Source organism: Kineococcus sp. NPDC059986 (assembly GCF_040702905.1).
Lineage (GTDB): Bacteria > Actinomycetota > Actinomycetes > Actinomycetales > Kineococcaceae > Kineococcus.
On record NZ_JBFBND010000021.1, the window covers coordinates 1 to 88,997 of the forward strand.

Below are 88,997 nucleotides of genomic sequence, written 5' to 3' on the forward strand. Positions count from 1 at the left end.
GCCGTGCGTGTCCTCGACGCGGCCGTACTGGATGTCCAGCAGCGTGGTGCGGATCGTCATCGTCACCTCGCCGGCGGTGCCGGTCCCGTGCGAGCTCGACCTACGAGCCGGATGCGTCAACGAGCCCATCCCCCCGAGCCCACCACCCCGAGCCCACCACCCCGGGACGCACGACGGCTCCCCCGTCGACGTCGACGAGGGAGCCGGTGGGGCGGGGCGTGTCAGCCGCGCAGGACGCCGCGCACGCCGCCGCCGACGAGGGTGACGACGTCCACCATGGCGCTCGTGAGCGCCGGCCCGCCGGGGGAGGCGACGTAGCAGGCCTGCCAGCGGGGCGCGAAGCCCTGCTTGAACGTCCGCAGGCCCTGGAAGTTGTAGAACCGCTCCCCGTGCGTCCAGACCAGGTGCCCGAGCAGGTCCCACACCGACGTGGGGCCCTCCTCGGCGCGCAGCCCGGCCAGCGGGGCCATCCCGAGGTTGAAGGTCGCGCAGCCGCGCTCCTGGGCCCACAGGATGCACTCGACGAACAGGTACGTCATGACGGTGCGGGGCCCGTCGGGCAGGCGGCGCATGAGGTCGACCTGCACGTCGCGGCCGTCGGCGCTGGTCCACAGCGTGGCGAACGCCGTGATCCGCCCGTCCTGGCGCACGACGGCGAGGGGGAAGCGGCGGACGTACTCCTCGTCGAAGGCGCCGAGGGAGAACCGCTTCTCGCGGCCGTTGCGGTGGGTCAGCCACGCCTGCGACACCTCGCGCAGCTGGGGTAGCAGGGGGTCGACGTCGGCGGCGGCGACGAACTCCACGCTCATGCCCAGGCGCTGGGACTTGTTGCGGCAGTTGCGCAGTCCCACGCGGGCCTTGCCGGCGAGGCTGAACCCCTCGAGGTCGAGGACGGCCTCCTCGCCCAGCTTGGCCAGGGTCAGGCCGCACGCGCGGTAGAGCTCGGCGTGGTCGGGGGTGACGTTGTAGAACACCGGGCGACCGCCGTGGCGGTCGACGTGGGTGACGAAGTCGGCGACGAGGTCGCGGACCTGCTCGACCTCCCCCACCGGGTCACCCATGACCACCCAGCTGCGACCGCGCACCTGGTACATGAGGAACGCGGCGCCGGTGGGGCTGAAGTGGAAGCGCTTGTCCCCCGTGAACGCCAGGTGCGACAGGCAGCGCCCGAACTTGGCGACGAGGTCGTCCACGCGGGCCAGTTCCACCGGGCACTGCCCGTCGACCCCACCGGGGCGGGGCGCGGCGGTGGCGGTGCGGGCCAGCCAGCGTCCCCCCACCAGCACCCCGGCGGCCCCGGCGACCAGAGCCAGCCGGTCCAGCACCGGGTCCGCGGGTCCGGCACCGGCCAGCGCCTCGTGCCAGGTGACGGCCGCACCCACGAGGACCGTGGCCAGGACCGGCGCCAGCGGCGCGGCGAACGGGGACGGCAGCAGGGCACCGCGGTGGAAACGGCTGCGGCAGTGCACGAGGAGCACGCTCAGACCGCCGCTCACCGCCGCGCACACGACGTCGGCGTGGACGAGCGCGAGGACCGCCACGGTCGAGCCCAGGGCCAGGGTCAGGCCCCAGGCGCTGCGCAGCCGCCGCTGCAGCCCGAGGGCCAGCAGGACGGCCGTCAGCGCCACCAGGAGCGTCGTCGGCCGCGCGAGGTCGACCGGGAGCCCACCGGCGAGCAGCGGCGCGGCACCGGCGGCCGCCACGCCCAGGGCCAGGAGGCCGGGGACCAGGGCCCGCGGCTGCGCGGGGACGGCCCCGTGTCCTCGGCCGAGGCGCAGGCGGGTCAGACCGGCGCTGCGGGCCTCGTGGACCGCCAGCGCGAGCGCGGCGGGCACGACGGGCAGCAGGAAGTAGCAGACGCGGTAGACGACGAGCGCGGCCGCGACGTGCGCCGGCGACCCCAGGGGTCCGGTCAGCAGCAGCAGGCAGGACTCGAAGACGCCGACCCCGCCCGGTGAGCTGCTCAGCAGGCCCGCGACGGTGGCCGTCGCGAAGGCGACGGCGAACGGCAGGAACGAGGGCCGACCGGTCGCGGGCAGCAGGACGTACAGGACGGCCGCCATCGTCAGCCACTCCACCGTCGACAGGACGACCTGCGCGCACGCCAGCGGGAGCGTCGGGCGGTGCAGGACGAGGCGACCGATCCGGACCTCGTGCGGGCCGACGACGGCCAGCACGAGGTGCGCCACGACGAGGCCGACGAGCACGCCGGCCACGGCCAGCACGGCGGGGACGGGGACGCGCAGCGCGGTGGCGACGGCGTGCGGGGCCACGAGTGCGCCGCCCCCGGCGAGCACGGCCGCGCCGAGCACCAGGGTGACGAGGTTGACGGCCACGACGCGGGCGACGTCCGCGCCCGGGACGCCCCAGCGCGTGTACAGGCGCGCCCGCACGGCGGCACCGACGACGGCGGAGGCGCCGAGGCCGTTGCCGAGCGCGGTCGCGACGAAGGCGGCCAGACCGTAGCAGCGGTACGGGAGCGGGCGGCCGACGTGCCGCAGGGCCAGGGCGTCGTACCCGGTCATGAGCAGCAGCGACAGCACCGTCAGGGCCAGCGCGGGCAGCAGCGCCCCCGGTCCCAGACCGCGCAGCGCGGCGCCGAACTCGGCACCGGACAACCGGCCGAACGTGCCGTGCAGCATGACCCCGGCCACGGCGAGCAGCACGAGGACGGCACCGGCCCCCAGCAGGCGCCGGCGGCCGCGGTGCCGGCCGGGGGCCGCGGGGGCCGCAGCCTCCGCCGGAGCGGCCGGTCCCGGGGTGGGCCGGGGGGCCGGTCGCGGACCGGGCACGGCGACGGCGTGGGTCGTGGGGGAACTCACCCGTTCAGGGTCGGCATCCGGGCCCTCCGGCTTGACCGACCCGCCGCGCAGCACCCCGGGGTGACGCGGGAAACGCGAAGGACCCCGGACGGGTGTCCGGGGTCCTCTGCGAGCGCATCGGTTCAGCGCGTGGGGGTCGAGCGCGTCACTGCATGACGAACGAGGTGAGGTAGATGCCCATGACGGCCTCTTCCTTCGTCCCGTCGGTCTCCGTGGTGTAGGCCTCGACGACCTTCTTCTGCAGCTCGTCCTTGTACTTGTTGCGCTGGTCGGAGTTCTCCAGGTCCGTCATCGACAGGTTGGAGTACTCGTTGATGATGAGGTCGTAGGCCTTCGACCCGTCCAGGGCCGTGGCGCCGCCCTCGCTCTTGGCGGCCGACGCGACGCCCTGCAGCGCGACGCCGATCTTGAGGTAGTGCCCGTCGGCGAGGTTGACGCTGATGGGGTCCAGGGCCGTGACCGTGCCCGGGGTGAGGGTCGGGGTGGGGGTCGCCGTCGACGCCGAGGCGGAGTCGCCCTTCGTCAGCAGGAACACCCCGCCACCGGCGCCGCCGGCCACGAGCACCGCGGCGGCCGCCACGATGATGATGAGCTTCTTGCGGCCGCCGGGCTTGGCCTCGCCGTCGCCCTTGTCCTTCTTGGCCATGGTGGCCTCCTTCGGGTGTGGTGGGTCAGGTCAGTCGGTCGCGGGTCAGTGCGCCACGTTCGTGGCGAGGTTCGGGGAGATGCCCGCCGAGATGTCGCTGGCGGCGGCGCCGTTGCCCGTGGCGGCGGAACCGCTGCCGGTGGTCCCGGCCGTGGTGCCGGTCGCGGTGTCGGTCGCGGTGTCGGAGGTGCCGGTGAGCTCGGCGGGGCCGTCACCGGTGGCGGTCTGCTGCGCGACCGAGGGCAGCAGGGCCTTGACGGAGTCCGAGCTCGGCGACGCGACGACCAGGTCGACGCGGCGGTTCCCGTTCAGCGCCCGGGGGTCGCTGTCGGGGTACAGGGGTCGGGAGTCGGCGTACCCGGTGCCGGACAACCGCTTGCCGGCGATGCCGCCGTCCGCGAACCGCTGCACGACGGTCATCGCCCGGGCCGCGGACAGGTCCCAGTTGCTGCGGTAGACCGGACTGCCGGACAGCGGGAGCGAGTTCGTGTGGCCCTGCACCGCGATGTCGTTGGGCAGCTGCGCCAGGATCGGCGCGATCGAGTCCAGGACCTGCTGGCCCTTGGGTTCGACGGCCGCGCTGGCGTTGGCGAAGAACACGTTGTCCGCGACCAGACCGACGACGAGGCCGTCGGAGGTGATCCGGTAGGTCACCTGGTCCTGGTTCCCCGTGGCGGTGAGAGCCGAGTTGATCTGCTTCTCGACCTCGCGGTAGTCCTTGACCTCCTGCTGGGCGGCGTTGAGGTCCTTGGCCGTCTGGGCGGTCTGGAGCGACTGGACGATCTGCTGGACCTGGCTGGAGGTCTGCATCTGCTCACCCGTGGAGTACGGGGAGACCTCCACGACGGAGTTGCCGTTCGTGACGTCCATGATGCCGGCCGACCCCGAGACCGCTTGGTTGGAGTCGGCGGTGCCCTTGGTGAGACCGGCCTTGAACTCGGCGAACTTCAGCTGGTCGACCTGGCTGAGCGCGAAGAGGACGATGAAGAGGGCCATGAGCACCGTCAGCATGTCGGCGTAGGAGACCAGCCACCGTTCGTGGTTGACGTGCTCCTCGTGCTCCTCGTGCTTGTGACGCCGCTTGTGCGCCGCGGACATCAGGCCGCCTTCTTGTCCGGAACCGCGGTGCCCGGGGGCAGCAGGCTCTCGAGCTTCTTCGCCACCGAGCGCGGGTTCGACCCGGCCTGGATGGCGAGGATGCCCTCGACGACGAGTTCCATCTGCGCGGCCTCGATGTTGGCCAGGCGCATGTAGCGGCTCTGCAGCGGCAGCCACAGGACGTTCGCCGAGGCGACACCCCACAGCGTCGCGACGAACGCGCCGGCGATCTTCGGGCCGAGGGCGGCCGCGTCGGTGAGGTTCTCCAGGACGACGACGAGCGAGATGACCGTCCCGACGATGCCGATGGTCGGGCCGTACCCACCCATGTCACCGAGGATCTTGGCGGCCTGCTTGTCGGCGGCCTTCTTGGCCTGGATCTGCGCGGTGAGGATCTCGTAGAGCTCGTCGGGGTCCGTGCCGTCGATGGCCGTCTGCAGGCCGTCGCGCAGGAACTCGTCGTCCACTTCCTTGATGGCGTCCTCGAGGGCCAGCAGGCCCTCGCGGCGGGCGCGCTCGGCCATCTTGACAATGGTGCCGACGGTCTCGCCGGCGTTCTTGGGCTTGCCGAGGAACGCCTTCTTGATGACGTTGACGGCACCGATCCCGTCCTTGAGCGTGCCGCCCATGAGCCCGACACCCAGGGTGCCGATGAAGACGAGGACGAGCGGGCCGGGCAGCAGGATGCTCCCGAGCGAACCGCCCTCGTGGTTCTGCGTCCAGAGGATCGCGGCGATGGCGACGATGAGCCCGCCGATGGTTGCGAAGTCCATGGCTCACGGCCTCCTGCGGTGCAGCGGGACCGGGGCCGGCAGGTCGCCGTCCGCACCGCTGGTCTGGTCACTGGTCTGGGTCGAGTGGGTCGGCAGCTCGAGGACGTCGGCCGTCCCCGTCTCCTCCAGGGAGTGCGCGGTCGCGACGACCCGCGCGCGGAAGGCCATGACGCGCTCGACGATCTCGGCCAGGGGCTCGGTGACGACGAACTTGGCGCCGTCGACGAGGGTGATGACCGTGTCGGGGGTCGAGTCGACACGCTGGATCAGATCGGGGTTCACTGCGAACACCGACCCGTTGAGGCGAGTCACGAGGATCACGTGGGGTCCGTCCTTGGCGGTGGAGGCGGGGTGCGCCCGTCCGTGGGCTGGGTGGTTCCACCCTGTCCATCGGCGTGCGGTCTTCGGACCTGAGAGGGGCTTGCACGGTGCACCCGTTCGTGCTAATGCCTCGGCTGCAGTCACTCTCCGTCGTCGCCGGCCGTCGGGGCCGGACAAGCGAACACCCTCCCGGACGGTCGTCCGGGAGGGTGTTCGGCGGATCAGGGTCAGCGCTTGAGGTTGACCAGGTCCTGCAGGATCTCGTCGGAGGCCGTGATGACCTTCGAGTTCGCCTGGAAACCGCGCTGGGCGAGGATGAGCTCGGTGAACTCGGCCGACAGGTCGACGTTCGACATCTCCAGGGAGCCCGCGAGCAGACCCCCGCGGCCGGCCTGGCCGGCGATGCCGTAGACCGGGTTGCCCGAGTTCGTCGAGACGCTGTAGAGGGAGTTCCCCTCCTTGCGCAGACCGGCCGCGTTGTTGAAGGACGCGACGGCGATCTGCCCCAGGGTCTGCTTGTACCCGTTGGAGTAGTTGCCCGTGATGACACCGTCGGTGCCGAAGGCGTAGCTGGTGAGCGTGCCGATCGGGGCCCCGTCGGTGCTGGGGTTGATCTGGCTGGCGCCCGAGGACCCGACGTAGGCGGTCAGGGCCGACAGGTCGATGGTCAGTTCCCGGCCGGTGGGGCTGCCCGGCGCCTGGACGAAGACCTTCTTGTGGGCGGCGTCCACGGACGTGCCGCTCGGGTCGAAGCTCAACGCCTGCGAGTCGGCGAGGCTGGCAGCGGCAGGCGTCTTGATCGAGTCCCCCGCGGTCGCCGTCGACTTGACCACGGCACCACTGGGGTCCGTCACCACCATCTTCCAGTTGTTGGTCGGCTGGTACTGGTCCGGGACCGAACCGGAGGGGGGCGTGTGGAAGACGGTGTTGGTGAACGTCACCGTGTACTTGGTGAGGATGCCCTGGGCGTCGTAGGCGTTGATGGCCGTGGTGACGACCGTGCCGGGCACCTTGTCCTGCCCCGTGCCCGCCGTGCCCGGCAGCGTGGGGTCGGCGGTGGGCGCCGCGGTCGGCGTCTTGAACGTCCGGTCGATGTTGCCCTTGAGGGTGCTGTTCGCGGTCGAGACCGCGGGCATCACCGAGTCCGAGGGGATGACCAGCTTGCCGATCTGGGAGTTGGTGTTGATGCTGCCCGCCGCGTCGGCCTTCCAGCCCATGACGTAGCCACCGTCGTTCGTGACGATCGAGCCGTTCGCGTCGAGGGTGAAGGACCCGTTGCGCGAGTAGAAGGTGCCGTCACCCTGCTGGATGGCGAACATGCCGTCGCCCTGCAGCATGAGGTCCGTCGCCTTGCCGGTGGCCTGCGCGGAGCCCTGCGTCATGTTCTGGGCGATCGCGTCGACGCGGACACCGAGACCGACCTGCGACGGGTTGGTCCCGCCGGCGGCGTTCGTCGGGGCGCCGGCGGCCTTGGTCAGCTGGGACAGCGTGTCGGCGAAGACGACGCTGGAGCTCTTGTAGCCGGTGGTGTTGACGTTGGCGATGTTGTTGCCGACGACGTCCATCATCGTCTGGTGGGCGCGAAGGCCGCTGACGCCGGAGAACATGGAGCGGAGCATGCTTCAGACCTTTCGAGGGGGCTGACGAGGAACGAAGGGGGTCAGGCGGACTTCGGGGAACCCGACGAGGCGGACCCCGTGGAGCTCGTACCGGTGGTGGTGGTGGTGCCGGTGGTGGTGCCGGTTGCGCCGACGTTGCCCACCCCGCCGATCTTGGAGAGGACGACGCTGACGCCGTCGACGTTCAGGACGGGCTCGCCGTTCGTGCCGCCGACCGAGTCCTGGACGAAGGAGACCGACCGGACCTCGCCGGTCTTGGTCTTCCCGTCCTCACCGGTGTAGGAGACGGTCTGCCCGACGAGCGTGCTGGCCTGCAGCTTGTTCTGCGCCGCGACCATGGAGCTGGAGGTCGAGGCGACCTCCTGCATGGCCTCGAGGGCCGAGAACTGCGCCGTCTGGGCCATGAACTGCGTGGTGTCGGCCGGCTTGGACGGGTCCTGGTAGCGCAGCTGGGCGACCAGGAGCTTGAGGAACATGTCCTTGTCGTCCTTGGTCTTGGCCTTCGCGACCGCGGAGGTGTCCGTCTTGCCGGCGTTCTTGGCGGCCTCGGTCTGCGCGAGCATGTCCGAGTTGGCGATCAAACCGGCGTAGGGGTTGGCCCCGCTGGCCGCGTCGATGGTCATGCCTACTCCTTCGGACGAACGGGTGAGGGTCTGTAGCCCGAGCGGGGCATTCACGGCGTCCTTTCAGGTGCATTCCGCACCTGAAAGGACTCAGACGCTCAGGTCGACGCGACCGACCGCCGCGGCGGCGGCCTCGCGGGCCGTCCGGCGCTCGGCGGCGGCGGCGGAGAACGCCGAACGCGCGCTGGCCCCGGCCTCGGCCGCGGCGGAACGCTGCCCCGACCCCTGCTGGCCCGAGGAGGAACCCTGCTGACCGCCGAACTGGGCGTCGGCGGACCGGCCCTGCTGGGAGGAGCCGGAGTCGGCGCGCACGTCGACGGTCGTCTGGGTCCAGCTGCCGCCGGACAGTTCCCGCTGCAGGTCGCCGACGGCGGCCTTCAGGGCGTGCCGGGCGGCCTCGGAGGCGCCTGCGAGGGAGACGTGCAGCGCTCCCCCGGTCACCTCGGCCGTCACCTTGACCGGACCGAGGCCCTGTGGGTTCACCTCGACGGACAGGCGGTGCACCGCGTCGGCCGCGGGCAGGTCCTCCAAGCGGCCCGCGACGCCGTGGGCGAAGGCGGCCGGGTTGGTCAGCGGCAGCGGGACCGGCGGCAGGGAGGCCTGGGCGCCCGTCGGGGCGGTGACCGTCCCCGCACCGGTCACCGACGGCACGGGGGTGGGCTGGAGCCCGGCGGGCACCCCCGCGTCGTCGGCAGCGACAGCCGGGACCGGCTGCGCCGCAGCGGTCACGGGCGGGGCGATGGGCTGGGCGACGGCCGGGCTGCCGGCCAGCACGACCGGCGGGGCCTGCACGGGGGCCTCCCCGGCGGCGGCGCGCGGCGCGGTCGGCACCTGCGGGGCCGAGGCGGGTTGCTGCCCGCCCTGACCCTGCTGCTGACCGGTCCCCGCACCCTCGCCGGCACCCTGACCGGCCTGGCCGGCGGTCGCTGCCACCGGGACCCCCGCCGCCGGGGTGGCGTCGGTGGTCGGTGCCGGGGCGGTCGTGGGAGCGGCCGGCGCCTGGGCGGTCGCCACCGGGGTCGCCACCGGGGTCACCGCGGGAGCAGCGGCCGCGGTGGGGACGGCCGCGGGCGCGGCGTCCACCGGGGTCGGCGACGCCTCGACGGGCCGGACGTGCTGGGGGAGGCCCGTCACGGCCGTCTGGACCACGGGGGCCGGCGCGTCGGCCGGAGCAGCGGGGGCCGCCGTGACAGTGGCGCCCGCGAGCGCCGCGGCGGCGGGGTCGGCGGGGGCCGTGGTCACCGGGGTGGCCGCCGCTGCCTGGGGGGCGACCGGTGCCGTGGCGGGGGCCGTCACCGCGGTCTGGGGCGTCGGGCCGGGCGTCGCACCGGCGACGGCGGCGGGGACCGAGGAGGTCAGGTCCGTCACCGCGGAGGGGGTCGCCGTGGGGATCGCCGTGGGTGTGGCGTCCACGAGCGGCTGCGTCACGGGGGTCCCTGCCACACCGCCGGCGACACCCGTCACGGGCGCCCCACCGCTCTCACCGCTCAGACCGGGGGCCGTCTTCGGCGTGAGCGCTGCGCGCAGTGCGGCGGGCAGGCCGAGGAGGGAGGGGTCGACGGGCACCGTCGGGACGGTGGTCTCCTCCTCGGTGCCCTCGGTCCCGGTCCCGGTCTCGCCGTCGGCGGCGGGCTTGCCGCCGTGCACCTTCGCCCCCTTGGCCTGCCGGGTCGGCTCCTGGGCCTTCTCGGTCCGCTCGCTCGCCTTGCTGGACCGCTCGGGGCGCTCGAGGGGCGCGTCGTCGCGCCGTTCGACGCTCTTGTCGACGGCGCGCTCGGTGCTCGCGGAGGCGTCGGGGCGGTCGTCGCGGGCGGGACGGTCGTCCCGGGCGGGGGTCCGCAGGTCCTGGACGGCCTGGCCCAGGGAGCCGGCGAAGTCGGCCTCCGACCCGCTGGAGCCGGCGGAGCGGCTGCTCTCGCGGGACGTCACCGGGAAGGGCAGCGTCGTGACGGACAGGTTGGTGCTCACGCGGCACTCCCGAGGTCGGCGGTGATCTTCTTGACGTAGTTCTGGGTCTCGGCGAACGGCGGGATGCCGCCGTACTTCTTCACGTTCCCGGCGCCGGCGTTGTACGCGGCCAGCGCGAGGGAGACCGAGCCGAAGGTCTTCAGGTGGCCGGCGAGGTAGCGGCCGGCGGCGTCGATGGAGGCGAACGGGTCGCTCGGGTCGATCCCGAGGCTGCGGGCCGTGGCGGGCATGAACTGCATGAGCCCGGTGGCCCCGGCACCGCTGCGGGCGGTGGGGTCGAAGCCGGACTCCTGCTTGGCGACGGCGCGCAGGAGGCCCGCGGGCAGGCCGTACTTGGTCTCGGCGGCCGTGAAGGCGCTCTCGTAGGGGGCCGACCGCGAGGTCGCGCCGGTCGACAGCGACGCGGGCCGGACGTAGGCCGAGGCGTCGGCCGCGGCGGGGCCGCCCAGGCCGGACAGCAGCGACGCGGCGACACCGACGCCGGCCGCGGTGGTCGCGGCGCCCACGCCGAGGCGGCGGATGGTCATGGGGGTCTCCCAGACCTTGGAGATCTTCACGACGTCGCCCGTCTTCGGCGCGTGCAGCATCTGCCCGTTGCCGACGTAGATGCCGATGTGGTGGCCGTTCTCCAGGACGACGAGGTCGCCGGGGCGGGCCTGGTCCAGGGAGGGGACCTCGGTGCCGACGGTGGCCTGCTGCGCCGCGGTGCGGGGCAGGGACAGGCCCATCTGCTTGCCGGCGTACTGGATGAGCCCGGAGCAGTCGAAACCCGAGGGGCTGGTGCCGCCCCACTTGTAGGGCACGCCCTTGAACTGGGAGGCGATGTCGAGCAGGCGCTGCCCGGTGCCGGTGTCGCCGAGGACGGACTCGTTGAGGACGCGCATGCCCCGGCTGACGATCCCGGAGGCCGTGGACCCGGTGCTGGACAGGACGTTCGCGAACTCCCCGGAGGTGGCGGCGGTGGCCTTCGACAAGGTCCCCGCCAGGGTCTGCCCGGTGGTGCCGGCGAACTGGGCGATCCGGGCCTCGATGTCGGCGATGCGCGACTGGATCTCCGCGATGCCGCTCACGCGTCGCCTCCTTCGAGCTGGGCCCGGCGGCGGGCGCGGGCGGCGAACTCGGCGACCGTGCGGTCGTCGAGGGCCTTCTGGTCGGCGCGCAGGGCGGCCTCCTCCTGGGCGCGTTCGTGGCGTTCCACGACGCGTTCGAGGGAGCGTTCGGCGCGGCGGGCGCGGGCCCAGGCGGCCTGCTTCTCCCCCAGGTCCAGCTCGGCGCGGGCGACGAGGGCGCGGGCGCTCTCGAGGTCGGAGACGAGGGCGGAGCGGCGGGCCACGGCGGCGGTCCAGGCGGCCATCGTCTCGTCGCTCAGGTGGGCGTCCCCGAGTTCGCGGCGGACGCGCGCGGCGCGCTTCTGCTCGTTGCGCAGCACGGCGTTGGCGGAGGCGACGTCGATCTTGATCTGCTCGGCCTGGACCTTGCGCAGCCTCAGCAGCGCCAGGATCGCCTTGGTGGCGCTCACAGCTGACCTCCGAAGCTCGTGACCAGCTGCTGGAGCTGGGCCCACGCCTGGGCGGGCGGGGTGATGTCGTGGATGTCCTGGCGCAGGAAGGCGTTGATGGCCGGCAGGTGCGCGACGGCCGCGTCGACCTCGGGGTTGGCACCGGGCTGGTAGGCGCCGACGTCGATGAGTTCCTTGGCCTCGCGGTGGGCGGCCAGGACGCGGCGCAGGGCCGTGGCGGCGGCCTTCTGCTCCGGTTCGGTGACGCGGCCGGCGACGCGGGAGACGGAGTCGAGGACGTCGATGGTCGGGAAGTGCCCGGCGGTGGCCAGGCATCGGTCCAGGACGACGTGGCCGTCGAGGATCGAGCGGGCCGCGTCGGCGATGGGCTCGTTGTGGTCGTCCCCGTCCACCAGCACGGTGTAGATGCCGGTGATGGAGCCGGTCACGCCGGGCCCGGCGCGTTCGAGCAGCCGGGGCATGAGGGCGAAGACGCTCGGCGGGTACCCGCGGGTGGCGGGGGGTTCGCCGACGGACAGGCCGATCTCGCGCTGGGCCATGGACACGCGGGTCAGGGAGTCCATCATGAGGACCGCGTCGGCGCCGAGGTCGCGGAAGGACTCGGCGATCGAGGTGGCCGTCAGGGCGGCGCGCAGGCGCAGCACGGGGGCCTCGTCGGAGGTGGCGACGACGACGACGGAGCGGGCCAGGCCCTCGGGGCCGAGGTCGTCCTCGATGAACTCGCGGACCTCTCGGCCTCGTTCGCCGATGAGGGCGAGCACGGACACGTCGGCGGACGTGCCGCGGGCGATCATCGACAGCAGGGAGGACTTCCCGACGCCGGAGCCGGCGAAGATGCCGAAGCGCTGACCGCGTCCGGCCGGGACGAGGGTGTCCAGGGCGCGGACGCCGAGGCCGAGGGGGGCGTCGACGCGACCGCGGGACAACGCCGGGGGCGGGCTGGCGTGCAGCGGGGCGCGGGGGGCGGCGACGAGGGGGGCGCCCCCGTCGAGGGGGTTGCCCATGGCGTCGACGACGCGGCCCAGCAGGGCCGGACCGACGGGGACGTCGGAGGGGCGTCCGGTGGCCACGGCGGGGGCGCCGGCGGCCAGGCCGGTGAGGTGCCCCAGCGGCAGGCAGCGCAGGCGCGAGCCCTCCGCGGCGACGACCTCGGCGGGGATGCAGGCGGCCGAACCGGGCTCGCCGAGCAGGAGGGTCTCCCCCACCGCGGCGCGCAGGCCCGAGACCTCGACGGACAGGCCGACGATGGCGCTGACCCGACCGCGCAGCTGCGGGCGGGCGGCGACGGCGGCGCGGGAGACCTGGGGGGCCAGGACCTCCCGCACCTGCGCGGCGAGGCGCGCGGAGACGAGGCCGGTCGCGGAGGCGCTCACGCGAGCGCTCCGTTCTCGCCCTCTCCGACGAGGGCAGCCAGGGCCCGGGAGACGCTGGCCCGCAGGCCGGCGTCCACCTCGGTGTCCCCCTGGCGGGCGAACGCGTCACCCGGGTGCACGGTGGGATCGGGGAGGAAGCTCACGAGTTCTGCATCGGACGACGCGTGCTTCCCCTTGAGGGCGTCACCCGTCAGGGCGCTCAAGTCGACCGGGTTCACACGCACCGTGACGGGCTTCTCGGCGTCCAGGGGCGCCAGGGCGCGGCGGACGGCCTCCCCCACGGGGGAGTCCATGAGCTGGACCTCGCGGTCCAGGACGGCACCGGCCAGTTCCAGGGCCAGTTCCAGGACGGTGTCGGCCAGGGCGCCGATGGCGGGTTCGCGTTCGGCGCGCAGGGCGTCGCCGGCGGCGAGCAGGGCCTCCTCGGCGCGCGAGCGGGCCGCGCGGCGCTCGTCGCGGTCCCGCCGGGCGGCGCTCTGGGCGGCCTCCCGCTGGGCCTCGAGCTCGGCCTCGGCCCGGACGGCGGCCTGGCGCATGCCGGCGGCCCAGCCGGCGGCGTAGCCCTCCGTGCGGGCCTGCTCGCGCAGCTGCGCCAGTTCGGCGCTGTCCTCGCGCTGGGCGAGGTCGAGGCCGACGAACCCCCGCGGCGACGTGCTCGCCGCCGCGGGGACGGCGACGAACACGCGCGGTTCGCGGGTCGTCGTGGGCCGGGTGTCGGCCGCCTGGAAGGAGTTACGAGACGAAGTCATCGTCACCACCGCGGGTCAGCACGATCTGGCCGGACTCCTCGAGCTGGCGGATGATCGCGACGACCTTCTGCTGGGACTCCTCGACCGCGGACATGCGGACCGGGCCCATGAGCTCGATCTCGTCGAGCAGGTTCTCGCGGGCACGTTCGGAGACGTTCTTGAGGATCTTGTCCCGGACCGTCTCGGTGACGCCCTTGAGGGCCGTGGCCAGGTCGGCCGTCTCGACCCCGCGCAGGACGAGCTGGATCGCGCGGTCGTCGAGGGTGGTGATGTCCTCGAAGACGAACATGAGGGCGCGGATCTCCTCGGCCAGGGCGGCGTTCTTGGTCGCCAGGCCTTCGAGGATGGAGCGCTCGGTGCCGCGGTCGGCGCGGTTGATGATGTCGACCAGGGGCTGGACGCCGCCGACGGCGGTGTTCGTCTTCGCCTGCAGCACCGTGGAGGTGCGGCGCTGGACGACGTCCTCGACGAGGCGGACGTACTCGGAGCTGGTCGCCTCCATCGTGGCGATGCGCAGCGCGATGTCGGCCTGCATGTCGGCCGTCAGCCCACCCAGGATCATCGAGGCCTGGTCGGGGCGCAGGTGCGCCACGACGAGGGCGATGGTCTGCGGGTGCTCCCCCGTGAGGAACGTGAGGATCTGCTGGGGGTCGGCCTGGTGCAGGAACTGGAAGGGCTGGACGATCGCGGCCTCGGCCACCCGGCCGAGCACCTCGGCGGCGCCCTCGGCGCCCAGCGCCCCCTCCAGGAGGGACTGGGCGTAGTCGAGGCCACCGAGCCCGCCGCGCAGCGGCGAGGCGATCATCCCGTGGAACTCCTCCAGCACCACGCCGGCGACCTCGGGGGACACCGCACGCAGCCGCAGGATCTCCGCGGTCAGCTCCTCGATCTCCGCGGGGCGCAGGTGCCCCAGCACCTTCGCGGCGTTCTCCTGTCCGACCTGCAGCAGCAGGACGGCGGCCTTCTGCGCCCCTGTCAGGGGCGCGACCTCGAGCTCGGTGGACGGCACGGCTCAGGACCTCCGATCGGCGAGCCAGCCGCGGAGCAGTTCCGCGACTTCCTCGGGCTGGCGTGAGACGAGTTCGACGACCTCGGTGCGGCGGGCGGCCGCGGCCTCCAGGGCCGGGTCCACCGGTGCTGCTTCGAGCGCCACGTGCTTCTCGACCGCGGGGGCGATCTCCTTGAGCCCGGTGGGCGGACCGGTGATGTCGCCGAGCTGGAGGGGGTCGACGTCCAGGACGTCGACCGTCTCCACCTTGCGGCGGCGGAAGGCCACGAGGATCACGATGAGCATGATCAGGACGAGCAGGGCCAGTGCACCGGTCTTGGCGTAGCCGATGAGGGTCTGCTGCTGCTCGGCCTTGCTCGCCTCGGCGAGCTGCTTGGCCGCGTCGGTCGAGGCGCTGTCGTCGAAGGCGGTCTTGACGACCGACACCGTGTCGTTGCGGGTGGGGTCCACCCCGGCGGCCTGGTTGACGATCTGCGTGACCTGGTTGATGTCCGCGGCCCCCGCAGCACCCTTGGCGCCGGCGTTCAGCACGACCGAGACGGTCTGCTTCACGACCTTGCCGGGGGCCTGCTTGATGACCGTCTGCGTCTCGTCGATCGAGGGGTTGGTGTTCTCGGAGGTCTTGGAGTAGCCCCCGTTGGTCCCGGTGCCCGTGGTGCCACCGGGGACCTGGATGTTGTCCGGGCCCAGGACACCGGTGGCCGCACCGGTCCCGGAGGTGCCGTTGTAGACCTCGGTGGTCTTCTGCTGCGCCAGCGGGTCGATCTTCTGCGGCTGCGTGTACGTCTTGGACTGGACGGTCTTGTCGTCGAAGTCGAGCGTCGCCTTGACCGTGGCCTTGACGTTGCCCTTGCCGTAGATGCTCTCGAGGTAGTCCTGCAGCTCCGAGGACGCGCTCGTGTTGTAGTCGTTCGTCTTCTCGTTCTGCGCGCTGGACCCGGTGCCGTCGGTCGACAGGGTGTTGCCCTTGTCGTCGACGACGGAGACGTTCTTGGGGTCCATGCCCGGCACGCCGCCGGCGACGAGGTTGACGATCGCCGTCACGTTGTCGTTGGACAGCTGCGCGCCCGGCTTGAGCTTGACCAGCACCGAGGCGGTGACCGGGTCCTGCTCGTCGAGGAAGACGTCCTTCTGCGGGATCGCGAGGTTGACCACGGCCGAGTCGACGCCGGCGAGGGCCTCGATGGTCGTCGCCAGTTTCTTCTTGAGGTCCTGCTGGTACGCCTGCTGCTGCACGAACTCCGAGGCGGTGACGCCGACGGTGCTCATGAGGGTGCCGGAGCTGGAGCTCGTGTCGGCCGGCAGCCCCGCCCCGGCCATGGCCAGGCGCTCGGAGTCGACCTTGTCGGCCGGCACCGAGATCGTGCCGCCGCCGTCGGCCAGCGCGTACGGCGTGCCGTCGGCCTTCAGCTTGTCCGCGATGGCGCTCGCGTCGGTCGCCGAGAGGTTGGAGAACAACGGCGAGTACGACGGCTTGGACGCCCACTGCGAGAACAGGACCGCCCCACCGATGAGCGCGGCGACCACCGCGATGACGACGGCCTTCTGGCCGGTCGAAAACGTCCGGAATCCGGAGACGAAGTTCTGGGCGTTCTCGACGATCGCCGCGCTTCCCTTGCCCTTGGCCATCAGACCTGCATCCTCATGATCTCGTTGAAGGCGTCGACGGCCTTGTTGCGGATGGCGACGGTGAGCTGGGTGGCCAGCTGGGCCTCGTTGCTGGCGATCATGTAGTCGTGGACGTTGGTCAGGTCACCGGTCGCGGCCTTGACCGCGAGGTCGTCGGAGGAGGACTGCAGGCCCTGCAGCTTGTCCACTCCCCCGCCGAGTCCCTGCGCCAGGAGCGAGGCGAAGTCGGTCCCGGACGACCCGTCCACGGCGGCGGACGGCGTGGTGCCCGCGACCCCCGCGACGGCGGCCGGGGTCACGACCCCCGTGTAGGAGGTGCCGCTGCCCCCGCCGATGGCGCCGGTCATCTGCAGGTTGTCCGTGTCGGCGATGCCCTGCCCGTACCCGGTGGCCAGCGTGCCCAGCGATCCGGCGACGTTCCCGACGCCACCGATGGATTCGATGCTCATCCCGGTCACGCCTTCCCGAGCTGCAGGGCGGCCTGGTAGGCCTCCTTGGACCGGTCGATCACGGAGAGGTTCGCCTGGTAGGCGCGCTGCGCCATGATCAGGCTCGTCATCTGCGTGCTCATGTCGATGTCGGGGTACTTCACGTACCCCTGGGCGTCGGCGAGGGGGTTCGTCGGGTCGTACACGAGCTTGCCCTCGGGGCTGCCCGTGACGATGCCGGCGACCTGCGTGCCCTTGCCGTCGGCGGCCTCGGCGGCCACGACGTACTTGGCTTCGTAGGCCGGGTCCGACGTCCGGACGGCCGTGTTGATGTTCGCCAGGTTGTCGCTCACGGCGTCCATCCACTTGCGGTTCACGGTGACGCCGGTACCGGCGATGCCGATCGCGTCGAAGATGCTCATGGATTCGCTCCGGATGTCAGGTCAGGGGACGGGGACCGGTGGACGGGACCAGGTGATCCGTCGTCATTGGCTGCTCATCGCGGTGCGCAGCAACGAGTACTTGGAGTTCAGCGCGCTCAGCACCGTCTGGTAGCTGAGGTTCGTCGAGATGTTCGAGATCGACTCCTCGTCGAGGTTCACGTTGTTGCCGTCCTCACGGGTCGGCTCCAGCGACTTCTTCGTCGAGATGTCGGCGCCTGCGGCCGAGGCCGGGTCGCCGGCGGCGACGGCGCTGGCCAGGGCGTCCTCGAACTGCACCTTGTTGGCCAGGTAGCCCTTGGTGTTGATGTTGGAGATGTTGTCGGCGATGGCCCGCTGCCGTGCCTGCAGACCGTTCAACGCGGTGTGCAGTGCGACGCTGGTGAGATCGGACACGGGGCCACCCTCCGGGGTTTCCTTGACTTCGGGATCGAGCCGAGCGCTGACGCTCGAGGTTCTGAAGGCTCAGACACTCCTTCGGCCCTGGGGCCGTGCGGCTTGAGCCCGGACGGGGCACCGATCGGTGCAGTTCCGCACTCCTGTGCGGGTTTTCGCCACGACTGCGCCGAGCGGGCCGACCGGCATCACCCGAACGGCGGTACCGCACCCGCGACGTGCACAGTCCGTGCGTGCCGGACGCCCGGCGGGAGCACCGAGGCATCTAGACACACCCACTCCTTCGGCGCAGCCGGCGTGGGGCTTGACCGGGGGCACCCAGGGTCCGGTGGACACGCTGCGTCCCGACGCTGCGCCGGACGGGTGACGCACGTCCGGGCGATCCAGCGGCTCAAGCTCCCGGCCGTGCGCGCCGAGGAAGAGGCCAGTCGATCCCGCCGCGACCTCCCGCCCCAGCCCGGAGGCCGACCGCCGCGCCGATCCGCCCACGAAGCCCCCGAGGACAGGAACCCCACTCCATGGACAGCGCAGAACGTCCCGCCGACGCGCCCGCCGCGGGTCCGACGGACCTGGCCCTCCTGGCCGAGGAGGCCGAACGGCTCACCGCCGCCGAACCCTCCCAGCACCGCGCGCAGGTCCTGGCACAGCTGGCCACCGCGGTCCGCACCGAGGCCGACGGCGGCGACGGCCGGCTGGGCCGCTGGGCGGACGCGGACCTCTTCGACGTCCTGGACGTGGACGCCGCGGTCGCGCCCCTGGAGCTGCGCCGCAGCGTGCTGCGCTCGGGCTCCCTGCGCACCATCCTCGTCTTCGCCCCCGTCATGGTGACGTGGGTCGGCCTGCTCTTCGCCGGCCGCGCCTACGGCGCGATGTCCGCGGCCGGGGAGGCCGCCGACGGCGAGTCCTTCCTGCAGCTGTGGCTCGACGGCTTCGGCGGGCGCACCTTCTTCTCCCTCGACCGCGTCGCCGAGTTCGCCGTCGTCCTCATCGCGGCGGCCATCGCCGTCGCCGTGGCCACCGACCGCCGCCAGCGCACCGACGAGCTGAGCGCAGCGCACGCCGACGAGTCCCACCGGCAGCTCCTGCGCGGTTTCGCCGCACGCGCCACCCTCGCCCTGGCCCCGCACCGCAGCAACGCCGCCGAGCAGCTCGGCGCGCACTTCGAACGCGGTCTGACCGAGCTGGGCCGCCTCGTGGCCGAGACCATCCGCCTGCACGCCGACACCAGCGAGCTCGTGGCCACGGTCCGGTCCTCGGCCCAGCACGCCATCACCGCGGCCGAAGCCGCCAACGCCGGCGGTGTGGACGTCGCCCGCGCGGCGACCGAGCTCGGCACCGCGGTCACCGAGGCCGTCAGCACGCACGGCGCGCTCATCGCCGCCGACCGCGAGCAGCACACCCGGACCCTGGCCGACTCGACCCGCACCCTCACCGAGCACCTCGAGCAGGTCCGCACCGGCACGGCCGAGGCGCTGCGCGAGGGGCTGCAGGGTCGCGACCGCGTCCTGTCCGCCGTCGAGGGCGTCTCGGCCGCCGTCGAGGCCCTCAGCACCCAGACCCGCGAGTCCATCACCGAGCTGTCCACCTCCGCGCAGACCATGAGCAAGCACAGCGCCGACTTCGGCGAGGCCGTCACCGGCCACGTCGCGTCGCTGTCCAGCACGGCCCGCGAGTCCGTGGAGACCATGCACGCCACCGTCGTCGAGAGCGTCCAGCAGGTCACCCGGATGACCGGTGAGGCCTTCAGCGAGCACGTCTCGGCCTCCGCCGAGCACGCCGCGAGCACGATGGAGACGCTGCGCCGCGACGTCGAGCGCACCGCCCAGGCCGCCGAGACCGCCCTGGGCACCGCCACCCGCGTCCTGACGACGGCCGCCGAGGCCGCCGACCGCCGCACCCGGCACGAGGAACGGCTCGGGGACCTGCTGACGACCCAGAACGAGGTCCTGGACACCTGGCGGGGCATCGAGAACCGCCTCGTCGAGGCCGCCCACGACATGCGCTCGGTGCCGCGCTGGCTGGAGAAGGTCCAGCACGAGCACGCGGACGCGACGGGCCGCGCCCTGCGCAGCATCGGCTCCACCCTGCGCGAGGACGTCTCCGCCGCCGTCACGCAGACGCTGGCCATGGCCGGGGAGGACCACGTCCGCCAGGTCAACCGCGCCTACCGCGACGCGAGCCGCACCCTGACCCAGGACCTCACGCAGACCCTGAGCCAGTCCCTGAACTCCGAGCTCGGCTCCGTCGTCGACGGTGTCATGGACCAGCTGAGCCACCAGGTCGAGGCGCTGCCCGAGCGCATCGCCCTCGCCTCGGCCCGTCAGCAGCAGCACCAGCAGCAGGTCCGGCCCGTCGTTCCGGCCCGCCGGCCGGTCCCCCGTCCGGAACCGCGCGTGGACGTGCGCCCCGAACCGCGTCCCGAACCCCGCCCGGAACCGCGTCCGGAGCCCCGTCCCGAGCCCCGCACCCCGCTCGGACAGCCTCACCCTCAGGTGCAGCCTGAGTCCCCCGCCCGCCGGGTGGCTCGACCTGAACCCGAGGTCGAGGAGCAGTTCGTCGCGGTCGCCCCGCGCACGCTGCAGGACCTCGCGGCCCGCCGCTACGCGCGGGTGGGCCAGTGAGGCGCTCCGCCCTGCGCCCGGAGCGCAAGGAGAACGGCACGGTGGGCCTCGCAGGCTGGGTCTTCGCCGACGCGCTCCTGGCCCTGACGATCATCGGGCTCGCCGCCGGCGGCGCCGTGCACGCCGGGGTCGACGCGCCGCGTGCCGCGGCAGCGGTCAGCACCCCCACCGCGGCTCCCGTCCCCACGCCCGTGCCGACGGTGACGGTGACCGCACCGGCCGCCGCCCCCGACCCGGTCCCTTCGCTCCCGGCCGGGGTCGCCCAGGCTCCCGTGGTGCTCGAGGTGCTCGTCGACGGGGCCTCGACCGACGACGCGATCCGCGCCGCCGTCGCCGGGGCCGTCGGAGACCTCGCCGCCCAGAACCGCCGGGCCGCGTTCGTCCTGACGTTCGGCACCGCCGGGGACCCCGGTGCCGGGACCGCCCTGGCCCGCCGGGTCAACGCCCAGCTCGACGCCGCCGCGCCGGGGGTGTTCGCCGGGTCCGCCAAGCGCGACTTCTGGCGGGCCGTCAACGCCCAGTCCCCCCGTCCGGGGATCGTCCAGCTGGAGCTGTACCTGCTCCAGCAGTGACCCGGCTGGTACGGGGGTGAAGCCCGCCACAGCGGGTGCGTGAACGCTCAAGGGGGCGCGCACGGTGGTCGAGGAGACCCCGTGCGCGCCCCCTCGTCGTCCCCCGCCCCCACCGGCCTCCCCTCGTGAGCGCAGGCCTCGCCCTGCTGGCCAGCGTGCTGTGGGGCAGCTCGGACTTCCTGGGCGGCAGCGTCAGCCGGCGGTTGCGCGCCGTGCAGGTCCTCGCCGTCTCCCAGGTCCTGTCCGCCCTCGTCCTGCTCACCTTCCTGCTCGTCACGGGCCAGCTGGCCCGGGTGGGTGCCGGCACCTGGCTGGGCTGGTCTGTGCTGGCCGGGGTCACGTGGGCCGGGGCCATGGGCGCCCTCTACACCGCCCTGGCCCGCGGGACGATGGGTGTCGTCGCCCCCATCGCCTCCTGCGGGATGCTCGTGCCGGTCGCCGCCGCCGTCCTCACCGGCGAACGGCCGGGTGTCGTGGCGCTGGCCGGTGCCGGGCTCGCCCTCGTCGGCGTCGTGGGCACCGCGGGCCCGGAACTGTCCGGAGGACGAGGTACCCCGGTCTCGGCCGTCGGGCTGGCGGCGCTGGCGGCGCTGCTGTTCGGGGTGGAGGTCTACGCGCTGGCCCGCGCCAGCGAGACGTCCGTCGCCGGCGCCCTGCTGGGCATGCGGCTGTCCTCCCTCGTCGTGGTCGTCGTCGCCGCGGCCGCCGTGGCGCGGACCGCTCCGGCGGTCCAGGGCCGGGACCTGCCCCTCCTGCTGGCCCTGGGCGTGCTCGACCTCGCCGCGACCGCCGCCTTCGCACTCGCCTCGGCCTCCGGTCTCGTGAGCGTGGTCTCCGTGCTGGCCTCCCTCTACCCGGCCGTGACGATCCTGCTCGCCCGGCAGGTCCACGGGGAACGGCTGAGCCGGGTCCAGACGGCGTCGGTGGGGCTCGTGCTGCTCGGCGCGGTCCTCTGCGCCCTGGGCTGAGGCGGGGTCCACCCCTCGTCCGCCCTCGCCCCCCGCTCGCCCACCACTCGTCCACCCGGTGGCGCGACACCCGTATGGCGGGTCGAGCTGTGCCGTGGGGCAACCGACACCTCTGGAGACCTTGGAGGTAGTCGTGAGCTCAACCAGCAAGCAGCGGTCCGTGCTGCCCCCGCGCTGGCAGCGTGCACTGCACGTCGTGCTGCTGCTCGTGCCCGCGGCGTTCGTCGTCTCGACGCTGCCCGGGGTCCGCCCCGCCCCCGGCTACTCCCTGGTGCTGGACGGCGTCCTCAACAACCTGGCCTACGAGGCGGCAGCCGCGCTGTGCCTCGTGCGGACCCTCTCGATCCAGGGCTCCCGCCGCGGCGGGTACCTGCTGAGCGCCGGGCTCGCGGTCTACGGCTCGGGCAACGTCTTCTGGACGATCGTCGTGCGCCCGCTGGCCGACCCGCCCTACCCCTCCGGCGCCGACCTGGGGTTCCTGCTCTTCTACCCCCTCGTCTTCGTGGCCCTCATCCTGCTGGCGAAGCAGCGCGACGCCCGGCACGCACGCAGCCTGTGGCTGGACGGCGTCGTGGGCGCCCTGGCCGTCGGTTCCGTCGCGGCCGCGGCCGTCATCGGACCCATCGTCTCCGCCGAGGGCAGTTGGGCCGCCGTCGCCACCACGTCGGCGTACCCCGCCCTCGACCTCGTCCTGCTCATGGTCCTGGCCGCCGTGCTGGCCCTGTACGGCTGGCGGCCCCCGAAGGGGCTGTGGTTCCTGGCCGCCGGCCTCGTCGTCTTCGTCGTCGCCGACGTCGTCTACCTCTTCGCCACCGCCCAGGGCACCTACGTCTCCGGCGGCCTGACCGACGGCGTCTGGGTCTGCGGGGTCGTGCTCATGGGGTTCACCCCGGGGTGGACCTCGGCGCCGACGGGTCCGCAGCTGCCGGGCTGGGCGCTGCTGTCGATCCCGGTCGTGTCCACCGCGGTCGCCCTGGGCGTCCTCGTCGTGGACCACCGCTACCCGTTGCACCCCATCGCGATCGCCGTCGCGGCAGCCACCGTCCTCAGCGCCCTGGCCCGGCTCGTGTCGACCCTGCGCGACGTCACCAAACTGGCCGAGCACCGCGAACTCGCCCTCACCGACGAACTCACGGGACTGGCCAACCGCCGTGCGCTGTACCGGCGCGCCCCCGAACTCCTGTCCGCGTGCACCGGGGACGAGACCGTCGCCCTGCTGCTGCTCGACCTCGACGGGTTCAAGGAGGTCAACGACAGCCTGGGCCACCAGGCCGGCGACGCGCTGCTGCGCGACATCGCCCGCCGCGTCCGCGAGGTCGCCCTCACCGACCGCACGGTCGTCGTGCGCCTGGGCGGTGACGAGTTCGCCGTGCTGCGCGCGGGCGCCGGCCCGTCCGAGGCGTTGTCGGTGGCCGACGCCGTGCACACCGCCCTGCACGAGGCGTACGGCCTCGACGGCGTCCAGGTCCGCGCCCGCGCCAGCATCGGCGTCTCGGTCCTGCCCGCCGCCACCGCGGAGCTCTCGACCCTGCTGCGGCAGGCCGACGTGGCGATGTACCACGCCAAGACCCGGCACCTGGGAACGTTCTCCTACACCGCGGAGGTCGACGAGTTCGCCTCCGGAGAGCGGCTGGAGACCGCCGAACTCCTGCGCGCCGACATCGAGGCCCGCCGGATGCTGCTGCACTACCAGCCCAAGGTCGACGTGGCCACGGGGGCGGTGCACAGCGTCGAGGCCCTCGTCCGCTGGCAGCACCCGCGCCGAGGGCTGCTCTTCCCCGACGCCTTCCTGCCCGTCGTCGAGACCGCCGGGCTCATGGAGTCGATGACGCGGGCCGTCCTCGAACAGGCCCTCGACCAGGCCGCGGTCTGGGCGGCGGCGGGCCGGCCGTTGTCCGTCGCGGTGAACCTGTCGGCCTCCTCCCTCGGCGACGTGACGTTGCCCGACCGGGTCGACGACCTGCTCACCGAGCGCGGCCTGCCGCCGGAACTCCTCGAGATCGAGATCACCGAGGACTTCCTCATGGGCGACCGCGAACGCGCCCAGGGGATCCTGGACGGTCTGCGCCGCAGGGGGATCCGGGTCGCCGTCGACGACTACGGCACGGGGTACTCCTCCCTGGCGTACCTGCGGCAGCTGCCCATCGACGACCTCAAGCTCGACAAGTCGTTCCTCACCGACCTCACGGGCGACCCGCGGGCCCTGGCCATCGTGCGTTCGACGATCGTGCTCGCCCACTCCCTGGGCCTGCGCCTGGTCGCCGAGGGTGTGGAGGACGAGGAGACGAACCGCGAACTCGCCGCCGCCGGCTGCGACGTCGTCCAGGGCTGGTTGTACGCCAAGGCGCTGCCCGCAGCGGACCTGGAGGAGTGGCTCCGCACCCACGACGCCGCCCCGACTCCCGACGCCACCCCCACCCCGATCCCCGTCCCCGTCCAGGCCTCGGCCGGAGAGTTCTCGTGAGCATCCCCCTGCAGTTCCGCCCCGCCCCCGGCACCGCCCCCGCCCCCGCCCCCGCCCCCGCCACCGACGAACTCCTCGAAGGCCGCGACGCCGTCCTGCGGGCGCTCGCCGCGGACTTCCCCGGAGCCGCCGGCGGTGACGCCCACGGACCCGTGACGGCCTCGGCCGCCTGGGTGCGTCGCGCGGTGGCGGCCGCCCCCGCGGGCGCCGTCTGGGGGGTGCTCGTGCGCGCCGGCGGCGCCGTCGCCCTGGCCGCGCTCGCCGACCGGGTCCACGACGGTGGCACCTCGTCGGACCTGCTGACCGGCGGGGACGGCTACCGCAGCGGGGTCCTGACGACGCCGGACCTGCACGCCACCGCCGACCCCGTGCACTGGGCCGTCCGCCTCGGCGAGGCCCTCGCCCGCGGGGCGGACCACCGCCGCACCGCGTTGCGGTTGACGGGGCTGCCCGACTCCCCCGCCGCGCACGCGCTGGCGGCGGCCGCCGGCGCCGGGACGGTCGAGGAGGCGCCCGTACCGGTCGTGGAGCGACCCGTCGACGGCGCGCACCTCGTGAGCGCGGGGATGCGCAAGAACCTGCGCAAGCTGACGAACCGGCTGGCCACCGACGGTGTGCGCGTCGACCTGGCCCTGACGCGCGACCCGGCCGCCTTCGAGGCCGCGCTGCCGGAACTGGAGACCGCCTACCGCGACCGCGACCTCGCCCACGGCGTGCCCTGCCCGCTGGACACCCCGGCCGGACGCCGGACCTGGCTGGACCGCCTCGCCGCGCTGGACGAGGTCGGCCGGCGCGAGCTCGCCACGCTGCGCCTGGACGGCGAGCTGGCGGCCTACGTCGTCGGGGTTCCCGGGGCCGGACGCTACGGCGTCTTCGACGGCCGGTTCGTCACGCGCTGGGCGCGGTACTCCCCCGGTCGCGCCCTCGAGCACGCCGTCCTGCAGCACGCCTTCACCGACCCGGCCACGCAGGTCGTGGACTGGATGACCGGCGTCGCGCCGGAGACGCTGCTGACGGTGAGCCGCTTCGAGCCGCGGATCGCGGTGCACCGGGCTGCCCCGACGTCCGCCGTCCGCGCCCTCGCGGGCGTTCAGCCGGCCAGCGCGCGGTAGCTGGCCTCGAGCCACGGCACGGCGATGGCCAGCGTCGGACCGCCGAGGACGACCGCGGCCGTGGCGTAGGTCGCGATCGACAACCCGCGCCGTGGGGGCCGGGCGGCGAGCCGGCGCACCCGGGCGAGCGCGGCGGAGCCGACCGGCATCTCCCGACCGGGCTCGTCGCTGCCGGCCAGCGCCACGAGGGCGCGGGCCAGGGGCTGCGACCCCGCGCGCCGGCGGGCGGCGTCGTCGGCGAGCATCTCGACGAGCAGGCGCACCGAGTCCAGCGCGGCCTGGCTGGAGACGAACCGCGGGAAGGCGGCGTGCAGGGCGGTGAAGCCCTCCAGGACGAGGTCGTGCCGGGCCCGCAGGTGGGCCCGTTCGTGGGCGAGCACGGCCCGCACCTCCTCGGGGGTGAGGCAGGCGAGCATGGCGTCGGAGACGACGACGCGGGAGCGGACCCCGGGCACGCAGTAGGCGACCCGGCCCGGTCCCGACAGCACCCGCACCCCGGTCCCGGACAGCAGCGCCGCGTCCACCTCGGAGACGGACTCGTTGCGGTGCAGCAGGTCGACGAGGTCACGGTGCCGGTTGCGGCGGCGCCGGGTCCGGATCCCGACGAGGGTCGCCACGACCCAGAACCGCACCGTGACGATGGCCACCAAGGCGGACCCGAGGCCGATGAGCGTGGTCTGGACGACGCCGTGACGTTCGAGGAAGGGGAAGCCCGGTTCCTCGGTGAAGAGCAGCGACAGCGAGGCCAGGCCCGCGCCCAGGGTGGCCAGGACGGCTCCGAGGGCGATGGCCTGCCAGAGCACGAGGGCGGCGCGCGGGACCTGCCAGGTCCACCGTGCACGCGCGAGGAGCGCCGGGACGGGACCCGCCAGGAGCAGCGCCAGTGCTGCGAACCAGACGGCTGTCACGGTCCGAACCTACGGCGTCCGCGGCCGGGTGCGGTGCACGACTCAGGCGGAGGGGGTGGCGTTCCCCCGGTCGGGGGCGACGGCGTCGAGCGCCTCGCGCAGCGCGGCGGCCTCCGCGGGCGAGACGCCCCCGATGAAGTGGACGAGCGCGGCCTGCCGGTCGTCGACCGACGGCACACCACCCAGGGCGTCCAGCATGAGCTCGGCGACCATCTGCTCGCGGGAGGCGACCGGGGTGTAGCGGAAGGCTCGCCCCTCGCGCTCCTGGCGCACGACGTGCTTCTTGGCCAGGCGGTCCAGGACGGTCATGACCGTGGTGTAGGCGATCTTGCGGTGCTCGGCCAGCTGCTCGTGGACCTCGCGCACGGTCAACGGCTCACCGGCCGCCCACAGGCGGTCCATGACGTCGCGTTCGAGTTCTCCCAGGGCCACAGGTAGATGTTACGTCAAACACACTGCCGAACGCGAGCCGTCGTACTACCGATTCAAGTACTACAGTTGGTCGTAGTACGACAGGACGTCGTAGGAAGGCGGAGGACGTGACCATCGAGGACCTCACCCGGCTCCAGTTCGCGGTGACGACGCTCTACCACTACCTCTTCGTGCCCTTGTCGATCAGCCTGGCGCTCTTCACGGCGCTGCTGCAGACGGCGCACCTGCGGCGCACCCGCCGCGGCGGGGACGACACCTTCGGACGCCTCTCGCTCCTGGTCGGCAAGCTGCTCATGACGACGTTCGCCGTGGGCGTCGTCACCGGCCTGGTCCAGGAGTTCCAGTTCGGCCTGTCCTGGAGCTCGTTCGCCCGCTTCTACGGCGACGTCTTCGGCCCCACCCTGGCGGTCGAGGGGATGCTCGCCTTCTTCCTCGAGGCGACGTTCCTCGGCCTGTGGTGGTTCGGCCGCGACCGGCTCCCGGCCCTCGTGCACCTCGCGACCATCTGGATCGTCGCGGTCGGCACCACGATCAGCGCCTTCGTCATCCTCGCGGCGAACTCCTTCATGCAGAACCCCGTCGCCTACACGATCGACGCCCAGACCGGCCGCGCCCGGCTCGGCAGCTTCTCGGAGCTGCTCTTCAACGAGGTGAACCTCGCCGCCTTCCCGCACACCTACGCCGGCGCCGTCATGGCCGGCGGGGCGCTCGTCATGGCCGTCGGCGTGTGGCACCTGCTGCGCGGGGACTACGCCGAGGACACCCGCGAGTTCGCGGCCTTCCGGACGCTGTCGCGGTTCGGGGCCTGGGCGACGCTGACCGGAGGCGGCCTCGTCGCGGTCAGCGGCGACGTCCTCGGCAAGGTCATCACCCAGGTGCAGCCCATGAAGATGGCCGCCGCCGAGGCGCTGTACCGGACGACCACGGGCGCCCCGTTCTCGATCTTCTCCTACGCCCCGCTCGGCAGCGACAAGCCGACGTTCTCCCTCGAGGTCCCGGGGTTCCTGTCCTTCCTGGCCAAGGGGTCGTTCTCGGCCCAGGTGCTCGGGATCAAGGACCTGCAGGACGCCTACGCGGCGCAGTTCGGCCCCGGCGACTACGTGCCCTTCATCCCCGTGGCGTTCTGGAGCTTCCGGCTCATGATCGGCGTCGGGATGTTCGCCGTGCTCGTCGCCGCGGCCCACCTGTGGGTCAGCCGGAAGTCCCGCGTCCTGCGCCCGGACCGTCGCCTGGCCCAGGGCCTGCTGTGGTCGGTCGGCCTGCTGCCCCTGCTGCCGCTGGCCGCGAACTCCTTCGGCTGGATCTTCACCGAGACCGCCCGGCAGCCGTGGCTCGTGTTCGGCTTGTTCAAGACCGCCGACGGGGTCTCCCCCGGTCTGACGTTCGCCGAGGTCGCGACCAGCCTGGCCGCCTTCACCGTCGTCTACGGAACCCTGGCCGTCGTCTGGGTGAAGCTCGCGTTCCGGCTGGTGCGCAAGGGGTTGCCGGAGATGCCCGCCCCCGCCCCGGCCGAACCGGCCGCGGACGACGACGAGTTCGTCACCACCTACTGAGTTCGGGAAGGATCCGTCGTGGAGCTGTCCGTCCTGTGGTTCGGGATCGCCGTCCTGGCCTGGGTGCTGTTCTTCGTCCTGGAGGGCTTCGACTTCGGCGTCGGCTTCCTCGGCCCGCTGCTGGGCCGGACCGAAGCCGAACGCGGCGCGGCCGTCCGCACCGTCGGCCCGGTCTGGGACGGCAACGAGGTGTGGCTCGTCGCCGCGATCGGCGTGACGTTCGCCGCCTTCCCCGACTGGTACGCGGCCCTGCTGTCCGGCCTGTACCTGCCGATGATCGCGCTCCTGCTGCTGCTCGCGGTCCGGGGTGTGGCCATCGAGTTCCGCGGCAAGCACGACACCGCCCGCTGGCGGAACCGCTGCGACACGGCGCTGGCCGCCAGTTCGCTGCTCCTGGCCGGCACCTGGGGCGCCGTCCTCGGCGTCCTCGTCTCCGGGCTCGCGCTGTCCCCCGGCGGTGAGGTCCACACCGCCGGCTGGCTCGGCGGGCTGGGCCGCTCGCTCGACCCGCTGTTCGGGCCCTGGGCCGTCCTGGGCGGGTTCGCCGGCGTCCTGCTGACGACCGTCCACGGCGCGACCTTCCTCGCACTGCGCACGACCGGGGTGCTGCGGCAGCGGGCCCGGCGCCTGACGGTCGCCACCGCCCCCGCCCTCCTGGTCGTAGCCCTGGCACTGTTCATCGCCGCCGGTCACGCCGTCGTCGCCGCCGCGGCCGCCCTGCTGGCCGTGGCCGCCGTCGCCGCCTGGCGCCGCGCCGAGGCGCTCGCGTTCGCGGCGACGACCCTGGCCGTCGCCGGTAGCGTCGTGGCGGTGTTCACCGCCCACCTGCAGACCGGCGCGGGCACCGGCGCGTGGGTCCTGCTGCGCAGCACGCTCGGCCCGGCCGGCGACGTGACCCTCGGCGCGGCCGCGGCCTCCCCCGCAGCCCTGCACCTCATCACCGTGGCCGGGGTCGTGGTCCTGCCCGGCGTCATCGCCTACCAGGCCTGGTCCTACTGGGTGTTCCGCCGCCGCGTGGCCAGCGGTCCCGGGCGGCGCACCGCCCACCCCGCCGCGGTGGGCCGAGCCGCCCGGTGAGCGCGGTGCGCGGCCCGCGCGGCCCCGTCGACCCCCGGCTGCTGCGGCACGCCCGACCGGCCCGCGCGGGCATCGCCGCGATCGGCGCGGTCGAGGCCGTCGGCGCCGGGGCGCTCGTCGTCCAGGCCGTCGCCCTCGCCGACGTCGTCGTCGCCCTGTGGCACCGCGACGACCCCGGGCACGGCCTGTGGCTGCTGCTCGTGGCCGTCGCCGGCCGGGTCCTCACCTCCTGGGCCGCCACCCGCCTGGCGCAGCGGACCGCGAGCGCCGTGCGCGACGACCTGCGGGTCCGGGTGCTGGAGCGGACGCTGCGGCTGGGGCCGGCGTGGGTCGAGCGGTTCGGTCGCGGCCGGCTCACGGCGTTGCTGACGCAGGGGTTGCCCTCGCTCGACGGGTGGTTCACGCGGTACGTGCCCGCGCTCGTGCCGGGGGTCCTGCTACCGCCGGTGGTGCTGCTCCTGCTGGCGCTCACCGACGTCGAGTCCGCCGTGACCGTGCTCGTGACGCTGCCGCTGGTGCCGGTGTTCGCCGTGCTGCTGGGCAAGGCGACGCAGGCGCGCGCTGACCGGCAGTGGCGCACGCAGCGGACCCTGGCCGCGCACTTCCTCGACACCGTCCGGGGGCTGCCGACGTTGCGCGCCCACCGCCGCGCGCAGCGGCAGGTCGCGGCCGTGGCGGCCACGACGGACGCGCACCGCTGCGCGACGATGTCCGTGCTGCGGGTGGCCTTCCTGTCCTCGACGGCGCTGGACCTCGTCGGGACGCTGTCGGTGGGGCTCGTCGCGGTGACAGCGGGGATGCGGCTGGCCGGCGGGTCGCTGGACCTGCACACCGCCGTCCTCGTCATCCTGCTGGCCCCGGAGGCGTACCGGCCGTTGCGGGAGGTGGGCGCCCGCTTCCACGACACCGCGGACGCGGCGGCCGTGGTCGACGACGTGGACGCCGTGCTGTCGGCGCCGCTACCCCTGTGCCCCAGCGTCTCCGCCCCCGTGCCGGGGATCCGGTTGCGGGGCGTCGTGGTGCGCCGCGACGACGGCACCCCCGTGGTGGACGGCGTCGACCTCGACGTCGTCCCGGGCGAGCTGCACGCCCTCGCGGGCCCCAGCGGGGCGGGCAAGACGACGCTGGCCCGGGTGGCGGCGGGGGTGCTCGTCCCCGACGGGGGCACCGTCGAGCACGACCCCGCGCTGGCGCACCTGCCGCAGCGCCCCGAGTTCGGGCACGCGGTCACCGTGGCGGACGCCGTCCGCGCCGGCCGGGAGGCCACCGACGAGCAGGTCCGGGCAGCGCTGGCCGCTGCCGCCGCGGCCGACCTGGACCCCTCGACCCCCCTCGGGGAGCACGCCGCGGGATTGTCGGCCGGTCAGCGCCAGCGCGTCGCGCTGGCCCGCACGGTGCTGTCGGCCCGGCTGGGAGCCCGGGTCCTCGTCCTCGACGAGCCGACCGCGCACCTGGACCCGGTGTCCGAGGACGCCGTCGTGGCGACGCTGCGGTCCCTGGCCCACGCCGACGGCCTCGCCGTGCTCGTGGTCGCCCACCGCCCCGCCCTCCTCGCCGCGGCCGACCGCACCACCTCCCTCACCCGCCCCGAACCCCACCCCGAACCCCACCCGGCCCCCTCGGGGGCGGACAACACTCTTTCCAACCTCGGAAGGCGGTCTTCGGGGGCGGGAGACGTGCTCTCCGCCGTTGGGGAGCCGACCGCCCGGGGACGCTGGGCCGGGCCCGGGGCGGTCGCGGCGGGTGTCGTCGCCGTGCTGGCGGGGCTGACGTTGACGGCCGCGGCGACGTGGCTGCTCGTGTCGGCGGCCGACCGGCCCCCCGTGCTGACCCTGTCGGTGGCCGCCGTCGTCGTGCGCGCCAGCGCGACCGCCCGACCGCTGCTCGCGTACGTCGAGCGGCTGCTGAGCCACGACGCGGCGTTCGCCCGGCTCGCGCGGTGGCGGTCCGACGTCGTGGCGACGCTCGTGCCGCGGCTGCCGGGACCGTTGTCGCGCAAGCAGTCCGGTCGATCCGGGGAACTGCTGGTGCAGCTCGCCGACGACGTGGACGCCCGCGTCGACGGTGTGCTGCGCGCCCGCCACCCGGCGACCGTGACGGTCGTGGCGCTCCTGCTGGGCGTGACGGCGCTCGCCGTCGTGCACCCGCTGCTGGCCCTGGCCGCGGTCCCGGGCCTGCTCGTGGCGGTCGTCGCGGCGCCCGTCGTCGCGGCGGCCGCGGAACGTCGGGAGGGGGCCTCCACCGGCTCGCACCGCGCGGCGGCGGGCGCGTTGAGCGCCGCGACGGTCGAGGTCCTCGACACCGTCGAGGACCTGCAGACGCTCCCGGCCGACACCGCGCTGGACACGGTGCGGCAGCGCCAGTCCGTGCTGGCCGGGCGGGAACGGCGGCGGGCGCGCGCCGCGGCCGCGACGGCCGGGCTGACCGCCGCCGTGGCCGGGCTGGTGGCCCTGGGCCTCGCGGCTGCCGCCGGTCGGTTCGAGGTCGGCGGCGCACCGGTCGCGTGGACGGCCGCGGCGGTGCTGGCGGGGGTCGTCCTCGCCGACGCCACCCGGGGTCTGCCGGACGCCGCCCGCGCCGCCGTGCGCGCCCGCCGGGCCCGGGAACGGGAGGCGGCCCTGCTCGCCACCCCGGTCCCCGCCGCGGAGCCGGCGCAGCCGTCGCCGTTGCCCGCCCCGTCGCCCACGGTCCTGCGGGTGCGGGGCCTGCGGGCGGACTGGGACCGCACGAGCGCCACCCCCTGCCTGGACGGGGTGGACCTGGACCTGCGGGCGGGGGAGGTCGTCGCCGTGCGCGGGCCGTCGGGGTCGGGCAAGTCGACGCTGGCCGCTGTCCTGCAGCGCTTCCTCGACCCGGTCGGTGGGGAGGTGCTCCTCGACGGCGTCGACGTGCGCGCTCTCGCCGGTGACGACGTCCGGTCAGTGGTGGGACGGGTCGGCGACGACGAGCACGTGTTCGCCACGTCGGTGCGGCAGAACCTGCTGCTCGCGGCGCCCGGGGCGGGCGACGAGGACCTCGTCGCGGTCCTGGAGCGGGTGCGCCTGGGCGACTGGCTGCGCGCCCTGCCCCGCGGTCTGGACTCCCACGTCGGCGACGGCGGCGCGCCGCTGTCCGGTGGGGAGCGCCGGCGGCTCGCGATGGCCCGCGCCCTGCTGGCCGACGTGCGGGTCCTGGTCCTCGACGAGCCCTCCGAGGGGCTGGACGAAGCCACGGGACGTCGTCTCGTCGCCGACCTGCTGGACGTGCGGGCGGGACGGACCGTCCTGCTGCTGGCCCACCGGGAGGAGGGTCTGGACCGCGCCGACCGGGTCCTGGACCTGGAGGCCGGAAAACTGAGCCCGGGGCCGGAAGTCACCCGTTCGGCCCACCGTTCCGGGTTCACCACGGGTTCATCCGTGGTTAACCTGTGACCCCGCCCACCGCCTGACCTTCCGGCACCGGGCACGACCGGGGGTTCCCGCCGATGCTCGAGGTCACCGTCCGACCGCGCCACCTGTTCTTCGTCCTGCTGGGCGTGATCGTCGTCCTGTCGGCCGCCAGCTACGCCTTCTTGCTCCTGACGGTGGGTTTCGGCGTGGACTCCGGCGCCGTCGTCGCGGCTCGCAAGTTCGTCGACGTCAACGCCGAGACGAACCTGCCGTCGTGGTTCTCCGCGGTCCTGCTGACCGTCACCGGGCTCGTGACCTTCGAGGTCGGTCGCCGCGCCTTCGTCGAAGGCCGCCGCTGGCGGTGGCACTGGATGGTCCTGGGCGCGGGGTTCTGCTACCTGTCCCTCGACGAACTCGTGGGTCTGCACGAGAAGCTCGTCGACCCGATGACGGCGGTCGTCGGCGACGCCGGGGTGTTCAAGTACGCCTGGGTCGCCGCGGCCCTGCCCGCCGTCGTGCTCGTCGCCCTGTTCTACGCGCGGTTCCTGCTGGCGCTGCCGCGGCGGACCGCGGCGCTCGCCCTGCTCGCCGGCGTGCTCTACGTCGGGGGTTCGGTGGGGTTGGAGATGGTGGCCAACGCGTTGTCCGACATCGGTTTCAGCGAACAGGGCCTGGCCCTGGGCACGTTGCAGGCGGTGGAGGAGGCGTGCGAGATGGTCGGGCCGGCCCTGTTCCTCGCGGTCGTGGCCGGGGTGGCGCAGCGGGACCGCGAGGTCGACGTGACCACGTCCGTGGCGTCCCCGGTGCGCACCGCCTGAGGAGGTAACGTGCGGTGATGGGTCGCCTGCGCACCGTCGTCCTGCCGCTGCTCCTCCTGCTGGGGGCCTGCGCGGCGCCCCCCGCGACCGTGGGTGCCGACGCCCCGCGCGTCAGCCAGAACCCGCGTCCGCTGCGCACGCCCGTCGTCCCCGCGTTCACCTCCTCGGTCGCCGCGGTGAGCGCCGCGGAACTGTCCGCGTCCTGGCGACCGGGCTGCCCCGTCGCGCCCGCGAAGCTGCGGACGGTGACGGTCTCCTTCGTCGACTTCGCCGGCGCCCCCTCGACGGGGCGGCTCGTCGTGCACGCCGACGTCGCGGACGCCGTCGTCGCGGTGTTCGCGCAGTTGTACGCCCAGCGGTTCCCGATCGCGCGGATGGAACCCGTCGAGGCGTTCGGGGGTTCGGACGACGCCTCGATGGCCGCCGACAACACCTCGGCCTTCAACTGCCGCGCGACGACCGGCGGGTCGGGTTTCTCCGAGCACTCCTACGGCACGGCGATCGACCTCAACCCCGTCGAGAACCCCTACGTCAAGGGGTCGACCGTCCTGCCCGCCGCGGGCCGCGCGTTCGTCGACCGCCGGCCCGGGCGCGGAGTCGTGCTGGCCGGGGATCCGGTCGTGCGGACGTTCGCCGACCACGGGTTCTCCTGGGGCGGGGACTGGTCGTCCCTGAAGGACTACCAGCACTTCTCCGTCTCCGGGGACTGATCAGCCGAGCAGTTCCGCCACGTCGACGCGGACGGTCGCGATCCCCAAGTCCAGGTCGGCGACGTCGCCGCGTCCTAGGGCAGCCATCGGGGTGAGGATGCCCTCGACGAGCGCGTACGCAGTGACCAGTTCGTCGCGCGGGTCCACGATCCAGTACCGCTTCAACCCTGCCGCGGCGTACTTCGCGCTCTTCCAGACGAGGTCGTCGCCGCGATTGGAGGACAAGACCTCCACCACGAGCTCGGGGGTGCCGGTGAAGCGAGCGCCCGTCCCGGCGCTCGCGGTGGCGGCGTCGTAGACCATGACGTCGGGGATGAACTCGTCCCGACCAGGCTTCCACGCCCACGCCGTGTTCACCCGGTGCGTCACCGGCAGGACGGCTCTGATCAGCCACGCCAGCTCCAGCGCGATGAACTGGTGCTGCTCACTGGGACTCGGACTCACGACGAGGTGCCCGTCGATGTACTCCGCACGCGGGCCCTCCGGAAGGCTCTGGTACTCCTCCCAGGTGAGGGACCGTCCCACGGTGGACAACAAGCTCGACTGCTCGGTCACGGGACACCTCCTCCTGGTCGGAGTCAGCCTAGCTGCCCACCCATGCCACTGCACCGAGTCAGACCCGGTCGAAGACCCCCCGCTGCCGGGGCAGGCTCGCGGTCGTCGCGACCGGCTGGCAGACGGTCAGCAGCGCGCTCGGCACCTCGAGGACGTCCCCGGAGAGGCGACCCACGCCGGCCTTGTGCAGCAGCCGCGCCGAGCGGTGCGTGCCGCGCACGACGTCGTCGACGCGCACCGACATGGCGGGGACGTCGGTGGCGCGATGCAGGAGGTCGCGCAGCTCCTCGGTCGCCATGGTCACGCGCTCACCGGCGAGGACGCACAGTGCCCAGTCGGCACCGACGTGGGCCAGCGCAGCCTCCTGGGCTCGTTCGCGGTCGTCGGCCCAGAAGCCGGAGACGACGGTGACGGCCGGGTGCAGCGTCGCCTCGAACGCGGCGCTGCCGGGGGCGATGTGGTCGGCCGTGTCGTAGACGACGACCTCGTCGGCGACGTCCACGAGCCCGCGGAGGTCCTGCTCCAGGGCGGGCGCGAGGGCTGCCGTGTCGGTGGTGCCCTGCAGCACGAGGCACGCGGCGAGCGTGGTGCGGGTCGTGGCCATGACGTCTCCTGGAGTTCTCAGCGGTCTCGTGCGAGCGTCCGTCGCTCTCCACCACCATCGGTCGTCGCGCCCAGAGCGTTTCGTCAGTCACAATCCTTTTACGCAGCGTTGACATTCCGGAAGCGTTCGTCCACGAGGTGGACCGATGCTCAAGCCGCAGGAAGGGGGATCCGATCCCCGTGCACGTGACCTCCCCCGCCCCGGGGCCAGCCGTCGACTTCGTCGCCGTGGCCCACCGCGCGCTGCGCGACCTCGCCCACCGCGCGGGGCTCAGCAGCTGGTGGATCGGGCGCACCGAAGGTCCCGACCAGGTGCTCGTCGCCGCCCTGGACCCCGTCTTCGGGTTGACCGCCGGGGACGCCCTGCCGTGGGCGGACACCCACTGCCGCACCGTCGTCGAGCTGGGCGCCGACCCCCTGGCCCTGGACCTGCCGCGCTGGCCGGACTCCCTGCTGTGCCGGCCGGGCGTCGTGGCCGGCGCCCACGTCTCCGTCGTCAGCGTGCCGCTGACCGCCCCCGACGGACGGGTCCTGGCCTCGCTGTGCGGCATCGGCGAGGGCGACGGTGGCCAGCTGCCGGGCCTGCTCGACAGCATCCGGCTGCAGGCAGACCTGCTCGGCGCGCTCCTCGCCGCCGAGCTGGAGCTCGCGGCGCGCTCGCGCTCGGAGCGGCGCGCCGCGGCGACCGCCCGCGTGGACGAGGTCTCCGGGGTGGCCACCCTGTCGACGTGGCAGGAGACCCTCGTGGCCGAGGAGGCGCACGCGGCGCGGCACGCCGTGCCCGTCTCGGTCGTGCTCGTGGAGGTCACGGGGCTGGTCAGCGTCAACGCCGAGCTCGGGCTGCCGGCCGGCGACGCTCTGCTGCACCGGGTCGCGGGCGCCGTGTCGGCGCGCCTGCGCGACGGTGACCTCGTCGCCCGCCTCGCCCCGGACCGGTTCGGTGTCCTGCTGCCCGGGACCCCCGTCGACGGCGCGTCGGCGCTGTCCGGCCGGTTGCGCACCGCACTGGCCGCCGAGGGCGTCGCCGTCCGGACCGGGCACGCGACCCGCACGCACGCCACGACGTCGTTCGCCACGTGGGCCCTGGCCGAGGAGCGGCTCGGCGCCGACCGGCCGACCGTGCCGGACCGGACGCCCGTCCCCGCGCCCCGCACCTCCGGCGGGAGCGCGCTCGACGCCCTGCTCGACCTCGCCCGCCGCCAGCTCGGGGCCGACATCGCGTTCATCACGACGATCGAGGGCGACCGGCGCCTCATCCGCAACGTCGCGTGCCCGAAGGTCGTGCCGTTCGTCCCCGGTACCCCGGCCGCCCCGGGCGACGGGCTGTGCGACGAGGTGGTCGCCACCGGACGTCCCTACGTCGTGGCCGACCTCGGGGTCGGGCACGCGGCGTCCTCGGCCCACGCCCACGGCATGGGCACCTACGTCGGGATCCCGCTGCGCCGGCGCGACGGATCGCTCTACGGGACGTTGTGCGCCCTGTCCCGGCAACCCGACCCGCTGCTGCGGGCCCGCGACGCCGACGTGCTGAGCGCCGTCGCCGACGCGGTCATGGAGCTCGTGGAGGAGGAGGACGGGGCCCGCCGGCTGCGTCGCACCCGGCTGGCCCGCCTCGCCGACCTCGACGCCACCGGCGGCCCGGACGTCGTCTACCAGCCGGTCGTCGACCTCGTGTCCGGCGCGACGGTGGGGGTGGAGGCGCTCAGCAGGTTCCCGAGCGGAACCCCCACCCCCGACCGCTGGTTCGCCGAGGCCGCCGAGGTGGGCGCCGGGCAGGACCTGGAACTGTCCGCCCTCGACAACGCCGTGCAGGGGTTGCCCTTCCTCCCGGGTTTCCTCGCCCTCAACGTCTCCCCCTCCACGATCACGACCCCCGCGTTCCTGCGCCGCCTCGAGGCGTTGCCGCTGGACCGGGTCGTCGTCGAGATCACCGAGCACTCCGCCGTCTCGAACTACGCCGCACTCCTGGGAACTCTGGAACCCTTGCGCCGCAACGGACTACGGATCGCCGTCGACGACACCGGAGCGGGCTACGCGTCGCTGTCGCACGTGCTGACGGTGCTGCCGGACTTCATCAAGCTCGACATCTCCCTCGTGCGGGGCATCGACGCCGACACCTCCCGCCGGGCGTTGACCGCCGGCCTCGTGACGTTCGCACAGGCGACGGGCGCGCGGATCGTGGCCGAGGGGATCGAGACGGCCTCCGAACTGGCGGTGCTGCGCGACCTCGGGGTGGGGTTGGGGCAGGGGTACCACCTCGCCCGGCCGGCGCCGTTGCGGGTCGTCGCGGCCTGAGCTCACCCTTCGACGGCCTCACGGCACAATCCCCGCAGGACCTCCAGCGCTGCCGGGTCGTGCCGGCGTCCCGCCGTGTCGACGATGCGGGTGAGGTCGTCGAGCTGCGCGAGGGCGTCGTGCGGACGTCCGCTCTGGGCGAGCCCCTGGGCCCGCAACCACCGGCAGTACTGGTCGTCGACACCCGCCGCGGACAGCTGGTCCGCCAAGAGGACACCGAGCCCACCCTCCCCCGCGCCCAGCAGGACCCGCGCGAGGTAGTCCGTCGCCTGGGACCAGACCGGTCCCGACGGCACGAGGTCGCGGACCGCCTCGAAGGCGTCGACGGCGCGCTGCGGGTCCCCCGCGCTCAACGCCGACCTGCCGACGTCCAGGACCGCGGCCGCAAGACGGTCCGGGGGCGTCCCAGGGCGGGTGCGGAGGTCTTCGAGCTCCCGGGCGGCCAGCAGGAGGTTGCGCTCGCCCTTGCGGCGACGTGTTCCCTCGTCGGCGTAGCCGTGGTGGTCCAGGCGCACCACGTCACCCGGCAGTTCCACCGGGACCGCGGGGCGGTCCGACGGGTGGTCCACCTGTTCGTGGACGCGCCCCGACCACCGGGCACCCTCGCGGCGGAACAACCGCACCGCCGCCAACTCGTAGTCGCGCCCCCCGTCCACCCCGACGTTGCGGACGCACACCGCCAGGGTGCGTGCGGTCGTCCCCGAGATGCTGCGGCGCAGCGCATCCCGGTCGGCGAAGACGACCTCGTCGGCGTCGACGCTGAACACCCACTCCCCCCGTGCCTCCGCCAGGACGGCGTTGCGGGCGGCGGCGAAGTCGTCGGTCCACGGCGCCTGCAGGGACCGGATCCCCGGCCGTTCCCGCAGGAGCGCCCAGGTCCCGTCCACCGATCCCGTGTCGAGGACGACCACCTCGTCCGCGACGCCGGCCACCGAGTCCAGGCAGGGGCCCAGAGTGGTGGCGGCGTCGCGGACGACGAGGCAGGCGCTCAGGAGCACGCTGCGAACCTACGGCACGCGAGCCGTCACATCCGGGACGCGACCGAACCGGTCGTGAGGTTCTTGGCGTAGGTGTCCACGACCCCGTTGGCGTCGGCGGGGACGAGGGACTGCATCGTGGTCACGAGGACGGAGTCGACGGTCAGGACGTGCAGGACGCCGAACTCCGCCGTCGTCTCCTGCGAGGTCAGGCGTCGCGCCGTGGGCGTCCCGTCGGCCTGGGAGGTCACCATGACCGCCGGGGCCGTGGGGTTCTGCGCGTCCGTCCGGTACCAGTCGGTGCGGTTGTCGGTGTCGGCGCCCACCTTCGCCGTCGTCGCGAAGAACACGTAGCGACCCGACGGGTCGAGTTGGGCACCGTGCTCCCAACGGGACGTGGTGGTCTGGATCCCCACACGCGTGAACTGACCGGCCGCGGCCATGTCCCGGCGGTAGACGAGGAACTCCGCTGCGCTGGACGTGAGCGCCGAGGAGCTGGAGCTGAAGGCCACGAACCGGCCGTCGTCGCTGATCGAGACGTCCCGCGCGTCGTTGCTCACGGGGTAGGCGGCGCTGAGGTTCCCGGCGTCACCCCGACCCGAGACCACGTCCAGGGCCCCGGTGGCCAGGTCCTTGCGCCACAGGACCGCCATGTTCTGCACCGACGAGGGGAACAGCACGAACCGTCCGTCGGGCGTGACGGCCAACGCCGGCCCCGTTGCCCCGGCGCCGATCTGAGCCCCGGTGGAGGTCGTGGACACGCGCGTGACGGCGCCGGTGGTCATGTCCTTGCGGAACAGGTCCAGCACCTTGTTCGTGTCGTCCGGGACGAGGTCCGTGCGACCGGAGAAGAAGAAGACGAAGCGGCCGTCGGCGCTCACGGCCACCGCCGGCCCCTGGCTGTACACGCGCGGTTGCCCCTGCAGTTCCGTCCCGGCGACGGTGGCGACCTTGCCCGAGGTCGGCACCGAGACGAGTTCCCAGGTCGACGTCTGCCGGTCGAGCCGGTAGACGTCGGGGAGCTTGTTGGTGTCGGCGGGAACCTTGGCCAGCGAGGTCACGACCACGACGTAGCGCCCGTCGGCGCTCAGGGCCGACTGACTGGTCCCGAGGTCGGAACCGGCGGCCGTGGGGTCGAGCCGGCTGACCGTGCCCGTGTCGGCGTCGCGCAGGTAGAGCTCGAGCTGGGTGTTCGTGTCCGAGGCCTCCAGCGGGGCGGCCGTGCCGATGAGGCTGAACCGGCCGTCGCGCGTCGTGGAGATCCCGGTGGACCCCGAACCGCTGACCGGGGGCGCCGCGGGGGCGCTCGGGGCCCGGGGGGTGAGCGCGACCGGCGCGGAGAGGGAACCGGACTGACCCGAACCGGCCACCGCCCGCACCGTCACGGCGTACGTCCTGCCGTTGACGAGGCCGGTCAGGGCCGCCGACGTGCTCGTCACGGTCGCCGACACCGTCCCGTCCAGCAGCACCTGGTACGTGGCGGCCCCCGGGACCGGGTTCCACGTGACGGTCCCGGACGCGTCCTGGGCCGCGACCGAGACCCCCGCGGGCGCCGGGAGTTGCGGGGCCGCCGGGGTCACGGGGGTCGCCGAACCCGCGGGGCTCCGGTTGCCCGCCGCGTCGACGGCGACGACGGAGAACGTGTAGGTGGTCCCGTTGACGAGACCGGTCACGGTGGCGCTCGTGGCGCCGGTCGGAGCCGTGGCGCGCACGGTGCCCGACTGGTCCAGGACCTCGTACCGGACGACGTCGGGGCTGCCCGACGACGTCCAGGTCACGGTCGCCGACGCGTCGCCGGCGACGGCCGTGACGGTCGAGGGAGCGGAGGGCGGGGTGGTGTCACGGGGGGTCACGGTGACCGGCGTGGACGCCGCGGAGACGTTGCCGGCGCGGTCCACGGCGACCAGGCGGAACGTCTGTGCCGCATCGTTGGGAAGGCCGGCGACCATCGCCGCAGTGGCGGGGGCGGCCACTGAGGCGACGACGTTCCCCGCGGTGTCGAGCACGTCGTAGCGGGCGAGGTCGGCCTCGGGGTTGGCGGTCCAGCTGAAGGCGGCCGCACCGTCCCCGGGGACCGCCGTCAGGCCCGTGGGAGCTCCGGGCGGGGTCAGGTCTCGCGGTGTGGCGCTCACGGGTGCGCTGGCGGCCGAGACGTTCCCGGCGGTGTCGACCGCGAGGAGACGGAACGACGTCGCCGTCCCGTTCGCCAGCCCGGTCACGACGGCCGTCCGGCCCGGAGCGGTCACGGTGGCCAGGACCGTCCCGCCGGCGTCCACGACGCGGTAGCTCGCCAGGTCGGGTTCGGTGTTCGCCGTCCACGACAGGGCGACCTGACCGTCCCCGGCGACAGCGGCCAGGCCCGTGGGTGCCGCCGGCGGCGTCGTGTCCCGCGGAGTCGCCGAGACCACGGCACTGGCCGCGGACTCGTTGCCCACCGCATCGACCGCCGAGACCGACACCGCGTACGAACGCCCGTTGACCAGACCCGTCAACTGCACCGCCCGCGACGTCGTGACCGGTCGCGCGACACCGTCGACGTACACGCGGTACCCAGCCGTGTCAGCAGCCGTCGAAGCGTTCCACGTCACCGACAACGACGCGTCCCCCGCGCCCACCTGCAACCCCGTCGGAACGTCCGGCGGCGTCGTGTCCCGCGGAGTCGCCGAGACCACGGCACTGGCCGCGGACTCGTTGCCCACCGCATCGACCGCCGAGACCGACACCGCGTACGAACGCCCGTTGACCAGACCCGTCAACTGCACCGCCCGCGACGTCGTGACCGGTCGCGCGACACCGTCGACGTACACGCGGTACCCAGCCGTGTCAGCAGCCGTCGAAGCGTTCCACGTCACCGACAACGACGCGTCCCCCGCGCCCACCTGCAACCCCGTCGGAACGTCCGGCGGCGTCGTGTCCCGCGGAGTCGCCGAGACCGAGGACGCGGCCGAGACGTTGCCCCACCGGTCGACGGCAGTGACCGCCCACGTGAGGGGGGATCCGTTGGGCAGGACCGTGAACGTCCGCGTCGGGGCGGTGCGCGGGACGACCGTCACCACGCCGGCCCGGGTGACCTCGTAGTGGTCGAGGTCGGGCTCGGACCCCGTCGTCCAGGACAGCGTCGCCGTCGTGTCGCCGGCGACGGCCGTGAGCCCTGCCGGGGCGGCGGGCGGGATCCGGTCGTACGGGCCGGCCACGACGCTGTCGGACGCCGTGGAGACGTACGTCGGCTGCGTCCCGACCGCGACGAGGTAGTAGGTGTACTGCGTCCCGAGCACACCCGTGGTGTCCGTCCAGGTTGTTGCGGGGACGGCCACCGTCGCCACCTGGGCACCGTCCCGGTAGACCTTGACGGCCGTGCGGGAGTCGCCCGGCGGCGGGTTCCAGGTCAGGACGACGCTGTCCTGACCCGGGGTCGCGACCAGTCCGGCGGGACGGGCAGGGGTGGTGCCGTTGAGGTTCGGGCTCGCCGTCACCGTGCCGGACCAGTCCGAGTACGTCTTCAGCACACCCGTGCCGTAGACGGCCCGCACGCGCACCGCGAACGAGTTGAGGAAGCTCCCGCTGATGAAGGTGGACGTCGTGCTGCCGCCGGCGACGTCCTTGATCGTCGATCCGACCCCGAGCCCGATCACGCTCGTGTCGTACTGCACCTGGTAACCCGACGGCCCGTCCGTCTTGGCCGTCCACTGCACGTAGACGCCGCTGGAGGTCGCGTCGGCCTGCACGCCCGTGGGAGCGGACTGGTTGCTCGCAGTGGCGGCCGCGGCGGACTGAGGACCGATCCCCCAGGTCGCCGGCAGCGGGGCGAGCACCAGGGCGAGGGCCAGGGTGCCGACGACGGCGGCCTGTCGACGCGGACGGCGGAACGGGGACATCGGGCACCTCGCAGCAGACGGGCCCCGGCACGTCGCCGGGGCTCACCCACTCATCGACCCGATCCATCTAGAACTTTCTGGACTATCTAGAAAGTCACCCGTTCGCGCACCTCACACCGCGGTGTCGAGGAACACCGGCCTGGACTCGGCGCGGTCCAGCTTGGCCAGGGCACGAGTCTGGTGGCGGACGTGGTGCATGGCCTCCTCTAGCGCCGCACCCACCTCCTCCTGCCGGGCGAGCAACCGGCGGGCGCGCTCGGCGAACTGCGCGGGAACCGGCCCCACGACGTCCGGGGACGTCCAGGTGTCCCCCGCGGGGACCTCCGGCACGTACTCGGGGTCGCGGTGCAGTCGGCGCAGCAGGTCCTCGGCGTGCAGGACGTCGACCTCGACGGTCCGCAGCGCCTCCGACCAGGCCGCGACCCAGTCGGCAGTCTGGGCTGCGGCGGCGCCCGCCTCGCTCATGCGCTGCCCGTCGTGCCCGCCATGCCCTTGAGGGCCGCCTCGCGCCACGCCTCGGCGAGCGGCTCCACGGTGTCAACACGGCAGCGTGCGGTGCGCTCGGGGTCGCAGTCGACGTTCGCGGTCGCCAACTCCTTCAGGAGCCAGGTGTAGAGCGACATGAGTCCGGCCGCCCCTTCCCACGCGTCGAGGTCGAGGCTGCTCTGCAGTTCCTGGACGATGGCCTGGGCGTGGATGAGGTTGGTGTGCGCCGTCTCGCGGTCCTGCTCGCGCTGAGCACTCTCGGCTCGTTGCAGGTCCAGCAGGAGGCGGTCGTAGAGCATCACGAGCAGCGTCGCCGGCGTGGCCGTGGCGAGCGCGTCCCCGAGGTAGCGGTTCTTGGATCGGCCGTACGTCATCGAGGTCATGCGGTGGTCCTCCGTGGGGTGAACGGATTGTCGTGCAGTCCATCGGCAGCGGGGGTCGATTCCTGAAACCGGCCCGGAACGCACAGGAGCCGGGTGCGCAGACGCGCACCCGGCTCCCGCCGAACTCCTCCGACCGCGGTCAGCCGAGCTTGGACAACTGCCCGGACAACCAGGTGGACTGGTTCTGCAACTTGCCGAGGGAGACCTCGAGCGAGCTGTAGTACTTCTGGTACCGGACCTTGCGGTCGGCCAGACGGTCGTCCCAGTCGGCGATCCTCTTGGTGAGGTCGCTGATCGTGCTGTTCTGCCCTGTGATGGCCGTCGTGAGCTGACCGGTGTACTGGTCGGTCGCCCCCTTGGCCAGCGAACTCAACCGCTCCACCAGGCCGGTGGCCGTGGACGAGGAGTCGAGGCTCTGCGGGGCCAGCAGCCGCTGCGCGGCCACCGGGTCCTTGCCGTAGGTGTCGAGGAACTTCCCCTTGTCGAAGGTGAGTTCTCCGTCCTTGGTGGACTGGATCCCGTACTGCGCCGGCGACACGTTGGTGCCGATGGCGCTCGTGACCGCGCTGAGGATCGAGGTCTTCAGCTGGCGCAGGATGGCGTCACCCTTGAGGGTTCCACCACCGCTCAACGTGCCGTCCGACCCGACGACACCGGCTCGAGACTGCACGGTGATCTCGCCGACCGCGTCGTTCGCGGCCGAGATGAGAGCCCCGACGGCGTCGGCGACCGCGTTCGGGTCGCTGGCCACGGAGACCGTGGCAGCACCCGGCCGCGTAGCGGTCACGTTGACGCCGCTGAGCACGTCCTGGAACGTGTTCGTCGGCGACGTGACACTGACGGCCGTGCTGTTGCTGCTGACGTCGCTGACGATGTACGCCTGCGCGTCCGCCGCGACGGTGATGTTCTGGAAGTCCGTGCTCTGGGCTCCCCCGACCCCCGCCGACGTGCCGTCGGAGTTGCGCGGGACGAGCTTGAAGTCGCCGTCCTGCGTGCCGGTCTTGGTGCTGGTGATCTGCAGGCGGTACTGGTTGTCGCCGACGCGTACGGCGACCGCGGTGATGCCCAGGGTCGTCGCCTTGTTGATGGCGGACACCACGTCCGACAGCGTTCCCTTGCTCGGGCTCACCGTCCCGACGATCTGGCCGTTGGCGACGACGTCGAGCGGGTAGCCCATGTCGGCAGCCGCGTTCGTGTCGGTGGCGCTGTACGTGTCGTTGCTGATGACGCTGCGACCACTCGCGAGGTTGCGGACGTTCAGCGTGATGCTGCCCGGCTGGGCCGTGCTGGCAGCGGTGGCCACGAGCGAATCGCTCGTGGACGTCGCCTTGGCGGAGGCCCAGGTCGCCACCTTGGACAAGTTGTCCGCGGCGGTCTGGAGTGCCGACATCTTGGAGTTGACGGACTGGTACGCCGTCACCTTCAGCTGGGCTGAACTGACGTTCGTCTTCAGCTGCGTCTGCGGCGCGGCGTCCGCAGCAAGCAGCTTGCTGATGATCGAACTGGTGTCGAGCCCGCTGATCAATCCGTCGACAGTGGACGATGAGACGGAAGCCATTCCGATCTCCCTTCCTGTCTGGTCGAGGTTGATGTGGAGGCAGGCGAGGGTGCCGGCAGTGCCGGCACCCCCGCCTCAGGAGGTGGATCGACCGAGGTCGGACCACCTCGAGTCGGACTCAGCCGCGGAGCAGCGTGAGGACGTTCTGCGAGGCGGAGTTCGCCTGCGCCAGCATGCTCGTACCAGCCTGCGAGAGGATCTGGCTACGGGTGAACTTCGTCATCTCGGCCGCCATGTCGGTGTCGCGGATGGCCGACTCCGACGCGGTCAGGTTCTCGACCGCGATGTTGACGGAGTTGATGACGTGCTCGAAGCGGTTCTGGAGCGCACCGATCGAGGCGCGAGCCGAGGAGACCGTCTTCAGGGCCGCGTCGATCGTGGAGATCGCCGCCGACGCGCCCGTCTGGGTGGACAGGTCGAGCGAGCCGAGGCCGAGGCCACCGGAGCCGAAGGAGTTGGCCTTGACGGCGGCGGTGGCCACCGCGCCCTGGGTCAGGGTGCCGCCGAACGCGGTACCACCGAGCGAGACGGCGGCGTCGGTCACGTTGCCGGCCGCCTTGGAGACCAGGACGAGGGAGCTGCCGGAGATCGAAGCGGTCCAGTTCGCCGAGATGGTGGGGTCGGCGTTGATCAGGGCGAGCGCCGACGCCGCGGTGCCACCGGTCGCGAACGAGACGGTGGTGCCGTTGACCGTGACCGAGCTGACGGCGCTGACGGCGGCGTTGTCGAAGGCGGCGGTGGAGACGTAGCTCTCCGTCGCGGCGGCGACGGCGGAGGCGGCGGCCGCACCCGACTTGACGTCGAAGTTGATCGTGTCGCCGTTGAACGCGCCGACCTGGAAGACCTTGCCCGCGAAGGTGCCGTCGAGCAGGTTGACACCGTTGAAGGAGGACTTGTCCGAGATGCGGTCGAGCTCGGCCGAGAGGGAGGTGATCTCCTTCTGGATCGCGGAGCGGGACGTGGTGTCGTTGGTGTCGTTGGACGACTGGACGGCCAGGTCGCGCATGCGCTGCAGGATGGTCGTGGAGGTGCTCAGCGCGCCGTCCGCGGTCTGGGCGACGTTGACGCCGTCCTGGGCGTTGCGGGCCGCAACGGTGAGGCCGCCGATCTGCGAACGCAGACCCTCGGAGATCACCAGGCCGGCAGCGTCGTCAGCAGCCTTGTTGATCCGCAGGCCGGAGGACAGCTTCTCCAGCGAGGAGTTGAGCTGCTTGTCCGTGGCCTGCAGGTTCCGGTAGCTGTTCAGAGCCGCGATGTTGTTGTTGACGCGAAGACCCATGATGTTCATTCCTCCGTGAGTGGGGTCGATGTGGGGGGTACCGGCCCGTCCGTGGTCCGGTCGTCCTCAGCCCGCCTGAGCGGGCCGGACACTCACTTCATCGGTCGGAGCTCCTGGGACCTGAACGTTCCGCGCTGGTCCGTTCGGGTGGTGCTCCGCCGCCGTCGCTCGTGCTGCCCCGGTGCGCGCACCCGTCTCCCGCCGCAGGCTCGACGATCGAGTGGACTTCCTGGCCCACACCGGTGCGCAACTGACCTCTTGATAGTGCCCTACGTAGCCGGTTGATGACTACCGGTGACGACATCTCCCCCTCCGGGCTAACCTCGGAGCACCACGAGAGGGGTCGCCGGGCCGCCGGCGGCACCCTCCGCACAGCACGTCGTCGAGATGGGGACCCACATGGCCGAGGCCCACGCCTTCGTCACCGCGAGCTACATCGTCAAGGACGAGGAGGAGCTCCTGGGGGCCTCGCTGGCAGCGGTGACCCCCTTCGTCGACGAGATCGTCGTGTACGACACCGGCAGCACCGATGCGACCACGACGATCGCCAGGGAGCACGGCGCCCGGGTCGTCGAGGGCTACTGGGACGACGACTTCGGGGCGGCCCGCAACCGAGCCCTGGAGCACTGCACCGGAGAGTGGGTGCTCAGCGTCGACGCCGACGAGGTCGTCCACGGCGACCCGCGCGCCTTCCGACGCTCGCTCCACCTGGCCACGACGGACAGCTTCGCGCTCGAAGTGGTGTCCAGCTCCTACGCGGACGGCGGCGCCGAACACCGCGCCATGGTGGCCCGTGTCCTGCGGAGGTCGCACTGCCGCTTCGAGGGGATGCTCCACGAGATGATCGTCGGGAGGTGGGGGCAGCTGTCGCAGGCCCAGAACTCGACGATCTTCCTGCGCCACTACGGCTACACCGACGTCTACATGAAGGAGCGCAACAAGGGCGCGCGGAACCTGGCCCTGGCCGAGGCCGCCCTTGCGAAGGCCCGCAGCCGCAGTCGTGACGTGGCCCCGGACCTCGTCATCAACGTCGCCCGCTCCGCGACCCTGGCTGGCGACCACGCCAAGGCCATGGCCACGTTCGCGAGTCTGGACCTGGACCGCCTTCCCGAGGGGTCCGGCCTCATCGCCGGCCCCACCGTCCTGGTCAGCGCCCTGGCAACAGACGACCTCGTCACAGCACGACGGTGGATCGACCGCATGGAGTCGTGGGGCGAGAGCAAGCACGTCTGCGCGGCCATGCGGGCGCAGGTGCTGATGGCCGAGAAGGACTGGGAAGGAGCCGAGACGCTCCTGCGCGGGCTCGAGGACGACGTCCAGCGGACGTCCGCACAGTTCAGGGCGGACGCCTACACCGACCAGCTCATCACCTGCATCGCCCGGCAAGGGCGAGGCGCTGAGGCGGCGGACCTCCTGTTGTCCCACGTCGCCTCAGGCCGTTCGGGCATATCACCCGTGAGTGCAGTCCTCTTGGTCGGCGAGACGCCGGACGGCGCTCGACGACTGGCGGCGGCGTTGCCGGACGCCCTGGTCAAACCGTTCCTCGCACAGCTGCAGACAGTCCGCGCCGAGGTGACCGGGGAGTTCTGCGAGGCGCTCTGGGGCCGTGACGGGCACCGGCCGGCACTGCTGGCGGCGGTGGCCAAGCAGTGGCCGTCGCTCACCGTGGAGGACGCGCTCAAGTGGTCCCTGCGTCTGCGCGAGGCCGGTCTCGAGGACCTGTGCCCCCTGCGCAGGATCGCCACGGCGGTCGGCCGACGGGACACCCTCACCCGCATCGTCTGCGCGGGGATCCTGCACGAGATTGGGGAACAGCAGTTCACGCCGGTCTTGGAAGCCATGCTGGCAGTCGTGCCCGACGCGCAGGTGGACACGGTGCTGACGAGCCTCCGGCCTTACGCCCCGACGCTCACCGCTTCGCTCGTCCACGCCTGAGGCCTCGGACTCCGCGCTCCCGCCGCCGTCCCCGCGCCGCCGTCCTCCAGTGGCGGAACCACCTGGGGACGGCGTGCGGGCCGGGTCCCTCAGGCGGGCAGCCAGGCCTCGCCGCCGCTCTGCAGGGAGCTCCACTGCGCCTGCGAGACCCATCGTGTGAAGACCTCGAGCGCTTCCTCGGAGGCGAGGAGTCCGGTGAGCCTCTGCTCCCCTTCCCCGGGGAGCACGCTCCACGGGTCCTCCTGCGGTGGGAGCAGCCCCAGGTCGTCGACCTCCTCGATCGCGATGTCGGCCGCGTCGGCGAGATCCAGCCCTCCGGCTGCGGCCACGAGTCGGTCGAAGGTCTCCTGCGCACGGCCCGGCACGCTGGGGACCACCCAGCGCAGGCAGTGGCTGCTGTGTGTGCGTGACGCCCACATCTCCAGGGCACCGCGTGCGAGGTCGTCACGACCGGGCACGAAGCCGAGGTAGGCGCGTTGGGTCTGCAACGTCGTCCCGTCCCAACGGCGGACGGTTCCTCCCCAGGCGTTCCGGGCGGCCTCGACGACACCACCCAGGTGTCCGCGCGGCCTCCGCAGCCCCACCTGCACGTCTCCCCGGCCCGACAGCGCGTCCTCGAGCACCGAGCACAGGGGGTCCAGTTGGATCGCAGTCCGGACACTCGCCCGGGCCGCGTCCGCCTCACCCGCGAGCACGTGCGCGATGGCCGCGTTGTGGAAGGCGTCGGCCGACCCGTGCCCGAGGGCGACCTCGTAGGCCTGCAGCGCCAGGTGGGCGTCGATCTGGAGCAGGGCGTTGCCCAGGGCGACGGACGCCTCCGTCTCCGCCGCTCGACCCGGCGCATGCCGGAGTTCGGGGAAGAAGTCCTCCAGCGGCCTGGACGCCAGCACCAGGGACCGCAGACGCATGGAATCGCGGATGGTCCGTTCGGCTCCGGCCGTGCTGGTCGACAGGCTGGCCGCGTGCCGACGGTAGTGCACCAGCACCTGGGGCAGGTACCGGTAGCGGAGGATGCCGGCCGTCTTCAACCAGAAGTGGTAGTCGGACGCCAGTCCCTGCTCGAACAGGCCGTGCTGTTCCATCGCTGACCTGCGGACCATGACGGACGGCGCCCCCACGAGGTTCGTGTGGATGATCTGCCGCAGCATGCTCATGTCGTCGTACGGGAAGGGGGGCCGGAAGCCACGTCCGGTCAGGTGGCTCTGCTCGTCGATGAAGTACGCCGCACCGTGGCACACGTCGAGGCCCGGGTCGTCGTCGAAGGCCTGCACCTGCACCTCGAGGCGGCGGGGGGCGTTCACGTCGTCCCCACCGATCCAGGCGATCAACTCGCCCCTGGACTCACGGATCAACCGGTTCTGCACCAGGTCCATCCGGCCGGTGCCCCCGACGTTCGGCTGCGTCACCACCCGGACCTTGGGGTTCGACGCGTAGGTCTCGAGGAGCTCCGCCGTGCGGTCCGTCGACCCGTCGTCCACGACGACGACCTCGAAGTCGTCGAAGGTCTGCTCCAGCGAAGACCGGACGACCTCGTGGGTGTAGCCGTCGAGGTTGTGGCAGGCGATGACGATGCTGGCCCGCGGTCGGTACTCGTGCACCTGCAGACCCTTCGGTCGCAGGGGGGCCAGAACCGCCTGGAGCGCGGCGACCGCGAGATCGCCGGGGTCCCCGTCCACGTCGCCATCGTCCCCGGCCTGCAGGAGCCCCGTGGGCTCGCGGAGCTCTGCCAAAGCTCGCACCAGGACGTCCGCGTCCACCGACCGGGTCTCGGTCCCCGAGGGGAGTTCCTGCCCGGGATCCACTTCGTCGGTGACCAGCACCAGGACGGGCGCGAAGGTCTCCAGGGTCCAGGCGACGATGTCCCCCGGTTCCCCCTTCAACCTCGACGCCGCCGCGACCACATGGTCCACGCCGAGCAGGTTCCACCCGGCAGCCCGCGCACCCGTGAGGGCGCGCCCCAGCCGGTGGTGGACGCCCTCGGCGCCGGCGCCGACGACGAGCACCGTGGCTCCTGGGCGAAAGTCTGCACCCGTCACGGGTTCCTCCTGCGTCCGACGACTCGACGGGAGGAACATCGGCGGGTCGCCGTCACGACTGAACCGTCCGGCCTCACCCGATCGGCCGCACGCGGACCGCGATGTTGGCGCAGAGCGACGCCGGCAACCCCTCTGCCAGGACGTTCAGCCCCCGGATGTGCTCCGGGCCGAGCCCGAGCATGAGGGCGTTCGGCAGTGCCTTGGCGAAGAACCCGCGTCGCTCGACGGTCTCGAACCCCCCGGCTGCGAGGTCGGCCTCCAGGCCGTCGAGGTCGTAGACCCGCTGGTGACCGACGAGCAGGTCGCGGGGGCTGAGGGTGTCGAGCTCCGGCTGCAGGCCCATCGCCACTCCGAGGCGGCGGTGCAGCGAATCGCGGTTGGGGACGATGACGACCATCTCCCCGTCGGGCGCGACCCAGGACCTGAGGTGGCGAGCGAGGGCCACCGGGTCGTCCACGTGCTCGAAGACGTGGAGCGCGAGGAGGACGTCGCACGGCTGCGGCGGCAGCCAGTCCTCGAACAACGCCTCGGCGACCACCAGGTCCGGGTGCTCGGTACGCAACCGCTCCGCGAGCGTCGGAGCACCTTCGACCACCGTGTACCGGCGAGCGAGGTGTCCCAGCCGCGAGACCGTCACCCCCTCCCCGTACCCGAGTTCCACGACGTCGTGCGCCGGCTGGACCAGCGTGGCGAGCCAGTCGCAGCAGTACTCCTGGCAGAGGTCCTCGATGAACTTGTCGACGACGTCGTCGTTGAGGTGGTACTGAGCGGCGATGCGCTCCAGCTCCTGCACACGGGTGTTCACGTCAGCTCCCTGGCGATGTCTAGTCCTTGGACGATCTGGTCGTTCATCGAGGTCTGGTGCAGGCCGAGCAGTGCCCCGCTGAGCAGTCCACCCCGAGCCCAGTCCGCCTGCGCTGCAGACCGTTCGACGTCTGCCCGAACCACGGAGGCGGTCAGCAGCGGAATGGCCCGTCCGGCCCGCCGCGCACCGAGCACCCGCACGTGCCCGACGTCGACGTCCAGCAAGCCACACGCCTCCGCGACCAGGGCGTCGGTGCGCTCCTCGACCGAGGCGCCCCGGGAACGCGCCTCGACCACGACGTGGTGCCACCGCCGGTCCTGACCGGACACCACGTCCTGGTCGGTGATGCGGTAGGTGTCCAGGTGGTCCTCGGTGACCAGGAGGCTGCTGACCGGAGCACCCGCGAACTCGCCGCGGACGAGGCAGAACAGGAGGTCGACCGCGTTGGCCGGGCCGGTCCCGACGGCAGCGCACGACTCGTCTCCCGACAGCGACTGCAGGCGCTGCGGCGCGAGCCCCAGGCCCACGCGAGTCGAGGTCACCGAACCCGACGCCACCGTGCTCACGTGCCACCCGTGGCCGTCCCGCGCCAGCGCCTGGACCGGGGACGTGTCGACACAGCACGTTCCCGCGCCGTCCAACTCCCGGACGAGGCGTGTGACGACGTGGTGTGCGTACCCACCGGCCACGGACCAGAACGGGTACTCGGGCAGACCCGTCTGTTGTCCGGCCCTCGCCCGTGCCACCGTCTCGGGCCAGTACAACGGGAGCCAGCCGCTCCGGTGGTGACGCGCCAGCACCTCGCCGTGCGCCGGTCCGAGCACCTTCTCGGCGAAGGGCGCGACCAACGTGGCGTGGTTGGAGGGGCCGTGGACCACGGGAGCGAGTTCGCCGTAGGTGATGTCCTCGAAGCGAGCCGACGTCGCCTTGACGGCGGGGTGGCGGGGGTCGTCCGGTTCCAGCGGACCTGGTTCGTCGACGCCGGCGTCACGGAAGACGTCGAGGCGGTTGCTCAAGAGGTGGTCGGGCCACCGGCGGCCCGCCACGGAGACCTCCAGAGGGGGGACCCTCGCGAGCGTGAACCGCTTCGTGAACCAGTCGTCCACCTGTTGGCCGAACCTCGTCCAGTCCTGCCGCACCGGGTGCCCCGAGGGGCCGGGTCCCACCGACAGCGGCGAGCTCTCGCCGGCCCGACGCTCGAGCAGCACCATGCCGTTGTCGAAGGCGTGGTCGTCGACGACAGAACCTCTGAAGTGACCGCCGAGCGCTGCGCCGTCGGTGATCACGCGCACGCGCAGCCCGCGGGCGACCAGTTCGCTCGCGGCCACCAGGACCGCGAGGTTGCTCCCGACGAGCAGACGCTCATCCATCGGCGAGCACGGCGTCGACCCAGAGTTCCGACCCGATCTCCGGGAGCAGGGCGGCCAGCGCGTCCAGCCCGTCGAGCAGTTCGGGGGTCAGGAACCCCGTGTCGACGAGGCGTTGCATTCCCGCGTGCGGGAAGGGTTTCACGAGGACCGTCCCCCAGCGCGCGACGGAGAAACCCGCGGTTGCCAGCTCGCCACGAAGACGCTCGAGGTCGTAGGTGGCCCGCTGCTGCATCTGCTGCTGGATCGACGACAGGGCGAAGACGTCCTCGACCAGCCCCATGGCCACAGCGAGCTGGCGGTGCAGGGATCTGGCGTTCGGGACGTTGACGTGCAGGACGCTCGTCGGACCGCAGAACGTCCGGACCGCCTGCAGGAGCGTCTGGGGATCTGGAACCTCGTGCAGAAGGCTGCTCAGCACGACGACGTCGAAGGCTCCGCCCAGATCGGCCGGGTCCGCGTCCTCGGCGAGAGCTTCGACCACCCGGACACCCGCTCGGCCGAGCGCGGCAGCGCGTGCGGTCTCGGCGAAGGCCCGGGCGGGTTCGAGGACGACGATCTCCGCGACTTCGGGCAGATCGGTGAGCAGAGGACTGACACCGCAACCGATCTCGAGCAGTCGAACGGGCGCCGCGGCGCGGACCTGCTGCAGGACGCGCCGGCGACGCAGACCCGCTTGCAACGGTTCGAACGGCAGGCGTTCGTACTGCTCGACGTAGTCCCCCAGGTCGCGCTCCACGTGCGGGGCGGTGACTGCCCGGTCAGCAGGGACAGAGCTCACTGCAGCTCCTTCGACAGGGTGACCTTGAGCGACCCGCAGGCGCCGAGACCACGTTTGAAACGCACCAGACCGGGTTGGTCGGGGGGGCACGTGCCCAGGTCCAGCTGCCGCACACCGAGGGACCGGCAGTGCACGTGCAGGGCGTCCGCGAGGGCCACGACCGGACTCCAGGAGTTGTACTCCGGCAGGTGACCCCAGGCGAAGACGTAGAGGACGTCTGGACTGAGCCGGAGGCAGAAGGCCGTGGCCGCGAGCCCACCTCCCGACTCCACGCCCACGAGGACCACACGGTCGGGGTAGAGGTCCTGCATGTCCTGCATCTGGCGCAGGTCCATCGACAACCGCCACCCGCGAGCTGCACGGCTCGCCACGAGGTTCTTGTGGACGCTCGGCAGGAGGTCGGGCGCGAGAAGTCGACCCGTGAGGCCGTCGCGGTGGCACTTGCGCAGGCGTTTGGCGTTTCCCCGGTCCATCCGCGCCTCCAACGGCGCCTCGTCGACGGGGATGACCTCGTCGACCTCTGCGCGCGCCAGGGACCACCCCTGCCGGCAGAAGACCTCCACCTGGTCGCTCACCCGCTGCAGATCGTGCCCCAGAGGCGGAAGGACCACCTCCAGTCGGCGAGCGCCCCGTCCACGCAATTCGGCTTCCACCGCCTCGAGGAACGGCGCCGCGTCGACCAGCGGCCGGTCCGTGCGCCAGGCCATTCCGGCGAAGGTCCCTCGTGCGGGACTGCGCCACGTCCCGGGCGCGACCTGACCGAAGTGGAGGGTGCCGGTGTCCCACCCGTCGGAGCCCCACCGGAAGTGGACGGCCGGACCGGCTCCGGCGTGCAGGGAGAAGAAGTCGTAACGGTGGAACAGGTCCTGCGGCCACGTGGTGACCGGCCTGCCTTCACGCAGTCCCTCGCGCCCCGGTTCGGCGGTGGAGGACGCCGCGAGGGACGCGGGGGAAGGGGCCTCAGGTGGATCGGCGGACACGCGCCCACGACACACGGACACCCCGTTTGTCGCTACCGTTTGTCCACTCCCAGTCACGGGAGCGCACTTTACGTGATGAGATGTGACCTCCGCTGCCACTGCGGTCACTCGAGTCACAGACTCGGAGCAGGAGGAAGAGATGCGCATCGGCATCGTGGGGCTCGGCTACTGGGGGTCCAAGCACGTCAGGGTCCTCAGCACCTTGAGCGACGTCGACGACGTCGTCGTGCACGACGCGAACGCCAGCCGCATGGAGGTCATCGCGGCGGCGTTCCCCAGCGTCCGCCAGGCGCCGTCGCTGGAAGCCCTCCTCGCCTCGGTGGACGGCCTCGTCATCGCCACCCAGCCGTCCAGCCACGCCACGATCGCCCGGGAGGCCCTGGCTCGAGGTGTCCACGTCCTCGTCGAGAAGCCCTTGGCGCTCGCCTCGGACGACGCCCGGCAACTGGTCGCCATGGCAGCCGCGGCGCGCACGACACTCATGGTCGGTCACACCTTCGCCTACAACCCGGCGGTTCGCGCCCTGCGCGACCTGATTCGACGAGGTGAGCTCGGCGACGTCCTCCACGTCGACAGCGAGCGGCTCAACCTGGGCCTCTACCAGTCGGACTGCGACGTCCTGTGGGACCTGGCGCCGCACGACATCAGCATCGTGAACTCGATCACCGGGACGTCACCGACCTCGGTCCGGTGCTGGGGTCGCGGTCACATCGACCGGTCGGTGACGGACAACGCGTACCTGATGCTGGACTACGAGGAGACGGGGACCCAGGCCGTGGTCCACGTGAGCTGGCTGAGTCCGCACCGCGTGCGACGACTCACCGTCGTGGGGTCGCAGCGCATGGCGGTCTTCGACGACCTGGCGAACGACGAGCGGCTACGGGTCTTCGACAAGGGCGTCACACCCGCCGAGGTGACCCAGGCGCACGACCAGCCCATGACCTACCGCTACGGCGACATCCACGCCCCCTACATCCCCTTCCAGGAACCGCTCCTGCTGGAGGACCAGCACTTCGTGGAGTGCATCAGGACGGGGAACCCCCCGTTGACCGGCGGCGAGGCCGGTCTCGACGTGGTGCGCACGCTCGAAGCCGCTTCCGTCTCCCTGCAGACCGGGACCGAGGTCCGGCTCGACGAGATCAACCTGGCCGACGCGCACCGCGCCCACCCGCCGGTGCTGGTGCTGCGGTGAGCGTGGACCCGATCCCCTTCCTGGACCTGGGCCGCGCCCAGCGGGAGCTGCACGCTGGGCTCGACGAGGCCTGGCGCTCGGTGACCCGCAGTGCCCGCTTCGTCGGCGGCCCGTTCGTGGAGGCCTTCGAAGAGGCCTGGGCGGTCGAGCACGGGATCGAGCACGCGGTCGGCGTGGCGAACGGGACCGACGCACTCGAGCTGGTCCTCAGGGGCCTCGGCGTCGGCCCGGGGGACGAGGTCGTCGTCCCCGCGAACACCTTCATCGCCACGGCGGAAGCCGTCCTTGCAGTGGGAGCCGTTCCGCACTTCGTCGACGTCGACCCGGAGACGTTGCTGGTGACCCCGGAGACGGTGGCTGAGGGGATCACGGACCGGACGGCCGCCGTGATCGTGGTCCACCTGTACGGGCAGGCCGCGGACGTCCCCGGCATCGCCGCGCTTGCCGCCCGCACGGGTGCCGTGGTCGTCGAGGACTGTGCCCAGGCGCAAGGGGCTCGGTGGGACGGACGACCCGTGGGAACCATGGGCGTCGCCGGCTGCACGAGCTTCTACCCCGGCAAGAACCTCGGCGCCTTCGGCGACGGTGGGGCGGTGATCACCCGGGACGCGTCGCTCGCGCGAGCGGTCCGCCGTTACGGGGACCACGGCCGGTCGGAGGTCTTCAAGTACGAGCACCCGGTCGTCGGCAGGAACAGTCGGCTGGACGCGCTGCAGGCAGCCGTCCTCCTGGTCAAACTGCCGCACCTGGAGGACTGGAACTTCCAGCGGCGAGCGGCGGCGGAGCAGTACCGCTCCCGGCTCGCGGGCGACGAAGCTGTCGAGCTCGTGAAGCAGGACCCGTCGAGCACATCGGTCCACCACCTGATGGTGGTGCGGGTCGAGGACCGCGACCGTGTGCAGGCGGACCTCACGGCCGCCGGCATCGGCACCGCCGTCCACTACCCCGTCCCCTGCCACCAGCAGAAGGACTACACGATGCTGCCCCGCACCTGTGTGGAGGAGACCGAACGGTCGAGCCCCAGACTGCTGAGCCTGCCCATGTTCCCGGGCATCACCCGGGACGAGGTCGACCGCGCCTGCGACGAACTGGTCGCAACGGTCCGGGCGAGGGGCTGACGCGTCAGGCCGTCCGCGCCACCGGTACCGAGAACTGCGCGAAGCTGGACAGCGCCAGCCGGCTGCGGAAGTCGCTCTGCGTCCCGACGGCGGCGTAGTACGCCTCCTTGCGCTTCACGGCAGCGCCGGACCCGGCGGTCTTGAGCACCATCTCCGGGGACAGGTGGGTGTTCATCCCGTCGCGCAGGAGGACGAGGGCCTCGGCGCGCATCTGCGAGATGCGCGACTCGGAGACACCGAGCTCCTCGGCCAGCTCGGCCATGGGCCGCTCCTGGAGGAAGTAGCCCTCGACCACGTGGCGCAGGCGCTCCGGCAGGACGGTGACCGCGGAGCGGAGGTAGCCGAGCCGCTCGCGGTGCAGGATCTCCTGCTCCGGGCCGGGCGTGTGGGTCGGCAGGTGGTCGTCGAGGGAGGCGCCCTCGGCGGTGAAGCCCTGCATGGACAGCACCATGGAGCGCTGCGCCTCGTCGCGCGTCTCGGCCAGCTCCTTCTCCGAGACGCCCAGGGACGCGGCGAGCTCGGTCGAGGTGGGGGTGCGGCCGAGCTGAGTGGTGAGCTGGTCCTCGGTCTGCGACAGCTTGCGCTGCCGGCTGCGGACGCCGCGCGAGGCCCAGTCCTGGCCGCGCAGGTCGTCGAGGATGGCACCGCGGATGCGGGTGTTGGCGTAGCGGTTGAACGGGACGCCGGTGTTCGGGTCGTAGGCCCGCGACGCCTGGAACAGGGCCATGAGACCGGCCGAGGTCAGATCGTCGCGACTCACGTGCGACGGCAGGCGGCCGATGAACTCACTGGTGATGTAGCCGACGAGCGGCAGGTGCTGCTCGACGAGCGCACTGCGCTCGGATGCGCTCAGCTCGACCATGGGGAGCTCCCGGGTGGCGATGGCAACGTCTGCGGTCACACACCCCTTCTCGGCACGATCCCCCTCGTGACTTGAGCGCCGAACGGGTGAGGCCTCACCCCGGCGCGCTGCTCCGAACGGGACCGTCGGCACGACGCTGGGTGCGGGAGTCGCCAGTGGGGGTGACGTCCGACCCGTTCGGCCCACGGGAGTTCAGCCGACCCCGTCCGCGCGCCGAGAGTTGTTCGGGAGCACCCGTCACCAGAACCCTGGGACGTGTGGGACCAGTGAGGCGGGAGGACGCTCGTGAAGCAACTGTGGCAGGTCGTGCAGGACTTGGAGTTCGCCTTCAAGAAGGGGTGGCTCACGCCCACCTACCTGGACAACTACGCCGTCAAGCACGGTGAGCGCGTCAGTGCCCTCTACGCCCTGTGCGCGAGGAACTTCCTCGAGGTCGAGCACGAGATCGGGCGCAACGACCACATCGCCAGGGAACGCTCGCGCGGGCTGGACCAGGGCGCGGTCAACCGCGCCATGGAGGAGGAGGCCCGCGTGCTCAACCAGGAGATGCGCCGGGCCCGTGAGGACGGCCGGCCCTACGCGCTCCGCAAGCCCTCGAAGAACGCGCAGTTCGTCCGCAAGACGGGAAGCTGAGCAAGCGCGGCCACACTGCGGGACGTCGACGGACGAGGGCCGGCTCCCGTCGGGGGCACCGGACTCGTAGCGCTGCAGCGTGTGGATGTCGCGCTCGAGCAAGCAGTCCGTCGACGTCGAGGTGGGTGACTCCACCTCGACCAGGACGTCAGGGACACCAGCCGGTCCTGCGCAAGGCGCCGGCGACGTGCCGGTGGGCGGGTCCTTCGTCCTGACCGGATCACAGCCAGCGACCTCCCCGATCCACCCCTCCGCCACCTCAGCTCGTGGTACGGCCCGCCGATGGACGCTCGAGCACCACCGACGACAGGCAACGGGGAAGGACACGCATGGGACTCGCCGAGGTCTCCGGCATCCTCTGGAAGGAGCGGGAGCTGCTGGAGCTGCTCCTGTTCAAGCTCGAGGAGGAACAGCTCGTGCTGGCCAGCGGCCGCACGCGTTGGCTGGCGCACGCGACCCGCGAGGTCGAGTTCGTCATGGAGCAGATCCGGACGACCGAGCTCCTGCGTGCGACCGAAGTGGACGCCGTGGCCGCCGAGCTCGACCTCGAGCCCGGCCCGAGCCTCAACGCCGTCGCCGACGCCGCACCGGACCCGTGGGGCGAGATCTTCCGCGGCCACCGCGACGCCTTCCTGACCCTCACCGCGGAGATCCAGGACCTGGCCGACGCCAACCGCGACCTCCTCAACGCAGGGTCCCGCGCACTGCGCGAGACCCTCCTCGGGCTGGACAAGCCCCTCGACACCTACACCGCCAAGGGCAAGAACACGGCCGCGTCCACCGGTGGGTCCCGCGCCCACTTCGTCGACGAAGCACTCTGACCGGCCCGCTGAAAGGACCCCGAGACGATGAGCACCTTCTCCGGCATCAACAACGCCTCCCGCGCCCTGACCGCCGCCCAGCGCGGCATGGAGGTCACGGGCCAGAACATCGCGAACGTCGGCACCGAGGGGTACTCCCGGCAGCGCGTCGAGCAGTCCGCGAGCGTCCTGAACCAGACGGGCCAGTTCACGCAGAAGTTCGTCCCCGGTGACGGCGTCGTCGTCACGGGCCTGACCCGCGTGTCGGACGCCCTCGCGACCGCGACGGCCCGCCAGGACTCGGCCGCCGCACAGGAACAGGCGGCGGCCAGCACCGTGTGGTCCAGCATCGAGAACGCCATCGGCGACACCGGAGCCACCGGACTCAGCAAGAACCTCGCCGACCTGTCGGCGTCGTGGAGCGACCTCGCGGCCAAGAGCGGCAACGACGGGCTGGCCGGCGCACAGGCGCTCGTCATCACCCGCAGCCAGACCGTCGCCACGCAGGTCTCGGGGATGAACGACCAGCTCGAGGCCCAGTACGACCAGCTCGGTCTCCAGGCCCAGACGCTGGCCTCGCAGGCCAACACCATCGCGACGAACGTGGCCAAGCTCAACACGTCCATCCGCGAGACCCTCGGCAACGGGGCCTCGGCCAACGAGCTGATGGACCAGCGGGACCAGTACCTCAACCAGCTGGCCGACCTCACCGGGTCCCGCGTCGTGAACCAGCAGAACGGCACGGTCGACGTCTTCGTCGGCAACGCCGCCATCGTCTCGGGCGACTTCTCGTACCAGCTGAGCCTGCGCACCCAGACGAGCACGACCGACAAGACGGACGTCGCCGCGGGGGCCGAGAAGATCGGCAACCAGATCGTCGCCCGCATCGGCGGCCAGGACGCCGGCCCGGTCACGGGGTCCCTCAAGGCGACGCTCGACGGGGCCAACAAGACCCTGGCCGACCAGCAGAAGGGCCTCGACGACTTCGCGACCAAGCTCGCGTCGACCGTCAACACGGCCTACGGCTCGACGTTCTTCAGCAGCGTCGCACCCGGCTGGAACGCCGGTGACCCGGTCAAGGCCTCGCAGCTGCAGGTCGCCGTCACCTCCTCGACGTTCCGGGACAGCACGACGTCCGGCACCGGTCCCGGCTCCGCCGACCGCGTGTACGCCACAGCCGTCAAGAACGCGTTCGCCGACGTCAAGAGCGACTGGCGCAGCAACGTCACCAACCTCGCCGCCCTCGCGCAGTCGGCCTCGAACCGTGCCGACCTCTCCGCGCAGGTGTCGCTGAAGTCCGGCGCCGTCCGCGACGGCGTGTCCGGCGTCAACCTCGACGAGGAGATGACGAACCTGGTGGCCTACCAGCACGCCTACTCCGCGGCCGCCCGCGTCCTGACCAGCATCGACGAGGCGCTGGACACCCTCATCAACCGCACCGGCCTCGTCGGCCGCTGACGACTGACCTGACCGGAGGAGACACCATGCTCGGCCGCATCACCCAGCGCAGCCTCGCGATGAACGCGCTCACGAACCTGCAGAGCACGCAGGCACGCGCGGCGAAGTTCCAGGAGCAGATCACCAGCGGAACCTCCCTGCCCAAGGGCTCGGAGGACTCCGTCCGCGCCGCCGCCGCACTGCGCCTGAACGACCAGATCGCCGTCAACACCGAGAACTCGCGCAACCTCGACGAGGCCCGCGGGTGGATGACGACGCAGGAGCCGGCGCTGGACAGCACCACGTCCGCCCTGCAGAAGGTCCGCGACCTCACGGTCCAGGCCGGCAACAGCGCCCTGGACGCGAACGGCCGGGCCGCGATCGCCAAGCAGATCCGGGAGATCAAGAACACCGTCCTGGGAGACGCGAACACCCAGTACCAGGGCCGGGCCGTGTTCGCCGGCACGTCGGCCACGACGACCGCCTTCGCCGTGACGACCCCGTACACGTCGAACGACGACGGCGGCTCGGTGACGCGCACGATCTCCCCCGGTGTGACGACCTCGGTGAACATCTCCGGCAACAGCGTCTACGGGGCCCAGACCCCCGGGACGACGACGGTCTTCCAGGAGCTGGACACCCTCGCCGACGACATCGAGGCCGGGAACCTCAGCACCAGCACCGTGTCGCTCAGCACGATCGACAGCCGCATCAACCTGGCGACGAACGCCCGCGCGGTGATCGGTGCGAAGACGAACCAGCTCGACCACGCCGACGACGTGAACACGACGCAGCTGCAGTACCTCACCTCGCAGCTCGACGACGTGCAGGGCGTGGACCCCATGAAGGCGTACCTGGAGTTCAACCAGCAGAACATCGCCTACCAGGCCGCCCTGCAGGCGACCGCGAAGACCGTGCAGGTCTCCCTCCTCGACTTCCTCCGCTGACCCGTCCCCACCTCCGGAGTTCCTAGAGTGACCCTCATGACCGACGCGCCCGTGTCCGCCCCCGTCATCGAGTTCGTCTCGCCCATCATGGGCCTGCCGCACCACACGGCGTTCCACCTCCACCCGCTGGACGACGAGGGGAACCTCTGGTCGCTGCGCGAGGCGGGCGGTACCCAGACCCGCCTCGTCGTGGTCGCGCCGGGACGGTTCTTCCCGGGGTACGCCCCGGAGATCGACGACGACACCGCGGCTGCGCTCGACCTGCGTGACGCGAGCGAGGCGGCTGTCCTGAACGTCGTGAACATCGGCGACGACCCGGCCACGGCGACCGTCAACCTGCTGGCCCCGATCGTCATCAACCACCGGACCCTGAAGGCCGCGCAGGCCGTCCTCGTGGGCACCGACCTCCCCCTCCGGGCACCGCTCCTGGCCCGCTGACGACCCGCTGCACCGGACGCCCCGCCGAGGTCTCGGCGGGGCGTCCGTGCGTTCCGGGGAGGGACACGAGTGGCGCGACGGATCGCTGATTGTTCGCTACTGTCTGTAGTGGCCGAGCAGCCAGCGAAACGCTCCGGGACCGACTTCCCCGGGGCTTGCAGACGAAGGGATCGTCGTTGTGAGCATCGCTTCCGAAACCACCCCCAAGATCGAGTTCATCTCACCCCTCGTGGGTCTCGAGGAGCACCGCAGCTTCGAGCTCGAACCCCTCGACGAGGACGGCCTGTTCTTCACGATGCGGTCGACGTCCGACCCCAGCCTCCAGCTGGTGGTGGCCGACCCGATGCCGTTCTACCCGGACTACGAGCCGATGATCGACGGGGACACCGCGCGTTCCCTCGAGATCGTCGACGAAGCGGACGGGGCCGTCCTGGCCGTCGTCAACATGGCGGGGGGAGCCGAGAAGGCGACCATGAACCTCCTCGCCCCCATCGTCCTGAACCCCAAGGCCCACCGCGCCACCCAGGCCGTCCTCTACGGCAAGGACCAGCCGCTGGACGCCCCCCTCGTCCGCAAGGACTGACCCAGCGCACGCGGTCCGGACCGGTCGAGGGGCCGGTCCGGCCCGCGCCCGTTAGCGTCGAGGCATGGACCTCGAACGACCTGTCGCCCCGGACCCCTACTCGCTGCTCCCCTCGGTGCCGAGCTTCTCCCTCCACTCGACCGACGTCACGTCGGGTGAGCAGATGGCGGAGGAGCACGCGAGCGGGAACGTCTCTCCGCAGCTGAGCTGGGACGGTTTCCCCGAGGGCACGAAGAGCTTCCTCGTCAACTGCTTCGACCCCGACGCCCCCACGCCGGCGGGGTTCTGGCACTGGACGGTCGTGGACGTCCCCGTCGGCGTCACGAGCCTGGAGCAGGGCGCCGACGCCCCCACGGGCGCCACGGTGCTGCTCAACGACATGGGCACCGCGGACTTCACCGGTGCTGCCCCGCCGCCCGGAGACCGGGCGCACCGCTACGTCTTCGCCGTGCACGCCCTCGACGTCGAGTCGCTCGGCCTGCCCGACGGCGCGACGCCGACGGTGGCGGCGTTCACGTCCCTCGGCCACGTGCTGGCCCGCGCGACGATCAGCCCCGTCTACTCGCGGTGAGCGGGCCGCAGCGCGCGGCGGGGTCGCTCACGCTGCGGCCGGCGGCCGACCACCCCGAACTCCTCCCGGAAGCGGTCCGCGCGGCGTTGCCCGACGGTGCGTGGGTCGCCGACATCGACCCCGACCTCGCCGACACCGCAGCACTGGTCGAGGCCGCGGCGGTCCCGCTGGACGGGTCGGCGAACTGCGTCGTCGTCGCCGGCAAGCGCGAGGGGCAGGAACGCGTCGCCGCCTGCGTCGTGCTCGCCAGCACCCGCGCGGACGTCAACGGAGCCGTGAAGCGCCTGCTGGAGGTCCGCAAGGCGTCGTTCCTGCCGATGGAGCGCGCCGTCGAGGAGTCCGGCATGGAGCACGGCGGCATCACCCCCGTCGGCCTGCCCGACGGGTGGCGCGTCCTCGTGGACCAGCGGGTGGCCGCCACGGACTGGCTGCTCATCGGGTCGGGGCTGCGCCGCTCCAAGCTCGTCGTGCGCGGCAGCGACCTCGCCGCCCTCCCGGGCGCCGAGGTCGTGGACATCGGCATGGACATCGCGCAGGGCTGACGTGCGCCTCACGGTGCGGGGCTCCCGGCCGGCGGCGGACGTCTGGGCGGACTACGCCGAGACCGCCCGCTGGCCGACCTGGGCCCCGCACCTGACGGCCGTGGTGACGGAGGCGGCGCGGATCGCCGAGGGCGTCACGGGCCGTGTCCGCGGCGGCCCGGTGGCCCTGCCGTTCACGGTGACCGCCGTCGACGAGGACGCCATGACGTGGTCCTGGCGGGTGCTGGGGATCGATCTGCACCACACCGTCCGCGCCGTCCCCGGCGGCTGCGTCACGACCTTCGACGGGCCCGCCCCGTACCTCCCCGTCGCCTGGATCGCCCTGCGCCGCCTGGTGTCACGTGGAGGACAGCAGGCGGGACACCGCGTCCACGGGTGAGCGCTCCCCCGCCAGCACCGCGACGACGTCGCGCACGAACGGCAGGTCCGCGTCGCGCCGCAGCAGGGCCGGGGCCGTCGCGACGCCCTCGGCGGTCCCGCCGGCCCGGCCCACGGCGTCCGCCAGGGCCAGCCCCTCCCCCAGGGCCACGCCGACCCGGTGGTTGCGGGACAGGGTCGAGGTGCTCGTCGCGACGAGGTCGCCGGCACCGGCCAGACCCAGGAACGTCTCCGGCCGCGCCCCGAGCCGACCCCCGAGGGCGGCCATCTCGCTGAGCCCCAGCGTCAGCACGGCGGCGCGGGCGTTCGCACCGAGTCCGGCCCCCTCGACCATCCCGACGGCCAGGGCCACGACGTTCTTGAACGCCCCGGCGACGTCGACGCCGACCACGTCGGTGACCGCGTGCGCGTGGAACTGCGGCGTGGTGAACGCGGCGGCCACCCGGCGGGTCACGCCCTCGTCCTCCCCGGCCACGACGGTGGCCGCGGGTTGTCCCCGGGCGATCTCGGCGGCGAGGTTCGGACCCGACAGGGCCAGGACCAGCCGGTCGCGCAGGACGTCCTGCACGACCTCGGTCCCGAACTGCCCCGTCGCCGTCTCGACCCCCTTGGCGAGGTTCACCACGGGAACGTCGGGCACGACCGGCGACCACTGCGCGAGGTGGGACCGCAACTGCTGCAACGGGACCGCGAGCACGACGAGGGAAACCCCCCGCAGCACGGTGCGGACGTCGGGGCTGGGGGTGATGCGCGGGGACAGCGGGATCCCCGGCAGGTACCGCGAGTTCTCACCCGTCGTCGCGATCTCCTCGGCCAGTTCGGGCCGGCGGCACCACAACCCGACGTCGGCGTGGTGCGTGAGGACGGCGGCCACCGTCGTCCCCCACGCTCCGGCCCCCAGGACGGCGACGCGCACGGTGCCCACGCTACGCCCGCCGCGTCTCCCAGAGGGCGACCGCGCTGGCGGCCGCGACGTTCAGGCTGTCGACGCGGGGGTCCATCGGGATCCGCACCACGACGTCCGCGGCGGCCAGAGCCCGCCGGCTCAACCCGTCCCCCTCGGCGCCCAGCAGGAACGCCAACCGCTCGGGTACCTCGAACTCCCCGAGGGCCACGGAGTCGTCCGACAAGGCGAGGGCGGCGACGGTGAACCCCGCCGCGCGCAGCAGGTCCAGGTCCCCCGGCCAGGACGTCGCCCGCGCCCACGGCAGGTGCAGCACCGTTCCCATGGAGACCCGGACGCTGCGCCGGTACAGCGGGTCCGCGCACCGTGGGCTCACGACGAACGCGTCCACGCCGAAGGCCGCGACCGAGCGGACGATCGCGCCGACGTTCGTGGCGTCGGCGATGTCCTCCAGCACGACGAGCCGCGCCGGACCGGGCGGCAGCGCCGCGAGCACGTCCGCGACCGAGCGTGGCGCGGGTCGAGCGAAGGACCCCAGCGCGCCGCGGTGCAGGTCGACCCCGGTGAGGGCCTCGACCGCCTCGGGCGGCGCGACGAACACCGGTACGTCGTCCGGCAGGTCGCCCTCGAGTTCGGCGAAGCGGTGCGGGGACAGGAGGAACGAGCGCGGGACGTACCCGCTCTCGAGGGCCCGCCGGACCACCTCGACGCTCTCGGCGAGGAACAGCCCCTCGGCCGGCTCGCGCCGCGTCCGCAGCTGCACGTCGCGCAGCGCGGTGAAGTCGCGGAGGAACCCCGTGTACCGGGGGTCGTCGAGGTCCTCGAGGTCGATCCGCGGCACGCGGTGAACCTACAGGACGGGCTCCCGCAGGACGCGCGGCGTCCCGGTGCGCCGTGCTTCCAGCGCCGGCAGGTCCACGACGTCCCGCACGTCGGGGCTCGGGCGACCCAGCAGGAAACCCTGGGCCGAGTCGCACCCGAGGCGCTTGAGGGCCTCGAGCTGGTCGGAGGACTCCACGCCCTCGGCGACGACACCGACCCCCATGTTCTTGGCCATGCCGATGATCCCGGCGACGACCGCCTCGTCCTGGCGGTGCCGGCCGAGACCCGCGACGAAGTGCCGGTCGACCTTGACGTGGTCGATGGGCATGGTCTGCAGGTGCGCGAGGGAGGAGATGCCGGCCCCGAAGTCGTCGACCGCCACGCGGACCCCCATCATCCGCAGCGCGTGCAGCGTGGAGAAACCGGCGTTCGCGTCGGCGACGAGGAACTCCTCGCTGACCTCGACGAGCAGGGCGTTGCCGGCGGGACCCGTCGGCTGGGACGACGCCACGGCGTCGAGGAGTTCGGCGTTAGCCAACTGCCGGCGCGACACGTTGACGGCGACCGTGAGCTGGCAGTCCTCGATGGTGGAGTACCAGTGCTCCAACGTCTTCCACGCCTCGTCGATGACCCACTTGCCGATCTCGACGATGAGCCCGCTGCGTTCGGCCAGGGGCACGAACTCGGCCGGCTGCAGCAGGCCGCGGCGCGGGTGCTGCCAGCGCAGCAGCGCCTCGACGCCCTGCACGTGCCCGTCCCGCAGGTCGACGATCGGCTGGTAGTGCAGGCGCAACTGCCCCTCGGCCACGGCCAGGGCGAGGTCGTCCTCGGTCTGCAACGTGTCGACGGCCTGCGCCTGCATCCGTTCGTCGAACAGTTCCGAGCGCGCCTTGCCGCCTTCCTTCGCCCGGTACAGCGCGGCGTCCGCACGGCGCAGGAGCTTGGAGGCGTCCGCCTCGTCCCGGGCCAGGGCGATGCCGACGCTGGGGGTGATGACCAGGCGGCGACCCTGCCCGAACTCGATGGGGCGGTCGGCGATGGAGTTCACGACGCGCTCGGCGATGCGTGAGGCGTTCAGCTCGTCGGCGAGGTCCTCGCACAGCACGGCGAACTCGTCGCCGCCGAAGCGGGCGACGGTGTCCTCGGGACGGACGGCGGCGCGCAGCCGGTTGGCGACCTCGATGAGGACGATGTCGCCGACGGCGTGCCCGTGGGTGTCGTTGACGGTCTTGAACCCGTCGAGGTCGAGGTAGAGCACGGCGCAGGCGCCCGAACTGCGCCGGGCCAGGGCGTGCTGGAGGCGGTCGGTGAACAGCTGCCGGTTGCCGAGGTCGGTCATCGGGTCGTGCAGCGCCTGCCGCAGTGCGGCGTCGAGGGCCTCCTGCTGCTGCCGACCCTCGGTGTCGAGGCGGACGGCGGACTGCAGGGCCAGGACGAGCAGGAGGAGGGCGGCGACCAGTCCGCCGGCCAGCGCGGCCAGCAGGACGTGCAGCGAGGGGCCGCCGTTGGCCAGCACCTCGGTGAGGGCGACGACACCGACGACCACGAGCGGGGAGACGACCGCCCAGGGCACGACCCGGGTGCGGACGTCGTCGCCCGCCGCGTGCCGCGCCGACCAGGGCCAGCGGCTCATCCCGGGTCCCCTCCCTCGTCTCGTGAGTCACTCGTGACGCGTGCGTCACTGAGCAGCTCACTGAATGCTCATCGTGATTGAACCAACACGTTCTGTCTACTTCACCCGGTCGGCCGCGTCACCACGGACCACCCCGATCGGCCCTGAAGTCACCCGATCGGCCCCCGCCTGCCTCACGAGAGCGGCGCGTACCGCTGCTCGGGACGCCCGGTGGCGCCGTAGCGCAACCGCAGCGCGAGCTTGCCCTCACCGTCCAGCGCCGCGAGGTGGCGCTGGGCAGTCGCGCGCGAGATGCCGGTGGCGGCCGCGACGTCGGCGGCCGACAGCGGTTCGGCGGCCTCGGCCAGGGCGCGCAGGACGAGGTCGCGGGTGGCGCTCGTCGCGGTGCTGCCCCCGCGGGTGGCGGCGGCGTCGGCGTGCAGGGCGCGGAAGGCCGCGTCCGCGACGTCCTGGTCGAGGGGCTGGCCGTGCTCCTCGGCGGTGGCCAGGACGCGGCGGTAGCGGGCGTAGGCGCGCAACCGGGTGTGCAGCACGGCCTCGCCGAACGGTTTGACGAGGTAGCCCAGCGCGCCGCAGCGCACGGCGCGACGGAAGGTCCCCGGTTCCCCCGCGGCGCTCAGCACGAACGCGTCGCACACCCCGAGCAGGTCCAGACCCGAACCGTCGGGCAGGTAGACGTCGAGGAGCGCGAGGTCGACGGGGGTCCCCGCGGCCTGCTGCCGCGCCAGGACCGCCCGCGCCTGCGCGACGGAACCGGCGGTCCCGGCCACTTCGAACCCGGCGACCGCGTCGACGTACCCGGCGTGCAGCGACGCGACCCGGAAGTCGTCGTCCACGACGAGCACCCGCAACCCTCCGCTCATCACGTCACCTCCAACTGGTGGACGGGCGTCAGCGCCCCGGGCAGCCGCACGACGAACACGGCACCACCGGCCGGACCGGCGGGCGCCAGCCACGCGTCCCCGCCACGGGCGCGCGCCACCTGCCGGACCAGCCCCAGCCCGATCCCGTGGCCCTCCTCGTCGCGGGTCGTCACCCCGGTTTCGAACACGCTGTCGCGCAACGCCTCCGGCACCCCCGGCCCCGAGTCGGCGACGGCCACGACGAGGTCGGCACCCTCCTGCACGAGATCGACCTCCACGCGGGCGTCGGCGCTGCCGGCGGCCGCGTTGACGGCGTTGTCGACGAGGTTCCCGAGCACGGTCGTGACGTCGACGGGGTCGGCGACCCGGCCCGCGACCGAGACCTCCCCGAGCGCGAGGACGACCTGCCGCTCCCGGGCGTGGGCGGCCTTGGCCGCGACGAAGGCCTGCAGGTAGGGGTCGGCGACGGCGTCGAGGCCCTCCACGCGACTGCCGAGCGGACCGGTCGCCAGCAGCGTGCGGACGTAGGCCCCGGCCTCCTCCGGCCGTCCCGTCTCCAGCAGGCCCGCGACGAGGTGCAACCGGTTGGCGAACTCGTGCCGCTGGGCACGCAGCACCTCGCCCACGGCCTGCACGGCGTCGAGCTGGCGGGTGAGCAGCTCGACGTCGGTGCGGTCGGCGACGGTGACGACGTGACCGAGGAGCCGGCCGTCGCGGTCGACGCGCCGGGCCGACAGGAGCAGGGCCCGGTCGCCCACGACGGCGAGCACGGGGGCGGCCGGCGGGCTGCCGACGACGTCGCGCACCGCGGGGGGCAGGTCGTCGAGCTCGGCCCCGGCCGGGACCGGCCGGCCGAGCAGCCGGGCGGCCTCCCCGTTGGCCAGGACGACCCGCCCGTCCGGCCCGAGGGACACGACCCCCTCGGCGATGCCGTGCAGGACGGCGTCGTGGGCCTGCAGGATCCCGCCGAGCTCCTCGGGCTGCAGCCCGAGGGTGAGGCGGCGCAGCCGGCCGGCGAGGGCGCCCGCCCCGGCCAGGCCGACGGCGAGGGCGCCCACGGCGACCGCCAGCGCCGGCCACAGGGCGTCGCGGGCGCGGTCGGCGATCGCCGCCGACCCCACCCCGACGCTCACCTCACCGACGACGCGGTCCGAGCCCAGCGCGCGGACGGGCACCTTGGCCCGGGCGGAGGCCCCGAGCGTGCCGGTCTCGTCGGTCACGACCTCCTCGCCCGCCAGCGCGCGGGTCGGGTCGGTGCTGACGCGCTCCCCGAGGACGGCCGGGTTGGGGTGGGCCAGCCGCAGGCCGCGGTCGTCGGTGACGACGACGAAGAGGGCGCCCGTGCGGGCGCGGACCGCCTCGGCCTCGCGCTGGACGAGCCCGTCGCGCAGGGTCGCGGCGTCGGCGGGCGGGCCGTCGCTGGCCGCCGTCACGGCCGACCGGACGGCGTCGTCCTCGGCGAGGGTGCGGGCGACGTCGAGGCTGCGGTTGCGCGACTCCACGACGGCCTGCTGGTGCAGGAGGTAGACCGACCCGCCGCAGCCGACGGCGAGGACGACGGCGACGAGCAGGAGCAGCACGGCCAGCACCTGCCGGCTGAACGTCCATCGTCGGGGGTCCACGCAGCGCACGGTAGTCCCGGGCCCCGCATGAGCACAACGCGCACAACAGGCGGAACGCTCAGTGCGCCGTTCAGTGCGCGCAACCCCTCCCGACGACCGGGAGTTCCCTACGGTTCCCGTCAGTCCCGTTCGACGGAGAACTCGGAGCAACGATGCTGGTCATCCTCGGTTTCACCATGGTCGCCCTGTTCATGGTCCTCATCATGACGAAACGGCTCACGCCGGTCGTCGCCCTCATCCTCGTCCCCCTCGTGTTCGCCGTCATGGCCGGCGCTGGTGTCGGCGTCGGGGACGCGGTGATGGACCAGGTCGGGAAGTTCGCCCCCACGGCCGCGCTGCTGTTCTTCGCGATCGTCTACTTCGGCCTGATGATCGACGTGGGGTTGTTCGACCCGCTCATCAAGCTGATCCTGCGGATCTGCGGGAACTCCCCCGTCCGCGTCGTCATCGGCACCGCGGTGCTGACCTCGCTCGTCTCCCTCGACGGGGACGGGTCCACGACCTTCATCATCACGGTCTCGGCGATGCTGCCGCTCTACCTGCGACTCGGCCTGTCGCCCGTCGTGCTGACCGTCGTGGCGAACCTCGCCGCCGGCGTCATGAACATCATCCCCTGGGGCGGGCCGACGGTCCGGGCCGCGACCGCGCTCGGCGTCTCCCCCTCGGAACTGTTCAACCCGATGGTCCCGAGCATGCTCGCCGGGCTCGCGGCCGTCGTCGTCATGGCGTGGACGCTGGGGTTGGCCGAGAAGCGCCGCCTGGAGAAGGCGGGCCGCGAGATGGGCATCGAGACCGTCGAGCTCGTCCCGGCGCGCGAACTCGCCCTGGCCGGCGGCGGCACGGGATCGGGCACGACCCGTCGCGGCACGGGGTCGGCCGGCGGAACCGCCACGGGCGGCGACGACGACGGGATGACCCGCGGCGCCCTCGACCCCGACCGCGTCACGCTGCGCCCCAAGCTCATCTGGTTCAACGGCGCCCTCACCGTTGCGCTGCTCGTCCTGCTCGGCATGGACGTCATGCCGCTGCCGTTCCTCTTCATGGTGGCCTCGGCCCTGGCGCTGCTGGTGAACTTCCCCAAGCCGTCCGAGCAGGTCGAGCGCATCAAGGAGCACTCCTCCAGCATCGTCTCCGTCGTCGCGATGGTGTTCGCGGCGGCCGTCCTCACCGCGGTCCTGTCCGAGACGGGCATGGACACCTCGATGGCCCGCTGGCTCGTCGACATCGTCCCGGACGCGTGGGGTCCGCACCTGGCCGTCATCACCGGGGTCCTCAGCATGCCGCTGACGTTCTTCCTGTCGAACGACGGTTTCTACTTCGGCGTGCTGCCGATCCTGTCGGAGGCGGCCTCGCACTACGGCATCTCGGGCGTCGAGATGGCCCGCGCCTCGATCGTCGGGCAGCCGGTCCACTTCACCTCGCCGCTGGTCCCCGCGATGCTGCTCCTCATCTCGCTGGCCAAGGTCGACCTCGCCGACCACCACAAGAAGGTCATCTGGCGTTCGGTCGTCCTGTCCCTGGTGATGCTGGTCGCCGCCGTGGCCACCGGCGTCGTCCCCCTGGGCTGAGGAACCACCAGACCGTGACGAACCCGCGAACCCGCACCCCGGAGGAACCCATGACCGGAGAACCCGTGACCGAGGAACCCACGAGCACCGGCGCCGTCGTCGTCGCCGTCACCGACCGCCCCGAGGGGGCCGCGGCCCTGGCCTGGGCCCTGGACCGGGCCCGCACCCTGGGGGTCGGGGTGCAGGCGGTCCCGCTGACCTCCGACGCCCCCTCCAGCCCCGTCCACGTCTCCGCCGAGGTCCGGCGCACCGTCGAGGAGGGTGCCCGGCGCGCCGGGGTCACCGCGCGCCTGCACGCCCCCGACCCCGACGTCGCCGAGCAGCTCATCAGGCTCAGCGGGGCCGGAGCAGACGTCGTCGTCCTGCCGGTGCGCAAGCGCTCGGCCACGATGAAGTACCTCATGGGCAGCATCGCCCAGCGCGTCATCGGCGAGGCGGAGTGCCCGGTGGTCACCGTCCGGTCCTGACCTCCCCGGGTCAGGCGCCGAGGTGGAGGACGGAGGGCCACGGCGTCGCCGACCCTGGGCCGGGGAGCTCGCGGCGTCCCGGGGTGAGCCGGCCCAGCACCCGGGGCCCGCGGGCCCCGGTGCAGCTCGGGACGTTCCCCGGCCGGCCGGTGGCGAAGGCGTAGCCGAGCAGCGCGAAGGCGATCGCCTCCTTCTCCCCCGCGGGGCAGCCGAGGTCGTCGGACAGCAGCACCCGGCCCGACAGTTCCCGCCGCAACCCCGCGAGCAGCACGGGGTTGCGGACCCCGCCGCCGGAGGCCACGACGACCTCGACCCCGGCGAGGGCGGCGGCCACGGTCCGTACCGTGAGTTCGGTGAGGGTGGCGACGAGGTCGGCCTGCGCGAGGACCCGGCCGTGCAGGCGACCCGCCACGTAACCGGGGTGGAACAGTTCCTTGCCCGTCGTCTTCGGCGGCGGTTGCGCGTAGAACGGTTCGGCCAGCAGGTCCTCGAGCAACCCCTCGTCGACGGTGCCGGCGGCCGCCAGCCGGCCGTCCCGGTCCATCCCCCCGGCGGCCGCGTCGAGCAGGGCGTTGGCCGGTCCGGTGTCCCAGGCGCGCACGGATCCGTCGGGGTCGCAGACCGTCACGTTGGCGATGCCACCGAGGTTCAATGCCGCCGCCGTCCGTCCCCGGTCCACGAAGGGCTGCAGCAGCATCCGGTCCAGCAACGGCACGAGCGGAGCCCCCTGGCCACCGGCGGCGACGTCGGCCGTCCGCAGGTCGGAGACGACGGGGGTCCCGGTGGCCTCGGCGGTCCAGGCGGGCTGACCGAGTTGCAGGGTCCCGCGCACGACGCCGTCCTCGACCCAGTGGAAGACCGTCTGCCCGTGCGAGCAGACGAGGTCGACCTCCTCGCCCACCCCGGCGGCCACGGCCGCGAACTCCTGCCCGATGCGCACGTCGAGCGCGCAGACCTCCGCGAACCCCGGCCGGCCGGGAGGCAGGGCGGCCGCGAGGTCGGCCCGCAACCCCGGTGAGTACGGCACCGACCCGTGCTCCCCCAGCCGCGCCCGCAGCACCCCGGGCTCCTCGGAGAACTCCACGACGGCGAGGTCGATGCCGTCGTGCGAGGTGCCCGACAGCATCCCCAGCACCTTCACCGCAGCCGCCGGCGGTCGTCCGGTTCCCGCACGGTGGCACCCGTCGCGTCCAGGGCCTCGAGCAGCGGCACCGCGACCCGCCGGGACGTCCCGAGGGCCTTGCGCGCCTCGCTGAGCGAGAACGGCTGCGGGACGGAACGCAGCGCCGCGACCGCCCGCTCCCGGTACCCCGGGGCCAGGACCAGCCCCTCGGCCACGCGTTCCAGCCGGCCGGCCCGCACCGCGGCGGCGAGTTCGGACCGGCCCAGCCGCAGGTCCCGCAACCGTTCGACGTCGGGCGCCGCGAACGGGGCCGCGGCGAGGTCGGCGAGGACCGCGGCGACCGCGCGCTCGACCGCCGGCGGGAGGTCGTCGGTGCGTTCCACGACCCGGCCCTCGCGCACGCGCAGCGGTTCGACGACGAGGGCGGTGGCGACCTCCAGCTCCGGGAGGGCGAGGGTGCGGCGGACGTGCTCCAGCGTCGGGCCGGGGTGCAACGGCTTCGCGGCCCGGTAGGCCCGGACGACCTCGGGCACCCGGGCGCGCTGCGCCGACCACCACACCGGGTCCGCGTACCAGTCGCCGACGACGGGCTCCCCCACGACGGGAACACCCATCGCCCGCAGGGTCCGGCCGCGCACGAGGTGGCGCCGGCGCAGCTCCGAGGCGGTGTCGGGCCCCGCGACGTCGGCCAGGTCGGCGGCCCGTGCGGCGGCGGCCCCGCGCCGGCGCAGGGCCGGCGGGAGGACGTCCAGCACGGCCGCGGACCCGAGCACCTCGTGCCGTGCGGGGTCGCGCAGCAGGAGCCGGTCCCCCACGACCAGCGGCAGCGGCGTCCGCAGCTGCAGGCGGGCGAGCCCGTCCCCCAGCGGCCGGACGCGAGCGGGCACGGCCGCCGAGCCGAGGTGGGCCACGAGTTCCGCCGGCAGGTCGCCGGTCGCGGTCCGGACGTCGACGACGTCCGTGCGCACGTGGGTTCCCGGGGTGAGGAGCGCGTCCCCGCGCTGCACGTGCCGGCGGTCGACGCCGCGCAGGTTGAGGGCGACCCGCGCGACCCCGGCGACCCGGTCGACGGGACGTTCGAGCGACTGCAGGCCCCGGACGTGGACCGTGCGCTCGCCGACGACGAGGTCGTCGCCGACCCCGACGGACCCGGCCGGCAGGGTGCCCGTCACGACGGTTCCGGCGCCGGTGACCGAGAAGCTGCGGTCGACCCAGAACCGCACGGGGGCCGCAGGGTCCGGCACCGGGACGGTCGCCAGCACGCGGGCCAGGGCGGCACGGACGTCGTCCAGCCCGGCGCCCGTGACGACGCTGCACGCGGCGGCGGGGACCTCCCCGAGGGACGTGCGTCGCAGTTCGGCCAGTGCCGCCTCCCGCGCCGGGGCCGGGTCGGCGAGGTCGGACCGCGTCACGACGAGCAGGCCGTGCCGGACGTCGAGGGCGTCGAGCGCGGCGAGGTGCTCGGCGGACTGCGGCATCCAGCCCCCGTCGGCGGCGACGACGAACAGCACGACCGGCACCGGCCCGACGCCGGCCAGCATCGTCGGGACGAACCGTTCGTGGCCGGGCACGTCGACGAACGCGACCGTTCCCGCGCCGGGGACGTCGGTCCACGCGTAGCCGAGGTCGATCGTCAGCCCGCGGCGCTTCTCCTCGGCGTACCGGTCCGGGTCGCGGCCCGTCAACGCGCGCACGAGGGAGGACTTGCCGTGGTCGACGTGGCCCGCGGTCGCCACGACGCTCGTCGCGCGCGTCACCCGACCGCCCCGCGGACCGCGGCCACGACGAGGTCGTCGGCGTCGGTGGGAACGGTCCGGAGGTCCAGCAGCAGCCGGCCCCCCTCGACGCGACCGGCGACCGAGGGGTTCCCCGTCCGCAGCGGGACCGCCAGGTCCGGGGGCAGCGACACCACCCACGACGGCAGGTCCACCCCCGGTGCCCCGCCGCCACCCACGACGGCGTTCGAGGGTTCCAGCCTGGCATCGATCCCGCTGTGCTGCAGCGCTTCCACCACCACGGAACACCGCGCGCGGAGGACGTCCGGGTCGGCGTGGACGGCGTCCCGCGTGGGGTTCGGCGCCGCGCGCAGCGTCGCCTCGAGGGCGGCGAGGGTGAGTTTGTCGACGCGCAGGGCGCGGGCCAGCGGGTGCCGGCGCAGGCGTTCCACGAGCCCGGCCTCCCCCAGCAGCAACCCCGCCTGCGGGCCGCCGAGCAGCTTGTCCCCCGACGCGGTGACGAGGTCCGCACCCGCGGCCAGGACGGTCGCGGCGTCGGGTTCGTCGGGCAGCGCGGGGTCCGGGGCGAGCAACCCCGACCCGATGTCGACGACGACGGGAACCCCGAGGGTCGCGAGTTCCCCGGCTTCCACCCCGGCGGTGAACCCGGTGACGACGAAGTTCGAGGGGTGGACCTTCAGGACGAACCCGGTCCGCTCGGACAGCGCCGCCCGGTAGTCCGCGAGCGACGTGCGGTTCGTCGTCCCGACCTCCCGCAGCCGGGCGCCGGTGGACTCCAGCAGGTCCGGCAGCCGGAACCCGTCACCGATCTCGACGAGTTCGCCGCGGCTGACGACGATCTCCCGGCCCGCGGCCAGGGCGGTCGCGACGAGGACGAGGGCCGCGGCGCCGTTGTTGACGACGTGCACGTCGCCCGCGGCGGGTACGGCCGCCTGCAGCGCCGCCACCGTCCCGCGCCCGCGGCGGGCGCGCCGCCCCGTCACGAGGTCCATCTCGACGTCCGTCGCACCGGCGGCCGTGACCACGGCCTCCACCGCGGCCGGCGACAGCTGCGCGCGCCCCAGGTTCGTGTGCAGCACGGCGCCGGTGGCGTTGAGGACCCGCCGCAACGTGGTGCCCGCCGGGGGCAGCACGGCGAGGACCGCCGCCACGACCTCGTCCGGGGCAACGTCGCCGGCCCGCACCCGCTGCTGGACCGCGCGGACGACGTCCTTGACGGCCTCACGGCCCCGGTCGGTGACCGCTTCCGCGACCCGGGGGTCGGCCAGCACCGCGTCGGTGCGCGGCACGCTGCGGCGAGGGTCCGGTGGCGGCGCGGGGTGCACACGCGCAACTTACGCGACACCTCCGGTGGGGCTGCGCGCGTGGCGGAGGCGGATGGGAATCGAACCCACCTGACCGAGGTGCTCGGTCACGCCGGTGTTGAAGACCGCGGGGGCCACCAGGCACCCGTACGCCTCCACGCACGCGGCCCCAGCCTACGGTGGGCCCATGAGCTCGCCGACGCGCCTGACCCAGTTCGCCCACGGCGGAGGGTGCGCCTGCAAGATCCCCCCGGGGGAGCTGGAGGAGATGGTGGCCGGGCTCGTGGCCGCCCCCGCGGACGACCTCGTGGTCGGCGTCGGCGACGACGCGGCCGTCGTGCGGATCGAGGGCGGGCGCGCCGTCATCGCCACCGCCGACTTCTTCACCCCGGTGGTCGACGACGCCTACACCTTCGGCCGGATCGCCGCGACGAACGCGCTGTCCGACGTGTACGCCATGGGCGGGACGCCGCTCGTGGCCGTGAACCTGCTCGGCTGGCCGCGCGACGTCCTGCCCGCCGAGCTGGCCCGGGAGGTCCTGCGCGGCGGGGCCGACGCGGCCGCGGCCGCCGGCTGCCACCTCGGCGGCGGGCACAGCATCGACGACCCCGAACCCAAGTACGGGATGGCCGTCACCGGGCTCGGCGACCCCGACGCGCTCCTGCGCGGGGACGCGGCGCAGGCGGGACTGCCGCTGACGCTGACCAAACCCCTGGGCCTCGGAGTGCTCAACAACCGGCACAAGGCAACGGGCGAGGTCTTCGAGGAGGCGATCGCCGTCATGACGACCCTCAACCGGGACGCCTCGCACGCCGCGCTGGCCGGCGGGGCGCGGTGCGCGACCGACGTCACGGGGTTCGGGCTGCTCGGGCACCTGCACGAGGTCGCCCGCGCCAGCGGGGTCACGGCCGTCGTCGACGCGGCCGCCGTCCCCTACGTCGACGGGGCGCGGCGGTCGCTGGCCGACGGGTTCGTCCCCGGCGGCAGCCGCCGCAACCTGGACTGGGTCCGTCCGCACCTGGACGCCGGCGCAGTGGACGAGGACGAACTCGTCCTGCTCGCCGACGCGCAGACCTCCGGCGGTCTGCTCGTCGTCGGCGAGGTGCCGGGGTACCCCGTCGTGGGCGAGGTCGTCCCGCGGCGCGGGGACCTGACGCTCGTCGTCCGGTGACCCCTCAGTCGGTCGTCCGCCCCCGCAGGTAGAGGAACCAGTACAGGACGCCGACGAAGAACCCGCCACCCACGACGTTGCCGAGACCGGCGAACACCCAGTTGCGCAGGATGTCCCCCCACCCGATGCCGGGGACCCCGGCCCAGTGGGCGGCGGGCAGGAAGAACATGTTCGCCACGACGTGGTCGAACCCGAGGGCCACGAACGCCGTGATGGGGAAGAAGATGGCGAGCACCTTGCCCGCGACGTCCTCGGCGGCCAGCGCCATCCAGACCCCGAGGCACACCAGCCAGTTGCAGCCGACGGCGCGCAGGAAGATGGTCAGGTCGTCCTCGGCCACGGCCTTGCCCGTGGCGATGGCCGCGATCCGCACGTAGGAGGCGGTTCCCTCGGCCCCGATGACGCCCGTCCGGACGGCGAGCACGTAGGCGACGAACAGCGCGCCCAGCAGGTTCGCCACGAGGACGACCCCCCAGCTCAGGGCCATCCTCCCGACCGTCACCTTGCGGCTCAGCAGGGCGATCGGGATGAGCGCCATGTTGCCCGTGAGCAGTTCGGACCCGGCGATGATGACGAGCACCAGCCCGAGGCTGAACACGGCCCCCGTCAGCAGGGTGGTCACCCCGCCCCACAGCTCCGGTTTCAGCCCCGCGGTCACGTCCACCGCGAGCAACCCCGCGAAGGCGATGTAGGCGCCCGCGAGGAAACCCCCGACGAGCATCTTGCTGACCGGCAGGTGTGCCTTCTTCTCACCACTGGCCACGGCGGCCACGGCGATCTCCTCCGGCGTCTTGAACGCCATGGGGTCCTCCTCGTGCTCAGGAGGCGCGCTGGCGTGCCTCCAACCGTTCCCGTTGCGGGACGACGACGTACTTCGGGTCCTTGGTCGAGACCACCCCGGCCTCGAAGACCGCCATGCGGGTCAGGAACGACCCGGCGAGCAGGCTCGCGCCCGCGGCGGCCGCGACCACCCGGGCCGCGCGCCGCGGCAGGAACCGGGCGGCGATCCCGCCCGCGGCCCCGGCCGCGGTGAGCGTGCGGGCGGTGCGGAGGAACGTTCCCGGCCGTCCGAGGTGGAAGGGTTCGCTGACGAGCCCGTGCGCGGTCTCCATGCGGTGCGCGGCAGCGAGTTCCACGGTGGCACCGATGGCCGCGAGGCGCGCGGCGGGACCGCTCTGCTCCACGGGGGCGAAGAGCATCGCCGCACCGGACCCGGCGGCCAGGGCGCTGCCACCGAAGACGAACGGCAGTTCCCGGTAGGGCTCGTGCCAGCTCGGCACGGCCGTGTCCGCGAACAGGACGGCGGTGTAGGTCGCGAGCAGCGGGCCCGTGAGGGCCGCCCCGACCCCGGCGGCCGACCCCGCGGGCCGCGCCACCCGGCGGACGAACCCGAGGACTCCGCGCTCGGGGAGGAGTTCCCCGAGCTCGAAGACGGCGGCCGCCCCGGACAGCGGTCCGAAGACCGAGAGGATGTACGTCCCCACCGACATGGGCGAGGTCACCTTGGCGACGCGCAGCATGTTGTAGAACCGCTCGGGCCGGCCGAGGTCGGCGATGAGGAAGTAGGCACTCGCCCCGACCGCCGTCAGCGACGTCGCGCGCAACGCCCTGCGCGCCAGCACGTCCCCGCGGGCGTCGGCGACGACGGCCAGCATCGAGCAGCCGGCCGCCAGCCCCCCGGAGAACAGGTAGTAGGCGATCTCGTGCGTCCACACCGGGGGTTTGAGGACGGCGCGACCGTAGTAGGACCGGAACTCCGCGTCGGGGACGACGGCGTTCGCGTCCCCCCGCTTCTTGTCGGAACGACGGTTGCGGGACCCCATGGCGGCGTCCCACATCCGGGCGGCCTGCCCACCGATCGGGTCGGTACCGGGCACGTGCTCGAACCCGGGCTGGCCGGGCTGGTGCGGCGTCTCCTGGGACGGCTTCGGGCTCACGACCGCCGTCCCAGCGCGGCCGCCACCGTCCCGAGCAGCATGAACCCGGCGGCCGCCGCCATGTGCTTGTACATCGACGGCAGGTCCCGGGTGGTGACGACGGGGTCCGGCGGCAGGCCGTAGACCTCCGGCTCGTCGAGGAGCAGGAAGAACGCACCGTCCCCGCCGACGCCGTCGTCGGGGTCCTCGCCGTAGAGGCGGGCCTCGGTGACCCCGACGTCGTGCAGCTGCTGACGTCGCCGTTCGGCGCGCACGCGCAGTTCGTCGAGGTCACCGAACTGGATGGACTCCGTCGGGCACGCCTTGGCGCACGCCGGCGTCTCGTCCTCGCCGAGGCGGTCGTAGCACAGGGTGCACTTCCAGGCCCGGCCGTCGTCCTCGCGCTTGTCGATGACGCCGTAGGGGCAGGCCGAGACGCAGTAGCCGCAGCCGTTGCAGACGTCCTGCTGGACGACGACGGTGCCGAACTCGGTGCGGAACAGCGCACCCGTGGGGCAGACGTCGAGGCAGGCCGCGTGGGTGCAGTGCTTGCAGACGTTGGACATCATCAGCCAGCGGACGTCCTGCCGGCCGTCCCGGTCCGGCAGCGGTGCGGGGGCGAGCATCCCGGGCATCCCGAGGAACTGCCCCGTCGTGTCCTTCGCCGCGGGCGCCGCGGGTGCCGGGGAACTCCCGCACGAACCCCCGCACCCGCCGTGCGAGGAGTTCTCGTAGGCCCGTTCGGCCACGGGGTGCCCACCCGGCACCCCGGTGCCGAGCCGGGCCGCCTCGGCGAAGGCGTCGAACCCGGCGGCCGCGGTCTCCTGCTGGAGCCGGTCCACGGCCGGCCGGGACTGCTCGATGAACGCCACCGCACGCCAGGAGTCAGCACCGAGGCCGCCGGTGTTGTCGTAGGACAACCCGAGCAGGTCGATCCCGTCCTCGGGGACGGCGTTCCACTCCTTGCAGGCCACCTCGCAGGCCTTGCAGCCGATGCAGACGGAGGTGTCGGTGAAGAACCCCTTGCGCGGCGGCGGGTCGACGTACCCGGCGTCGCGCGCCGGGTCGTCGAGCCGCCCGTACAGGCTGTTGGCGGAAGCCACTACCGGCCCTCCAGGTCCAGGTCGGGGTTCGGGTCGAGGACCTCGGGGTCCACGCCGTGCTGCTGAGGGTCACCGGGGCGGGACCGGATGTCGTGCCGGACGCCGACCACCTGGTCGACGAGCTCCTCGGCGTGGCCCGTCCCGACGTTGACGGCCCCGGCCTGGGCCAGGTCGGCGCGCTCGGCGTCCTGACGTTCCAGCAGGTCCGACGTCACGGCCACGGCACCGGAGGACATCGTCACCCCGCCGCGCACGCGGTACTCGTCGATGAGGTCGAGGACGGCCCGGCCCCGCGGCCGGCGTCCCGGCACCACGTCGCACGTCCCGGCCTTGAACTCCTGGATGTGGACGTTCGGGTCGAGCGTCAGGTGGGTGAGGTCGTTGACGACGTCGCCGGTCGTCAACCCGCCCTGGCCCCAGTGGTACGGCAGCCACACCTGGTGCACGAGCTCGTTCTGCACCTTCAGCGGGGCCAGCCGGTCGGTCACCATGACGCGCGCCTCCACGACGGCCCGCGCCGTGACGACGTGCGCCCACCCCAGGTGCTCCAGACCGCGCAGCTGCGCGAGTTCCGGCGACACCTCCATGAAGAGGGCCGGCTGCAGTTCGGCGAGGTACGGCAGGTACCGGCTCATCCCGCCCGCGGTGTGGTGCTCGGTCATGCGGGACGTGAACCACACGAAGGGGAACACCCCGCTGCCCGGTTCGGGCGGCGACGGGTGCACCTCGTTGAGGTGGTTGGTGTAGATCTCCCGCGCCGGGTTCGCCTGCTGGGTGTAGACGGCGTTGCGGAACGGCGACTCCGCCGGTTCGTAGTGCGCCGGCAGCGGCCCGTCGACGACACCCTTGGGCGCGTAGAGCCAGGCCTTGCCGTCGCTCTGCATGATGAACGGGTCGTCACCGGCGATGGCCTCGACACCCGTCGCCCCGGCCGGCGGCCGGTACGACGGAGGTTTGGTCGCCTCGAAGTCGGCGGTGTCGTCGCCGACCCACCGGCCCTGGTCCTCGTCCCACCACACGAGCGCCTTGCGCTCGCTCCAGGGCTTCCCGTCCGGGTCGGCCGAGGCGCGGTTGTAGAGGACGCGGCGGTTCATGGGCCACGCCCAGCCCCACTCGGGGGCGTGCAGGGACTGTTCGCGACCGGGTTTGCGGCGCGCGGACTGGTTGACGCCGTCGGCGTAGACGCCGGAGTAGATCCAGCACCCGCTCGAGGTCGACCCGTCCGCCTTGAGCGCGGTGTAACCGGGCAGCAGACCGTCCGGCCCGTAGCCGTTGATCTCCTTGAGCACGTCCTCCGAGGACGGTTCCTGCTCCTCACCGTGCACCGGGTAGTCCCAGGCCAGCTTCAGCAGGAGCTGGTCGCGCGGGTCGGTGGACTCCGCCAGCTTCTCCCGCATGCGGCGGCCGAGGTGGTAGAAGAACCACAGTTCGCTCGTCGCGTCGCCCGGCGGGTTCACCGCCTTCTCGCGCCACTGCAGCATCCGCTGCGTCTGGGTGAACGTGCCCTCCTTCTCCACGTGGGAGGCGGCGGGCAGGAAGAACACCTCCGTGCGGCACTCCTCGGTGACGATCTCCCCCGTCTCGACCTCGGGGGCGTCCTTCCAGAACGTGGCGCTCTCGATCATCACGAGGTCGCGGACGACCATCCAGTCGAGGTTCGCCATGCCCAGGCGCTGGGCCCGGCCGTTGGCCGATCCGACGGCGGGGTTCTGCCCGAGCAGGAAGTACCCGAAGATCTTGCCGCCCTCGATCATGTCCATGACCTGGCTGTACGTGCCGTGGTCACCGCTGATCTTGGGGAGTTCGTCGAAGAGGTAGTCGTTCTCCGCCGTCGCGTTGTCGCCGAAGTAGGCCTTGAGCAGGCTCACCGTGTAGGCGTCCGCGTTGGCCCAGAACCCCTTCTGGTTCTGGCCCTTGATCGCGTCGACGTACCCCGCGAGGTCGGCGTGCCGTTCGGCGTGCGGCATCTGCAGGTAGCCGGGCAGCAGGTTGTAGAGCGTCGGGATGTCCGTCGACCCCTGGATGGACGCGTGCCCGCGCAGCGCCATGATCCCGCCGCCCGGGCGACCCATGTTCCCCAGCAGCAGCTGGAGGATGGCGCCGGTGCGGATGTACTGCACCCCGGTGCCGCGCTGGGTCCAGCCGACGCTGTAGACGAGCGCGCCCGTCTTCTCACGGCCCGAGTTCGCGATCCACGCCTCGGCGAGCTCCTCGAACAGGTCCAGGGGGATGCCGCAGACGTCGGCCACCATCTCCGGGGTGTACCGGGCGAAGTGCCGCTTGAGGACCTGCCAGACGCACCGCGGGTCCTGCAGGGTCGGGTCCCGCTGGATGTGCCCGTGCTCCACCGACGCGCCGCCGGCCCCGAGGGAGTGCCCGGACTCGCTGTCGGAGGACTCGGCGGTCTCCTCCTCCTCGTCGCCCTGGTGCTCCCCGCCGGCGTACTGCCAGGACGCCGTGTCGTACGACCGGGTCTCGTGGTCGAACCCGGAGAACAGCCCGTCGAGGTCCTCGGTGTCGCGGAAGTCCTCCGAGACCAGGTGCGAGGCGTTGGTGTACGCGAGGACGTACTCGCGGAAGTCGCGCTCCTGCGTCAGGACGCGGTTGATGATCGCGCCGAGCAGGACGATGTCCGTCCCCGTGCGGATCGGGACGTACGTGTCCGCCAGCGCGCTGGTGCGCGTGAAGCGGGGGTCGACGTGGAAGACCTTCGCGCCTCGCGCCTTGGCCTCCATCACCCACTGGAACCCGACCGGGTGGCACTCGGCCATGTTCGAGCCCTGGATGACGATGACGTCGGCGTTGCTCAGGTCCTGCAGGTCACCGGTGGCTCCACCGCGACCGAACGAGGCACCCAGACCGGGCACCGTGGCGGAGTGTCAAATGCGGGCTTGGTTCTCGACCTGGATCGCGCCCATGGCCGTGAACAGCTTCTTGATGAGGTAGTTCTCCTCGTTGTCCAGCGTCGCGCCGCCGAGGCTGGCGATCCCCATCGTGCGGTTGAGGCGCCGGCCCTGGTCGTCGTGGTCCTGCCAGCCGCGCCGCCGGGCGTCGATCACCCGGTCGGTGATCATGTCCATCGCGGTGTCGAGGTCGAGGTCGCTCCACTCCGTCGCGTAGGGCGCGCGGTAGCGGATGGTCGTGGCGCGCGAGTCGCCGTTGACGAGCTGCTCGCTGGCCGAGCCCTTCGGACAGAGCCGACCACGCGAGTGCGGGGAGTCCGGGTCGCCCTCGATCTGGACGACCTTCTCGTCCTTGACGTAGACGCGCTGGCCGCAGCCGACGGCGCAGTAGGGGCAGACCGACTTGGCCACGCGGTCGGCCGTGGCCGTCCGGGGCGTCAGCGACTTCGAGCGCGCCGACTGGGTCGCGGCACCGCGTCCCAGCGGGTCGTCGCCCGTCAGCTGCCGGTAGACCGGCCATCCTTCGAGGAACGTCTTCAGGCCCACGTCCGGAACATACCCCCGGGACGGCTCCGCATGCGCGCCCGACCCGCCCGTACCAGGATCGCCCCGTGACTGTTCCCACGATCATGCTGAACGACGGCCGCCAGATCCCCCAGCTCGGCTTCGGGGTCTTCCAGATCCCGCCGGAGGAGACCGCCGCGGCGGTCCGCACGGCCCTCGAGGTCGGCTACCGGCACCTCGACACCGCGCAGATGTACGGCAACGAGGCCGAGACGCTGCAGGGCGTCCTCGACTCCGGCGTCCCGCGCGAGGAGGTCTGGATCACCAGCAAGCTGAGCAACGCCGCCCACGAGCCCGACGCCGCCAAGGCCGCGGTGGACTCCTCGGTGGACAAGCTCGGCGGTCCGATCGACCTCTACCTCATCCACTGGCCGCTGCCGACCCTGTACGGCGGCGACTTCGTCTCGACGTGGAAGGTGCTCGAGGAGGCCCGCGCCGACGGCCGGCTGAAGTCCATCGGCGTCTCCAACTTCCAGGTCCCGCACCTGCGCCGGCTGGCCCAGGAGACGACGGTGACGCCCGCCGTCAACCAGATCGAGGTGCACCCCTACTTCGGCAACGAGGAGGTGCGCTCCTACTGCGGCGAGCACCAGATCGGCGTCGAGGCCTGGTCGCCCATCGCCCAGGGCAAGGTGCTCGACAACCCGGCGATCACCGCCGTCGCCGAGCGTCTCGGCAAGTCCCCGGCCCAGATCACGCTGCGCTGGCACATCGAGCGCGGCGACATCGTCTTCCCGAAGTCCGTGACGCGCTCCCGCGTGGAGGAGAACTTCGACCTCTTCGACATCGAGCTCACCGAGGAGGACCTCGCGCTCATCACCGCCCTGGACCAGGGTGCCGACGGTCGCATCGGCGGGCACCCCGACACGATGGACTACGTCCCTTCGTAAGGTGCCCGTGTGAGCACAGCCTGGCCCGGACGCCGCCGCACCCCTCGGGGGGCGGCGGCGTTCGCCGTCCTGGCCCTGCTGCTGGCCGCGGGCCTGCTGCTGTGGTCCAAGTGGCTGCCGTACGCCGCGCGCGTCGGGGAGCTGGCCGGGTCGCACGTCTGGTCCGGCTCGTCGGTGCTGGCGGGCGCCGGCGTCGACCCCGGTTCCGCACCGAGCCTCGCCGCGGGCTGGGCGTTCACGAAGGTCTACGCCCTCGCCGTCTGGAAGGCCCTCGTCGCGGGACTCGTCATCGCGGCCGCCGTCCAGACGCTCGTCCCGCGCCGGTGGCTGACGTCGGTGCTCCGCCGCCGTTCCGGCACGTCGAGCGCGCTCGTCGGCGGTCTCCTGTCGACGCCGTCGATGATGTGCACGTGCTGCACCGCCCCCGTGGCGACGGCGCTGCGCCGCAGCGGCGCACCGACGGCCGGCGTCGTGGCCTACTGGCTGGGCAACCCGCTGCTGAACCCCGCGGTCCTCGTCTTCCTCGCGCTCGTCCCGCCGTGGCAGTGGGCCGCCACGCGCCTCGTCGTCGGACTCCTCCTCGTCGTCGGCGGCAGCGCCCTCGTGGCCCGGCTCGCCGGGGACCGCGTGCCCGCGCCGGCCGTGGACGAGGTCGCACGCACCCACGACGGGGGCCCTCGCCGCTTCCTGCCCGTCCTGGCCCGGACGAGCGCCTTCCTCGTGCCCGAGTACCTCGTCGTCGTCTTCGCCGTGGGGACGTTCGCCGGGTGGCTCTTCCCCCTCGGGGAGTCGGCGAGGTCGTGGGGCGTCCTGGGGGTCCTCGTCGCGGTCGCGCTGGGGCTCCTGCTCGTCGTCCCCACGGCCGGTGAGGTGCCGCTGGCGCAGGGGCTGGCGACCGCCGGGTTCGGGCCGGCCGTCGTGGGCGCGCTGCTCGTCGCCCTCCCGGCGGTGAGCCTGCCGTCGGCCGTCATGGTCGTGGGGGCGCTCGGCCGCCGCGTCGTGACGTGGACGATGATCGTCGTGGCGGCGGGGAGCCTGCTGGGCGCGGCACTGCTGGCGCTGCTGGTCTGAGCGAGGGAGCGGACGTGACCGACGACCGGAGGGAACTCCCGCTCGCGGGCCTGCGCGTCCTGGAGCTCGGCAACTACATCGCAGCCCCGACCGCGGGGCGGCTGCTCGCCGACTTCGGGGCGGACGTCGTCAAGGTCGAACGCCCGCGCACCGGCGACGAGCTGCGCAGGTGGCGCCTGTACGCCGGGGAGACCTCCCTGCTGTACCGGACCCTCAACCGCGGCAAGCGGTCGGTCGTGCTCGACCTGCGCACGGAGGCGGGCCGCGACGTCGTGCTCGACCTCGTCGGGCACAGCGACGCGCTGCTGGAGAACTTCCGGCCGGGAACCCTGGACCGCTGGGGGTTGTCGGCCGACCGGCTGCAGGCCGCCAACCCCGGCCTGGTCGTCGCGCGGGTGTCCGCGTTCGGGCAGACGGGCCCACTGGCTCCCCGGCCGGGTTTCGCCGCCGTCGCCGAGGCGTTCGGCGGTCTGCGGGCCCTCGTCGGGGAACCGGACCGGCCGCCGTCGCGGACCGGGGTGTCGATCGGCGACTCCATCGCCGGGCTCTACGCGGCGTTCGGGATCGTCGTGTCCCTGCTGCAGCGCGACCGACGGGCCGCCGCGGGCCGTCCGCCGCTCGGACCGGTGGACCAGCACGTCGACGTCGCCCTCAGCGAGGCCGTCCTGTCCGTCATGGAGTCCCTGGTCCCCGACCACTCGGCGCACGGCGTCACCCGGCAACGGGTCGGGGGCCGGATGGAGGGCATCGCCCCGACGAACGCCTACGCCTGCGCCGACGGGGACGTCGTCATCGCGGGGAACGGGGACGCCATCTTCGGCCGGTTCATGGCGGCGATCGGCCGGCCCGACCTGGCGGCCGACCCTGCGCTGCAGGCGAACATGGTCCGGTGGGAGCGTCGCGACGAGCTCGACGCCGCGATCGAGGCGTGGACGAGCGTCCGCACCCGCGCCGAGGCCCTGGCCGTGCTGGACGCCGCGGGAGTTCCGGCCGGCCCCATCCACGAGGCCGCCGACATCGTCGCCGACGAGCAGTTCGCCGCCCGCGGCATGGTGCAGCACCTCACCGTCGACGCGGGGAACGGACCGCAGGACGTCGCGTTCCCCGGGATCGTGCCGGTGCTGGGCGAGACGTCGTTGCCCGTGCGCAGCCTCGGGCCCGACCTCAGCGAGCACACGCGCGAGGTGCTCCGGGACGTCCTGGGGTGGGACGGACCCCGCATCGACGAGTTCCTGGAGGCGCTGGGCTGATGGTCGACGTGGAACTGCGGGACGTGACGCTGCGGGACGGCCTGCAACTCGTGGGGCGGGCACCGTCCACGGAACGCAAGGTGCAGGTCGTGCGGGAACTGCTCGCTCTCGGGGTGCCGTCCCTGGAGATCGGGTCGATGGCCCGCCCGGACCTCGTCCCCACGCTCGCGGACACGCTCGACGTCGTCGACGCGCTCACCCAGGCAGAACTCGACCGGTGCTGGGTCTGGGTCGCCACCCCCGGGCACGTGCGCCGGGCGGCGGAACGCGGGGTCGTGAACTTCCAGTACTGCCTGTCGGTGTCCGACGCGCACAACCGGGCGAACTTGGGCCGCAGCACCGAGGCCAGCCTCGACACGGTGCCCGACGGCGTCGCGGCGGCCGGGGGCGGCCGGGTGCAACTGACCCTCGCGACGAGCTTCACCTGCCCGTTCGACGGGCCGGTCGACCCCGACGACGTCGTGCGGATCGCGGCCGACCCCCGCACGGCGGGGACCGTCGACGCCGTCGTGTGCGACACCCTCGGCCAGGCGACCCCGGGTGAGGTGGCGTCCCTCGTGCGCAGGGTGCGCGCCGAGACGCCCCCGCGCCGCACCGGGTTCCACGGGCACGACACGTGGGGCCAGGGCGTCGCGAACGCCGTGGCGGCGGTGCAGGCCGGTGCGCAGTTCGTCGACGGGACGCTCGGCGGCCTCGGCGGGTGCCCGTTCGCGCCGGGCGCGAGCGGGAACACCGCCACCGAGGACCTGCTGTTCGGGTTGCGTCCCTCCTGGCTGACACCGGAGCGGTTCGCGGGCCTCGTCAGGCTGGCCGAGGACGTCGTGTCCGACCTCGGGGAACGCAGCAGTTCGAAGGCCGCGCAGGGTGCGCGGTCGAAGGCCGACGCGTTCGGCTGGGTGGTGCGCTGAGGTCAGGCCCAGAGGCCGACGGGGAGGTGGTGGCAGCGCACGCGTTCGAGCTCCTCGCCGCGGTGCTCCCCGTCGCGGGCGACGACGCGGGCGTCGACGAGGGTGCGGTCCGAGCCCAGGAGCACGAGCGCCAGGGCGGCGGCCTCGCCGCGGTGGGCGAAGCTCCCCCACCGGCTCGCCACGTTCCCGGCTTCGTCGAAGAGCTCGACGTCGCACAGCTGACCCTCGGTCGCGGCGTCCTCGACGTGCCGGCGCACCTCGGGCAGGGCGTCGACGTGGACGGGGAGCACCATGACGAGTCCGCTGCCGTCGCGGACGTAGAGCCGCGGGTGGGTGGTGCCCTGGTCCTCGAGGGCCACGTTGAGCGGGCCCCGTCCGATGCGCTGCTTGGCCATCGTGTCCTCCGTCGACGATCTTCCACGGCCCGCTCTCCAGCGGGTTCACCAACCACCGTGCTCCTCGATGCTGGGGACGTTCTCAGCGGCGTCTGACAGTTGCCTGAGGCTCTGAGAGCTGCGGACGGACGCAGCCTCTTCGAGGGAGCCGCTCGCGAGGAGTGTCGGACCACCGGCCCGAGCCGACCGCCGCTCCTGCCTCCTCTGGCCCAAGCTCAGAGGTAGTCGAAGTAGTGCTCGAACCACGTGCGCTCTCCGCCCAGCTGCAGCCCGAGGGGCCCCTCACCGTCGTAGGCCTTCCACAAGGGATCTTCCCCGACCAGCAGCAGCCCTCGCCGGGCCAGGACCTCACGAACCCGTCGGGCATCCTCCGCTGCGACGAGGAGATCCGTCTCCTCGTCGCTGTAGGCGCCGGGGTTCTCCAGCGCACACACGACGAGACCACCGAAGTTGCTGAGGACCAGGACCAACTGCTCCCCGGTAGCAGTGGCAGCGGCGGGGACAGCGACCCTGCCGTGGTGACTCGCGTCCTGCACGTCCCGATCCACGTCGCACCGGCACGAGAAGGCGGCCTCGAGATCCGTGGTCAGCTGGTCGAAGCGGGCACGGGTCGCGGCGTGGTCGTAGTCAGCGGGGTGCTCGAGATGCTCGCGGTCGTCGAGAGATCGCACAGCAGACCCTCAAGCCGTGAGCCTTCGATGTGCGCCGGGCCCGGCGCGTGGAGTCGATCCGCCATCGACACAGCTTGGCAGCACAGCGCGGTGGACTGCCCTGGCGTGGCGGCACAGACGTCCGCCAGCGACTGCTTGGCTCCTCTGGTGCACACCGTCGCCGTCGGCATCCTCATCCACGACGACCGCGTACTCCTGGCCCTGCGCAGCGCGAAACGTCGGGCCCATCCCGTGTGGGCCCCGCCCGGGGGCCACGTCGAGCCGGGAGAGCCCGAAGAGCTCGACATCGACATCCTCGACTGCGACGAAGAACACATCTCCAGACTGCACCTGACCGCCAGCTCCCCCGGCGCCGGACTGCCCCGGAGACCGCGCCGGCGAACTTTCCGGGCACAACTTCTACTCACCGAAGTCGTTGTGGCACAATGTGTTCACCTTGATCGAACGGTTCCTGAGCGGTAGGATCCGGGTATGACGACAGCGGTCCAGGAACAGGTGAGGCACCCCGCGCGCACCGTCCTGCCCCTGGACGCCGACGGTTTCACCGACGTCGACCTCGACGCCCACCTCGCGCAGTTGCGCCGAACCGCCGACCAGGCCCACGCCCGCGAACTGCTCGCCCTGGCCGACCTCGTCGCGCAGCTCACCGCCCACCCGCACCCCGACCAGGCCGGGGAACTG

At 72.9% G+C, this 88,997-nt stretch carries 78 protein-coding genes, 1 tRNA gene and 1 pseudogene; 32 read left to right on the forward strand and 48 right to left on the reverse strand.

Annotation, left to right across the window (positions count from 1 at the left end):
• Positions 1-221: 221 nt before the first annotated feature.
• The 17 genes from mprF to flgB form a co-directional block, all read right to left on the reverse strand.
• On the reverse strand, positions 222-2,822 hold the full coding sequence (gene mprF / locus AB0637_RS15815) for a bifunctional lysylphosphatidylglycerol flippase/synthetase MprF (protein WP_366173416.1): 2,601 nt from the start codon (positions 2,820-2,822) through the stop codon (positions 222-224).
• 145 nt (positions 2,823-2,967) lie between these two features.
• Entirely contained in the window at positions 2,968-3,468 is a 501-nt protein-coding gene (locus tag AB0637_RS15820) for a flagellar basal body-associated FliL family protein (protein WP_366173417.1), read from the reverse strand.
• A gap of 45 nt (positions 3,469-3,513) precedes the next feature.
• Entirely contained in the window at positions 3,514-4,566 is a 1,053-nt protein-coding gene (locus tag AB0637_RS15825) for a flagellar motor protein MotB (RefSeq protein WP_366173418.1), read from the reverse strand.
• A complete protein-coding gene (locus AB0637_RS15830; protein ID WP_366173420.1) occupies positions 4,566-5,339 on the reverse strand; it encodes a MotA/TolQ/ExbB proton channel family protein in 774 nt (257 codons plus the stop codon). The genes AB0637_RS15825 and AB0637_RS15830 overlap by 1 nt, the downstream gene beginning before the upstream one ends.
• 3 nt (positions 5,340-5,342) lie before the next feature.
• Positions 5,343-5,660, reverse strand: coding sequence for a flagellar FlbD family protein (locus tag AB0637_RS15835; protein WP_366173421.1), 318 nt, complete (start codon positions 5,658-5,660; stop codon positions 5,343-5,345).
• Between the two features lie 227 nt (positions 5,661-5,887).
• A complete protein-coding gene (locus AB0637_RS15840) occupies positions 5,888-7,279 on the reverse strand; it encodes a flagellar hook protein FlgE (RefSeq protein ID WP_366173422.1) in 1,392 nt (463 codons plus the stop codon).
• Between the two features lie 41 nt (positions 7,280-7,320).
• Complete coding sequence (locus AB0637_RS15845) at positions 7,321-7,902, reverse strand: flagellar hook capping FlgD N-terminal domain-containing protein (protein ID WP_366173423.1); 582 nt, start codon at positions 7,900-7,902, stop codon at positions 7,321-7,323.
• A 90-nt stretch (positions 7,903-7,992) separates the two neighbouring features.
• Positions 7,993-9,870 carry a flagellar hook-length control protein FliK gene (locus tag AB0637_RS15850; protein ID WP_366173424.1) on the reverse strand — a complete coding sequence of 626 codons (1,878 nt, stop codon included), beginning with the start codon at positions 9,868-9,870 and terminating at the stop codon, positions 7,993-7,995.
• The gene (locus tag AB0637_RS15855) at positions 9,867-10,940 is read right to left on the reverse strand and encodes an NlpC/P60 family protein (protein ID WP_366173425.1); all 1,074 of its coding nucleotides are present in this window, start codon (positions 10,938-10,940) and stop codon (positions 9,867-9,869) included. The genes AB0637_RS15850 and AB0637_RS15855 overlap by 4 nt, the downstream gene beginning before the upstream one ends.
• Complete coding sequence (locus AB0637_RS15860) at positions 10,937-11,389, reverse strand: flagellar FliJ family protein (protein ID WP_366173426.1); 453 nt, start codon at positions 11,387-11,389, stop codon at positions 10,937-10,939. The genes AB0637_RS15855 and AB0637_RS15860 overlap by 4 nt, the downstream gene beginning before the upstream one ends.
• A complete protein-coding gene (locus AB0637_RS15865; RefSeq protein ID WP_366173500.1) occupies positions 11,386-12,714 on the reverse strand; it encodes a FliI/YscN family ATPase in 1,329 nt (442 codons plus the stop codon). Before AB0637_RS15865 ends, AB0637_RS15860 begins: the two co-directional genes overlap by 4 nt.
• 44 nt (positions 12,715-12,758) lie before the next feature.
• A complete protein-coding gene (locus AB0637_RS15870; protein WP_366173427.1) occupies positions 12,759-13,511 on the reverse strand; it encodes a FliH/SctL family protein in 753 nt (250 codons plus the stop codon).
• Complete coding sequence (gene fliG / locus AB0637_RS15875; protein ID WP_366173428.1) at positions 13,495-14,520, reverse strand: flagellar motor switch protein FliG; 1,026 nt, start codon at positions 14,518-14,520, stop codon at positions 13,495-13,497. The genes AB0637_RS15870 and fliG overlap by 17 nt, the downstream gene beginning before the upstream one ends.
• A 3-nt stretch (positions 14,521-14,523) precedes the next feature.
• Positions 14,524-16,149, reverse strand: a complete 1,626-nt coding sequence (fliF, locus tag AB0637_RS15880; protein ID WP_366173429.1) for a flagellar basal-body MS-ring/collar protein FliF — start codon at positions 16,147-16,149, stop codon at positions 14,524-14,526.
• A complete protein-coding gene (locus tag AB0637_RS15885) occupies positions 16,149-16,598 on the reverse strand; it encodes a flagellar hook-basal body complex protein FliE (RefSeq protein ID WP_366173430.1) in 450 nt (149 codons plus the stop codon). The genes fliF and AB0637_RS15885 overlap by 1 nt, the downstream gene beginning before the upstream one ends.
• 5 nt (positions 16,599-16,603) lie before the next feature.
• Positions 16,604-16,999, reverse strand: a complete 396-nt coding sequence (gene flgC, locus AB0637_RS15890) for a flagellar basal body rod protein FlgC (protein ID WP_366173431.1) — start codon at positions 16,997-16,999, stop codon at positions 16,604-16,606.
• A gap of 63 nt (positions 17,000-17,062) precedes the next feature.
• Positions 17,063-17,413, reverse strand: coding sequence for a flagellar basal body rod protein FlgB (gene flgB / locus AB0637_RS15895; RefSeq protein ID WP_366173432.1), 351 nt, complete (start codon positions 17,411-17,413; stop codon positions 17,063-17,065).
• A gap of 518 nt (positions 17,414-17,931) precedes the next feature.
• On the opposite strand from flgB, the gene AB0637_RS15900 reads away from it, so the two are divergent.
• From AB0637_RS15900 to AB0637_RS15920, 5 genes are all read left to right on the forward strand, one after another.
• Entirely contained in the window at positions 17,932-20,034 is a 2,103-nt protein-coding gene (locus tag AB0637_RS15900) for a hypothetical protein (protein ID WP_366173434.1), read from the forward strand.
• Positions 20,031-20,606 (forward strand): hypothetical protein, encoded by a 576-nt coding sequence (locus AB0637_RS15905; RefSeq protein ID WP_366173435.1) that lies wholly within the window; start codon positions 20,031-20,033, stop codon positions 20,604-20,606. The genes AB0637_RS15900 and AB0637_RS15905 overlap by 4 nt, the downstream gene beginning before the upstream one ends.
• Positions 20,607-20,731: 125 nt before the next feature.
• Positions 20,732-21,574 carry an EamA family transporter gene (locus tag AB0637_RS15910; protein ID WP_366173436.1) on the forward strand — a complete coding sequence of 281 codons (843 nt, stop codon included), beginning with the start codon at positions 20,732-20,734 and terminating at the stop codon, positions 21,572-21,574.
• Between the two features lie 133 nt (positions 21,575-21,707).
• On the forward strand, positions 21,708-24,038 hold the full coding sequence (locus tag AB0637_RS15915) for an EAL domain-containing protein (protein WP_366173437.1): 2,331 nt from the start codon (positions 21,708-21,710) through the stop codon (positions 24,036-24,038).
• The gene (locus AB0637_RS15920; protein WP_366173438.1) at positions 24,035-25,150 is read left to right on the forward strand and encodes a GNAT family N-acetyltransferase; all 1,116 of its coding nucleotides are present in this window, start codon (positions 24,035-24,037) and stop codon (positions 25,148-25,150) included. The genes AB0637_RS15915 and AB0637_RS15920 overlap by 4 nt, the downstream gene beginning before the upstream one ends.
• Here AB0637_RS15920 and AB0637_RS15925 read toward each other — a convergent pair.
• Both AB0637_RS15925 and AB0637_RS15930 read right to left on the reverse strand, forming a co-directional pair.
• The gene (locus AB0637_RS15925) at positions 25,129-26,058 is read right to left on the reverse strand and encodes a M56 family metallopeptidase (RefSeq protein WP_366173439.1); all 930 of its coding nucleotides are present in this window, start codon (positions 26,056-26,058) and stop codon (positions 25,129-25,131) included. The genes AB0637_RS15920 and AB0637_RS15925 overlap by 22 nt on opposite strands.
• A 42-nt stretch (positions 26,059-26,100) precedes the next feature.
• The gene (locus tag AB0637_RS15930; protein ID WP_366173440.1) at positions 26,101-26,490 is read right to left on the reverse strand and encodes a BlaI/MecI/CopY family transcriptional regulator; all 390 of its coding nucleotides are present in this window, start codon (positions 26,488-26,490) and stop codon (positions 26,101-26,103) included.
• 107 nt (positions 26,491-26,597) lie between these two features.
• Between AB0637_RS15930 and AB0637_RS15935 the strand changes: the two genes are divergently transcribed.
• Genes AB0637_RS15935 through AB0637_RS15955 form a run of 5 tightly spaced genes read left to right on the forward strand, consistent with a single transcriptional unit; the run spans position 26,598 to position 34,016 of the window.
• Positions 26,598-28,043, forward strand: coding sequence for a cytochrome ubiquinol oxidase subunit I (locus AB0637_RS15935; protein WP_366173441.1), 1,446 nt, complete (start codon positions 26,598-26,600; stop codon positions 28,041-28,043).
• Positions 28,044-28,061: 18 nt separating this feature from the next.
• Positions 28,062-29,120: a cytochrome d ubiquinol oxidase subunit II gene (cydB, locus tag AB0637_RS15940; protein ID WP_366173442.1), complete on the forward strand. Its 1,059-nt coding sequence runs from the start codon at positions 28,062-28,064 to the stop codon at positions 29,118-29,120.
• Positions 29,117-32,530 carry a thiol reductant ABC exporter subunit CydD gene (cydD, locus tag AB0637_RS15945; RefSeq protein WP_366173443.1) on the forward strand — a complete coding sequence of 1,138 codons (3,414 nt, stop codon included), beginning with the start codon at positions 29,117-29,119 and terminating at the stop codon, positions 32,528-32,530. The genes cydB and cydD overlap by 4 nt, the downstream gene beginning before the upstream one ends.
• Positions 32,531-32,583: 53 nt before the next feature.
• Positions 32,584-33,306, forward strand: coding sequence for a hypothetical protein (locus AB0637_RS15950; protein WP_366173445.1), 723 nt, complete (start codon positions 32,584-32,586; stop codon positions 33,304-33,306).
• Positions 33,307-33,323: 17 nt separating this feature from the next.
• Entirely contained in the window at positions 33,324-34,016 is a 693-nt protein-coding gene (locus AB0637_RS15955; RefSeq protein ID WP_366173446.1) for a M15 family metallopeptidase, read from the forward strand.
• Here AB0637_RS15955 and AB0637_RS15960 read toward each other — a convergent pair whose 3' ends face one another.
• A complete protein-coding gene (locus AB0637_RS15960) occupies positions 34,017-34,571 on the reverse strand; it encodes a Uma2 family endonuclease (RefSeq protein WP_366173448.1) in 555 nt (184 codons plus the stop codon).
• Between the two features lie 58 nt (positions 34,572-34,629).
• On the reverse strand, positions 34,630-35,175 hold the full coding sequence (locus AB0637_RS15965; protein WP_366173449.1) for a hypothetical protein: 546 nt from the start codon (positions 35,173-35,175) through the stop codon (positions 34,630-34,632).
• Between the two features lie 185 nt (positions 35,176-35,360).
• Between AB0637_RS15965 and AB0637_RS15970 the strand changes: the two genes are divergently transcribed.
• Entirely contained in the window at positions 35,361-37,469 is a 2,109-nt protein-coding gene (locus tag AB0637_RS15970) for an EAL domain-containing protein (RefSeq protein ID WP_366173450.1), read from the forward strand.
• Between the two features lie 2 nt (positions 37,470-37,471).
• Here AB0637_RS15970 and AB0637_RS15975 read toward each other — a convergent pair whose 3' ends face one another.
• The 6 genes from AB0637_RS15975 to AB0637_RS16000 form a co-directional block, all read right to left on the reverse strand.
• A complete protein-coding gene (locus AB0637_RS15975; RefSeq protein WP_366173451.1) occupies positions 37,472-38,467 on the reverse strand; it encodes a glycosyltransferase family 2 protein in 996 nt (331 codons plus the stop codon).
• Positions 38,468-38,493: 26 nt separating this feature from the next.
• Entirely contained in the window at positions 38,494-42,321 is a 3,828-nt protein-coding gene (locus AB0637_RS15980; RefSeq protein WP_366173452.1) for a fibronectin type III domain-containing protein, read from the reverse strand.
• Positions 42,322-42,432: 111 nt separating this feature from the next.
• Positions 42,433-42,786, reverse strand: coding sequence for a hypothetical protein (locus AB0637_RS15985; RefSeq protein WP_366173453.1), 354 nt, complete (start codon positions 42,784-42,786; stop codon positions 42,433-42,435).
• A complete protein-coding gene (gene fliS / locus AB0637_RS15990; RefSeq protein ID WP_366173454.1) occupies positions 42,783-43,190 on the reverse strand; it encodes a flagellar export chaperone FliS in 408 nt (135 codons plus the stop codon). The genes AB0637_RS15985 and fliS overlap by 4 nt, the downstream gene beginning before the upstream one ends.
• A gap of 139 nt (positions 43,191-43,329) precedes the next feature.
• The gene (gene fliD / locus AB0637_RS15995) at positions 43,330-44,715 is read right to left on the reverse strand and encodes a flagellar filament capping protein FliD (RefSeq protein WP_366173455.1); all 1,386 of its coding nucleotides are present in this window, start codon (positions 44,713-44,715) and stop codon (positions 43,330-43,332) included.
• A 151-nt stretch (positions 44,716-44,866) separates the two neighbouring features.
• Entirely contained in the window at positions 44,867-46,027 is a 1,161-nt protein-coding gene (locus tag AB0637_RS16000) for a flagellin (protein WP_366173456.1), read from the reverse strand.
• Positions 46,028-46,426: 399 nt separating this feature from the next.
• Here AB0637_RS16000 and AB0637_RS16005 point away from each other — a divergent pair, with 399 nt between their 5' ends.
• Positions 46,427-47,962, forward strand: a complete 1,536-nt coding sequence (locus tag AB0637_RS16005) for a glycosyltransferase family 2 protein (protein ID WP_366173458.1) — start codon at positions 46,427-46,429, stop codon at positions 47,960-47,962.
• A gap of 89 nt (positions 47,963-48,051) precedes the next feature.
• Here the strand turns inward: AB0637_RS16005 and AB0637_RS16010 are convergent, their stop codons facing one another.
• From AB0637_RS16010 to AB0637_RS16030, 5 genes are all read right to left on the reverse strand, one after another.
• Positions 48,052-49,965, reverse strand: coding sequence for a glycosyltransferase (locus AB0637_RS16010; protein ID WP_366173459.1), 1,914 nt, complete (start codon positions 49,963-49,965; stop codon positions 48,052-48,054).
• A gap of 106 nt (positions 49,966-50,071) precedes the next feature.
• Positions 50,072-50,803 (reverse strand): class I SAM-dependent methyltransferase, encoded by a 732-nt coding sequence (locus tag AB0637_RS16015; protein WP_366173460.1) that lies wholly within the window; start codon positions 50,801-50,803, stop codon positions 50,072-50,074.
• Positions 50,800-52,173, reverse strand: coding sequence for an FAD/NAD(P)-binding protein (locus AB0637_RS16020; protein WP_366173461.1), 1,374 nt, complete (start codon positions 52,171-52,173; stop codon positions 50,800-50,802). The genes AB0637_RS16015 and AB0637_RS16020 overlap by 4 nt, the downstream gene beginning before the upstream one ends.
• Positions 52,166-52,951, reverse strand: coding sequence for a methyltransferase domain-containing protein (locus AB0637_RS16025; protein ID WP_366173462.1), 786 nt, complete (start codon positions 52,949-52,951; stop codon positions 52,166-52,168). Before AB0637_RS16025 ends, AB0637_RS16020 begins: the two co-directional genes overlap by 8 nt.
• Positions 52,948-53,526, reverse strand: a complete 579-nt coding sequence (locus AB0637_RS16030; RefSeq protein WP_366173463.1) for a GNAT family N-acetyltransferase — start codon at positions 53,524-53,526, stop codon at positions 52,948-52,950. Before AB0637_RS16030 ends, AB0637_RS16025 begins: the two co-directional genes overlap by 4 nt.
• Positions 53,527-54,070: 544 nt before the next feature.
• Between AB0637_RS16030 and AB0637_RS16035 the strand changes: the two genes are divergently transcribed.
• Together AB0637_RS16035 and AB0637_RS16040 are read left to right on the forward strand one after the other, a co-directional pair.
• Entirely contained in the window at positions 54,071-55,123 is a 1,053-nt protein-coding gene (locus AB0637_RS16035) for a Gfo/Idh/MocA family oxidoreductase (protein WP_366173464.1), read from the forward strand.
• Entirely contained in the window at positions 55,120-56,241 is a 1,122-nt protein-coding gene (locus tag AB0637_RS16040; RefSeq protein ID WP_366173465.1) for a DegT/DnrJ/EryC1/StrS family aminotransferase, read from the forward strand. Before AB0637_RS16035 ends, AB0637_RS16040 begins: the two co-directional genes overlap by 4 nt.
• Before the next feature lie 4 nt (positions 56,242-56,245).
• On the opposite strand, the gene AB0637_RS16045 is transcribed toward AB0637_RS16040, so the two are convergent.
• Positions 56,246-57,142 carry a sigma-70 family RNA polymerase sigma factor gene (locus AB0637_RS16045; RefSeq protein ID WP_366173466.1) on the reverse strand — a complete coding sequence of 299 codons (897 nt, stop codon included), beginning with the start codon at positions 57,140-57,142 and terminating at the stop codon, positions 56,246-56,248.
• A 246-nt stretch (positions 57,143-57,388) separates the two neighbouring features.
• On the opposite strand from AB0637_RS16045, the gene AB0637_RS16050 reads away from it, so the two are divergent.
• From AB0637_RS16050 to AB0637_RS16090, 9 genes are all read left to right on the forward strand, one after another.
• Positions 57,389-57,736 (forward strand): hypothetical protein, encoded by a 348-nt coding sequence (locus tag AB0637_RS16050; RefSeq protein WP_366173468.1) that lies wholly within the window; start codon positions 57,389-57,391, stop codon positions 57,734-57,736.
• Positions 57,737-58,065: 329 nt separating this feature from the next.
• Entirely contained in the window at positions 58,066-58,557 is a 492-nt protein-coding gene (gene flgN, locus AB0637_RS16055; protein ID WP_366173469.1) for a flagellar export chaperone FlgN, read from the forward strand.
• A gap of 27 nt (positions 58,558-58,584) precedes the next feature.
• Entirely contained in the window at positions 58,585-59,994 is a 1,410-nt protein-coding gene (flgK, locus tag AB0637_RS16060) for a flagellar hook-associated protein FlgK (protein WP_366173470.1), read from the forward strand.
• A 26-nt stretch (positions 59,995-60,020) separates the two neighbouring features.
• Positions 60,021-60,920 (forward strand): flagellar hook-associated protein FlgL, encoded by a 900-nt coding sequence (gene flgL, locus AB0637_RS16065; protein WP_366173471.1) that lies wholly within the window; start codon positions 60,021-60,023, stop codon positions 60,918-60,920.
• A 36-nt stretch (positions 60,921-60,956) separates the two neighbouring features.
• Complete coding sequence (locus AB0637_RS16070) at positions 60,957-61,358, forward strand: flagellar assembly protein FliW (protein WP_366173472.1); 402 nt, start codon at positions 60,957-60,959, stop codon at positions 61,356-61,358.
• Between the two features lie 178 nt (positions 61,359-61,536).
• Positions 61,537-61,941, forward strand: a complete 405-nt coding sequence (locus AB0637_RS16075) for a flagellar assembly protein FliW (RefSeq protein WP_366173473.1) — start codon at positions 61,537-61,539, stop codon at positions 61,939-61,941.
• Positions 61,942-62,005: 64 nt separating this feature from the next.
• Positions 62,006-62,512, forward strand: a complete 507-nt coding sequence (locus tag AB0637_RS16080; RefSeq protein WP_366173474.1) for a YbhB/YbcL family Raf kinase inhibitor-like protein — start codon at positions 62,006-62,008, stop codon at positions 62,510-62,512.
• Positions 62,509-63,054: a YbaK/EbsC family protein gene (locus AB0637_RS16085; protein ID WP_366173475.1), complete on the forward strand. Its 546-nt coding sequence runs from the start codon at positions 62,509-62,511 to the stop codon at positions 63,052-63,054. The genes AB0637_RS16080 and AB0637_RS16085 overlap by 4 nt, the downstream gene beginning before the upstream one ends.
• A 1-nt stretch (position 63,055) precedes the next feature.
• Complete coding sequence (locus tag AB0637_RS16090) at positions 63,056-63,433, forward strand: SRPBCC family protein (protein ID WP_366173476.1); 378 nt, start codon at positions 63,056-63,058, stop codon at positions 63,431-63,433.
• Here the strand turns inward: AB0637_RS16090 and AB0637_RS16095 are convergent.
• The 5 genes from AB0637_RS16095 to AB0637_RS16115 form a co-directional block, all read right to left on the reverse strand.
• Positions 63,392-64,348 (reverse strand): NAD(P)H-dependent glycerol-3-phosphate dehydrogenase, encoded by a 957-nt coding sequence (locus AB0637_RS16095; RefSeq protein ID WP_366173477.1) that lies wholly within the window; start codon positions 64,346-64,348, stop codon positions 63,392-63,394. The two genes, AB0637_RS16090 and AB0637_RS16095, sit on opposite strands and share 42 nt — an antisense overlap.
• A 10-nt stretch (positions 64,349-64,358) precedes the next feature.
• Entirely contained in the window at positions 64,359-65,177 is an 819-nt protein-coding gene (locus AB0637_RS16100) for an RNA methyltransferase (protein WP_366173478.1), read from the reverse strand.
• Between the two features lie 9 nt (positions 65,178-65,186).
• Entirely contained in the window at positions 65,187-66,791 is a 1,605-nt protein-coding gene (locus AB0637_RS16105) for an EAL domain-containing protein (protein ID WP_366173480.1), read from the reverse strand.
• 173 nt (positions 66,792-66,964) lie between these two features.
• Positions 66,965-67,654, reverse strand: a complete 690-nt coding sequence (locus AB0637_RS16110) for a response regulator (protein WP_366173481.1) — start codon at positions 67,652-67,654, stop codon at positions 66,965-66,967.
• A complete protein-coding gene (locus tag AB0637_RS16115; RefSeq protein ID WP_366173482.1) occupies positions 67,654-69,276 on the reverse strand; it encodes an ATP-binding protein in 1,623 nt (540 codons plus the stop codon). Before AB0637_RS16115 ends, AB0637_RS16110 begins: the two co-directional genes overlap by 1 nt.
• A 152-nt stretch (positions 69,277-69,428) precedes the next feature.
• Here AB0637_RS16115 and AB0637_RS16120 point away from each other — a divergent pair, with 152 nt between their 5' ends.
• On the forward strand, positions 69,429-70,844 hold the full coding sequence (locus AB0637_RS16120; RefSeq protein WP_366173484.1) for a citrate:proton symporter: 1,416 nt from the start codon (positions 69,429-69,431) through the stop codon (positions 70,842-70,844).
• A gap of 65 nt (positions 70,845-70,909) precedes the next feature.
• Positions 70,910-71,311 carry a universal stress protein gene (locus tag AB0637_RS16125; protein WP_366173486.1) on the forward strand — a complete coding sequence of 134 codons (402 nt, stop codon included), beginning with the start codon at positions 70,910-70,912 and terminating at the stop codon, positions 71,309-71,311.
• Positions 71,312-71,321: 10 nt separating this feature from the next.
• Here AB0637_RS16125 and AB0637_RS16130 read toward each other — a convergent pair whose 3' ends face one another.
• The 4 genes from AB0637_RS16130 to AB0637_RS16145 form a co-directional block, all read right to left on the reverse strand.
• Positions 71,322-72,437 (reverse strand): anhydro-N-acetylmuramic acid kinase, encoded by a 1,116-nt coding sequence (locus AB0637_RS16130; protein WP_366173487.1) that lies wholly within the window; start codon positions 72,435-72,437, stop codon positions 71,322-71,324.
• An 11-nt stretch (positions 72,438-72,448) separates the two neighbouring features.
• Positions 72,449-74,191, reverse strand: a complete 1,743-nt coding sequence (selB, locus tag AB0637_RS16135; protein WP_366173488.1) for a selenocysteine-specific translation elongation factor — start codon at positions 74,189-74,191, stop codon at positions 72,449-72,451.
• Positions 74,188-75,459: an L-seryl-tRNA(Sec) selenium transferase gene (gene selA, locus AB0637_RS16140; RefSeq protein WP_366173489.1), complete on the reverse strand. Its 1,272-nt coding sequence runs from the start codon at positions 75,457-75,459 to the stop codon at positions 74,188-74,190. The genes selB and selA overlap by 4 nt, the downstream gene beginning before the upstream one ends.
• A 76-nt stretch (positions 75,460-75,535) precedes the next feature.
• Positions 75,536-75,631, reverse strand: a tRNA-Sec gene (locus AB0637_RS16145).
• A gap of 30 nt (positions 75,632-75,661) precedes the next feature.
• Here AB0637_RS16145 and selD point away from each other — a divergent pair.
• Positions 75,662-76,645 carry a selenide, water dikinase SelD gene (gene selD, locus AB0637_RS16150; RefSeq protein WP_366173490.1) on the forward strand — a complete coding sequence of 328 codons (984 nt, stop codon included), beginning with the start codon at positions 75,662-75,664 and terminating at the stop codon, positions 76,643-76,645.
• A gap of 4 nt (positions 76,646-76,649) precedes the next feature.
• Here the strand turns inward: selD and AB0637_RS16155 are convergent, their stop codons facing one another.
• The 4 genes and pseudogenes from AB0637_RS16155 to fdh all read right to left on the reverse strand — a co-directional run.
• A complete protein-coding gene (locus AB0637_RS16155) occupies positions 76,650-77,447 on the reverse strand; it encodes a formate/nitrite transporter family protein (RefSeq protein WP_366173491.1) in 798 nt (265 codons plus the stop codon).
• A gap of 16 nt (positions 77,448-77,463) precedes the next feature.
• Positions 77,464-78,582, reverse strand: coding sequence for an NrfD/PsrC family molybdoenzyme membrane anchor subunit (gene nrfD / locus AB0637_RS16160; RefSeq protein ID WP_366173492.1), 1,119 nt, complete (start codon positions 78,580-78,582; stop codon positions 77,464-77,466).
• Entirely contained in the window at positions 78,579-79,664 is a 1,086-nt protein-coding gene (locus AB0637_RS16165; protein ID WP_366173493.1) for a 4Fe-4S dicluster domain-containing protein, read from the reverse strand. Before AB0637_RS16165 ends, nrfD begins: the two co-directional genes overlap by 4 nt.
• A 224-nt stretch (positions 79,665-79,888) precedes the next feature.
• Positions 79,889-83,113 (reverse strand): annotated as a pseudogene (gene fdh / locus AB0637_RS16170) (formate dehydrogenase); the annotation flags it as partial.
• An 83-nt stretch (positions 83,114-83,196) separates the two neighbouring features.
• On the opposite strand from fdh, the gene AB0637_RS16175 reads away from it, so the two are divergent.
• The 4 genes from AB0637_RS16175 to AB0637_RS16190 are packed head-to-tail and all read left to right on the forward strand — an operon-like array spanning position 83,197 to position 87,250.
• The gene (locus tag AB0637_RS16175) at positions 83,197-84,021 is read left to right on the forward strand and encodes an aldo/keto reductase (RefSeq protein ID WP_366173501.1); all 825 of its coding nucleotides are present in this window, start codon (positions 83,197-83,199) and stop codon (positions 84,019-84,021) included.
• A gap of 9 nt (positions 84,022-84,030) precedes the next feature.
• Complete coding sequence (locus AB0637_RS16180) at positions 84,031-85,092, forward strand: permease (RefSeq protein ID WP_366173495.1); 1,062 nt, start codon at positions 84,031-84,033, stop codon at positions 85,090-85,092.
• A gap of 14 nt (positions 85,093-85,106) precedes the next feature.
• On the forward strand, positions 85,107-86,342 hold the full coding sequence (locus AB0637_RS16185) for a CaiB/BaiF CoA-transferase family protein (RefSeq protein WP_366173496.1): 1,236 nt from the start codon (positions 85,107-85,109) through the stop codon (positions 86,340-86,342).
• Entirely contained in the window at positions 86,342-87,250 is a 909-nt protein-coding gene (locus AB0637_RS16190) for a hydroxymethylglutaryl-CoA lyase (RefSeq protein ID WP_366173497.1), read from the forward strand. The genes AB0637_RS16185 and AB0637_RS16190 overlap by 1 nt, the downstream gene beginning before the upstream one ends.
• 2 nt (positions 87,251-87,252) lie before the next feature.
• On the opposite strand, the gene AB0637_RS16195 is transcribed toward AB0637_RS16190, so the two are convergent.
• Together AB0637_RS16195 and AB0637_RS16200 are read right to left on the reverse strand one after the other, a co-directional pair.
• A complete protein-coding gene (locus tag AB0637_RS16195) occupies positions 87,253-87,645 on the reverse strand; it encodes a hypothetical protein (protein ID WP_366173498.1) in 393 nt (130 codons plus the stop codon).
• A 215-nt stretch (positions 87,646-87,860) separates the two neighbouring features.
• Positions 87,861-88,181, reverse strand: a complete 321-nt coding sequence (locus AB0637_RS16200; protein WP_366173504.1) for a hypothetical protein — start codon at positions 88,179-88,181, stop codon at positions 87,861-87,863.
• Between the two features lie 162 nt (positions 88,182-88,343).
• On the opposite strand from AB0637_RS16200, the gene AB0637_RS16205 reads away from it, so the two are divergent.
• Positions 88,344-88,778: an NUDIX domain-containing protein gene (locus tag AB0637_RS16205; protein ID WP_366173503.1), complete on the forward strand. Its 435-nt coding sequence runs from the start codon at positions 88,344-88,346 to the stop codon at positions 88,776-88,778.
• A 9-nt stretch (positions 88,779-88,787) separates the two neighbouring features.
• A partial coding sequence (locus tag AB0637_RS16210) for a hypothetical protein (RefSeq protein ID WP_366173499.1) occupies positions 88,788-88,997 on the forward strand: 210 nt, incomplete at its 3' end.

Excerpts from the sequence above, each read along its gene's own strand:
- AB0637_RS15820 (WP_366173417.1), bottom strand. The coding sequence starts at position 3,468 with ATGGCCAAGAAGGACAAGGGCGACGGCGAGGCCAAGCCCGGCGGCCGC.
- AB0637_RS15825 (WP_366173418.1), bottom strand. The coding sequence starts at position 4,566 with ATGTCCGCGGCGCACAAGCGGCGTCACAAGCACGAGGAGCACGAGGAG.
- AB0637_RS15830 (WP_366173420.1), bottom strand. The coding sequence starts at position 5,339 with ATGGACTTCGCAACCATCGGCGGGCTCATCGTCGCCATCGCCGCGATC.
- AB0637_RS15840 (WP_366173422.1), bottom strand. The coding sequence starts at position 7,279 with ATGCTCCGCTCCATGTTCTCCGGCGTCAGCGGCCTTCGCGCCCACCAG.
- AB0637_RS15845 (WP_366173423.1), bottom strand. The coding sequence starts at position 7,902 with ATGACCATCGACGCGGCCAGCGGGGCCAACCCCTACGCCGGTTTGATC.
- AB0637_RS15870 (WP_366173427.1), bottom strand. The coding sequence starts at position 13,511 with ATGACTTCGTCTCGTAACTCCTTCCAGGCGGCCGACACCCGGCCCACG.
- fliF (WP_366173429.1), bottom strand. The coding sequence starts at position 16,149 with ATGGCCAAGGGCAAGGGAAGCGCGGCGATCGTCGAGAACGCCCAGAAC.
- AB0637_RS15885 (WP_366173430.1), bottom strand. The coding sequence starts at position 16,598 with ATGAGCATCGAATCCATCGGTGGCGTCGGGAACGTCGCCGGATCGCTG.
- flgC (WP_366173431.1), bottom strand. The coding sequence starts at position 16,999 with ATGAGCATCTTCGACGCGATCGGCATCGCCGGTACCGGCGTCACCGTG.
- AB0637_RS15900 (WP_366173434.1), top strand. The coding sequence starts at position 17,932 with ATGGACAGCGCAGAACGTCCCGCCGACGCGCCCGCCGCGGGTCCGACG.
- AB0637_RS15950 (WP_366173445.1), top strand. The coding sequence starts at position 32,584 with ATGCTCGAGGTCACCGTCCGACCGCGCCACCTGTTCTTCGTCCTGCTG.
- AB0637_RS15955 (WP_366173446.1), top strand. The coding sequence starts at position 33,324 with ATGGGTCGCCTGCGCACCGTCGTCCTGCCGCTGCTCCTCCTGCTGGGG.
- AB0637_RS15965 (WP_366173449.1), bottom strand. The coding sequence starts at position 35,175 with ATGGCCACGACCCGCACCACGCTCGCCGCGTGCCTCGTGCTGCAGGGC.
- AB0637_RS15980 (WP_366173452.1), bottom strand. The coding sequence starts at position 42,321 with ATGTCCCCGTTCCGCCGTCCGCGTCGACAGGCCGCCGTCGTCGGCACC.
- AB0637_RS15985 (WP_366173453.1), bottom strand. The coding sequence starts at position 42,786 with ATGAGCGAGGCGGGCGCCGCCGCAGCCCAGACTGCCGACTGGGTCGCG.
- fliS (WP_366173454.1), bottom strand. The coding sequence starts at position 43,190 with ATGACCTCGATGACGTACGGCCGATCCAAGAACCGCTACCTCGGGGAC.
- AB0637_RS16000 (WP_366173456.1), bottom strand. The coding sequence starts at position 46,027 with ATGGGTCTTCGCGTCAACAACAACATCGCGGCTCTGAACAGCTACCGG.
- AB0637_RS16005 (WP_366173458.1), top strand. The coding sequence starts at position 46,427 with ATGGCCGAGGCCCACGCCTTCGTCACCGCGAGCTACATCGTCAAGGAC.
- AB0637_RS16020 (WP_366173461.1), bottom strand. The coding sequence starts at position 52,173 with ATGGATGAGCGTCTGCTCGTCGGGAGCAACCTCGCGGTCCTGGTGGCC.
- AB0637_RS16035 (WP_366173464.1), top strand. The coding sequence starts at position 54,071 with ATGCGCATCGGCATCGTGGGGCTCGGCTACTGGGGGTCCAAGCACGTC.
- flgN (WP_366173469.1), top strand. The coding sequence starts at position 58,066 with ATGGGACTCGCCGAGGTCTCCGGCATCCTCTGGAAGGAGCGGGAGCTG.
- flgK (WP_366173470.1), top strand. The coding sequence starts at position 58,585 with ATGAGCACCTTCTCCGGCATCAACAACGCCTCCCGCGCCCTGACCGCC.
- flgL (WP_366173471.1), top strand. The coding sequence starts at position 60,021 with ATGCTCGGCCGCATCACCCAGCGCAGCCTCGCGATGAACGCGCTCACG.
- AB0637_RS16070 (WP_366173472.1), top strand. The coding sequence starts at position 60,957 with ATGACCGACGCGCCCGTGTCCGCCCCCGTCATCGAGTTCGTCTCGCCC.
- AB0637_RS16080 (WP_366173474.1), top strand. The coding sequence starts at position 62,006 with ATGGACCTCGAACGACCTGTCGCCCCGGACCCCTACTCGCTGCTCCCC.
- AB0637_RS16105 (WP_366173480.1), bottom strand. The coding sequence starts at position 66,791 with ATGAGCCGCTGGCCCTGGTCGGCGCGGCACGCGGCGGGCGACGACGTC.
- AB0637_RS16110 (WP_366173481.1), bottom strand. The coding sequence starts at position 67,654 with ATGAGCGGAGGGTTGCGGGTGCTCGTCGTGGACGACGACTTCCGGGTC.
- AB0637_RS16120 (WP_366173484.1), top strand. The coding sequence starts at position 69,429 with ATGCTGGTCATCCTCGGTTTCACCATGGTCGCCCTGTTCATGGTCCTC.
- AB0637_RS16130 (WP_366173487.1), bottom strand. The coding sequence starts at position 72,437 with ATGCTGTCGGGCACCTCGCACGACGGCATCGACCTCGCCGTCGTGGAG.
- selD (WP_366173490.1), top strand. The coding sequence starts at position 75,662 with ATGAGCTCGCCGACGCGCCTGACCCAGTTCGCCCACGGCGGAGGGTGC.
- AB0637_RS16155 (WP_366173491.1), bottom strand. The coding sequence starts at position 77,447 with ATGGCGTTCAAGACGCCGGAGGAGATCGCCGTGGCCGCCGTGGCCAGT.
- AB0637_RS16175 (WP_366173501.1), top strand. The coding sequence starts at position 83,197 with ATGCTGAACGACGGCCGCCAGATCCCCCAGCTCGGCTTCGGGGTCTTC.
- AB0637_RS16190 (WP_366173497.1), top strand. The coding sequence starts at position 86,342 with ATGGTCGACGTGGAACTGCGGGACGTGACGCTGCGGGACGGCCTGCAA.
- AB0637_RS16195 (WP_366173498.1), bottom strand. The coding sequence starts at position 87,645 with ATGGCCAAGCAGCGCATCGGACGGGGCCCGCTCAACGTGGCCCTCGAG.
- AB0637_RS16205 (WP_366173503.1), top strand. The coding sequence starts at position 88,344 with ATGTGCGCCGGGCCCGGCGCGTGGAGTCGATCCGCCATCGACACAGCT.